Genomic DNA, 112,599 nt, shown 5'->3' with positions numbered 1-112,599 from the left:
GCCAAGCTTGCCGAGCAGGGCCTTGAGCTCGCCGGCGGTCGGCGGGGTTTCCAGGTAGCGCACCACGGTCGGGGCCAGGCCGCGGGCTTCGAGCAGCTCCAGGGCGCCACGGGATTTGGAGCAGCGCGGATTGTGATAGAGGGTCAGGTCAGTCATGTTCGGGTCGCATCCAGCAGGGTGTGGCGGCTATTCTAACCGCAGCGACTTCGCATTTTGCTTGAATCTTCGAGAAGGATTGACCCATGACAAGGCGTTTGGCAGCAGCACTGGCCATCACCGCGAGCCTGTTGCTCGGCGGTTGCGGTGCAGATTACGGCCTGGACCAGCACGGCCAGGCAGTGAAAGCCGAGCAGATTGAAGGGCACTGGCTGGTGCTCAACTACTGGGCGGAATGGTGCGGCCCGTGCCGTATCGAAATTCCCGAACTCAACGCCGCGGCCAAGCAATGGCAGGGGCAGGGCGTGCAGGTAGTGGGGGTGAACTTCGACGGCCTGCAGGGTGAAGACCTGAAAAAGGCCAGCGAAGCCCTGGGTATCGGCTTCACCGTACTGGCCAGCGACCCGGCCGAGCGTTACCAATTGCCGCGCAGCGAAGCCTTGCCGGTGACCTACATCATCGATGACAAGGGCAAGGTGCGTGAGCAGTTGCTGGGCGAGCAGACGCTTGAGGGCCTGAACCAGAAGATCAAGGCGCTCAAAGGCGCATGACAGCAGCTTCAAGCTACAAGCTACAAGCTTCAAGCTGCAAGATAGAGCAGGACCGTGCACAGTCTGCTCCTACTTGCGGCTTGAAGCTTGTAGCTTGCCGCTTAAGTCAACCCTCCTCAGGCCAGAAACGCAGCGGCTTGCCCTCGGCGGGCCAGAAGCGCACTTGCTCGATCGGCGAGATATCCCAGCGCTGCACGGTTTCCAGCGCCTGCAGGAAGCGTTTTTCCTGCTCCATCAGCGCCGGCGCACACAGCTTGCGGGTACTGCCGACCTTGCCGAAGCTCAGCTTGTCGCCTTCCAGCTGGTACGGCGCGAACCAGTGGTTGCAGCCGCCGTTGCCATAGGCGCGGCCGTCGGCAGCCAGGGTCAGGGTCAGGTGGCTGTAGTCCATCAGCGGACGCTCGCCAATCCATTCCAGCAGGTAGCTGCGTTCCTGTTCCAGCTTCATCGGCTCGGCGGCGCAACCCAGCAGGGCAGTGCCGATCAGGGCTGAGAGCAACAGCGTTTTCACTGGGCCGTCTCCTTGCATTTCGGGCACAGGTGTTTGTCGCCGCGGCTGGTCCAGCCAAGCTCGGCGATGCGTGCGCTGGCGGCCGGTTGCTGGGCTTTTTTACCCAGTTTGGCGTCGACCGCGAATTCGAAGCTCAGGGCGGCCTGGCAGCTGTCGCAGTTGACCTCCCAGGTGTGGATCGCCAGTTCGCCGAACACCGGGCCGCTGGCTACCGCGACCCATTGGCCGGTCGGGTTGATCAAGTGGCGCACCGACTCCACGGTCAGGCGCATGGACAAGTCCTTGCTGCCCTTGAGGGTCACCAGCAGAACGTCGTTCTTCTGGATCGAGCCGCCGTTGCCGGTCACTTGATAGCGACCTGGCACCAGGGCGCGGCACTCGATCAGGGTGTGTTGCGGGTTAAACAGGGTGTAGCGGAAATCGTGTTCGACCATGGGTCCTCCAAATCTGCCGCGTATCCTAGCATCAACCCTCGACCAAGTTCTGCGGATTGCCTGCCGCCCAGCGGCTTATGTTGTCCAGGGTGGTGGCGGCGATGGCCGCCAGCGCTTCACGGGTGAGGAAGGCCTGGTGGGCGGTGACGATGACATTGGGGAAAGTCAGCAGCCGCGCCAGCACGTCGTCCTGCAAGGGCAGGTCGGAGCGGTCTTCGAAGAACAGCTGGGCTTCCTCTTCATAGACATCCAGGCCCAGGTAGCCGAGCTGGCCGCTTTTCAGTGCCTCGATCAGCGCCGGCGTGTCGACCAGGGCGCCGCGGCCGGTATTGATCAGCATGGCCCCGGGTTGCAGGTCGGCCAGGCTCTGGGCGTTGATCAAGTGGCGGGTGTCGTCGGTCAGCGGGCAGTGCAGGCTGATGACCTGGGCCTGGCGCAGCAGCTGCGGCAGGCTCAGGTAGCGCGCACCGAGCGCCAGCAGTTCGGGGTTGGGGTAGGGGTCGTAGGCCAGCAACTGGCAACCGAAACCGGCCATGATCCGCGCAAAGGCCGCGCCGATCTGCCCGGTACCGACCACGCCGACGGTCTTGCCGTGCAGGTCGAAGCCGGTCAGGCCGTGCAAGGTGAAGTCGCCTTCGCGGGTGCGGTTGTAGGCCCGGTGCAGGCGCCGGTTGAGCGCCAGGATCAGCGCCACCGCATGCTCGGCCACGGCATGTGGTGAGTAGGCCGGCACCCGTACCACGGCCAGGCCCAGGCGTTTGGCGGCGGCCAGGTCGACGTGGTTGTAGCCGGCCGAGCGCAGGGCGATCAGGCGCGTGCCAGCGGCCGCCAGGCGCTCCAGTACCGCAGCGCCAAGGTCGTCATTGATGAAGGCGCAGACCACTTCGTGGCCGGCCGCCAGCGGCGCGGTGTCTTCGGTAAGGCGCGCCGGTTGAAAGTGCAGCTCAACCTCCGGCGCCGGTGAAGCGCTGGTGAAGCTGTCCTGGTCGTAGGTCTGGCTGCTGAAAAACAATACGCGCATGGGATGTTCCTGAAGGCTTTGCCGGAAAGTTTAACCAAGGGGCAAGGATCGGGCCTTGCCCCAGGTCAGCCAGGGTTCAGGCGCTCATGCGCGCCTGGGCAGTCAGCCGGGTGATGGCCCGGTCCAGTTCGTCCAGCGCTTGCGGCGCCTGTGGGTCATCCTGCTTGAGCAAGGTTTCACTGCGTTGGCAGGCGGCGCGCAGTTGCGGCACCCCGCAGTAGCGCGAGGCGCCATTGAGGCGGTGCACGCGCTCGATCATGCCATTGCGGTCGGCTGCCTCGCGGGCGACACGAATCGCTTCGCGGTCGGACTCCAGCGACGCCAGCAGCATCGCCAGCATGTCGGCGGCCAGGTCCGGCTTGCCGGCAGCCAGGCGCAGGCCTTCCTCGGGGTCGAGCACCTTCAGTTCGCTGCTGTCCGGCGTGCGCTCCAGCGGGCGTTCCGGGCGCGGCGCACCGAGGGCCATGCCGGTCCATTTGAGCACCACCTGGGCCAGTTGGCGCTCGCTGATCGGTTTGGTCAGGTAGTCGTCCATGCCGCTGTGCAGCAGGGCGCGCTTTTCGTTGGCCATGGCGTGGGCGGTCAGTGCCACGATTGGCAGCGCCGGGCCGCTCTGGCTGGTTTCCCACTGGCGGATCTGCTCGGTGCATTCGCGCCCGTCCATGCCGGGCATCTGCACGTCCATCAGCACCAGGTCGAAGCGCTCGTCCTGCACCGCCTGAACCGCCGCATAGCCGCTGTCGACCGCCAGCACTTCGGCACCCAGGTCTTCGAGCAGGGTTTGCACCAGCAGCAGGTTGGCCGGGTTGTCGTCGACGCACAGCACCTTCGGCAACGGCTGGTCGGACACCGGCTTGCTCTCGCTGCCCGGGCGCCGCGGCTGGACCATCTCGACCAGGGCCCGGCGCAATTTGCGCGTGCAGGCAGGCTTGGCCTGCAACTGGCCGTGAGCATTGGGCAGGTAAGGGTGGTACAGCGCCTGTTCGGTGGTCGGGCACAGCACCAGGGCCTGGCAGGCGAGGTTTTCCAGTTGCTGGATGTATTGGCCGAGGCGCTCCGGCGAGAGGCTGTCGAGGTTGACCCCAAGCACCGCCAGCTCGAAGGGTTGCCCGGCCAGGCTGGCGGCTTCGACCGCGTGCAGCAGTTGTTCGACCGTGGTGTACAGGCTGACGCTCAGGCCACAGTCTTCCAGTTGATGCTCCAGGGCCTGGCGCGCCAGTTCGTGGCTGTCGACAATTGCTACGCGGCGGCCCACCAGCGGTTGCGTTGGCAGGTCTTCGGCGTCGTCGCGGGCCTTGGGCAGGCTCAGGCTGATCCAGAACTGCGAGCCTTCGCCGGGCGTACTGTCGACGCCGATCTCACCGCCCATCTGTTCGATCAGGCGCTTGGAAATCACCAGGCCCAGGCCTGTGCCACCGGGTTGGCGCGACAGCGAGTTGTCGGCCTGGCTGAAGGCCTGGAACAGTGCCCGCACATCCTGGCTGGACAAGCCGATGCCGGTGTCCTGAACGCTGATGCGCAACTGCACGCTGTCTTCGCGCTCGTCCTCAAGCATGGCCCGGGCGACGATGGTGCCCTCGCGGGTGAACTTGATGGCGTTGCTGACCAGGTTGGTAAGGATCTGCTTGAGCCGCAGCGGGTCGCCAACCAGCGACAGCGGTGTATCGCGGTACACCAGGCTGACCAGCTCCAGCTGTTTGGCGTGGGCCGCCGGGGCGAGGATGGTCAGGGTGTCCTGGATCAGGTCGCGCAGGTTGAACGGAATGCTGTCGAGCACCAGCTTGCCGGCCTCGATCTTGGAGAAATCGAGGATCTCGTTGATGATGCCCAAGAGGCTGCCGGCGGACTTTTCGATGGTGCCCAGGTAGTCGAGCTGGCGCGGGGTCAGTTCGCTTTTTTGCAGTAAATGGGTGAAACCGAGAATGCCGTTCAGCGGCGTACGGATTTCATGGCTCATGTTGGCGAGGAACTCGGACTTGATCCGGCTGGCCTCCAGGGCCTCCTTGCGCGCCATGTCCAGCTCGATGTTCTGGATCTCGATGGTTTCCAGGTTCTGGCGCACGTCTTCGGTGGCCTGGTCGATGCTGTGCTGCAGCTCTTCGTGGGCGTTGTGCAGGGTTTCGGCCATACGGTTGATCCCCGCAGCCAGTTCATCAAGCTCGTAACTGCCCATTGCCGGCAAGCGTTCTTCGAGGTTGCCGTCTTTCAACTGGGTGACTGCGTATTTGATCTGGCCGATCGGGCCGTTGATCGTGCGGCTCATGCGCAGGGCCAGCAGGGCGGTGGCGGCCAGGCCGAGGAAAATCAGCAGCAGGCTGGTAAACAGGCTGCGGTAGCCGCGCAGCAGGGTGCCGTCGTGGGACAGCTCGATTTCCACCCAGCCGAGCAGGCGATCGGCTTCGCCGGGAATCAGCTCGCCGGCCAGGTCGCGGTGGCGGCCGAACACCGGCAGCAAGTAACGGGTGGCGTCATTGCCGGTGCGCTGCAGCAACTGCGTGCCGCCACCGGTGGGTGCCTGGTTGAGCATGCTCGGGCCGGCGTGGGCCAGGGCGTTGCGGTCGGGGCCGAGAAAAGCCACGGCACGCACATCGGACTGCTCCAGGGCCTGGGCGGCAATGCGCTCCAGCTGCGCCGGGTCGTGCCGCGCCAGGGCCGGCGCCACCAGCGGGGCCAGTTGCTCGGCAATCATCTTGCCGCGTTGCAGCAGTTGGGTCTGCAGCTCGCTCTGCTGCAACCAGGTGAAGTAGCCGCCCAGCACCAGCGCCATCAGGCCGGCTGGCAACAAGGCGAGCAACAGCACGCGGCTTCTGATCCCCAATCTATTCAGCACGCCACTCTCCTGTGCCCGGTAAGCGCTGTAAGCCTCCGCCAGCTCCTGCTGACGGACCAAGTCGGAAAAGTACCGCGCCTACTCGCGTAATGCACTCATTTGTATCTGCTTTTGTCGATTGCCAAGGATAACCGGGGCTTTGGTCGAGCTGCGGTTGCCTGTGCACGGGGAATGCCGAATAATCGCGTGATTGAGAATTGCTAGCATCGGCCAATGACTCCTGTATCTATTAGCACCTCCAACATCCTTGCCATCGAGGACGATCCGGTCCTGGGTGCCTACCTGCGCGAAGAGCTGCAACGCGGCGGCTTCAAGGTCACCTGGTGCCAGAATGGCAAGGAGGGCCTGCAGGTCGCGCAGAGCAGCCGCTTTGATGTGGTGCTGATGGATATCCTGCTGCCCGGCCTCAACGGCCTGGATGTACTGGCGCAGTTGCGCAAAAGTAGCTCGACGCCGGTGATCCTGATGTCGGCGCTTGGCGCCGAGGCCGACCGCATCAGCGGTTTCAAGCGTGGCGCCGATGACTACCTGCCCAAGCCCTTCAGTATGGTCGAGCTGCAGGTTCGCATCGAAGCGATTCTGCGCCGGGTAGCGCTGGAGCGGCGCCACCAGCAACCGGCTGCGATGCTGGCCGGTGAACTGCGCTTCGACGAAGAGGCCAGCGATGTTTGTTATGGCGAGCAGTGGGCGGGGCTGACCCTCAGCGAGTACCGCCTGCTCGACACCCTGCAGCGCAGCGATGAAGAGGTGCTGAGCAAGGCCTTCCTTTATCAGCAGGTGTTGCAGCGCGGCTATGCTCGCCACGATCGCAGCCTGGACATGCACGTCAGCCAGATCCGCCGCAAGCTCAAGGCCATCGGCTACCTGGAGCGCGAGGTGCGCACGGTGTGGGGCAAGGGCTACGTGCTCAGTAGCGTCGAGGTGCATTGAGGTGCCCAATCGTCATTCCGTGTTCTGGAAACTGGCGATCCTGCTGGTGGGCTTTTGCCTGCTGATGATCGGCCTGAGCTGGACCTGGGGCCGGCACATGGACACCCAGAACGCCTTCCTTTCCGAACAGGCCAAAAGCATCCTGCAAGGCTATGCCAGCGAAGCCGAGCAGGCCTGGCTGCAAGGCGGGCAGGCCGGTATCGACGCCTGGCTGGCGGCGGTGGGTGAAAAGGAAAGCGGCTGGGTCGGGGTGATCGGCCCGAACCTGCAGTCGTTGAGCAGCACGCCGCTCAACGAGGCTGAAAGCCGGCGCCTGACCTTTCTGCGCGGCATCGACTGGCCAGTAAGCCCGCGCGCGATCGGCATGCCGTGGATGCGCCTGCCGTTCCCGCAACAGCCACATTTGGGCACCTTGGTCATGGAGCTGCCGCAGCGCCTGGCGCCGGGGCAGTACCGGGTGCTGTGGCGGGTGGTGACCAACGGCATCATCCCCGGGCTGTTTACCTTGCTGCTATGCGTCGGCCTCTACCGCATGCTGGTTGTGCCGCTGATCCAGTTGCGCGAGCAGGCCAATGCCTGGCGTGCCGACCAGCTCTCGGCCCGGGTCGCCAGCAGCACCACCAGCCGCCAGGACGAGTTGGGCGAACTGGGCCGTGCCTTCGATGACATGGCCGAACGCCTGCAGGGCACGGTGGCCTTGCAACAGCAGCTGTTGCGCGACCTTTCCCACGAGCTGCGCACGCCCTTGAGCCGCTTGCGCGTGGCCTGCGACAGCGAGGCGGATGCCAATCAGCTACGCGTACGCCTGGGGCGCGAAATCGACTGCATGCAGCATCTGGTCGAAGATGCCTTGCAACTGGCCTGGCTCGACACTGAGCGGGCGCCCTTGAGCAAAGAGCCGATCCAGGTCCAGGCCCTGTGGGAAATGCTCGCTGAAGACGCCTGCTACGAAAGCGCCTGGCCGGCCGCGCAACTGCGCTGCGGGCTGGATGCCTCGTGCTGGGTGCAAGGCAACCTCAACAGCCTGGCCCAGGCCTTGGAGAACATCCTGCGCAATGCCATTCGGCATTCCTCGGCCACGGGGGTGATCCGTCTGGACGGGCGGCGCCAGGGCGATACCTGGCTGATCTGGCTGGAAGACCAGGGTGGTGGCGTCGCCGAAAGCGAGCTGGAGCGCATTTTCGCACCCTTTACCCGCCTGGACGGATCGCGCCCCGGCGATGGCGGCTTCGGGCTGGGCCTGAGCATTGCCCGCAATGCCGTGGTCCGCCAGGGCGGGCGCTTGTGGGCGCAGAACACCGGGCAGGGCTTGCGCCTGAACATGCAGCTGCCAGCAGTGTGATCTCCTTTGGGAGCGGCGGTGCGGCGACCCGACTTGACCCCGATAGGGCTGCAACAGGCTCCGCAATCCCAGCTTATAGCTCGCAGCTATAACCCCAACACATTGCGTGATATGGGCAAATCCCGTTTGCCGGTATGATAGGCGCCCCCGCAGTCTGGATTGCGAATACGCCATGACCTTGCAGTACCCAACCATCGCCGATTGCGTCGGCAACACGCCTCTGGTCCGCCTGCAGCGCATTGCCGGCGAAACCAGCAATACCCTCCTGCTCAAGCTTGAAGGCAACAACCCGGCAGGCTCGGTCAAGGACCGGCCGGCGCTGTCGATGATCACCCGCGCCGAACTGCGTGGGCAGATCAAGCCGGGCGATACCCTGATCGAAGCGACCTCGGGCAACACCGGCATCGCTCTGGCCATGGCGGCGGCGATCAAGGGTTACAAGATGATCCTGATCATGCCCGACAATTCCAGCGCCGAACGCAAGGCGGCGATGACCGCCTATGGCGCCGAGCTGATCCTGGTCAGCAAGGAAGAGGGCATGGAAGGCGCCCGCGACCTGGCCGACCGCCTGCAGGCCGAAGGCCGTGGCCTGGTGCTCGACCAGTTCGGCAATGGCGACAACCCTGAAGCCCACTACGTGAGCACCGGCCCGGAAATCTGGCGCCAGACCCAGGGCAGCATTACCCACTTCGTCAGCTCCATGGGCACCACCGGCACCATCATGGGCTGCTCGCGCTACCTCAAGGAGCAGAACCCGGCGGTGCAGATCGTCGGCCTGCAGCCGATGGAAGGCTCGGCCATCCCCGGTATCCGCCGCTGGCCGCAGGAATACCTGCCGAAGATCTACCAGTCCGAGCGCGTTGACCGCGTGGTCGACATGGCCCAGAGCGAAGCCGAAGAAACCACCCGCCGCCTGGCCCGGGAAGAGGGCATTTTTTGTGGCGTGTCCTCCGGTGGTGCAGTGGCAGCCATGCTGCGCCTGTCCCGCGAGCTGGAAAACGCCGTAATGGTGGCGATCATTTGCGACCGTGGCGACCGTTACCTGTCGACCGGCATTTTCGATTCAGTGAACTGATGTCCAAGAACAAACGTAACAGCGGCCTGCGCTTTCAGCCGGCCGGTGGCACCCGCGCGCCACAGATCCCCACCGGCAAAAAGCAGCGCCTGAGCATCGAGCGCCTGGCCGGTGACGGCCGGGGCATCGCCTTTCTCGACGGTCGCACCTGGTTTGTCAGTGGCGCGCTGGCCGAGGAAGAGGTCGAAGCGCGGGTGCTCAACACCCACGGCAAGGTGGTCGAGGCGCGCCTTGAGCGGGTGTTCAGTGCCAGCCCGGCGCGCCGCGAGGCCCCGTGCAAGCACTTCGACCGCTGTGGCGGCTGCAACCTGCAGCACCTGCCCCATGCCGAGCAACTGGCGCTCAAGCAACGCCTGCTGGCCGAGCAGTTGCAGCGGGTTGCCGGCGTGCAGCCCGAGCATTGGGCCGCGCCGCTGAGCGGTCCGGAATTCGGCTACCGGCGCCGGGCGCGGGTTGCGGTGCGTTGGGACAACAAGGCAAAACAGCTTGAAGTCGGTTTTCGCGCCGAAGCCAGCCAGGACATCGTCGCCATCGACGACTGCCCGGTGCTGGTACAACCCTTGCAATCAATCATGCGTCACTTGCCTACGCTGTTGCGCAGCCTGAGCAAGCCGCAAGTGGTGGGTCACGTCGAACTTTTCAGCGGTACCGCGCTGGCGCTGCTGTTGCGCCACACCGGGCCATTGGGTGAGGGCGACCTGGCGCGCCTGCAGGCGTTCTGCGCCGAGGCCGGTGCGCAGCTGTGGCTGCAAGGCGAGGGTGAACCTTTGCCGCTGGACGCCGGTCAGAGCCTCGGTTTCCGCCTTGAACCGTGGAACCTGGAGCTTGCGTACCGGCCGGGCGATTTCGTCCAGGTCAACGCCCAGGTCAACACCGCGATGATCGAGCAGGCCCTGGCCTGGTTGGCGCCGCAGGCCGATGAGCGCGTGCTCGACCTGTTCTGCGGCCTGGGCAACTTTGCCTTGCCGCTGGCCCGGCAGGCCAAGGAAGTGGTGGCGGTGGAAGGGGTGCAGGCGATGGTCGAACGGGCCGCCGCCAATGCCCGTAGCAACAATTTGCATAACACACAGTTTTTTCAGGCCGATTTATCGCAGCCTTTGGCGGCGTCGGGCTGGGCCGCAGGAGGCTTTTCTGCGGTACTCTTGGACCCACCGCGTGATGGTGCATTTGAGGTTGTGCGAAAAATCGCAGACCTCGGCGCGAAACGTCTTGTTTATGTATCGTGCAATCCGGCGACCCTGGCCCGCGACACCGTTGAACTGGTCAGGCAGGGTTACCGGTTAAAAAGTGCCGGGATTCTCGACATGTTTCCTCAGACGGCGCATGTCGAAGCCATGGCGTTATTCGAAGCGGGTTAGCCAGGCTGACGCGTTCGGCGCTGCACCTTGGGTCCGGCAGGGGCAGCACCAGTGATTTCAAGCGCATCGCGAATGCGCTGTAGGGAAAGGTAAACAAAGATGGTACAGGTGAGAGTGCACCAGCCGGTCAACACCGACGGCAGTATCAATCTCGAAGCATGGCTGGATCATGTGGTGAGCGTCGACCTGGCGCTGGACCGGGAGGCCCTCAAGGCCGCTTGCGAGTTCGCCCAGGACATCGAAAAAAAGGGCAACCCGGCCAAGCATTCCTGGGCCGATGGTACGTCGAGTTTCCAGGCCGGCCTGGAAATCGCTGAAATCCTGGCCGACCTCAAGCTCGACCAGGACTCGCTGGTCGCCGCGGTCATCTACCGCGCCGTGCGCGAAGGCAAGGTGACCCTGGCTGAAGTCGGCCAGCGTTTTGGCCCGGTGGTCTCCAAACTGATCGACGGCGTGCTGCGCATGGCTGCCATCAGTGCCAGTCTCAGCCCGCGCCAGTCGCTGGTGCTGGGCTCGCAGGCGCAGGTCGAGAACCTGCGCAAGATGCTCGTGGCAATGGTCGACGACGTGCGCGTGGCGTTGATCAAGCTGGCCGAGCGGACCTGCGCGATTCGCGCGGTCAAAGGCGCCGACGACGAGAAACGCAATCGCGTCGCCCGCGAAGTCTTCGATATCTACGCACCGCTGGCCCACCGACTGGGCATCGGTCATATCAAGTGGGAGCTGGAAGACCTGTCCTTCCGCTACCTCGAACCCGATCAGTACAAGCAGATCGCCAAGCTTTTGCACGAGCGCCGGCTGGACCGCGAGCGCTTCATCAGCGACGTGATGAACCAGCTGCAGAACGAACTGCTGGCCACCGGCGTCAACGCCGACATCAGCGGCCGGGCCAAGCACATCTATTCGATCTGGCGCAAAATGCAGCGCAAGGGCCTGGAATTCAGCCAGATCTACGACGTGCGCGCAGTGCGCGTGCTGGTCCCGGAAATGCGCGACTGCTACACCGCGCTGGGTATCGTCCACACCCTCTGGCGGCACATTCCCAAAGAGTTCGACGACTACATCGCCAACCCCAAGGAAAACGGCTACCGCTCGTTGCACACCGCGGTGATCGGCCCTGAGGGCAAGGTCCTCGAGGTGCAGATCCGCACCCATGCCATGCACGAAGAGGCCGAGCTCGGCGTCTGCGCGCACTGGCGCTACAAGGGCACCGATGTCAAACCCAGCTCCAACCACTACGAGGAGAAAATCTCCTGGTTGCGCCAGGTGCTGGAATGGCATGAGGAGCTGGGCGACATCGGAGGCCTGGCCGAACAGCTGCGCGTTGATATCGAACCGGACCGGGTCTACGTATTCACCCCCGATGGCCACGCCATCGACCTGCCCAAGGGCGCCACGCCGCTGGATTTTGCCTACCGGGTGCACACCGAGATCGGCCACAACTGCCGCGGGGCGAAGATCAACGGCCGCATCGTGCCGCTCAACTACAGCCTGCAGACCGGCGAGCAGGTCGAGATCATCACCAGCAAGCACGGCAACCCCAGCCGCGACTGGCTGAACTCGAACCTGGGCTACGTCACCACCTCGCGGGCGCGGGCGAAGATCGTCCACTGGTTCAAGCTGCAGGCCCGCGACCAGAACGTCGCCGCCGGCAAGACCCTGCTCGAGCGCGAACTCAACCGCCTGGGCCTGCCGCAGGTCGACTTCGAACGCCTGGCGGAAAAAGCCAACCTGCGTACCGCCGAGGACATGTTCGCCTCGCTGGGCGCCGGGGACCTGCGCCTGGCGCACCTGGTCAACGCCGCGCAGCAACTGGTCGAGCCCGAGCGCAGCGATCATGTCGAGCTGGTGCCGCGCAAGGCCACCGGCTACAAGCCGGGCAAGCGTGGCGACATCCAGATCCAGGGCGTCGGCAACCTGCTCACGCAAATGGCCGGTTGCTGCCAGCCGCTGCCGGGCGATGCGATTGTTGGCTACATCACCCAGGGCCGTGGCGTGACCATCCACCGCCAGGACTGCGCCTCGGTGCTGCAACTGGCCGGGCGCGAGCCGGAGCGGATCATCCAGGTCAGCTGGGGGCCGGTGCCGGTACAGACCTACCCGGTGGATATCATCATCCGTGCCTACGACCGTCCGGGCTTGCTGCGTGACGTTTCCCAGGTCCTGCTCAACGAGCGGATCAACGTGCTGGCGGTCAACACCCGCTCGAACAAGGAAGACAACACCGCACTGATGTCGCTGACCATCGAGATTCCTGGCCTGGATGCCCTCGGGCGCCTGCTGGGGCGGATTTCGCAACTGCCGAACATCATCGAGACGCGGCGTAACCGTACGCCGTAAGACTGCTATCGCGGGCCAGGCCCGCTCCTGCAGGCATCCTCTGTGGGAGCGGGCTTGACCCGCGATAAGGAACCCAAGATGTATACCCTAGACGACCTGCTCCACCTCATGGCCCGCCTGCGCGACCCGCAGCATGGCTGCCCGTGGGACCTCAAGCAGACCTACGCGACCATCGTCCCCTATACCCTCGAAGAAGCCTACGAAGTGGCCGACGCCATCGAGCGCAGCGACTTCGAGCACTTGCAGGGCGAACTCGGTGACCTGCTGTTCCAGGTGGTCTACTACAGCCAGCTGGCACGCGAAGAAGGCCGTTTCGAGTTCGATGGCGTGGTCGACAGCATCACCCGCAAGCTGATCCGCCGCCATCCGCACGTATTCCCAAGCGGTGAACTCTACGCTGCCCTCGACACACCCAAGCTCGACGAAGCCCAGGTCAAGCAGCGCTGGGAACAGATCAAGGCCCAGGAGCGCGCCGAGAAGGGCGAGCCCGAGCAGTTGTCGTTGCTCGACGATGTGCCGGCCGCGTTGCCGGCCTTGTCGCGGGCGGCCAAACTGCAAAAGCGTGCCGCCCAGGTCGGTTTCGACTGGCCACACGCCTTGCCGGTGCTCGACAAGGTTCGCGAAGAACTCGACGAAGTGCTGCAGGCCATGGCCGACGACGACAGCGTGGCCCTGGCCGACGAGCTTGGCGATTTGCTATTCGCGGCGGTCAACCTGGCCCGGCACCTGAAGGTCGACCCGGAAAACGCCCTGCGCGGGGCGAACAAAAAGTTTGAGCGACGTTTCCGTTTTATCGAACAGGCATTGCGCGACATAGGCCGTCCGATTGAAGATTGCACCCTCGAAGACATGGATGCGCTCTGGGGCGAAGCCAAACGTCAGGAAAAGAACCTGCCCAGCTGCGGCTGAGCTGTTGCATAAGTGAGTGAACGATGAGCCTTTCCCTTCGCGACCAATTGCTCAAGGCCGGTCTGGTCAACCAGAAACAGGTCAAGCAGGTCAGTAAAGATCAGAAGAAACAAAAGCGCCTGGAGCACAAAGGCCAGGTCGAGGTCGACGATACCCAGCAGCGGCTGGCCAAGGAAGCCATGGCGGAAAAAGCCAAGCGCGACCAGGAGCTCAACCGCCAGCAGCAGGAGAAGGCCGAGCAGAAGGCCCGCGCCGCCCAGGTCAAGCAATTGATCGAAGTCTCGCGCCTGCCCAAGCTGACCACCGAGGACTACTACAACTTCGTCGACGACAAGAAGGTCAAGCGCCTGTCGGTCAACGCCCTGATGCGCAGCAAGCTGAGCAGCGGTTCGCTAGCCATCGTGGCCCATGGCGGTGGTTACGAAGTGATCCCCCGTGAAGCGGCGCTGAAGATCCAGGAGCGCGACCCGCAGCGCATTGTCCTGCTCAACACCCAGGTTGAAGAGCCGGATGCCGACGATCCGTACGCGGCCTACGTGATCCCTGACGATCTGATGTGGTAAAGACGACAAACCCCGCTTCGGCGGGGTTTGTTTTTTCTGGAGGGGGTTATTGCTGTTGCCGTCTGTTCTCGAGGTATTCCAGCTCGATGCGGTAGCTGTGGGCCTCATGCTCGTTGTGGAACATGCCGACCAGCTCACCCTGCTGATACACATCCCAGATGCGCACGCCTGCAGCCAGGCCTTCGTGAGACATTTTGCTTTCGTCGCGCTCAGTTACTTTGACAGTCATCTGCAAACTCCACTTTCAGTTAACTGCGGCACCGTGTCGCAGGTCTCTTTTATAGAATTTGTTAGCAGGCTAAGTAAATAAACGGCGCATGAAACATCTTTCATGTCCCTGTGGGGGCTGGCTTGCCCCGCGATGCGATGTGACGGGTAGCCTGCGATCGCGGGGTAAGCCCGCTCCTACCAAGGGTGTAAAAAAAACCCCGCACTTGGCGGGGTTTCGGGTGTTACCAGCAGTCAGGCAATCAGTTGCCCTTGACTGTCTTGCCGTCGACCGTGCCGTCCTGCAGGACGATCACGTACTCCTTGCCGTCGGTCTCGACCTGGCGCAGTTGCACCAGCAGGTAATCCCAGTCCTTGGCGAACCACAGCTCGGTGATGCGCTTGCTCTGGCTCGGGTCGCGCACGCGCTCGACCTTGATGGCATCGACCTGGCCGGTCTTGGTGGTGACTTTCTCGCTGCCCAGGACGCGGAAGTCGTAGGTGTCGATCTCGTCGCCATCGACCACCTGGTAGCTCACGCTCTTCTTGCCGGCTGCCACGTCATGCTGCAGGGCCAGTTGATAGGTGGACTTGTCGAGCACACCGCGGTTGAGCGGCAGGTTGATCGCGTCGCCGCGGTCGGTGCCGGTGATCTTCTTGCTGCTCCAGTCGAAATCCAGATCGACCTTCTTGGCCTTGCCCAGGCCGCCACGTTCGAAGTGGTAGGTCTGGGGCAGCAGGGTGTCCTTGTCCAGCTTCAGGGTACTTTGCTCAATCAGGCTGGCGATCATCATCGACGCCTTGAAATTGAGGTTCCAGGTACCGTTGGCGTTCTTTTCCAGGCTGCGCTCGGCAGTGCCACTCATGGGCAGTTGCTTCCAGTCGGCGGTGTAGCTGGCCGAGAATGGCTTCAGATCGGCTGCCTGCAACGGCAGCGCGAGCACGGCGAGAGCGAAGAGCAGGGCACGACGCATAATTTCTCCTAGGGTCGAATCAAGTGGCCGCTGGCCGCCAGAGGCTGGCCATCCAGTAGAGCACCGTGCTCGCCCAGGCGCAAACGGCCCTCGGCAAACCAGCGCACCGCCAGCGGATAGATCAGGTGTTCCTGGCTGTGAACCCGCTGTGCCAGTTGTTCTGGCGTGTCATCCAACTCTACCGGTATCACTGCCTGTACGACCAGCGGTCCGCCATCGAGTTCCTCGGTGACGAAATGCACGCTGCAGCCATGCTCGGCATCGCCGGCTTCCAGCGCTCGTTGATGAGTGTGCAGGCCTTTGTACTTGGGCAGCAGGGAAGGGTGAATGTTCAGCAGGCGGCCCTGGTAGTGACGGACAAAGCCGGCACTGAGGATGCGCATGAAACCGGCCAGCACCACCAGCTGCGGCTGGTAGCCGTCGATCAGCTCGACCAGTGCCGCGTCGAATGCCTCGCGGCCGTCGAAGGCCTTGTGGTCGAGCACGGCGGTGGCGATACCGGCGTCTTTGGCACGCTGCAGGCCGTAGGCGTCGGCGCGGTTGGAAATGACTGCGCAGATCCGCACCGGGCTGTCGCCGGTGCGGGTGCTGTCGATCAATGCTTGCAGGTTGCTGCCGGTGCCGGACAACAGCACCACGACATCACAGGTCTTGCTCGGCATCAGTGTGCCTTGACGTTCTTCAGCTCAACCTGGGCAGCGCCTTCGGCGGCGATGCCGATCTGGCCGATGACCCATGGCTGCTCGCCGGCTTCACGCAGGACCTTCAGGGCGATGTCGACCTGGTCCTGGGCGACGCAGATGACCATGCCGACGCCGCAGTTCAATACGCGGTGCATTTCGTGCTCGTCGACGTTGCCTTGCTGTTGCAGCCAGTCGAACACCGCCGGGCGATTCCAGCTGGCCACGTCAACCACAGCCTGGGCGCCTTTTGGCAGGACCCGCGGGATGTTGTCGAGCAGGCCGCCACCGGTGATGTGGGCCATGGCCTTGACCGCGCCGGTGTCCTTGATCAGCTTGAGCAGCGGCTTTACGTAGATGCGCGTCGGGGCCATCAGCAGTTCGGTCAGCGGCTTGCCGTCGAGCTGGACGGTTTCGATGTCGGCACCGGAAACTTCGATGATCTTGCGGATCAGCGAGTAGCCGTTGGAGTGTGGGCCGGACGATGGCAGGGCGATCAGCGCGTCGCCAGTGGCAACCTTGGAGCCGTCGATGATTTCGGCTTTTTCTACCACGCCAACGCAGAAGCCGGCCAGGTCGTAGTCTTCGCCTTCGTACATGCCTGGCATTTCAGCGGTTTCACCGCCGACCAGGGAGCAACCAGCCAGTTCGCAGCCAGCGCCGATACCGGTGACCACGGTAGCGGCAACGTCGACATTGAGTTTGCCGGTGGCGTAGTAGTCGAGGAAGAACAGCGGCTCGGCACCACAGACCACCAGGTCGTTGACGCACATGGCAACCAGGTCCTGGCCGATGCTGTCGTGCTTGTTCAGGTTCAGTGCCAGGCGCAGCTTGGTGCCGACGCCGTCGGTGCCGGAGACCAGAACCGGCTGCTTGTAGCCGGCCGGGATCTCGCAGAGGGCGCCAAAACCGCCCAGGCCGCCCATGACTTCCGGGCGCGCCGTGCGCTTGGCAACGCCTTTGATGCGTTCGACCAATGCTTCACCGGCGTCGATGTCTACACCGGCGTCCTTGTAGCTCAGGGAGGGTTGCTTGCTCATGATCCAGGCCTTTAGGGGGGAGGGATTCAGGGGAATCGACCGTGACCTGCCAGGCAAGGCGGAGGGAATCCGGCTGCCTGACCGTCGCCGGTCTGCGAAGGCGCGCGATTTTATCAGGGTTGCCCGGTAGCGGCCATCCTCAGGCCGACGGGCAGGGCCTTAAATGTTGCGAAAAATACGCTTTAACAGTGCGCGACTGGTTGCCACGGCGCAGGCTGTATAAGGTATAGCAAAGGCGATGGGCGCAATTTGCCGCCAGCGGTTGAATGTTTTACCGGGTGCTGCGGTCTGAGCTGCGTCCGTTTTTGTCGCCCACGCTTCTTTATTACCTGGACAGGAATCCTCCATGCGTTTGCGTAATTACCTGGCCGCCGGCTGTCTGGCCCTGTTCGGCCTCTCGGCTCAGGCCGAAACCCTCTCCGGCCTTTATCAGGTCCGCGAACCGGTCACCGGCCAGGGCGCCGAAGCCCGTACCCAGGCCACCGAAAAAGCCCTCGAAACCCTGCTGTTGCGCCTGACCGGCGACGCCAAGGCTGTGCAAAGCCCGGGCCTGGCTGCGCTGCGCAAAGACCCGCAACAAATCATCAGCCAGTTCGGCTTCGAGGCCGGCCCGCCGGAAACCGTGCTGGTCGACTTCGACCCGGGCAGCACCGAGCGCGCCTTGCGTCAGGCGGGCCTGGCCCTGTGGGGCAATAACCGGCCAGCGATCCTCGGCTGGTGGTTGAACGACAGCGTCGAAGGTTCGAACCTGGTCGGCGACGGCCAGGGCAGCGCCGAACCGCTGCGTCGCGCCGCCCAGCACCGCGGCCTGCCGCTGCGCTTGCCGCTGGCCGATCTGCAGGAGCAACTGGTGGCAACCGGCAAGAATCTTGAAGGCACCGACCCGGCGCCGCTGCGCGAGGCTTCCGAGCGCTACGGCGCCGATGCCTTGCTGGCGGTGCACGCCAGCGAAGCCGATGGCAAATGGCAGGGCAAGTGGCGCCTGTGGCTGGGCGAGCAGCGCGAGCAGGGCACTGCCGAGGGCGCTGATCAGGCGGCCCTGGCCGATGCCGTGATGCTCGCCGTCAGCAACCGCCTGGCGCCGCGCTTCGTCGCCCGTCCAGGGGCCAGCAGCGAAATGCAGGTGCAGGTCCAGGGCATGACCCTGGAACGTTATGCCGAACTGGGCCGGGTGCTCGAGCCTTACGGCGCGCGGCTCAAGGTGGTGCAGGGCGATACCCTGACCTACCAGGTCACTGGCAACAGCGATCAGTTGCGCGCGCAACTGGGCCTGGCCAAGTTGCAGGAGCTGCCGGCCGATGCGCCCGCGGCACCGGCAGCCGTCGATCCGGCCAACCCCGGGGCAACCCAGGCCGCCGCCCCGCAACCTTTCAACGGGCTGCGTTTTCGTTGGTAAACCCTGACCTGGCCGGGAGCCGTTCATGACTGATACACGTCGCTGGGTATGGGTAGGTGGGGCGCTGCTGTGCGCGGCCTTGCTGTATTGGCTGCACCCGATTCTTTCGCCGTTTCTGGTCGGCATTTTGCTGGCCTACCTGGCCGATCCGCTGGTCGACCGTCTGGAGCGCGCCGGCCTGTCGCGCACCTGGGGTGTGGTGGTGGTGTTTGCCCTGTTCACCCTGCTGCTGACCTTGTTGCTGCTGGTATTGGTGCCGATGCTGGCCAAGCAGCTGGTGCGCCTGTATGAGCTGGCGCCGCAGATGCTCGACTGGCTGCAGCACCAGGCCCTGCCCTGGGTGCAGACGCGCCTGGGCCTGGCCGACGGCTTCTGGAAGTTCGACAAGATCAAGGCCGCCATCAGCGAGCACATGGGCCAGACCACCGACATCGTCGGGGTCATCCTGTCCCAGGCCACGGCTTCGGGCCTGGCCCTGATTGGCTGGCTGGCCAACCTGGTGCTGATCCCGGTGGTGAGCTTCTACCTGCTGCGCGACTGGGACCTGATGATGGCCAAGATCCGCAGCCTGCTGCCGCGCCAGCGCGAGGAACGGGTGGTGGCCCTGGCTGGTGAGTGTCACGAAGTGCTGGGCGCCTTCGTCCGTGGCCAGCTGCTGGTGATGCTGGCCCTGGGTATCATCTATGCCTCGGGGCTGATGCTGGTGGGCCTGGAGCTGGGCTTGCTGATCGGCCTGCTGGCGGGCCTGGCGGCGATCGTGCCGTACATGGGCTTCATTATTGGTATCGGCGCGGCGATGATTGCCGGGCTGTTCCAGTTTGGCGGCGACCCTTATCCTTTGCTCGGCATCGCAGCCGTATTCATGGTCGGCCAGGCGCTCGAAGGCATGGTGCTGACACCGCTGCTGGTGGGCGATCGCATTGGCCTGCACCCGGTGGCGGTGATCTTCGCGATCCTGGCCGGTGGCGAGATGTTCGGTTTTACCGGGGTGTTGCTGGCCTTGCCGGTGGCGGCGGTGATCATGGTGCTGCTGCGCCATGTGCATGACCTGTATAAAGAGTCGGATATCTACGCGGGCGAAATCGACCCGGATCTCTAGCTTGATAGCACCTGGCTTGCATTGGCCTTTACCCGCTAATGCAAGCCTTTGATTTTACTTGTGGTCTGCGCCGATTGTGCGAGGGGCTCCACGGGTATAAACTTTGCAGACTTTTCACAAAAGGCCCCTTGCGGTTCCCCGGAACTGCCCAGCCAGCATGAAACCGATCCAGTTGCCCCTGGGTGTGCGTCTGCGTGATGACGCCACCTTCATCAACTACTATCCGGGTGCCAACGCCGCCGCTTTGGGCTACGTCGAGCGACTCTGCGAAGCCGACGCCGGCTGGACCGAAAGCCTGATCTACCTGTGGGGCAAACAGGGCGTGGGCCGCACCCACCTGCTGCAGGCCGCCTGCCTGCGCTTCGAGCAACTGGGTGAACCGGCGGTGTACCTGCCCCTGGCGCAATTGCTCGATCGCGGCGTCGAATTGCTCGACAACCTCGAACAGTACGAACTGGTCTGCCTCGACGACCTGCATGTCATTGCCGGCAAGCCGGAGTGGGAAGAGGCCATGTTCCACCTCTTCAATCGCCTGCGCGACAGTGGTCGGCGCCTGTTGCTGGCTGCCTCCAGCTCGCCCCGCGAACTGCCGATCAAGCTCGCCGACCTCAAGTCGCGCCTGACCCTGGCGCTGATCTTCCAGATGCGTGCGCTGTCGGACGAAGACAAGCTGCGCGCCCTGCAATTGCGTGCTTCGCGCCGCGGCCTGCACCTGACCGACGAGGTCGGGCACTTCATCCTCACCCGTGGCACCCGCAGCATGAGCGCACTGTTCGATCTGCTCGAGCGCCTCGACCAGGCCTCTTTGCAGGCTCAACGCAAGCTCACCATCCCGTTCTTGAAAGAAACTTTGGGCTGGTAAGGCAGGGGCTAGAGCCTCGGCACATAAAAGTCACATTTTTTTCGATTGAATTTGCAAATCGATGCGATAGAAGGCATAGTCTCGACTTCTTTAAATTCCAGACACGGTCGTGCCCATGCTAAATCGCTTCGCACCCCTCGTGCCCCTCGCACTCGTGACCCTGCTTTTTGGCTGCGCGACCACCGGTCCCGTATCGCAGCAGCAGGTTCAGCAGCAACCGGTTTCCGCTCAGGTTTCGACCAAGTCCTCCGTCCAGGCGACGTTCGAGGAAGAGCTGGCCACCGAAGAAGAGCTGCAAGATTTCTCCAGCAGCAAGCCTTACCAGCTGCCAGCCCTGGCCGACAACATTCTCGAGCGCGGCATGTCGCTGATCGGTACCCGCTACCGTTTCGGTGGTACCTCCGAGAACACCGGCTTTGATTGCAGCGGCTTCATCGGCTACCTGTTCCGCGAAGAAGCCGGCCTCAACCTGCCGCGCTCTACCCGCGAAATGATCAACGTCAAGGCCCCGCTGGTTGCTCGCAACAACCTCAAGCCAGGCGACCTGCTGTTCTTCAGCACCAATGGTCGCGGCCGCGTCAGCCACGCCGGTATCTACCTCGGCGACGATCAGTTCATCCACTCCAGCAGCCGCCGCAGCGGTGGCGTGCGCATCGACAAGCTCGGTGATCGCTACTGGAGCAAGACCTTCATCGAAGCCAAGCGTGCACTGGCCATGGCTCCGGCCGCGACCACGCTCTCGCGCAACTGATCCTTCGACAGGTTTGACCACGGCGACGTAGCTGAAAAGCTCGTCGCCGTGCGTGTTTACAGAAAGCGTCTAATCTAAATTCTCAACTCTTTTCGGCTCTTGGCCGAAGCGGCTTCAGACAGGATGTTCTGACCATGGCGATGATGGCGCGCTTCGCTCTACTTTCCCTCGCAGCACTGCTCGGTGCCTGCTCAAGTCATGCCCCGGCCCCGCGTAAAGTGGTCGAGCCGGCAGTCATGGCCCCGCAAGTGTATTTCTCCCCGGTTGCCGAAGACGTGCTGTTCCGCGCCCTCGGCCTGGTCGGCACGCCGTACCGTTGGGGCGGCAACACCCCGGATTCGGGTTTCGACTGCAGCGGCCTGATTGGCTACGTCTATCGTGATGCTGCGGGCATCTCGTTGCCGCGTTCGACCCGGGAGATGATCGGCATCCGCGCACCGAGCATCGAGCGCAACGACCTGCAGTCCGGCGACCTGGTGTTCTTTGCCACCAATGGTGGCTCGCAGGTCAGCCATGCCGGTATCTATGTCGGCGAAGGGCGCTTCGTCCATGCCCCGGCCACCGGCGGAACGGTGCGCCTGGACTACCTGTCCAACAGCTATTGGCAAAAGACCTACCTGAACGCCAAGCGGGTGCTGCAGCCAGCGCACCTGGCGCGCAACCCCTGACCTGTGCGAGGTAGACGATGACCGCCCAGACGCTCTACCTCGACGACCCCCTCTACCACTACCTGCAAAGCGTGTCGCTGCGCGAGACGCCGTTGCTCGCCCGTTTGCGTGAAGAAACCCAGGCCCTGGCCGAAGCACGCTGGCAGGTGGCACCGGAGCAAGGCCAGTTGCTGGCGCTGCTGGTGCGCCTGATCGGTGCCGAGCGGGTGATCGAGGTGGGTACTTTCACCGGCTACAGCGCTTTGTGCATGGCTCAGGCCATGGAGCATGGGCAGTTGCTTTGTTGCGACCTTGAGGGCAGCTACAACGCCGTGGCCTGGCGCTACTGGCAGGAGGCTGGAGTCGCCGAGCGCATCGAGCTACGCCTGGCACCGGCGTTGCAGACCCTGGCGACACTGCCATCAGCGCGCTACGACCTGATCTTCATCGATGCCGACAAGGCCAACTACCCGCACTATCTGGAAGAGGCCCTGCGCCTGCTGCGAGTGGGCGGGCTGGTACTGTTCGACAACACCTTGTGGAGCGGGCGGGTGCTTGAGCAAAACCCGCACAGCGAAGACACCCGCGCCATTCAGGCCTTGAACCGCACGCTCAAGGACGACCCACGGGTGGACCTGTCGATGCTGCCGATTGGCGATGGCCTGACCCTCTGCCGCAAACGCTGAGCTCCCCCGGCTTACCGGGCCTTGCTCACCCGCCAGATCGTGTTCCCGACATCATCGGCTACCAGCAGCCCGCCGCGCTGATCGTTGATCACCCCGACCGGCCGGCCCATGGCCTTGCCTTCATCATTGAGAAACCCGCTGAGCACGTCGATCGGCTTGCCCGCAGGTTTGCCGGCAGTGCTGAAGGGTACGAAGATCACCTTGTAGCCACTGTGCGGCTTGCGGTTCCACGAGCCATGCTGGCCAATGAACGCGCCTTGCTCGAACGGTGCCGGCAGCACCCCTGCTTCGGCGAAGGTCAGGCCCAGCGACGCCGTGTGCGGCCCCACCGCATAGTCCGGGGCAATGGCGCTGGCCACCAGGTTCGGATCAGACGGGTTGACCCGCTGATCGATGTGCTGGCCGTAATAGCTGTAGGGCCAGCCATAGAAGCCGCCATCCTTGACCGAGGTAATGTAGTCGGGCACCAGGTCGCTGCCGATCTCGTCACGCTCGTTGACCGCGGTCCACAGCTGTCCGGTGTGCGGCTCCCAGGCCAGGCCGTTGGGGTTGCGCAGGCCCGAGGCGAAGATCCGCGTCTGGCCGCTGGCCGGGTCGACTTCCCAGATCGCCGCGCGGCCTTTTTCCTGGTCCATGCCGTTCTCGCCGACATTGCTGTTGGAGCCGACGGTAACGTAAAGCTTCTTGCCGTCACGGCTGGCGATCACGTTCTTGGTCCAGTGATGGTTCAGCGTGCCGCCTGGTAGTTCGGCCACGGCTGTACCCGGGCCCTTGATCGAAGTCGCGCCGGGTTCATAGTGAAAGCGCAGCAGGCGATCGGTGTCGGCGACGTAGAAGTCATTTCCGACCAGGGCCATGCCGAACGGTGAATTGAGGTTCTCGATAAACGCCGTGCGGGTTTCCGCCACGCCGTCGTGGTCGCTGTCGCGTAGCAGGCTGATGCGGTTGGCGCTGGGCACGCCGGCGCCGGCGCGGTCCATGACCTTGCCCATCACCCAACCGCGAATACCCTTGCCGTCATCGGGCTTGGGCGGAGCATTGGTTTCAGCCACCAGGATGTCGCCGTTGGGCAGGGCATAGAGCCAGCGCGGGTGGTCCAGGCCTGCGGCGAAGGCCGCCACCTGGGTGCCGGGCGCGGCCTTGGGCGTCATGCCCTGGGGCCAGCCAATGGCGGGGGCGATGTTGACGGTGGGGATCAGGGTCTTGTTCGGTTCGGGCAATTGCGGCGACGGGCCGACCCCGTCGCTGACCTCAAGGCGGGCGTTCTCGCCGCAGCCGCTTAACCCCGCAGTCACTGCCAGCAGCAGTGCAATCGGCTTGATACCCATGTCGTTTCCCTCGCAATGATGGCCGCTATTGCCAGTAGAGGCACGCCAGGCGTGGGAGGTTCCCCGGGTCAGGCCTGCTTGAGCAACAGGGTGATGCCGGGGTGATACTGGCCGGCTTCGTTGTGCAGCTTGCGGTAGGCGTAGGGAAAGTACCAGGCGATGGCGCAGGCGTTATGCTTTTGCAGGTCGTCGACCAGGTCCTGCAGCTCTTCGGGGCTGGCGTGCTGGCCGGCTTTCCAGGGGCTGGCGAACAACGCAGCGACTTTAAGCTGGCTGGGCGCGGCAATTTGCCGAGCAGCCTGGACGGTTTCGCCCAGGGCGTTATTCAGGTCGAGCTTGGCGATGCGTGGCCAGCGCTGGCTGGCCTGCAGGTAGGCGGCCTCTTCGCGGTTGGCGATGTACAGGTCGCAGCGGCCTTCGCGATCGCCGTCATCGCGCTGCTTCTTGCTCTGGTGCTGCTGCAGGGTCACCAGCTCGGCCTGCCAGGCGGCGGCCGAGAGCAGCCCGAGGTTGGCCTGGGCGCCGTGCCAATAGGGCGCCTCACCGTCACCGAGGGTCTGGTTGAAGCGGTCGATGCAATCGACCCAGCGTTCCAGGGCCGGGCGCAGGAACTCCAGGCGCGCATTATTGATGATCAGGCCTTGCATGCTGCTCTCCCTTATAGTTGTGATCGAGTACAGCCGAGGTATGGCTATTTGATATCACTGAAGTCAGTGTTGCACAAGATGACAAAGGCGCCATTGATCCAGGCCAGTGCAGCGCCTTTCATTGACGCTCCGGGTGCAACCCTCTAACCTTCGCGACTTGTTTCAGGTGCTCTGCAGGCGATGGCCTGGCAGGGTGAAACAGGGAAGCCGGTGGGCGCGTAAAACGCGCGAATCCGGCGCTGCCCCCGCAACGGTAGGTGAGTCAAGGCTGTGCAGGGCCACTGGGCATTCATGCCCGGGAAGGCGCGTAGCCCCGGGTGTCGATGGCCCCGCTCACAAGCCCGGAGACCGGCCTGTAACAGCCAACGGCATCACGGAGGGTGATGCGCGGTTCCTCCGGCCTGTGCCGCAGCCCTGCGCGTTTTCCGTCTGCCATATCCATTCATCTGTCACGCCCGTTCCTTCGATACGCTGAGCAGCCGTCGGCTGCTGCGTTCGGTGAGATCGGCCGACAGTGGTTTGCGGAGAACCTCATGACTGAATCCACCGAGCGCGACGAACGCCACCTGGCGCGCATGCAGCGCAAAAAGGCCGTGATCGACGAGCGCATCGCCAACTCGCCCAACGAATGCGGCTTGCTGCTGGTACTTACCGGCAACGGCAAGGGCAAGAGCAGTTCGGCCTTCGGCATGCTCGCCCGGGCCATGGGCCACGGCATGCAGTGCGGCGTGGTGCAGTTCATCAAGGGCCGCAACAGCACTGGCGAAGAGCTGTTCTTCCGGCGCTTTCCCGAGCAGGTGCGCTACCACGTGATGGGCGAGGGCTTTACCTGGGAAACCCAGGACCGCCAGCGCGACATCGCTGCCGCCGAAGCTGCCTGGGCAGTGTCGCGGCAGATGCTCCAGGACCCGTCGATCGCCTTCGTGGTGCTTGATGAACTGAACATCGCCCTCAAGCACGGCTACCTCGACCTCGACCAGGTGCTCAGCGACCTGCAGGCGCGCCCGCCGATGCAGCACGTGATCGTCACCGGTCGCGCGGCCAAAGACGAAATGATCGAACTGGCCGACACCGTCACCGAAATGGGCATGATCAAGCACGCCTTCCAGGCCGGCATCCGCGCCCAGAAGGGCGTCGAACTATGAGTGATGCGCGCCATTGCCCGGCGGTATTGATCGCCGCACCGGCCTCCGGCCAGGGCAAGACCACGGTGACCGCCGCACTGGCGCGCCTGCATCGCAACCAGGGGCGCAAGGTCCGCGTGTTCAAGTGCGGCCCGGACTTTCTTGACCCGATGATCCTCGAGCGCGCCAGTGGTGCGCCGGTGTATCAGCTCGACCTGTGGATGGTCGGCGAGCAGGAAAGCCGCCGGCTATTGTGGGAGGCGGCGGGCGAGGCCGACCTGATCCTCATCGAAGGGGTCATGGGCCTGTTCGACGGCACGCCATCGAGCGCCGACCTGGCCCGGCATTTTGGCGTGCCGGTGCTGGCGGTGATCGATGGCACCGCCATGGCCCAGACCTTCGGCGCCCTGGCCCTGGGCCTGGCGCGCTATCAGCCGGACCTGCCGTTTGCCGGGGTGTTGGCCAACCGTGTCGGTACCCTGCGCCATGCCCAGCTGCTTGAAGGCAGCCTGACCGAGGGGCTGCGCTGGTACGGTGGGCTGTCGCGAGAAACCGGCATCGAATTGCCGAGCCGTCACCTGGGGCTGGTGCAAGCCAGTGAACTGAACGACCTTGATGCGCGGCTGGATGCGGCCGCAGCGGCCCTGGGCGCCAGTTGCGATGCGGCGTTGCCGCCAGCAGTGCGCTTTGCCGCGCCGACCGAGTTTGCCATCGAGCCGTTGCTGCAAGGCGTGCGCATTGCGGTTGCCCGCGACGAAGCCTTTGCCTTTACCTATGGCGCCAACCTCGACCTGCTGCGGGCCATGGGCGCGCAGCTGGCGTTTTTCTCGCCGCTGCATGACACAAACTTGCCGCCAGCCGACAGCTTGTATCTGCCTGGCGGTTACCCCGAATTGCATCACCAGGCGCTGGCGGCCAACACACCGATGCTCGAGGCTATCCGCGCCCATCATCACGCCGGCAAGCCGTTGCTCGCCGAATGCGGCGGCATGCTCTACCTGCTTGATGCGCTCACCGATGTTGCCGGCGAGCGTGCCGAACTGCTCGGCCTGCTGGCAGGCGAGGCAGTGATGCAAAAGCGCCTGGCCGCCTTGGCCCTGCAGGCCGTAGAACTGCCTGAAGGCACCTTGCGCGGGCACACCTATCATCATTCGCTGACCCATACCGAGCTTGAGCCGGTTGCCCGCGGCCAGAGCCCCAACGGTGGTCGTGGTGCCGAGGCGGTGTACCGCCAGGGGCGCTTGACCGCCTCCTACGTGCATTTCTATTTTGCTTCCAACCCCCAGGCGTCGGCGGCGCTGCTGTGTCCATGACTGAACATGCTTTTACCGAGGCCGAACGTGCGGCGGTCTACCGCGCCATCGGCGAGCGTCGCGACATGCGTCACTTCAGTGGCGGCGAAGTCGCCCCCGAGTTGCTCGCGCGCCTGCTTGAGGCCGCGCACCAGGCGCCCAGTGTCGGGCTGATGCAGCCCTGGCGTTTCATCCGTATCACCCAGCGCGAACTGCGCCAGCGGATCCAGGCCCTGGTGGAAGAGGAGCGTCTGCGTACAGCGCAGGCGCTCGGCGAGCGCTCCGATGACTTCATGAAACTCAAGGTCGAAGGCATCAACGACTGCGCCGAGCTGCTGGTGGCGGCGCTGATGGATGGGCGCGAAGCGCACATTTTCGGCCGCCGGACCTTGCCGGAGATGGACCTGGCGTCGTTGTCCTGTGCGATCCAGAACTTGTGGCTGGCGGCCCGCGCCGAAGGTCTGGGCATGGGCTGGGTGTCGCTGTTCGAGCCCCGGGCCCTGGCCGAGTTGCTCGGCATGCCGGCCGGTGCCAAGCCGTTGGCAATCCTCTGCCTGGGCCCGGTTCACGAATTTTACCCGGCGCCGATGCTGGTGCTTGAAGGCTGGACCACAGCGCGGCCGCTGCACGACATGCTGTTTGAAAACCAGTGGGGGGAGTCTTGATGAGCGTGGCGTTGCTGACAGTGGCCGGGGTGGCGCTGGATGCGCTGCTGGGCGAGCCCAAGCGCCGGCATCCGCTGGTAGCCTTCGGGCGCCTGGCCGGGCGCCTTGAACAGCGCTTGAATGCCGGCGGCCGAGGCTGGCGCAGCCACGGCGTCAGCGCCTGGTTCCTGGCGGTGGTGCCGCTGACCTTCATCGCCATGCTGTTGTCCTGGCTGCCGTACATTGGCTGGCTGATTGAAGTTTTGGCGCTGTACTGCGCCCTTGGCCTGCGCAGCCTTGGCGAGCACGTAACGCCGGTGGCCGAAGCCCTGCGCCAGGGCGACCTGGAAAAAGCCCGCCAGCGCGTCGGTTATCTGGTCAGCCGCGAAACCCGCGAGCTGGACGAAACCGCCGTGGCCCGCGCCGCCACCGAGTCGGTGCTGGAGAACGGCAGCGATGCGGTGTTCGCCGCGCTGTTCTGGTTTGTCGTTGCCGGCGTACCGGGGGTGGTGCTCTATCGCCTGAGCAACACCCTCGACGCCATGTGGGGCTATCGTAATGAACGCTTCGAGCGTTTTGGCTGGGCTGCGGCGAAGATCGACGATGTGCTCAACTATATTCCGGCACGCCTGGTGGCGCTGACTTACGCGCTGCTGGGCAAGACCCGCCTGGCCCTGAGCTGCTGGCGGCGCCAGGCGCCGTTGTGGGACAGCCCCAATGCCGGGCCGGTGATGGCGGCCGGGGCCGGAGCCCTGGGCATCGAGCTGGGCGGGCCGGCGGTGTATCACGGCGAGTTGCACGAGCGCCCGCAACTGGGCGAAGGCCCGCAGGCCGATGCCGACGCCATCGAACGCGGTTGGCGCCTGGTTTGCCAGGGCGTGTGGTTGTGGTTGCTGCTGTTGTGCCTGGGGGCTGAATTCTATGCTTGAACACGGTGGTCGCCTGCAACGCGCAGTGCAGCAATACGGCATCGCCCGCGAAGACTGGCTGGACCTGTCCAGCGGCATCGCCCCGTGGTCTTATTCCATCCCCGAAATTCCGCTGCGGGCCTGGGCGCGCTTGCCCGAAACCGAAGACGGCCTCGAGCAGGCGGCCCGTGATTACTATCAGGTCGAGCAACTGTTGCCAGTGGCCGGCTCCCAGGCGGCGATCCAGGCTTTGCCACGCCTGCGTCGCCCCGGCACGGTCGGGGTGCTGTCGCCGTGCTACGCCGAACACGCCGAAGGCTGGCGCCGCGCTGGGCACCGGGTGCGCGAGTTGCCGCTGGACCAGGTCGATTATTACCTCGACAGCCTCGACGTGCTGGTGGTGGTCAACCCCAACAACCCCACCGGGCAGCTGATTGCTGCCGAGCAACTGCTGGAATGGCATGGTCGCCTGGCCCGCCGTGGCGGCTGGCTGCTGGTTGATGAAGCGTTCATGGACAACACCCCGCAACACAGCATTGGCGCCCATGCCGAGCGCAGCGGGTTGATCGTGCTGCGCTCGTTCGGCAAGTTCTTCGGCTTGGCCGGCGTACGCCTGGGCTTTGTTCTGGCCGAGCGCCAGTTGTTGCAACTGCTCGCCGAACAGCTCGGGCCCTGGACCATCAGCGGCCCGACGCGGATCCTCGGCCAGGCCTGCCTGCTCGACGGCGCCGCCCATCAGCAGCAGATCATCCGCTGCGCCGCTGCCAGCCAGCGCCTGGCCGAGGTGCTCAGTGCGGCAGGTTTCGCCCCCAGCGGCAGCTGCGACCTGTTCCAGTACCTGGTCACCGAGCAGGCGCCGCGCCTGCATGAATTCATGGCCCGGCGCGGCATCCTCCTGCGCCTGTTCAGCCAGCCGCCGAGCCTGCGTTTCGGCCTGCCGGCCAGTGAACCGGACTTTCAGCGCCTGGCCCAGGCTTTCAGCGATTACCGCAAGGAACAAGCATGACCACCCTGATGGTGCAGGGCACCACCTCCGATGCCGGCAAAAGCACCCTGGTGACCGCGCTGTGCCGCTGGCTGTTGCGCCAGGGCATTGCCGTGGTGCCGTTCAAGCCGCAGAACATGGCGCTCAACAGTGCCGTGACCGCCGAGGGCGGCGAGATCGGCCGCGCCCAGGCGGTGCAGGCGCAGGCCGCGGGCCTGGCGCCCCACACCGACATGAACCCGGTGCTGCTCAAGCCCAACAGCGACACCGGCGCCCAGGTGATCGTCCATGGCCGCGCGGTCACCAGCATGAACGCCGTGGCCTATCACGACTACAAGGCCATCGCCATGCAGGCCGTGCTGGCTTCGCACCAGCGCCTGAGCGCGGCCTATCCGGTGGTAATGGTCGAAGGCGCCGGCTCGCCGGCTGAAATCAACCTGCGTGCCGGCGACATTGCCAACATGGGCTTTGCCGAGGCAGTCGACTGCCCGGTGATCCTGATTGCCGACATCAATCGGGGCGGGGTGTTTGCACACCTGGTCGGCACTTTGGAGCTGCTCTCGACGAGCGAACAGGCGCGGGTCAAAGGCTTTGTCATCAACCGTTTTCGTGGCGATATCGCCTTGCTCCAGCCGGGTCTGGACTGGCTTGAAGAACGTACCGGCAAGCCAGTGCTGGGCGTGCTGCCCTATGTGCTGGACCTGCACCTGGAAGCCGAAGACGGTATCGACCAGCGCCAGGGCCTCAAGGCCGGGCGCCAGCTCAAGGTGATCGTGCCGGTGCTGCCGCGCATCAGCAACCACACCGATTTCGACCCGCTGCGCCTGCACCCGCAGGTCGATCTGCAGTTTATCGGCCCCGGTCAGCCGATTCCGCCCGCTGACCTGATCATTTTGCCTGGCTCCAAGAGCGTGCGCGGCGACCTGGCGCAATTGCGTGAGCGTGGTTGGGACCAGGCGATCAGTCGCCACCTGCGTTACGGCGGCAAGGTCCTGGGCATTTGCGGCGGGCTGCAGATGCTCGGCCAGCGGGTGGAAGACCCCTTGGGCCTGGAAGGCCCAGCAGGAGCCAGCGATGGCCTCGGTCTGCTGGATTTTGTCACCGTGCTCGAAGCCGAAAAGCAGCTGCGCAATGTCGCCGGCACCCTGCAGCTGGAGCAGGCGGCCATCAGCGGCTACGAGATTCATGCCGGGGTAACCCAGGGGCCGGCGCTGGAGCGCCCGGCGGTGTTGCTCGACGGCGGCCGCGCCGATGGCGCCATCAGCGCCGACGGGCAGATCCTCGCCACCTACCTGCATGGCCTGTTCGAGGCGCCGCATTGCTGCGCCGCGCTGTTGCGCTGGGCCGGGCTGCAGGAGGTCGAGCAGATCGACTACCACGCCCTGCGCGAACGCGACATCGAGCGCCTGGCCGACCTGGTCGAGCAGCACCTGGACACCGCGCGCCTGCGCCAACTCTGCGGACAGAACTGAAATGCTCAACCTGATCCTTGGCGGCGCCCGTTCGGGCAAGAGCCGCCTGGCCGAACAACTGGCGGTGCAGAGCGGCCTGGCGGTCACCTACATCGCCACCAGCGAACCGCTCGACGGCGAGATGAATGCACGGGTGCAGTTGCACCGCGAGCGGCGTCCGGCCGAGTGGGGATTGATCGAAGAGCCGCTGGAGTTGGCGCGGGTGCTGCGTGCCACTGCCAGTGCCGAGCGCTGCCTGCTGGTCGATTGCCTGACCCTGTGGCTGACCAACCTGCTGATGCTCGACAACCCTGAGCGCCTGGCGGCCGAACGCACGGCGCTGCTCGAGTGCCTGGCAGCGTTGCCGGGCGAAATCATTCTGGTCAGCAACGAAACCGGCCTGGGCGTGGTGCCCATGGGCGAGCTGACCCGCCGTTATGTCGATGAAGCAGGCGCGCTGCACCAGGCCATTGCCGAGCGCTGCCAGCGCGTGGTGCTGACTGTCGCCGGCTTGCCGCTTACCCTGAAAGGACCTGCACTATGAGTCACACCTGGTGGCGTGAAGCCTGTCGAGCTGTCGACCCGATTGTTCGCGAACAGGCCCTGGCGCGGCAACAGCAACTGACCAAGCCGGCAGGCTCGCTGGGTCGCCTGGAGCAGCTGGCAGTGCAACTGGCCGGCTTGCAAGGCCAGCTCAAGCCGAGCGTCGAGCAGGTGTGGATCGCGATTTTTGCCGGCGATCACGGTGTGGTCGCCGAAGGCATCTCGGCTTACCCGCAGGCGGTGACCGGGCAGATGCTGCTCAATTTCGTCAGCGGCGGCGCTGCGATCAGCGTGCTGGCGCGGCAGCTGAATGCTCAACTGGAAGTGATCGACCTGGGTACCATCGACCTGGCCCTGGACCTGCCGGGCGTGCGCCACCTACGCGTCGGCCCGGGCACGGCCAACTTCGCCCAGGTACCGGCGATGACCTACGAACAATGCCTGCAGGCTCTGCAAGGCGGGCGCGAGAGTGCCCTGCGCGCAGCCGCCAGCGGCGCCCGGTTGTTTATCGGCGGCGAGATGGGTATCGGCAACACCACCGCCGCCAGCGCCCTGGCCTGCGCCGTGCTCGGCTGCCCGGCCAGCGAGCTCAGTGGTCCGGGTACCGGCCTGGACGCCGCCGGTGTGCGGCACAAGGCCGAGGTCATCGAGCGCGCCTTGCTGCAGCATGCCAATCTTGGCGACGACCCGCTGCAGCGGCTGTTGTGTTTTGGTGGTTTCGAGATCGCCGCGCTGGTCGGCGCCTACCTGGGTTGCGCCCAGGCTGGTGTTGCGGTGCTGGTGGATGGGTTTATCTGCACCGTTGCCGCGCTGGTGGCGACGCGTATCAATCCGGGTTGCCGCGACTGGCTGCTGTTCGGCCATCGCGGCGCCGAGCCCGGTCATCGCCGGGTGCTCGCCGAACTCGACGCCGGGCCGCTGCTGGAGCTGGGCCTGCGCCTGGGCGAGGGCAGTGGTGCGGCACTGGCGGTGCCGCTATTGCGCCTGGCCTGTGACCTGCACGGGCAGATGGCGACCTTCGCCGAAGCTGCGGTAGCGGATCGCCCGGCATGATCATCGACCTGCTGCGCCACGGAGAAACCGAACTGGGCGGCGGCCTGCGCGGTAGCCTCGACGATGCCCTGACTGACAAGGGCTGGGCGCAGATGCGCGCGGCGGTGAGTGATGCCGGCCCTTGGGATGCATTGGTCAGCTCGCCATTGCAGCGCTGCGCACGCTTTGCCCAGGAGCTGGGCGCGCAGTTGAACCTGCCGCTGCAGCTGGCGCCGGGGCTGCAAGAGCTGCATTTTGGTGAGTGGGAAGGGCGCAGCGCGGCAGCGCTGATGCTCACCCATGAAGCCGAGCTCGGCCGGTTCTGGGCTGATCCTTATGCCTACACACCGCCAGGTGGCGAGCCGGTGGCGGATTTCTCCGTACGGGTGTTGCAGGCCATCAGCACCTTGCACCAGGCCCATGCCGGCCAGCAGTTGCTGCTGGTCACCCACGGCGGCGTCATGCGCCTGTTGCTGGCCCGCGCCCGTGGCCTGCCGCGTGAACAGCTGCTGCAGGTCGAAGTGGTCCATGGCGCCTTGTGCCGCCTGGAACTGCTGGCCGACGGCAGCCTGCGCGAGGTGTGCTGAGATGCTGGGGTTCTGGATCGCCCTGCAGTTTCTCAGCAGCTTGCCGGTGCGCCTGCCGGGCATGCCGGCGCCGGAACAAATGGGCCGCTCATTGCTGTTTTACCCGCTGGTAGGGCTGTTGTTCGGGGTGGTGCTCTGGGGGGGGAACGCGCTGCTGGCCGGTAGCCCGGTGCTGTTGCACGCCGCCTTGCTGCTCAGCGCCTGGGTGCTGCTCAGCGGCGCCTTGCACCTGGACGGCCTGGCCGACAGCGCCGATGCCTGGCTCGGCGGTTTCGGCGACCGCGAACGTACCTTGCTGATCATGAAAGACCCGCGCAGCGGGCCGATTGCCGTGGTCACCCTGGTACTGGTGCTGTTGCTCAAGTTCTGCGCCTTACTGGCGTTGATCGAGCGCGGTGACGGGCTGCTGCTGTTGCTCGCACCGCTGGTCGGCCGCGCGGGGTTACTGGGCTTGTTCCTGTGCACGCCCTATGTGCGCAGCGGCGGGCTCGGCCAGGCGCTTGCCGATCATTTGCCGCGTCGGGCGGGCCAGCTGGTGATGCTCGTCAGTGCGTTGGCCTGTGTGCTGCTGGCAGGGTTCAAGGGTATAGGGGTGCTGCTGGTTGCCGCCATCGTCTTCGCCTGGCTGCGCCACGTGATGGTGCGCCGTCTGGGTGGCACCACCGGTGATACCGCCGGGGCCCTGCTCGAGCTGCTGGAGCTGGCGGTATTGATCGCTTTGGTGCTGTGAGCGGCGAATAAAAGCTTGCAGTTGCCAAAGTGCGGGTATATACACGCATTATGTTGACCAGCGAATGCATCTGCACCCACCTGCGTCGCGCCGCCCGAGGGGTGAGCCGACACTACGACGAGGCCCTCGAAGGCTTCGGGATCAATGTCGCGCAGTTTTCCCTGTTGCGTCATTTACGCCGCCTGGATCAACCGAGTATTTCCACCCTGGCCGAGGCCATGGGCCTGGACCGCAGCACCTTGGGGCGCAACCTGCGGGTACTGGAAGCCGAGGGCCTGGTGGCCCTGGCCGAAGGGCAGGACCTGCGCAACCGTATCGTGTTGCTGACCGAGCAGGGCCGGGCACGCCTGCAAGCGGCGGAGCCGGCCTGGGAGCAAGCGCAAAGCGGCTTGATCGAGACCCTCGGCGAAGGTCAGCGTGACGAACTGGTGCGCCTGCTGGAGCTGTTGGCCTGAGCTTTTTACGAGTATAAGCGGGTATATACCCGCATAACCTTGCGGCACTGGAGACAACAAAAATGACATCAGTATGGCGAACCAGTGGGTGGATTCTGCTTGGCGCGGCGCTGATCCTGGCCTTGTCGCTGGGCGTGCGGCACGGCTTTGGCCTGTTCCTGGCGCCGATGAGCGCCGACTTTGGCTGGGGCCGCGGCGTGTTTGCCTTTGCCATTGCCTTGCAGAACCTGATCTGGGGCCTGGCCCAGCCGTTTGCCGGAGCCCTGGCCGATCGCCTCGGTGCTGCCAAGGTGGTGATGGTCGGCGGTATTCTTTATGCCGCCGGCCTCGTGCTGATGGGCATGTCCGACTCGGCCCTGACCCTGTCGCTCAGTGCCGGTTTGTTGATCGGTATCGGCCTGTCGGGCACCTCGTTTTCGGTGATCCTCGGCGTGGTTGGCCGTGCCGTGCCGCCAGAAAAACGCAGCATGGCCATGGGCATTGCCAGCGCCGCCGGCTCCTTCGGCCAGTTCGCCATGCTGCCGGGTACGCTCGGCCTGATCGGCTGGCTGGGCTGGTCGGCGGCCTTGCTGGTGCTGGGTTTGCTGGTGGCCTTTATCGTGCCGCTGGTAGGGCTGCTGCGTGATCGTCCGCTGCCCAGTCAGGGCAATGACCAGACCCTCGGCCAGGCCCTGCGCGAAGCCTGCTCGCACTCCGGTTTCTGGCTGCTGGCCCTGGGCTTTTTCGTCTGTGGCTTCCAGGTGGTGTTCATCGGCGTGCACCTGCCGGCCTACCTGGTCGACCAGCACCTGCCGGCGACCATCGGCACCACAGTGCTGGCGCTGGTCGGGCTGTTCAATATCGTCGGCACCTACACCGCCGGCTGGCTGGGCGGGCGCATGTCCAAGCCGCGGTTGCTGACCGCGCTGTACCTGCTGCGCGCGGTGGTCATCGTGTTGTTCCTGTGGGCGCCAATCAGCCAGTTCAGCGCCTACCTGTTCGGCATTGCCATGGGCCTGCTGTGGCTGTCGACCGTACCCTTGACCAACGGCACCGTGGCCACCCTGTTTGGTGTGCGCAATTTGTCGATGCTCGGCGGTATCGTCTTCCTGTTCCATCAGTTGGGGGCATTTCTAGGCGGCTGGCTGGGCGGGGTGGTGTATGACCGCACCGGCAACTACGATTTGGTCTGGCAGATTTCCATCCTCCTCAGTCTGCTCGCCGCAGCGCTGAACTGGCCGGTACGCGAACGCCCGGTGGCGCGCTTGCAGGCGCAGGCAGCATGAAGCGGGTCGCCATTGGCAGCGTGCTCGGCCTCGCCGCGCTATTGCTGCTGGCGCTGGCCTGGTGGGGCTGGCATGAGGGCGGCCTGGCGTTGATGCAGTTGGGCATGGGCGTGTGCTAGGAGTACTCTGAATACTTCGGGAACGTTCGAGGGAGAGAGACGATGCGCGCACGCTGGATGTTGGTTCCGTTGTTGACCTTGGCCGCTGCGGCCAATGCCCTGGCCGCCGATTGCCCGGCGCTGCTCAAGGGCTCGTTGCCGGAGCTGCGCGGCAAGGAGCAGATCGACCTGTGCCAGCGCTTTGCCGGCAAGCCGCTGGTGGTGGTCAATACCGCCAGCTATTGCGGCTTTGCCCCGCAGTTCGAAGGGCTTGAAAGCGTCTACAAGGAGTACCACGAACAGGGCCTGGAAATGCTCGGGGTGCCGTCCAACGACTTCAAGCAGGAAGACGCCGATGCCGAGAAAACCGCCAAGGTCTGCTACGCCAACTATGGCGTGACCTTCACCATGACCCAGGCCCGGCCCGTGCGTGGCGACGATGCCGCGCCGCTGTTCAAGGAACTGGCCGCGCAGAGCAGTGCGCCGAAGTGGAATTTCTACAAGTACGTGGTTGATCGCCAGGGCAAGGTTGTGGCCAATTTCACCAGCCTGACCAAGCCGGATGACCCGGCGTTCAAGGCGGCGATTGAAAAGGCCATTGCTTCCCAGCCCTGAGCGGCGTCAGTGGCTCGGGTGCACGGTCCAGGCCACCAGCTTGAGCACGATCGGGCGCACCACCAGCACACAGGCAAAGGCTACTGGCATGGCCAGTTGATAGGCTTTGAGCACGTTGCCCAGGTACTGCTCGTTGATGCCTGCGTTGGCGGCGGTAATCACGAAGCACATCAACAAAGCCATGATTGCCGACATGTAGAAGGCAAACACGTAGGGGGTGGCGCGAACGCCGAGTTTGCGCCGGCTGCGGGCGCTGGTCTGGAAGGTCATGCTGACTCCTTCTGGTGGGTGAGGGGGCAGCCTAGCAAGGCGCTATCGGGCTGCGGTAGACGAGCTGGACTTAGGTCTTTATAAAGAAGATCTTACGAATAACCGGATCTCCGTCATGAACCTGCTCGGTTCGATCAAGAGTTTCATCAAGGTGGTCGAGGCCGGCAGCATCGCCGGTGGCGCTCGCAGCCTGGGCTTGAGCGCCGCCGCGGTGAGCCAGAATATCGCCCGCCTGGAAGCCCACCTGCAGGTGCGCCTGCTGGCGCGTACCACGCGCAGTATGGTGCTGACGCCCAGTGGCAGCCTGTACTACGACAAGGTCAAGCACATCGAGCGCGACCTCGAGCAGGCCCAGCAGGCGGTCACCGCCCCGGATTGCGAGCCCAAGGGGCGCTTGTGCATCGCTTCGTCGTCGGCCTTTGGCCGCCATGTACTGGCGCCGCTGATTCCGGCCTTCAGTGCACGCTACCCGCAGCTTTCAATTGAATTGGTTACGAATGATCGGCGGGTCAACCACGCCCAGGAAGGCGTTGATGTCAGTATCCGCATCCAGCCACAGCTCGAAGACGGCCTGCTGGCCCGGCACATTGCCCGGGTACCGTTCATTTGCTGCGCTTCCCCGGGCTATCTGGCGGCGGCCGGTTGGCCACAATCGCCCGAGCAGCTCAAGGAACACCGCTGCCTGGTGTTCCGCTACCCGGTGGACGGGCGCTTCTTGCGCTGGGGTTTTGTCCGCGAGGGGCTGCGTTTTGATGCCGAGTTCGACAAGGTGCTGATCAGCGATGACATCGACGTACTGACGCAGATGGCGGTGCGCGATGGCGGTATCGCTCGCCTGGCCGAGTTCGTCGCCCGCCCTTTGCTCGAGCGCGGCCAGCTGGTGGCGTTGTTCGAGTATTCGCAGCCGGCACGGGCCTACGCCCAGACCGAACCGATGGACGTCTACCTGTGCGTGGCCGACCGTTTCGCCCTGAGCCCCAAGGTGCGGGCGTTCATGGAGTACCTCCAGCTGGAAGTCGGGCACGCCTGGCCGATTGCTCAGGCATAAAAAAACCGCCGATGACGGCGGTTTTTCGTTGCGGCGCTGTTATCAGAAGCGATAGGTCAGCGACGCGCCAATACCGTGAGCGCTGTTTTCGTACTTGGCGTTGTACGAACCCTTGGTCGGGCTGGCCAGGTTGACCTTGGTGTCTTCTTCCCACAGGTAGGAGTACGCCACGTCGATGGTCATGTCGTGGGTTGGGCTGTAGCCGGCGCCCAGGCTGAAGATCTTGCGATCGCCAGTCGGGATGCGTGGCGAACGGTCGTGGTTGTTGGTCGGCGACTGGTCGACGGTGAAGCCGGTACGCAGTACCCACTCCTTGTTCAGCTTGTAGGACGCGCCGATGGCGTGGGCCCAGGTGTCGTGCCAGTTCTGCTCTTCGCTGATGGTGCCGAACTGGCCGGCCAGCGGGGCAGGAACCTTGTTGGTGACGGTGATGGCTTCCAGGCGGCTCCAGCGGGTCCAGGTGCTACCAGCATAGATAGTCCACTGGTCATCCAGCTCGTGGGTAACCGAGAAGTCGACCGATTCAGGGGTCTTGATCTTCAGTTCAGCGTCGAACTTGCTGCCGCTGAACGGGCCGATCAGGGCGTTGTTGATTTTGGTGTTGCCTTCGAGCTTGTAGTCGACCATCGAGTGGTAGGTCAGGCCCAGGCGGGTCTTGTCGGTGGCCTGGACCAGCACGCCGATGTTGTAGCCGACGGCAGTGTCGTCACCCTTGATCTTCACTTCGCCATCGTTGAAACCCGGGGTGCGCGGGTTGAGGGTGTTGGCGCTGAGCTCACCCTTGATCTTGTTGATGGTCGGGCCGAAACCGATCGACACCTTGTCATTGAAGGCGTAGCTGATGGTTGGCTGGAAGGTGACCACTTCAACGTGGCTTTTCTTGCCCCAGTAACGGCTGGCGGCAGTGCTCTCGTAATCGGTGACCAGGCCGAACGGCGCGTAGACACCGAAACCGACGGTCCAGTGATCATCCAGAGGCTTGACGTAGTAGCCCATGGGCACGCCGACGAACGGCACCATGTCGCCGTCGGTGGTGCCACCTGGGCGCCCGCCGCCGGAAATATCGGACTTGGCGATGACGGCTGCGCCGCCAACGGTGATCTGCTCGCGTTTCAGGCGCGACATACCGGCAGGGTTGCCGAATACGGTGCTGGCATCATCGGCAGAAGAAGAACGACCCGCGAAACCTGTGCCCATGCCACTGACGCTTTGTTCGTTGAGGGCAAAGCCACTGGCGAACAGTTGAGTCGAGGCGAGAGTGACGGCGAGGCTGAGAGAGGTTTTGAGCATTACTTTTTTCATTATTAGAACTCCTTGGGATCTCCGGGGCGAAAATTACCATCAGTTCGCCCGCAGCGCTATAGGCTGTATCGCAGGAGATAGAGCGGTTTTGTAGGACAATCCGACCAAAATGGCGGGAATTTTCCGATTATGGAAAGCAGTGACTCTCAGCAGGCCTGAAGAGTCACAGGGGCGATGCAGGTTTGCCAGGCGCAGGTGAAATCGCGCAGGCGCCCCTGAGGCTGGAAGGTTTGTCGCCAGATACGTGCAAGCCCGAGCAGATCGTCGGCGGCGGGCAGTTCGGGGGCTTGTTCTTCGATCAGCATCCAGGCGATGGCGGTGGCATAGCGCAGGTTTACGGTCAGTTCCAGGTGCGGGCCGCTGAGGAAGGCATGCTGGCTGGCAAGGCCACGGACCAGGCTGGCGAGATCCGGGTCGCGGGCCAGGAACTGGTCCCAGAGGCTTTGGTGGCGCAGTTCGCCAATGCGGTACAGGCCGTGGCCGCGGCGGTCGTGCAATGCTGAGCCGAGTGCTGACTGGCTGGCGGCGACGCCGAGCAGCAGGGCTTCGGCGCTGGCGCAGTGGCGACCCAGGTAGATCAGGGTCGGACGAATGACAAACTGGCTCAACTCGCTCGCGGCGATACCCATGATGCCCTCGAACTTGAAATTGGCCGGCGGACGCTGGAGCTTGGCAGCTGGAGAGTCGGTCAGGCCCGCCGGAAGCGGCCTTTGCCGCTTGAGTTGAAGTGTAGTGTCATATTCGCGCTGTAAAGGCCTGTTTTTAAAACATTTGCGGCTTTTAGTTATAAATCATATGCCGTGCGGCAATTAGTGATTGCTGGGCGCCAGGCATAAAAAAGCCCCGCCAGAGGGCGGGGCTTGAGCGTTTGCAGCGTCGTGCGGATCAGGCCACCAGGGCCTGACGGGTGCGCTCGATAACGGCCTGCAGCGGCTCGGCTTCGGAGTATTGCTCCGGGTACAGGCGCTCGCTGTGCCGGGCAATGCCGTGCTCGTTGACCAGGGTGAAGCTGAAGCCGCCTTTGCGCGACGCCAGGATCAAGCAGTTCAGAGGGGCAAATGCCTGAGAAAGGGTGCGAATCGCAGCCTGAGTATGAGTAGAGTGATTCATAGTTATTAGATGTTCCTGCAATAGACACGGTTTCGATCCGTGCACATATAAAACGTTCCAGTGACGCAGGCATTTAAGCCGGTGCGAAGAACCTGACTGGAACAGGGCAGCCAGTTTTGGGCGCATTTATCATGTGGCGCTGGGGCTGACTGGTAGGTACGTCAGAGGACAGGCAACAGCCAGGGTCGGGTTCAATGCCGCTGGGTGAAGATCCTGATCAATCTGCAGGTTGGTTCGGTCAGAGTAAGAAGTGATTTACCTGGGGAACCATCGAGTGGGCCGGTCCTGGTTTCAACAGGCCTGTCCGATGTGAGGGGGCAGGGCACTGTAAGGACTGCTTTGGCCAGAATTGACTTTCAGCTTGGTACTAACGGCGGCAAGACTACCGCAGTTTTGCGTTGCTGGCAAGCTTTTTGGCTTTTCGTCTGGCGAGCCGATCAGTATGTCGCGTTCCAGGCTGTCTGTGAAGGGCTAATTCGCCGGCTTTGCAGTGCAACAAGGCAGGGAACGTGCCAATTTCGTGCAGGGAAATGCCTCGCTAAAGGGCGGTTGTGCACACTTGGGGCAACCCTTGTTACAGCGCTGCAACAAGGCGGCAAGTGGCCGCCAATGACTTGGCCGTTGCCTTAAGTCAATGAAAAAAAACACTTATTTTAGCTGGTGAAAAAATCGACAGTTTGACTGAAAGCCCCATTCCATAGGGGTTTGCGGGGAGGTTTAGGGGGTTGTCCACCGAGTTATCCACAGCTTCTGTGGATTGTCCCGAGCGCTTGCTCTAGGACGGGCGTGCCAGCTTTTTGGCCGGTGTCCGACAATCCTTCGACAGTCTTCCGTCAGGGACAAAATACCCGTCCTGACGTCAAGAAAAAAACACTGAAATATTTTGAAAAAAGTGCAGAAAAGCACCGGGCCATTGTCAGAAAAATGGAGTAGAGTGGCGCGCCTCTCGAGTTGCCTTCGCTGTTTTTTATGAAGTTTCGCTCCAAAAACCTCGTTGCCCCCACTGCCCAGTCGCCTCTGCCCGAGCCCAAGCGCTTCTCCTTGAAAGTGGCCTTGTGGTTGCTCGACAGCCCGCGCCTGGGTGACAACCCCAACGTCAAGCACTTTGCCGGGCGCTTGCTCAAGCAGCCAGCGCGCCAGGGCGTGGTGGTGGCCCAGAGCCGCCTGGGGCAGATGCTCTGCCGTGATTGCGGCAATGCCCGCGACCGCCGGATCGGCCACGAACTGCTGCGCCAGGCGGCGCGCGCCGGTGATCGCCGGGCCCAGCTCGAGTACGGCCGGCTGTGCGCCTTGGGGCAACTGAACGAACCCGCCCAGGGCCGCTACTGGCTCGAACAGGCCGCTGCCCAGGGTTCGCAGGAGGCCTTGCGCCTGCTCAGGCAATTGCCTGAAGCCTGAATGCGGCGCGTGCGCCCAAGGCTGATAAGCTGAGCCGTTGATCGTTGGCCGAGGGAGATCGGGGTGGCTATGGCAGTGGATCTGACCAGCATTGTGCTGGGTATTGTGGTGGCGGCCGTGCCGTCGCTGGCGCTGGTGCTGCAGGTGCAACGGCGCCTGAGTGCGCGCCAGGCCGACGCGGCCTTGCTTGAGGAGCGCCTGAGCAGTGTGCAGCTGGCTCAGGAAGGCTTGCTCGCCCAGCTCGATGCCAGCCGCGACGAAATCAGCGACCTGAGCCAGGCCAATGCCGCCAAGCAGGCGACGCTGGCCGCTCAGGCCCGTGAGCTTGAATTGCTGCAGATCGATCGCGACGAAGCGCGCGATGCCGCCCATGCCTGGCAGCTCGAACGCGCCAGCCGCGAAGCCGAATTGCGTCGCCTGGACGCCCAGAGCGCAGCCCTGAGCGCCGAGCTGCGCGAACAGCAGGAAAGCCATCAGCAACGCCTCGACGACCTGCAGGGCTCGCGTGACGAGCTGCGGGCGCAGTTCGCCGAAATGGCCACGAAGATTTTCGATGAGCGCGAACAGCGCTTCGCCCAGACCAGCCAACAGCACCTGGGGCAGTTGCTCGACCCGCTCAAGGAGCGCATCCAGGCCTTTGAAAAGCGCGTCGAAGACAGCTATCAGCAAGAGGCCCGCGAGCGCTTCTCGCTGGCCAAGGAGCTTGAACGCCTGCAGCAGCTCAACCTGCGCCTGAGCGATGAGGCCACCAACCTGACCCAGGCGCTCAAGGGCCAGAAGACCCAGGGCAACTGGGGCGAGCTGATTCTGGAGCGGGTGCTGGAGCACGCCGGGCTTGAGAAGGGCCGCGAGTACCAGACCCAGGTCAGCCTCAAGAGCGCCGACGGCGAGCGCTTTCAGCCCGACGTGCTGATCATGCTGCCGGGCGACAAACAGGTGGTGGTCGACTCCAAGGTCAGCCTCACCGCCTACCAGCAGTACGTTGGCGCCGACGACAGCGAGATTGCCCAGGCCGCGCTCAAGCAACACGTGCTGTCGCTGCGCAACCATGTCAAAGGCTTGTCCGGCAAGGACTACAACCGCCTCGAAGGCCTGCACAGCCTGGATTTCGTCCTGCTCTTCGTGCCTATCGAGGCGGCGTTTTCGGCCGCCTTGCAGGCAGAGCCGAACCTGTTCCAGGAAGCCTTCGACCGCCAGATCGTGATCGTCAGCCCGACCACCTTGCTGGCCACCTTGCGGGTTATCGACAGCCTCTGGAAGCAGGAGCGCCAGAGCCAGAACGCCCGGGAGATCGCCGAGCGTGCCGGTTGGCTGTACGACAAGTTCGTGCTGTTCATCCAGGACCTGGACGAGCTTGGCAGCCGCCTGCAGCAGGTCGACAAAGCCTATAGCGCGGCGCGCAACAAGCTCTGCGAAGGGCGCGGCAACCTGATCAGCCGCAGCGAACAGCTCAAGCTGCTCGGTGCCCGGGCCAGCAAGAGCCTGCCGGCCGACCTGCTCGAGCGGGCCATGAGCGAAGGCGACCCGCTGGCTGCCAGCGCCCTTACTGGACCAGGCTCAGATGCCGATTGAGCAGGGCGCGCAAGGCCGCCGGCTTGACCGGCTTGGCCAGGTAGTCGAGCCCTGCGGCATGCACCTGGGCGACCATCTCGCTGCGCCCGTCGGCGCTGATCACGACGCCGGGGACCGGCTCGCCCAGGCGTGTGCGTAACCAGGCCATCAGCTCGGTGCCGACCTCGCCGTCGTCCAGGTGGTAGTCCACCAGCGCCAGGTGCGGGCGCAGGCCGCTTGCCAGCAAGGCTTCACATTCGGCGCGATTGCGCGCGATGGATACCTGGCAGCCCCAGCGGCTGAGCAGGCTGTTCATGCCGATGAGGATGCTGTCTTCGTTGTCGACGCACAGCACCTGCAGGCCTGCCAATGGCTGCCCGGCCTGTTCGGCAGGGCTGGCCACCGGGGCCGCCGGCGCCGTGGCCAGCGGCACGCTGACGCGGAACACGCTGCCCTTGCCCGGCCACGACTGCACCTCAAGCGGATGGCCAAGCACCTTGCACAGGCCATCGGCGATCGCCAGGCCCAGGCCCAGGCCTTTTTCCGCGCGGGTCTGGTGGCTGTCCAGGCGTTTGAATTCCTCGAAGATCACCTGCAGCTTGTCGTCGGCGATGCCGCTGCCACGGTCCCAGACTTCCAGCCACAAGCGCCCCTGCTGGCGGCGCACGCCGAGCAGAATCGGGCTCTTGCCATAGCGGAAGGCGTTGGTGAGGAAGTTCTGCAGAATCCGGCGCAGCAGTTTCATGTCGCTCTGCACCCGCAGGCGGCTGCCGCGCAGGCGGAAATCCAGGCCTTGCTGCTGGGCCAGAACCTTGAATTCGGCGCCGAGGGTGTCGAACAGTTCGTTGAGGGCGAAGGGTTTGACGTCCGGGGTGATCTTGCCGTTTTCCAGGCGCGAGATGTCCAGCAGGTCGCTGATCAGCTCTTCGGCCGAACGCAGCGAGCTGTCCATGTGCTGGACCAGTTGCTGGGCATCGGCCGACAGGCCATCGCCCTGATGCGACAGCGCCGCCGAGAACAGCCGCGCGGCGTTCAGCGGCTGCATCAGGTCGTGGCTGACCGCTGCTAGGAAGCGGGTCTTGGACTGGTTGGCGGCCTCGGCGTGGCTCTTGGCTTCGCTCAGTGCCTGGTTCAGTTGCGACAGCTCGTGGGTGCGTTCGGCGACCCGTTGCTCAAGGCTTTCGTTGGCGCCCTTGAGCGCCTGTTCGGCTTCGCGGAACGGGGTGATGTCGGTAAAGCTCATGACAAAGCCGCCACCGGGCATCGGGTTGCCGATCAGCTCGATCACCCGGCCGTTGGGGAACAAGCGCTCGGAGGTATGCGCACGGCCCTGGCGCATCCAGTGCAAGCGCCTGGCCACGTGCACCTGGGCCTCGCCCGGGCCGCACAGGCCGCGCTCGGCGTTGTAGCGGATAATGTCGGCAATCGGCCGGCCGACGCTGATCAGCCCGTCGGGGTAGTTGAACAGCTCCAGGTAGCGGCGGTTCCAGGCCACCAGGCGCAGCGACTGGTCGACCACGCTGATGCCCTGGCTGATGTTCTCGATTGCCCCTTGCAGCAGGGCGCGGTTGAACTGCAGCACTTCCGAGGCTTCGTCGGCAATGCGCACCACGTCCTCAAGCTGCATGTCGCGGCCTTCGATCGCGGCCTTGACCACTGCGCGGGTCGAGGAGGTGCCGAGCACGCCGGCGAGCAGGCGCTCGGTGTGTTCGATCCATTCGCCGTCGGCATTCTGGTTGGGGTTGAAACCCTTGCCCTGGCGATAGGCAAAACGGATGAAACTCTGCCGCGCGCGCTCTTCACCCACAAAGCGCGCAGCCAGGTGCAGCAGATCGTCGATCTGCACCGCCAGCAGCGACCGGCTGCTGGGGCGGGCGCTGGTCTGCTGGCCGATGAAACGCCCGGCCTGCCAGTGCTCGGACACCCGTGTGCGCGAGAGAATCGACACCCAGGCGAACAGGGTGAAGTTACCCGCCAGCGACAGCACCACGCCTTGGGTCAGCGGTGTGATCGGCAGGTTCAGCGGGTTGCCGTGCAGCCAGGCCAGGCCCGGGAACAGCTCCAGCGACCAGCCCAGGCTATGGGCGGCAATCGGCAGCACCAGGGTGTAGAACCACAGGAACACCCCGGCGGCCAGGCCCGCGAACACCCCGCGGCGGTTGGCCTGCTTCCAGTACAGGGCGCCAAGCATGGCCGGGGTCAGCTGGGTCACGGCGGCAAACGCCACCTGGCCGATGGTCGCAAGGCTTGCGGTAGAGCCGAGCAGGCGGTAGCTGACATAGGCCAGCAAAAGGATGACGACGATGGTCACCCGGCGTACCGAGAGCATCCAGTGGCGGAAGGCTTCGAACGGGCGCTCGGCGTTGTTGCGCCGCAGCAGCCAGGGCAGCAGCATGTCGTTGGAAACCATGGTCGACAGCGCCACGGCCTCGACAATGACCATGCCGGTGGCCGCCGAAGCGCCGCCGATAAAGGCCAGCAGGGCCAGCGCCGGATGCGCCTCGGCCAGCGGCAGGCTGATCACGAAGGAGTCGGGCAGCACCGAGTCGGGCAGCAGCATCTGCCCGGCCAGGGCGATTGGTACCACGAACAGTGCGGCGAGGATCAGGTACATCGGGAACACCCAGCGCGCCAGGCGCAGGTCCTGGGGTTCGATGTTCTCCACCACAGTGACGTGGAACTGGCGCGGCAGGCAGATGATCGCCATCATCGCCACGCCGGTCTGCACGATCATCGACGGCCAGTTGATGGTCTCGTTCCAGAAGCCTTCCAGGCGTGGCGCCAGTTGCGCCTTGCTGAACAGGTCTTCGAAACCGTTGAACAGGCCGAAGGTGACGAAGGCGCCGACGGCGAGGAACGCCAGCAGCTTGACCAGCGATTCGAAGGCAATCGCCAGGACCATGCCGCGGTGGTGTTCGGTGACGTCCAGGCTACGGGTACCGAAGACAATCGAGAACAGTGCCAGCACCAGCGACACCACCAGCGCGGTGTCCTGCACACGGCTGCCAGTAGCATCGGCGCCTGCGCCGATCAGCAGGTTGACGCCAAGCACGATGCCCTTGAGCTGCAAGGCGATGTACGGCAGCACGCCGATCAGGCAGATCAGCGCCACCACCACCGCCAGGCTCTGGGATTTACCGTAGCGGGCGGCGATGAAGTCGGCGATCGAGGTGATGTTTTCCTGTTTGCTGATCAGCACCATCTTCTGCAGCACCCAGGGCGCGAACAGCAGCAGTAGCACAGGGCCCAGGTAGATCGGCAGGAACGCCCAGAGTTGTTCGGCGGCCTGGCCGACGGCGCCGAAGAAGGTCCAGCTGGTGCAGTACACCGCCAGCGACAGGCTGTACACCCAGGCACGCAGGCGCGGCGGCAGCGGTGTGCTGCGGCGGTCGCCGTAAAAGGCGATGGCGAACATGATGGCCATATAGGCCAGGGCGACCACGGCGATCAGCCCACTGGACAGCGACATGACAACTCCGAAACAAAAGGGTGATTCAGCCTGACAGCGAACCTCGATCAATCAGTCTGGCACGCCGCAAAGGCTTCGTCAGCGCCGACGATGGTCGCAGTGGCAGAGCGTCGCAGGGCCTTAGCCGGGCAAGGCCAGGTCAAGCAGGCTGTAGAGCTGTTCCAGGGTCGGCGGGGCTTCGGCGAACAAGGTGCGGTAGACGGTCGGTGCGACCAGCAGATCCAGCAGGCGTTCGATGTCTGGCAGGGCCTCGCCGCGCGCCTGGGCGCGGTCGAGGATGACCTGCAGTTGCCCGCGCAGGATGTTGGTGCAGTAACCCGGGCAGGCGCTGCTGAGCACGTCGCGCATCAGGTTGCGGCCTGGTTCGGAGGTGATTTCGTCGAGGTACTGTTCGGTCCAGGCGCGCAGGTCGGTACGCAGCTCGCCGGTGTCCAGCGGCGCCACGTCAGGCAGCACGCGCTCGACGGCGACATCGGCGAGCAGGGCGGCCAGTTCGCCCCAGCGCCTATAGATAGTTGACGGGGTGACGCCGGCGCGAGCGGCAATTTGCGGCACGGTCAGGCTCGCGCGGTCCTGCTCCTTGAGCAGTTCGCGTACCGCCGCATGTACCGATGCCTGCACACGGGCGCTGCGCCCACCCGTGCGGATACCTTCTTTAATCGCCATCGGTCGACCTTAACACAAAGGGTTTGCGTTAAGGAATGAAGGCGAGCAGACTGCGCAAAAGCTAAATAATTGCTTTAGCGGAGTGCTGATCATGTTCATGTTGTTCAAAGCCCCAGCCTCACGGCGTTTTCGTCTGATGTTCCTGGCACTTGCCTTGCTCGGCTTTCTCGCCGCCTCGAGCACCCCGACGCCTTTGTATCACCTGTACCAGCAAGCCTGGCAGTTCTCGGCGGTAACCCTGACGCTGATTTTTGCGGTGTATGCCGTCAGCTTGCTGGCGGCGCTGCTGACAGTCGGTTCGTTGTCGGACTACCTGGGGCGGCGGCCGCTGATCTTCACTGCGTTGGTGCTGGAAAGCGTTTCCATGCTGTTGTTCCTGCAGGCCGACAGTGTCGGCTGGTTGATTGCTGCGCGCATTCTGCAAGGCTTCGCCACCGGCATGGCCACCAGCGTGCTGGGCGCTGCGTTGCTGGATATCGATCGCGAGCAGGGGCCGTTGGTCAACAGCCTGACGCCCTTGCTCGGCATGGCCAGCGGCGCCCTGGGTACCAGCTTGCTGGTGGAATTTGCGCCGTGGCCGCTGCGTTTGGCCTACTGGCTGTTGCTCGGCTTGTTCGTCACGCTGGCGTTGCTGGTGTGGCATCTGCCCGAGAGCGTCAGCCGCCAGCCCGGCGCCCTGGCCTCCTTGCGTCCGGCCCTGCATGTACCGCCCCAGGCGCGGGCTGCAGTGCTGCGCATGCTGCCGGTGAACGTTGCCGGTTGGGCGCTGGGTGGGTTCTTCCTGTCGCTGGCGCCATCACTGGCGCGCGAGGCCACCGGGGCAACCTCGAATCTGGTGGGCGGCGGCCTGGTGGCGGCGTTGACGGTGACCGGCGCCGTGGCGATCTACCACCTGCGGCTGCGTCCGGCCGGGCAGATCCTGCGCCTGGGCACAGGGGTGTTGCCGGTCGGGATGCTGTTGATCCTGCTGGCGTTGCATCGCGGTGAGCTGGGGCTGTTTTTCCTCGCCACTGTAGTCACCGGCATCGGCTTTGGCGCCAGCTTCCTTGGAGCGTTGCGTAGCATCATGCCGCTGGCCGAGGCCCACGAACGCGCCGGGCTGATGGCGACGTTCTATGTGCTGAGCTACCTGGCGTTCTGCGTGCCAGCCATGCTGGCCGGGTGGATGGTGCGCAGCTTCGGCCTGGTGCCGACCGGCGAGGTGTATGCCTTGGCGGTGATCATTTTGTGCGCCGTTGCGGCGGTTCTGAGTTTGCCGCTGCGGGCTTTGTCCCGCGGCTGACGGTACTGGCCTCATCGCGGGGCAAGCTGAACTGGCCTAATGATCCCGGACACCTCTTAAGGGCGATATGATTCGCCCAACCAGGAGGCTCCATGCAAGAACGAAAGACTTATACCCGCGAGTTCAAGCAACGTGCTGCAAGCATGGTTCTTGACGACAACTGCTCGGTTCCCGAGGTCTGCGCATCAATGGACGTCGGCCCCACAGCTCTGCGCCGCTGGGTAGACCAGGTTCGTAAAGAGCGTCAGAAAGGGCAACCAGTGCCAGGTACCAAGGCAATCAGCGATGAGCAGCGGGAGCTCCAGCAGTTACGCGCCAAGATCAAACGTTTAGAGACCGAGGCCGAAATCCTAAAAAAAGCTACCGCTCTCTTGATGTCGGATCCCGATCGTTTTTCCTGATCGAGGAGCTGAGAGAGTCAGGCTCGTATCCGACCAGCCAGCTTTGCAGCGCTCTGGGCGTTTCCCGCAGTGCGTTTTATGACTGGCTCGATCGCCGCTCGGTACCCAATACCGAGCGTGATGCGCTCAGGGCAAAGGTCGTGCAATTGCATGCTGAAAGCAGGGAAAGTGCTGGTGCGAGAATGATTTCTCAGTATTTGAAGGCCCAGCAGCTAAAGGTTGGAAGGTATCTAGCTGGAAGACTTATGGCAGAAGCGAACCTGACCAGCAGACAGCGCCGTCGCCACCAATATCGCTCCAGAGGTGTAGAAGCATTTGTGGCCAAGAATGTCCTTGAACGCAACTTCCAGCCCACAGCAATCAATCAGGTGTGGTGCGGTGACGTAACCAGCCTGATGATTGGGAAGCGCTGGTATCACTTGGCCGTGGTCATTGACCTGTTCGCCCGGCGGGTCATTGGCTGGTCATTTTCTCTGATCAATGATGCCCACCTGGTCAGCAAGGCCTTGGGAATGGCGGTGGGAGTACGAGGCAAACATGCGGGCTTGGTGTTTCATTCGGATCAAGGCTGCCAATACACCAGCCAACGCTTCCAATCCGAACTGCTTGAGCATGGCATAACCCAAAGCATGAGCCGCAGAGGCCAATGCTGGGACAACGCACCAACGGAGCGCTTATTTGGCACGCTCAAATCAGAATGGGTGCCCGCCAAGGGCTATGCAACGATCGAAGAAGCCAGACAGGACATGACCAGCTTCTTCTTGCGCTACAACCAAATCAGGCTCCATAGCTACAACAACTACCTGTCGCCAATAGCAATGGAGCAGTTGGCAGCTTGATCACCGTAATCGGTGTCCGGTAAAACTTGACCAGAACAAGCCCGCTCCTACAGGATTTCATTGATCCTCTGTGGGAGCGGGCTTGCCCCGCGATGCTTTTAGTCCGAGAAAATCCGTTGCACACCACCCCCATCAATCACCGCATCGATCAGCGCGCGGGCAGTCTCGATATGCTGGCCTGCGCCAGCGACGATTGAGCGGTCGTTGAGGGTGAGATGATCCAGCGCATCGCTCACTGTGGCTTCGGCGCAGCGCAGCAGTTGGCCTGCGTGCAGCAGGGCCTCTTCGGCAGGTATGCCTTCGCGGACGCTGAACATGCGGTTGGTGCCGAACGATGTGCTCGCGGTGGTCGTCTCGGTCAGGTCGAGACTAGGGGGATCGGGGACGATTTTCTTCATGGGTAACCTCTGTCAGTGGCGCAACCATCTTTCGCTGCTAAACGAAAGGTGGCAGCTGTACGCGGGTTAGCAGACCGGTGACAGAGAACCGGCGCACCCGAAGGTGCCCCACGTACAACCGCCATAACAGGGGTGTTCGTAGATCTCTGTCATTCTCGGACTGCTAAATCCGCTCATTGGATTTTCCAACGACGACAGCAGCCTAGGTCCATGACGGACATGGCACAACAGAGCAACGGCGCCGGAAGTATGATTCAGAACGGTCTGACAGAAAACACTTACAGCATTGCGATTTGTCGCTGCTGGTTGTGGGTTTATCGAGCTCGTTCAGGATCGCAATACCGAGCCCGCGGCTGACGGTACTGGCCTCATCGCGGGGCAAGTCGGGTCGCCGCACCGCCGCTCCCACTGGTTCATCGTAGACCCCGCGATGCTTTAATTCGGCGCTCGCCGGGCCCCCAGGTAATAGAACAGCGCCGCCAGCAACACCGAAAGAATCAGCAGGTAAAAGGTCGCCACCGGCACCAGATGAGCCAGGGCAAAGCCGCAGATCACCGGGCCCAGCGCCGCGCCGAGGTTGGACAGGTTTTGCGCGCCGTAGTACACGCCGCGCAGATGTTCCGGGGCGATGCTGTCGATGAACATGTACTCGGCGGGGATGACGATGATCTCGCCAAGGGTGAACACCAGCATCGCCAGGCACCAGGCCAGCAGCGTTTGCGCCAGCGAGAAGCCCAGCAGGCCGAGCAGAAACAGCGCCATGCCGACCATCAGCCAGGGCATCAACTGGCGGCTGCTGATGCGCCGGCCAATCACGTACTGCAGGGCAATTACCGTAACCGCGTTGGTGGCCACCAGGTAGCTGATGTAGCGCGCCGCCTCGCTGGCGCTGCTGGTTACCACCAGGTACTGCGACAGGTAGGCGGTGAACTGGCCGAACACCACCGCGCTCAAGGCGCCACCGAGGGTGAAGCAGATCAGCCGGCGATCTTTGACCAGTTGCCCGCCAACGCTGAAAAAGCCGGCCTGTTCGCCGCCTTCGACCCGCGCCCGCGCCGCGCGCTCGCCCCAGCGCTGGTAGCTCAGGCACATGGCCAGGCCCAGCAACGCCGAGAGCAGGAACGGCAGGTGATCGTCCAGCAGCACCAGCGCCACGCCGACGAAGGGCCCGACCGCGTAGGCGACGTTGCTCAGGGTGTACTTGATCGAGAACACCTCGCTGCGTTCTTCCAGCGGCAGCAGTGCACAGAAGCCGGCTTTGGCGGCGATGTCCACCACCGCCAGGGCCAGGTTGATCAGCACCAGGCAGGTGAAGAACAGGCTCAGTTCGCGGCTGACCACCGCACCGACAAAGGCCAAAGTAAAGGTCAGGGTCGCGGCGATGATCACCGTGTAGCTGCGCAGGGTGTCGATCAGGTAGCCGCCATACAGGCTCAGCAACGAGGCGACTATCAGCGCGCCGCCGATCATCAGGCCGATGCCGCTGATATCCAGGGCGAAGTTCTGCGCCAGGTAGACCACCAGGTAGGGCAGGGTGATTGCACGGGCGAGGGTGAGGATGAAGGTAGTTGCCAGCAGCAGGCGTACCTGCGCCGAGTAACCTTTGATAGCGGTGAGCATTGAGTGGCCACGTCCTTGTTGTTATCGCTGCCGAGCATACGCCGCGGGCAGTGAAATCTGTATATCTGTAAAACCGATAACAGATAGAGAAAATACCCGTTATATAGATATATTTTCCCGGCCTAAGATGGATACAACCTCACCGGAGGACAGGAGAATCCATCATGTCTTGCAGCCAAACCCGCACCTCGCCGTTACGCCCGCTGAGCCAGCTGGCGCACCCGCGTGAAGTGATCCGTCAGTTCACCCCCAACTGGTTCGCCGCGACCATGGGCACCGGCGTGCTCGCCCTGGCCCTGGCACAGGTCGATGTACCCGGCCTGCGTGGCCTGGCCGAATCGCTGTGGTTGTTGACCATCGGCCTGTTCGTGCTGTTTACCCTGCTGTACACCGCGCGGTGGGTCATGTTCTTCGACGAAGCGCGGCGGATTTTCGCCCATTCCACCGTATCGATGTTCTTCGGCACCATCCCCATGGGTCTGGCGACCATCCTCAACGGCTGCCTGGTGTTCGGCATCAATCGCTGGGGCGAAGGGATCCTGCCGTGGGTCGAAGCGCTGTGGTGGTTCGACGTCGGCCTGGCGCTGCTGTGCGGGGTGGCCATTCCCTACCTGATGTTCACCCGCCAGGAACACAGCATCGACCAGATGACCGCGGTGTGGTTGCTGCCGGTGGTGGCCGCGGAAGTCGCCGCTGCCAGCGGCGGCCTGCTGGCGCCGCACCTGGTGGATGCCCATGCGCAGTTCCAGGTGCTGATCACCAGCTACGTGCTGTGGGCGGTGTCGTTGCCGGTGGCGTTCAGCATCCTCACCATCCTCATGCTGCGCATGGCCCTGCACAAATTGCCGCATGCCAACATGGCCGCATCGAGCTGGCTGGCCTTGGGGCCGATCGGTACCGGTGCGCTGGGCATGCTGCTGCTGGGCGCCGATGCCCCGGCGATTTTCGCTGCCAACGGCCTCGGCAGCCTGGGTGAAATCGCCCGTGGCCTGGGCCTGATCGCCGGTATCGTGCTGTGGGGCGCCGGGCTCTGGTGGTTGCTGACCGCCGTGCTGATCACCCTGCGCTACATCCGCCATGGCATGCCGTTCAACCTCGGCTGGTGGGGCTTTACCTTCCCGCTCGGGGTGTACACCCTGGCCACCCTGAAGCTGGCGGCCTGGCTGGGCCTCGGTTTCTTCCTGCACATGGGCATGCTGCTGGTGCTGGCGCTGGCGGCAATGTGGTTGCTGGTCACGGCCCTGACCCTGCGTGGCGCCTGGCGCGGTGAGCTGTTTGTATCGCCGTGCATTGCCGGGCTGAACAAGTAGATTGCATTTACCTGAGTGTTTGTGGCTTTGTGCGGCCTGCGCGTATCCAATAACAAAGCCCCACTCAGGTACACGGACGATGAGTCAATCTTCACAATTCAGCCTGCTTGGCAAACGGCGCTTCTTGCCGTTCTTCGTCACCCAGTCGCTGGGTGCGTTCAATGACAACCTGTTCAAGCAGTCGGTCATCCTGCTGTTTCTCTACAAAATCGCCAGCTCCCATGGCCAGGACACTGCCATCTGGGTCAATGCCTGTGCCTTGATGTTCATCCTGCCGTTCTTCCTGTTCTCGGCGCTGGCCGGGCAGTTTGGCGAGAAGTACGCCAAGGACGCTTTGATCCGCGTGATCAAGCTGGCCGAGATCGCCATCATGGCGGTCGGCGCCATCGGCATCATGAAGCAGATCCCGGGGCTGATGCTCCTGGCGTTGTTCGGCATGGGCACCCACTCGGCGCTGTTTGGCCCGGTGAAGTACTCGATCATGCCTCAGGCCTTGCGCGAAGAAGAGCTGGTCGGCGGCAATGGCCTGGTGGAAATGGGCACCTTCCTGGCCATCCTGGCCGGCACCATTTGTGCCGGGGTGCTGATGTCCAGCGCCCATTACGGCGTCTGGGCGTCGTCGGCAGTGCTGCTGGTGGCGGTGCTCGGCTACCTGTCCAGCCGCGCCATCCCGCGCGCCGCTGCGTCCACACCGGCGCTGAAAATCAACTGGAACATCGCCAGCCAGACGATCGCCACCTTGCGCATGGGCCTCAAGCAGACGCCAGCGGTGTCGCGCTCGATCGTCGGCAACTCGTGGTTCTGGTTCGTCGGTGCGGTGTACCTGACGCAAATTCCCGGTTACGCCCAGCAATGGCTGCATGGCGACGAGACCGTGGTGACCCTGATCCTGACCCTGTTCTCGGTGGGCATCGCCGTCGGCTCGCTGCTGTGCGAGCGCATGAGCGGGCACAAGGTGGAAATCGGCCTGGTGCCGTTCGGCTCCTTTGGCCTGAGCCTGTTCGGCCTGCTCTGGTGGTGGCACTCCGGCGAGATCCAGCCGGCGGCCGCGCCGTATGACTGGCTGGCGGTGCTGGGTATTGGCCAGGCCTGGTGGGTGCTGGGGTCGATTCTCGGCCTGGGTGTGTTCGGCGGCTTCTATATCGTGCCGCTGTATGCGCTGATCCAGTCGCGCACCCCCGAGGATCAACGCTCGCGGGTGATTGCCGCCAACAACATCCTCAACGCGCTGTTCATGGTGGTCTCGGCGGTCTTCAGCGTGGTGCTGCTGAGTGTCCTCAAGTTGAGCATCCCGCAGTTGTTCCTGGTGGTGTCGCTGCTCAATATTGCGGTGAACTTCTACATCTTCCGCATCGTGCCCGAATTCACCATGCGCTTCATGATCTGGCTGCTCAGCCATTCCATGTACCGCGTCGAGCACCGCGACCTGCAGCAGATTCCGGACCAGGGTGCAGCGCTGCTGGTGTGCAACCATGTTTCGTTCGTCGATGCGTTGCTGATCGGTGGCGCGGTGCGCCGGCCGATCCGCTTCGTCATGTACTACAAGATCTACCGCTTGCCGGTGCTCAACTTTATTTTCCGCACCGCCGGGGCGATCCCGATTGCCGGGCGCAATGAAGATGCCGAGACCTACGAGCGGGCCTTCAAGCAGATTGCCGCGTACCTGGCCGATGGCGAGCTGGTGTGCATCTTCCCTGAAGGCAAGCTGACCAGTGACGGTGAAATCGACGAGTTCAAGGGCGGCCTGCGGCGGATCATCGAGCAGACGCCGGTGCCGGTGATCCCGATGGCATTGCAGGGCTTGTGGGGGAGTTTCTTCAGCCGCGATCCGGCCAAGGGTTTCTTTCGCCGCTTGTGGTCGCGGGTGACCCTGGTGGCCGGTTCTGCCGTCCCGGTGGAAGCGGCAGAGCCGGCGTTGCTGCGTGAGCGGGTCAGCGCCTTGCGCGGCGACTCACGCTGACAGGGCAGGGCGGGGTCAGCTGGCGCTGACCTTGAGCCCGACCAGGCCACAGATGATCAGCGCCACGCTGACCAGGCGCACCAGGGCCATGGATTCGCCGAACAGGATGATCCCGGCGATCACCGTGCCGACGGCGCCGACCCCGGTCCAGATGGCATAGGCGGTGCCCAGCGGCAATTCCTTCATGGCCAGGCCCAGCAGGCCGAGGCTGATGACCATGGCGCCGACGGTGAGTACGGTGGGTAGCGGGCGGGAAAAGCCGTCGGTGTATTTCAGGCCGACGGCCCAGCCGACTTCGAACAGGCCGGCGAAAAACAGGATGATCCAGGACATGCAGAGTCTCCATCAAGTGATGGGGCCGTCCCCGGAATGGTCACGCGGTGCGTCGTGAGGCCGTCCTCACAGGGGGCATAAGCTATCAGCTGCAAGCGACAAGCTGCAAGCAAAGGCAGCGCGGGTGGCTGTTGCTCTCTCTTGCAGCTTGAAGCTTACAGCTTGCAGCTTAAAGTCAGATCCCCTGCGGGATCTCTTCCCCGCCCAACGCCTCGAACAGCGCCGGCAGGAACTCGCCAAAGGTCAGCATCATCAGGGTGAAGCTGGCATCGAGCTGGCCCAGGGCCTCGTCGCCACCGTCTTCTTCGGCCTGGTCCTGCAGCAGTTCTTCAAAGCGCAGGCGCTTGATGACCATCTTGTCGTCGAGCACGAACGACAGTTTGTCCTGCCAGGCCAGCGACAGTTGCGTGACCACCTTGCCGGTACCCAGGTGCAGCTGGATCTCGTCGCTGGTCAAATCCTGGCGCTTGCAGCGGACGATACCGCCGTCTTCATGGGTGTCGCGCAGCTCGCACTCGTCCAGTACATAGAAGTCCGGCGCCGCTTGCTGGGTCTTGACCCAGTCGGTCATGGTCGCGCTCGGGGCGATCTTGACGGTCACCGGGCGCACCGGCAGCGAGCCGATCACTTCACGCAGGGTCGACAGCAGGTCTTCGGCACGCTTGGCGCTGGCCGAGTTGACCAGGATCAGGCCTTGCTTGGGGGCGATGGCGGCGAAGATCATCGAGCGGCGGATAAAGGCACGCGGCAGGAAGGCCTGGATGATCTCGTCCTTGATCTGGTCGCGCTCCTTCTTATAGACCTTGCGCATCTGCTCGGCTTCGATCTCGTCGATCTTCTCTTTAACCGCGTCGCGCACGACGCTGCCGGGCAAAATGCGTTCTTCTTTACGCGCGGCGATCAGCAGGAAGTCACCGCTGACATGCACCAGGGGCGCGTCTTCGCCTTTGCCGAACGGGGCGACGAAGCCGTACGTGGTCAACTCCTGGCTGGCGCAGGGGCGAGCCGGCTTGCTGGCCAGAGCGGTTTCCAGTGCCTCGGGGTCGAACGGGATGTCCTGGGTCAGGCGGTAGGTCAGCAGGTTTTTGAACCACATGGGGTGAATCTCTCCTCAACACATAAGGAGGGCATTAAACTCCGAGCGGGCGCTTCAGGCCAAGCACCGCTAAGTCTTTGGAACGCCTGAAAAATTTTTTTAAAAAAGTGCTTGCCAGAGTGTTCGGTGCTCCGTAGAATGCGCGCCACACCGAGACGAAGGGTGATTAGCTCAGCTGGGAGAGCATCTGCCTTACAAGCAGAGGGTCGGCGGTTCGATCCCGTCATCACCCACCACTTCTCAGTGTATCGCGCAGCGGTAGTTCAGTCGGTTAGAATACCGGCCTGTCACGCCGGGGGTCGCGGGTTCGAGTCCCGTCCGCTGCGCCATATTTAGCTTCAGGGCCCACTGAACACCCTGAAGCCACAAAGAAAGCGACCTTAGGGTCGCTTTTTTTGTTTCTGGAATTCGTCCAGAATCCACCAGTACGCTGGGACGCTACTGTTTTTCTCCGTGCCAGCCCCACTTCTGAGCAAGAGATCACACATGCAGGATGCAAGCACCTCCCCGGCGCCAATGCTGGGTATCGACCTGGGTACCACCAACAGCCTGGTGGCGGTCTGGCAGGACGGCCGGGCACAACTGATCCCCAACGCCCTGGGCGACGTGCTCACGCCTTCAGTGGTCAGCCTCGACGAAGACGGCAGCATCCTGGTTGGCAAGGCCGCCCGTTCACGCCTGACCACCCACCCGCAACGCACGGCTGCTGCCTTCAAGCGTTTCATGGGCAGCGAAAAAAAGATCAGCCTCGGTGAGCAGGCCTTCAGTCCGGAAGAGCTCTCGGCGCTGGTGCTCGGTGCGCTCAAGGCCGATGCCGAAGCCTTCCTCGGCTGCCCGATCAGCGAAGCGGTGATTTCCGTACCGGCCTATTTCAGCGACGAGCAGCGCAAGCGCACCAGCTTTGCCGCCGAGCTTGCCGGGCTGAAAGTCCAGCGCCTGATCAACGAACCGACCGCCGCGGCCATGGCCTACGGCCTGCACGAGCAGAAGTTCGAACGCACGCTGATTTTCGACCTCGGTGGCGGTACCTTCGACGTCACGGTGCTGGAATACGCGCTGCCGTTGATCGAGGTGCATGCCTCGACCGGCGACAACTTCCTCGGTGGCGAAGACTTTACCGGCGCTTTGCTTCAGGCCTGCCTGCAAGACTGGCAGCTCAAGCCGACGATGCTCGCGCCCCAGGCCCTGGCCAGCCTTGCCGACGCCATTGAGCAGCTCAAGTGCAAGCTGGGCGAAGGCGAGCAGCACCTGAGCTGGAACGGCGACGGCGTCAGCCGCCAGTGGCTGCTGGATGAAGCCCGCGCGCAGAAGATCTGGGCGCCGTTGCTGGCGCGGATTCGCGCGCCGATCGAGCAGGCCCTGCGCGATGCGCGGCTGCGTGCCAGTGACCTCGACAGCCTGGTGCTGGTCGGCGGCGCCACGCGCATGCCGGTGGTCCAGCAGATGGTCTCGACCCTGTTTGGCCGCCTGCCTTACCGCCACCTCGACCCGGACACCATCGTTGCCCTCGGCGCTGCCACCCAGGCGGCATGCAAGGCGCGCGATTCGGCGATCGAAGAGCTGATCCTCACCGATGTCTGCCCCTACACCCTGGGAATTGCGGCAATGGATGGCGACTACCAGACCGAGATCTTTGCGCCGATCATCGACCGCAATACGGTGATCCCGACCTCACGGATCAAGCCGTTCTACAGCGCCCATGTTGAGCAAAAAGCCATCAGCATCCGTGTCTACCAAGGTGAACGGCCGTGGGTCGAAGACAACATCTTTGTCGACGCCTTCACGATCCCGCTGACCCCCAACGGCAAGATCCAGCGCCTGGACGTGCGCTTCAGTTATGACATCAACGGCCTGCTGGAAGTCGATGTGACCTTGCCGCAGACGCGCGAGCAATTCAGCCACGTGATCGATCGCAGCCCCACCGGGCTTGACGACGAGGCGCGCCAGGCCAGCCATGAGCGCCTGGCCGGGCTGAAGATCCACCCGCGCGACGCCTTGCCCAACCGCACCTTGCTGGCCCGCCTGGAGCGGGCCTGGGCGCAGAGCCTGGGGCCTGAGCGCGATGCGATCGGCGACTGGCTCAAAGAGTTCAGCGCGATCCTGGCCGGCCAGGAGTCGAGCGAGATCGCCGGGGCCCGCCAGCGCCTGATCGAGGCGCTGGACGACATGCGTTACTGACCGTTGAGCCGCCGCAGGGCGGCCTGCAGGCCACCCTCCAAGGTGTCCTGCGGCTGATTGCCGGGCGGCACGCCGTAGCGGTTGGGCAGCGGTTCGCCCGGTAGCAGCAACAGCACCAGCGGCAAGAACTGCAGGAACGGGATCAGCATCACGAAGATGATCATCATCGGGATGCCCCGGCCAATGTCGTGCAGGCGGCGCAGCGTGGCGCTGCCAAGCACACCGACGAACAGCAGGCCGAAGAATATCTGCTCGATCGCGCTGCCGGCCATCAGGGTCAGGATCGGCCCGAGAAGGACACTCACGGCCACCTGCACACCATAACCCTTGCGGCCCAGGCGGCTGCCCAGTTTCCACAGGTGCGAGGCCGGTACCGGCTGGCTGCCGGAGTTTTCCAGCAGCAGGCGTTCGGACCACGACAGCAAGGCGGTGATCGCTGCGCGAATGCCGGCGTCCATGCCCGGGTAATCCTTGCCGCGCTGCAGCTCTTTGAGCACTTTGGCCCGCGGTACCCCGGCGCGGCCGTAGCGGGCCAGGTCCTTGAGGCTGTCGAGCATGCTGTAGAACAGCGTGCTGTTGATCAGTTCGTCTTCTTCCAGCACCTTGCGTGGCGGGCGCACCGGCTCGCCCTTGATCAGGCCGTTGCGAAACGGCTCGAACCAGTCATCCGGGCAGGTCAAGGTAGAGATGCGTCGCAGCAGGCTGCCATGCTGTTCGGCGTTCAGGGTCGGGTCGTGATAGAGGACGGCACACAGCACCATCATGCCCAGCACGTCTTCATCAAAGGCGCGCGGGTCGTTCTCAAGGCAGGCGTAGAGTTTCAGGTTGCTGGGCAGCTTGGCGCTGTCCAGGGCTTGTTGCACCGTCGACAGGCGCTGGCCGATAAAGCACTGCAGCGGATCGTTGTCATCCAGCCAGCCGAGCAGGCCATCGACATTGCCTTGCTGGCTTTGCAGGCGCAGCAACAGTTGCTGCAGGCGGGCGAACGGATGCTCCGCCGGGTAGGGCAGGCTGGCCAGCAACTGCGCCGGCACCATCGCCAGCCAACGCTCGGGCTGTTCGACCAGAGCAAGCATGAACAGGTTCTGCCGGTGCCAGGTCCACAGGCCGTCGTCGGCAGGCGGGCGTGGCAGTTCGATGCCGGCTTCGGCGAGGTCGGACAGCAGCTGCAGGGCAAAAGGCGTCGGCATCAGGTTGGCCGGCTTGATCAGCGCGGTCAGCTTCGGCAGGGTCGCGGCCGGGTAGCTGCGCATGCGCCGCAGCCAGTCGCGGGCGACTGTCTGGCATGGGCCTTCCTGCAGCACCTCGGGCAGTTGCGGTTGCGCCGCCGGGCTGTTGATAAAGGCGGTCAGGGCCAGGGCCAGCGGTGACTGCTCGAGCCAGCGCAACTGCTGTTCGGCCTGGTACTTGAAGCCTTCGATAATCAGCTGGTCGAGCGGATCGTCGCCCAGCGGCTCGGCCATGATCTGTCGCAGCAGGCCACTGTCACCGCGGTGCAGGGCCCACGCGTGGCGGTACAGGCGCTGCAGCTGGCGGTCCAGTTGGTCGTCGAGCAGCCAGGCCAGCAGCGGCAGTTCGTCCTTGCCATCCAGGCGCCACTTGATGAACTCGCCGGCGATACCTTCCTGCTCGTCACGGGCGGCGTCGAACCAGCGTGTCAGGGTTTCCGGGCGTTGCGACGGGCTGCCCCAGATCTGCGCCGGATCGTTGAGGTCTTGCGGCCATTCATACACCGGCTCCAGGCGGTCGAGGGCCTGGATCAACAGCGCCAAGCGCTGCGGTTGATGCTTGGCGCACAGGTTGAGCAGCCAGCGTGCGGCTTCCGGATGCTGGTGCTCGCGCCACAGGCGGGTCCAGCACTGGCGGGCGAGTTCTTCCTGGCCGGTGTCGCTGGCCTGGCAGGCGAGCAGGTACAGCAGGTCGATATCGTCCGGCGCCTGGCGTTGCTGCTCGGCGATCAGGGCAAAGAAGCTGCTGCTGCCGATGCCGGCCTGGCACAGCTTGACCAGCAGGCGCTGGATATAGGCCGGGTCATCCGGGAACGGCTGGCAGGTGTGCAGGCTGACGAAGCTTTCGAACTCGAACAGCGGCCGGGTGTGGTAGAGGAAATCCAGGTTCCGGGCATACCACAGGGTTTCGACTTGCACTGGCATCGACCAGTGTTTCATCAAGCTGGTGTCGAACGGGTCCGGTTCGCTGATGCGCTCGAGGAATTCGTCAGCCTGGCGCGGATCTTCCAGGCGCAGCACTTCGTTTTCCCAGCCCAGGTGCCGGGCCATCAGTTGCACGCAGGCGTGCGACAACGGCCCGGTTTCCATCAGCCGGTACAGCAAGTGCCAGCTGACTTGCTCCTGGTCACCCAGGGTCAGGCCGCTGAAACCATCGATGAAGGCCTGCCAGGCCGGGGGATCGAAGCGGCGGGCAGGGTCGCCGAGCAACTTGGAAAAGTCGCTCATGGTCTGTTCGATCAGGGCATTGCGCACCGGCGCCGAATCGTCGTGCTGTGCATCCTCAGCGGCCTCATCCGGCTCGTCGCGGGCCAGGCGCAGGGCGTGCTCGTAAGCCTCGCGCAAGGCCTGGAAACCCTGCGGGTCGGTTTCCGGGTGGTGCTGCGGCAGCAGTGCGCGGTAGGCGCCGCGGATGACATCGGGATCGTTGGTCGGCTCGATGCCCAGGTGAATCCAGCAACTCATGACCAGCCTCCTTGCAGGGTGTCAGGGCGTTCCGGCAGGTTCAGCGGCAGGTCCCAGGGGATGCTGGCGAAAAAGCCCAGGGCGTCGTGGCTCAGGTTCATCATGATGCAGCGGTTCCAGTGTTCGCTGCCCTGGCGCTCCAGGCATTGCGCCAGTTCTTCGTCGCTGGCGCTGGAGCAGTTCCACAGCGCCTTGCCGAACAGGTAGCCGGCCAGGTAGCGGTCCCAGCCGTTGTAGTAGTGGCGGGCGCGCACGGCCAGGCGGCCTTGCAGATAGTGGCTTTCATGAATGCTCAGGTAGCCTTTGCGCAACCCGGCACGCAGCAGGTAGCCCATGCGTCCCAGGTCCCAGGCGCGCACGCCACCCTGGCCGCAGTCGCCGAGGGTGCGCCGGGCGAATTCGTACTGGATGCGCTGGCGCGGGGTCAGCGCTTCGAGCACCTGCGGCCATTCGCTGGGCAGGCAGCGGGCGGCTTGCCAATAGGCGTCCTTGAGCTCCAGGGCATGGCCGGTGTCGGCCATGCTGAGCATGTTCAGCAGCTCCTGGCGATTGTGGATGCCCCACCACTTCTTGAGGTCGGTCTCGTCTTCGTCGTAAGTCTCGAAGTAGGTCGCGGCGGTGTAGCTGGCGCCGTTGAGGGCGGCCATGGGGGCGGAAAGGGCGTACAGCCAGTGCTGCTCGATTTCTTCCATGAAAAAGCTCCGGGGCCGGTAGGAAAATGTGCGGGTGCCGGCCGTAATGGCGCGGATTGTAGAGAGCCGCGCGGTGCGCGGCAAACTGACTTAAGCGTGGACCAGCATGGCGCGCTCTTCTTCGCGCAGGGTCAGCACTTCGAAACCTTCGGCGGTGACGGCGATGGTGTGCTCCCATTGCGCGGACAGGCTGCGGTCGCGGGTGATCACCGTCCAGCCGTCCTTGAGCGTGCGCACCCCGCGCCCGCCCTGGTTGATCATCGGTTCGATGGTAAACACCATCCCCGGCTTGAGCTGCAGGCCGCTGCCCTTGTGGCCGTAATGCAGAACCTCGGGCGCCTCGTGCATCTGCCGGCCGATGCCGTGGCCGCAGTATTCGCGCACCACGTTGTAGCCCGCTGCCTCGGCATGGCGCTGGATGGCGTGGCCGATATCGCCCAGGGTCGCGCCCGGACGCACCTGGCGAATGCCTTGCCAGAGCGCGGCATAGGTGGTGTCGACCAGTCGCTGGGCGGCTGCATCGATCTGCCCCAGGCAGTACATCTTCGACGAGTCGGCAATGTAGCCGCCTTGTTCCAGGGTAATGTCGACGTTGACGATCGAGCCGGCCTTGAGCACCTCATCGGCATGCGGCACGCCGTGGCACACCACATGGTCGACCGAGGTATTGAGCGAATAGGCAAAACCGTACTGGCCCTTGCTCGCCGGGCGCGCCTTGAGCACATCGACGATAAATGCCTCGGCCCGGTCGTTGATCTGCAGGGTGCTGACCCCGGGAGCAATGAAGCTGTCGAGGTGGGCGAACACCTGGCTGAGCAATTGCCCGGCATTGCGCATCAGGGCCAGTTGTTCGGCGTTTTTCAAAACCACTTGGTTCATGGGAGGAGGTTTTTCATCTCTCGGAATGTCTGCCCATGATAAGGCCTGGCCCGCTGGCTGTGCCATCCGATGGTGCAGGCCGGCCCAATGCGGTGCGGCCGGGCAGGCGCCCTGAACGCCTGAACCGCGCCGCACAAGGCGCTGCCAATTGTGGCGCGACCCTTGCTACAGCCTGAGCATCCGGCAATCAACGCAGATTGCCCCGTTCACGACAAAGGCGCCGTGTTGCCCCCGCTGGTTCATTCAGGCCGGGGCAGCAGGGCGCCTTTTTGTTTGCACAATCAGGAGGTAGGCCGATGAGCAGCACCAGCGTGCGCAGCGTGTGCCCGTATTGTGGCGTCGGTTGTGGCATCGTCATGAACGTCGAAGGCGGGCGGGTGACCAAGATCAGTGGCGACAAACAGCACCCCAGCAACTTTGGCCGCCTGTGCACCAAGGGCCTCACCGCCCATCAACCGTTGAGTGCGTCCGGGCGCATGACGCATGCCTATGTGCGCGAGCAGCGCCAGCGCGACCCGGTGCAGAGCGGCATCGACACCGCTATTGAACAGGCGGCCCGGCGCCTGCGGGCGATCATTGATAAGTATGGCCCGAACGCCCTGGGCTTTTATGTCTCCGGGCAGATGTCGCTGGAGGCCCAGTACCTGATCAACAAACTGGCCAAGGGCTTTGTCCGCAGCCGCCATATCGAGTCCAACTCGCGCCTGTGCATGGCCAGCGCCAGCAGCGGCTACAAGCTGTCGCTGGGCGCCGACGGGCCGCCGGGCAGCTACCAGGATTTTGACCGCGCCGAGGTGTTCCTGGTGATCGGCGCGAACATGGCCGATTGTCACCCGATCCTGTTTTTGCGCCTGCTCGACCGGCTCAAGGCCGGGGCCCGGTTGATCGTCGTTGACCCACGGCGCAGCGCCACCGCCGACAAGGCCGATTTGTTCCTGCAGATCAAACCGGGCAGCGACCTGGCGCTGCTCAACGGCCTGCTCTACCTGCTGCTGGAAAACGGCCAGTGCGACGCCGAGTTCATCCAGCGCTACACCGAAGGCTGGGAGGACATGCCGGCCTTTTTGCAGGACTACACACCTGAGCGAGTTGCCGCCCTCACCGGGCTGAGCGAGGCCGATATCCGCCAGGCCGCCAAGTGGATCGGCCAGGCCCCGGAGTGGATGAGTTGCTGGACCATGGGCCTGAACCAGAGCATCCATGGCACCTGGCACAGCAACGCCCTGTGCAACCTGCACCTGGCCACTGGCGCTATCTGTCGGCCGGGCAGCGGGCCGTTCTCGCTGACCGGCCAGCCCAACGCCATGGGCGGGCGAGAAATGGGCTATATGGGCCCGGGCTTGCCGGGGCAGCGTTCGGCATTGGTCGATCGCGATCGCGCCTTTGTCGAGCAACTGTGGCAGATCCCCGCTGGCAGCCTGCGCAGCGAAGCCGGTGACGGCACGGTGGCGCTGTTCGAAAACCTCGCCGCCGGGCAGGTCAAGGCCTGCTGGATCATCTGCAGCAACCCGGTGGCCAGCGTCGCCAATCGCCAGCAGGTGATCGAGGCGTTGCAGGCGGCTGAGCTGGTGATCACCCAGGACGCCTTTCTCGACACCGAGACCAACCGTTACGCCGATATCCTCTTGCCCGCCGCGCTGTGGGCCGAAGGCGAGGGGGTGATGGTCAATTCCGAGCGCAATCTGACCCTGATGAACCAGGCCGTCGAGGCGCCGGGGGAGAGCCTGTCCGACTGGCAGATCATCGCCCGAATCGCTTGCGCCATGGGTTACGCCGAGGCCTTCAGTTACGCCAATGCCGAAGCGGTGTTCGACGAGCTGCGCCAGGCCTGGAACCCGGCCACCGGTTACGATGTGCGCGGCGTCAGCTATGCCGGTTTGCGTGAGGCGCCGCGGCAGTGGCCGTGCGAGCCCGGGCGCAACAATGACCGCAGCCCGCTGCGCTATCGCAACGACGGCGTCAGCCAGGCCCTGCACCACGACGGCCAAGGCGAAGTACCGGCCATTGCCTTCCCCACTCGCAGCGGCAAGGCACGCTTTTTCGCCCGGCCCTGGCTGCCCGCCGCCGAGCTGCCGGACGCCGAATTTCCGCTGGTGCTCAACACTGGTCGGGTCCAGCACCAGTGGCACACCCTGACCAAGACCGGCAAGGTGGCGGCGCTGAACAAGCTCGACCCCGGGCCGTTCGTAGAGATTCACCCGGACGATGCCGAGCGCCTGGGCATCGCTGACAAGGATCAGGTGCAGATCCGCTCCCGACGCGGGCAGGCGCTGCTGCCGGCACGGATTACCGCTCGGGTGCTGCCGGGCAACTGCTTTGCGCCGTTTCACTGGAACGACGTTTATGGCGAGAACCTGGCGATCAATGCCGTCACCAGCGACGCGGTCGATCCGCTGTCGCTGCAACCGGCCTTCAAGTACTGCGCGGTGGCCCTGAGCCGGGTTGCCGGCGAGCGCATCAACGCCACCCAGATCGATCGTCAAACCATGGCAGTGCAGGACCAGCACCTGCTGCTCTGGGCTTCGCAGACCGGCAACAGTCAGGCCCTGGCCGAGCAGTGCGCCGCAGGCCTGCGCCAGGTCGGCTTGCCGGTGCAGTTGAGTTGCATGCAAGACCTGGCCCTGGAGCAACTGGACCGCCCCGCCAGCCTGCTGCTGATCGCCAGTACCTTCGGCGACGGCGATGCGCCAGACAGCGGCGCGGCGTTCTGGCGCGGCCTGCATGGCGAGCATGCCCAACGCTGCGTCGGCGTGCCTTATGCGGTACTGGCCCTGGGGGATTCCAGCTACGAGCAGTTCTGCGGCTTTGGTCGCAAGCTCGATCAGCGCCTGGCCGAACTGGGCGCCAAGCGCTTGCTGGAACGGGTCGATTGCGAGGGCGATTTGCATGAATCGACGGGGCAATGGCTGCAGGCACTGCTGGGCAAACTGGGCCACGGCGAACTGCTGCTCGAAGCGCCATCGCCAACGGCCAGCGGTTTCAGCAAGACCCGGCCGTTGCCAGCCACCCTGGTCGGCAACCGCCTGCTTAACGGCCCTGGCGCGGTCAAGGAAACCCGGCAACTGGTGTTCGATCTGGGCGACAGCGGGTTCACCTATCAAGCCGGCGACGCCTTGGGTGTATGGCCGCGCAACTGTCCGGCATTGGTCGACGAGCTGCTGACCGCCACCCGCTTCGATGGCGGGCACTGCGTCAGCCTCAAGGGCCAGGCCGACATGCCCTTGGCCGAGGCATTGCTTGAGCACCTGGAGATCGCCCGCATTACCCCGCAGTTGCTTGAGGCGTTCGCCCCGGGTGATGCGCAACTGCGCGCATTGCTTGAGCCGCACAACAAGGCTGCGCTCAAGGACTGGCTGTGGGGCAAGCAACTGATCGACCTGGTGCATGCGTGCAAGCCCCAACTGAGCCTGCAGGCTTGGCTCGACCTGCTCAAACCCATGCAGCCGCGGCTGTACTCGATCAGCTCAAGCCAGAAGCTGCATCCGGATCAAGTGCACCTGACGGTTTCCACTGTCCGTTACGGCCAGCGCAAGGGCGTGTGCTCGACCTACCTGGCCGACCGCAGCGAGCCTGGCCGGGTCGAGATATTCGCGCAGCCGACCACACACTTTCGCCTGCCCGGCGACAGCACGGCGCCGGTGATCATGGTCGGCCCCGGCACCGGTGTGGCGCCGTTTCGCGCGTTCCTGCAGGAACGTCAGGCCGAAGGGGCCCGCGGTCGCAACTGGCTGCTGTTCGGCGAGCAGCAGGCGGCCACCGATTTCTACTACCGCGACGAGTTGCTGGCCTGGCAGCGCGACGGTCACCTGACCCGCCTGGACACCGCCTTCTCCCGCGACCAGGCGCAGAAGATCTACGTGCAGCAGCGCATGCTCGAACAGGGTGCCGAGCTGTGGCGCTGGCTGGAGGAGGGCGCGCACTTCTATATCTGTGGCGATGCCGGGCGCATGGCCCGCGATGTTGATACGGCGCTCAAGCAGCTGGTGCAGCAGCACGGTGGCATGAGTGTGGAACGGGCCGAGGCTTATGTCGGCGAACTGAATCGCGCCAAGCGTTACCTGCGTGACGTGTACTGAAGTGCCCCATAAGGGGGAGCGCTGCACCAGCCTGGGTCGATAACGGCGCCAGTGGATCGCGCGCAAGCCCCGGTTTCAAAGGCTTTGGCAGTTGGCACGCTCCCTGCTTTTACAGATTTACAACGTCCTCGCGGGTCAATGGCGATTCGCAACCGGGACTACAAAAAACGACCAGGCAAAGGCGCCTGGAGCTTCGGCTCCAGGCGCCTTTTTTTGTTTTTCGGGGTTGGCCCCCAGCAGCAAAGCCAGCGTGATTGGCCTTGAGTGAGGAACGGGTATGAATGGGTTTACCAGCATCGAAGCGCGGCAACAGCTGATCATCGTCGGCAACGGCATGGTCGGTCATCACTGCGTCGAGCAACTGATCGAACGCGGTGCCCTGGGCCGTTTCCAGGTGCGGGTGTTCGGTGAAGAGCGCCAGCGCGCCTACGACCGCGTGCACCTGTCGGAATACTTCAGTGGCAGCGATGCCGAAACCCTGGCCCTGGGCGAGGCAGGCTTGTACACCCGGCACGGCATTGACTTGCACCTGGGCGAGCCGGTGCTGGAGATCGACCGCGAACGCTGCGAGGTGGTCACCTGCGCCGGGCGCTACCCTTACGATCAACTGGTGCTGGCCACCGGCTCCTATCCGTTCGTGCCGCCGATTGAAGGCTCGCAAGGGGCGGCGCGGCTGGTCTATCGCACCCTTGATGATCTCGATGCGATCCGCACCGCGGCCGCCAGCGCTCGCCGTGGGGTGGTGGTCGGTGGCGGCCTGCTCGGCCTGGAAGCGGCCAATGCCTTGAAGTCGCTGGGCCTGGAAGCCCACGTGGTGGAGTTCGCCCCGCGCCTGATGCCGGTGCAACTGGATGGCGAGGGCGGCGCGGCCTTGCGGGCGCAGATCGAAGCCCTGGGGGTTGGCGTGCACCTGTCGCGGGCGACCCAGGCCATCGTTGCCGGTGAAGACTATCGCTACCGGATGAACTTCGAGGGCGGCGAGTTCCTTGAAACCGACCTTGTCGTGTTCTCCGCCGGTATCCGCCCGCAGGATGCCCTGGGCCGCAGCAGTGGCCTGGAAGTCGCCCAACGCGGCGGTGTGGTGATCGACAGCGACTGCCGCAGCAGCGACCCACGGATCTTCGCCATCGGCGAATGCGCGTCGTGGAACGGCAGCGTGTTCGGCCTGGTGGCGCCGGGCTACAGCATGGCGCGTACAGTGGCGGCGACGCTGGCCGGTGAAGACGCGGGCATTTTTACCGGGGCCGACATGTCGACCAAGCTCAAACTGCTCGGCGTCGATGTCGGCTCCATTGGTGATGCCCACGGCGTGACCCCGGGTGCGCGCAGCTATCGCTTTATCGACGAAGCGGCGTCGGCCTACCGCCGGCTGGTGGTCGATGGCAGTGGCAAACGGGTGATCGGCGCGGTGCTGGTTGGCGACAACAGCTATTACGACACCCTGCTGCAATACGTGCAGAACAGCATTGCCCTGCCCGCCGATCCGGCCGCGCTGATCCTGCCGCAGTCGGCCGGCGCGCCGGCACTGGGCGCCGATGCCTTGCCCGCCAGCGCGACTATCTGCTCCTGCCATAACGTCAGCAAGGGCGCGATCTGCGCCGCCATCGACAGTGGCTGCGGCGAGCTTGGCCAGCTCAAGCAGCAGACCAAGGCCTGCACCGGTTGTGGTGGTTGTGCGGCGCTGCTCAAGCAGGTCTTCGAGCATGAATTGATCGCCCGCGGCGTCAGCGTCGACAAGAGCCTGTGCGAACACTTCACCTACACCCGCCAGGAGCTCTACGCGCTGGTGCGGGTCGAAGGCATTGTCAGTTTCGACGAGATGCTCGCCAAGCATGGACGCGGGCACGTCGGCTGCGATATCTGCAAACCCACGGTCGGCTCGATCCTCGCCTCGTGCTGGAACCAGCCGATCATGGAGCCGTCGCTGGTGCCGCTGCAGGACACCAACGACACCTTCATGGCCAATATGCAGAAGAACGGCACCTACTCGGTGGTGCCGCGGATTCCCGGCGGCGAGATCACCCCCGAGAAGCTGATCGTCATCGGCGAAGTGGCGAAAAAGTACGACCTCTACACCAAGATCACCGGCGGCCAGCGCATCGACCTGTTCGGCGCCCAACTGCACGAATTGCCCGAGATCTGGGCCGAGCTGATTGGCGCAGGCTTCGAGACCGGCCATGCCTACGGCAAGTCGACGCGTACGGTGAAATCCTGCGTCGGCAGCACCTGGTGCCGTTATGGCGTGCAGGACAGCGTGCAGATGGCCCTGACCCTGGAAGACCGCTACAAGGGCCTGCGCTCGCCGCACAAGCTCAAGTTCGCGGTGTCCGGCTGCACCCGCGAATGCGCCGAGGCGCAGAGCAAGGACATCGGCGTGATCGCCACCGAGAAGGGCTGGAACCTGTACGTCTGCGGCAACGGCGGCATGCGCCCGCGCCATGCCGAACTGTTCGCCACCGACCTGGACGACGCGAGCCTGATCCGCACCATCGACCGCGTGCTGATGTTCTACATCCGCACCGCCGACAAACTGCAGCGCACCTCGGTGTGGCGCGAGAGCCTGGAGGGCGGGCTGGACTACCTCAAGCAGGTGATCCTCGACGACAGCCTGGGCCTTGGCGCAGAGCTCGAAGCGCAAATGCAGCTGGTGGTCGAGCGCTACGAATGCGAGTGGGCCAACGCCCTGAAAGACCCTGAAAAGCTCAAGCGCTTTCGCACCTTCGTCAACGACCAGCGCCCCGACCCGGGTGTGCACTTTGTCCGCGAACGCGGCCAGCGCCGGCCCATCGGCGCCGGCGAACTTCACTTGATCCCGACCACCGAGGAGGTGCTTTGATGAGCCCGTCCAATGCAGCAGTAAGTGTTCAAGCGCAACCCTGGCAGAGGGTTTGCAGCCGTGCCGACCTGGTCGCCCAGTCGGGGGTGGTGGTGTGGTTCGAAGGGCGCCAGGTGGCGCTGTTCTACCTGCCCGGGCAGGCCACGCCGGTGTTCGCCGTCGACAACCATGACCCCAAGTCCGGGGCCAATGTGATTGGTCGTGGATTGGTGGGCGAGCTCAAGGGCGAGCTGGTGGTGGCGGCGCCGTTGTACAAGCAGCATTTTTGTTTGCGCGATGGGCGCTGCCTGGAGGATCCGCAGCAGGCGTTGCAGGTGTGGCCGGTGCGCATCAGTGGCGAGCAGGTGGAATTGGGCCGCTGTTGATGGCCTCATCGCGGGTCAAGTCGGGTCGCCGCACCGCCGCTCCCACAGGTAGCGTAGGCCTTTAGAGGCGCGAGCTGATCCATTGGCGATACTGCTCACACTTCACCTTCGCCTTGTCTGCGAATGGACCGGCGATGCACGAGAAGCGAAAGCAAAAAAGCGCTCTGCTTCTAGATGTACGTAATTGCAGACGCCACCGATCGTCCCTTGCAGAAGGCCGAGTGGAACCCTTGCGTAGTGGGGCGACGGCCATGGATGGCCGGCGAGCGCCGCAGGGCCAGGGACGGCCCTTCGGCGCGCCCCCACGGGAGCAAGGGTGGAAGGACGGAACCCGGAGCGCAGCGCAGGGCCGATGAAGGGACAGGGCGTTTTTGGTTACTTTTGCCGCCAAGCAAAAGTGACCCGCCGTAAGGGCGGAAGGCGCCGGCAGCGCCTCATCATCAAATGGATCAGCTCAAACACAGCCTGGCTGCCCCAATACTTGCAAGCTGCTTAAGACAGTTGCTCCCACAATAGGCCTGCATGCACCGGACCTGTAGGAGCGGGCCTGAACTGGCCTAATGATCCCGGACACCTCTTAAGGGCGATATGATTCGCCCAACCAGGAGGTTCTATGCAGGAACGAAAGACTTATACCCGCGAGTTCAAGCAACGTGCTGCAAGCATGGTCCTTGACGACAACTGCTCGGTTCCCGACGTCTGCGCATCAATGGACGTCGGCCCCACAGCTCTGCGCCGCTGGGTAGACCAGGTTCGTAAAGAGCGTCAGAAAGGGCAACCAGTGCCAGGTACCAAGTCAATCAGCGATGAGCAGCGGGAGCTCCAGCAGTTACGCGCCAAGATCAAACGTTTAGAGACCGAGGCCGAAATTCTAAAAAAAGCTACCGCTCTCTTGATGTCGGATCCCGATCGTTTTTCCTGATCGAGGAGCTGAGAGAGTCAGGCTCGTATCCGACCAGCCAGCTTTGCAGCGCTCTGGGCGTTTCCCGCAGTGCGTTTTATGACTGGCTCGATCGCCGCTCGGTACCCAATACCGAGCGTGATGCGCTCAGGGTAAAGGTCGTGCAATTGCATGCTGAAAGCAGGGAAAGTGCTGGTGCGAGAATGATTTCTCAGTATTTGAAGGCCCAGCAGCTAAAGGTTGGAAGGTATCTAGCTGGAAGACTTATGGCAGAAGCGAACCTGACCAGCAGACAGCGCCGTCGCCACCAATATCGCTCCAGAGGTGTAGAAGCATTTGTGGCCAAGAATGTCCTTGAACGCAACTTCCAGCCCACAGCAATCAATCAGGTGTGGTGCGGTGACGTAACCAGCCTGATGATTGGGAAGCGCTGGTATCACTTGGCCGTGGTCATTGACCTGTTCGCCCGGCGGGTCATTGGCTGGTCATTTTCTCTGATCAATGATGCCCACCTGGTCAGCAAGGCCTTGGGAATGGCGGTGGGAGTACGAGGCAAACATGCGGGCTTGGTGTTTCATTCGGATCAAGGCTGCCAATACACCAGCCAACGCTTCCAATCCGAACTGCTTGAGCATGGCATAACCCAAAGCATGAGCCGCAGAGGCCAATGCTGGGATAACGCACCAACGGAGCGCTTATTTGGCACGCTCAAATCAGAATGGGTGCCCGCCAAGGGCTATGCAACGATCGAAGAAGCCAGACAGGACATGACCAGCTTCTTCTTGCGCTACAACCAAATCAGGCTCCATAGCTACAACAACTACCTGTCGCCAATAGCAATGGAGCAGTTGGCAGCTTGATCACCGTAATCGGTGTCCGGTAAAACTTGACCAGAACAGCCTTGCCCCGCGATCGAGCGCGAAGCGGTCGCAGTCCGGGCCGAGCCCCGATAAACTCCCCGGATGAACCTCGACACCCGGATCAAATTCCGCCACCTGCTGTGCTTTCTCGAAATCGCCCGCCAGGGCAGTTTCGCCAAGGCCGCCGACGCCATGGCGATCAGTCAGCCAGCGATCTCCAAGACCCTCAAGGAGCTTGAAGCGCTGCTCGAAACGCGGCTGTTCGAGCGCAGCAAGCAGGGCGTCGAGCTGACCCCGGCCGGTGTGCGTTTCATGCGCTACGCCGGCCCCAGCGTGCAGGCCCTGCGCGAAGGCGTCAGCACCTTGCGCGGTGAAGAGCATGCGCCGCCGCAGGTGCGGGTCGGCGTGTTGTCGACCGTCGAAAGCCTGCTGATGCCCGAAGTGCTGTGCCGTCTGCACCAGCGCCATGAGGCGCTGGTGGTCAGCGTCGCCACCGGCCCCAGCGCGCACCTGCTGGGGCAGTTGCACGTCGGTGAGCTGGACCTGGTGATCGGGCGCATGACCGACAGCCCGCAGATCCAGGGGCTGATGTTCGAGCACCTGTACAGCGAGTCGATGTCGCTGGTGGTGCGCCCTGGCCATCCTTTGCTTGGCCGCCAGCCGCTCGAGCGCAGCCAGGTCGGGCGCTACCCGCTGGTGTTGCCGCTGGCCGGCACGACCATCCGCAAGCACGCCGACAGCCTGTTCGTGCAGTGCGCCATCGAGCAACCCGCGCAGCGCCTGGAAACCCTGTCGCCGGCCCTCAGCCGTCGTTATGTACAGGGCAGCGATGCGGTCTGGGTGGCGCCACGCGATGCGGTGCGCGTCGACCTCAGCCGTGGTGAATTGTGCGAGCTGGACCTGGGCGTCAGCGAGCCGGGCGGCTCGGTCGGCATCTGCAGCAATGCCGCCTTGCCGCTGGCCTTGCCGGCACAGTGGCTGTGCGAAGTTTTGCGCGAAGTGGCGGCGCAGTACCGCGACGGCGGATATCCCTGAGCATCGATACAAACTGCTACAAAACCTCATCGGCGGATTTGCCCAACCGCCCGGTCCCGTCAATACTGGCCACTGGCTGCAGCCGAGGATGAAGAAGGTTTAATCTGGCTGAACTTATCCGGGTTTTCTTGCTCTCATGCCGGTAGCCATTGGTCGTGGCCGCCTGATAAGCTCGCGGCTTTACTCGATTGCCCTATTGGCGCATGAACAAGGAAATAGCATGAAACAGCATCGGTTGGCGGCTGCGGTTGCCCTGGTTAGCCTGGTACTGGCGGGTTGCGATTCGCAGACCAGCGTCGAGCTGAAGACTCCGGCACAGAAAGCCTCCTACGGTATTGGCCTGAACATGGGCAAAAGCCTGGCTCAGGAAGGCATGGACGACCTTGATTCGAAAGCTGTCGCTCAAGGTATCGAAGACGCCGTTGGCAAGAAAGAACAGAAGATCAAGGACGAAGAGCTGGTTGAAGCCTTCTCGGCCTTGCAGAAGCGCGCTGAAGAGCGCCTGGTGAAAATGAGCGAAGAGTCGGCTGCCGCCGGCAAGAAATTCCTCGAAGAAAACGGCAAGAAGGCTGGCGTGGTCACCACCGCTTCGGGCCTGCAGTACGAAGTCATCAAGAAGGCCGACGGCGCCCAGCCAAAGCCGACTGACGTGGTTACCGTCCACTACGAAGGCAAGCTGATCGACGGCAAGGTCTTCGACAGCTCCGTCGAGCGTGGCAGCCCGATCGACCTGCCGGTCAGCGGCGTGATCCCGGGTTGGGTCGAAGGCCTGCAACTGATGCACGTCGGCGAGAAGTACAAGCTGTACATCCCGTCCGACCTTGCTTACGGCGCGCAGAGCCCGAGCCCGACCATTCCGGCCAACTCGGTGCTGGTGTTCGATCTGGAACTGATCGCCATCAAGGACCCGGCCAAGGCTGAAGAGCCTGCCGATCCAGCTGCCGAGTAAGGCCAGCTGATACCTGCAACGCCCCGTCTCGACGGGGCGTTGTCGTTTCTGGGTTTTACCGAACCCATAGGGCCATGCACGGTCTTAGTCACTGCAACTGTTGATGAATCAGGGCGCAGCGGGCAAAACGTTTGCGCAATTGAAACAGGTGTGTAAAAAACGCCCGATTTAACCCGGACCCTTGCCGGGCGGGCGCCTTGAGCCTGAAACTGAGCTCTGTTCACAAGGTTATCCACAATTATTGTGGATAACCTTCCTTGGCACTGGCCCTGGAGGCCGTATGAAAGCACCGTGGAATTTCGCCCGATTTCTGCCCCTGGCCGAGCGCCTGCTCAGCCGCGGGCGTTTGCCGGCGCTGATTTTTGCCGTGGCGCGCAAAGGTCCGCGGCTGGGCAAACTGCGCGAGGACGTGCGCCTGATGCAGGCCCTGTGCCTGGCCTGGTGGCGCGGCGAGTATCGGGCAATCAGCCCCAAGGCACTGATCACCGTAGTGGCGGGGCTGCTGTATTTTGTCAGCCCGCTGGATGCGATCCCCGACTGGTTGCTGGGCGTCGGCATGCTTGACGACATCGCCGTGCTGGCCTGGGTGATGAAGGCGGTGTCTGATGAACTGGCCGCGTTCAGCGCCTGGCGCAACCGCCAGGCACCGGAAAAACTGCGGGTGGTCGAACGCCTGCCCGACACCCCCGAAGCCCTGCGCCTGGAACAGGAAAAAAGCTGATCACATCACGACCCTGCACACCCTTGTTGGCTGGTAATATAATTGGCATAAGGATTATGCCTACCGATTACATATCGTAATCCTACAAGGGGGTTGTAATGGGTATTCAGGTCATCAGCCGGGACGGTCAACCCGAGTACGCGGTTGTTCCCTGGGAGCAGTACCAGGCACTGCTTAAAGCTGCCGGGCAAGGCGAGCCACTTGCCGGCGCAAACACAGCTTCAAGCGCCACCGACAGCGCCAGCTTGCCGAATTTCAGCGAGCTGGCGCGTTTGCGTGAGGGCAAGGGCCTGGCGCCGGAGCAACTGGCGCGCAGCGTCGGTATCAGCCCGGTGTACCTGGCGCTGATCGAAAGCGGTGAACGCCAGCCGGATGCCGCGATTCGCCGCAGCCTGGCCTGGGAGCTGGGTGTGGCTGGCTGGAGCGAGGCGTCGTGAGCGTGCGCATCAGCCGCCAGCACTGGGAAGGCCTGCTCGGCGAGCTGGATGTCGCCCGCCGCCAGCGCCACCTGCTGACCTACCGGGCCTTGCTCGAGCGTCTGCAATTGCCCAGCCCGGCCATGCAAACGCTGACCGCGGCGCTGGAGCACCTGGCTGCGCTCGACGCCCGCGCCGAGCAGCCGCTGCGCAGCTCGCTGGTGATCAGCCAGGGCGCCAGCCGCTTGCCGCGCACCGGGTTCTTCGAATGCGTCGAGCGCCTGGGGCGCTTTTCCGGCCCGTCCGATGGCATGGCCGCAGCCTCCTGGCACGCCTCGGAAGTGGTGCGGGTGTTCGAGTACAGCTACCCCGAACACGAAGAAGCCTGAGCGCCAGGGGCGGTATCGATCAGGTACAGGCTGTGCCCAGGCACATCCTTGGCCTGGTGCTTGGCCTGTGAGGCCAACTCCGCCAGTTGCCCGGCATCGAGCCCGGCACAGGCTTGCGGGTGCAACTGCACCACGCCGATCGACAACGACAGCAGGGCAAATTCCTGGCGCCGGCCCTGGCGGTCGGTGGCGATGAAGCACCCGGCCTGCAGGTGCTCGGCCCGGTAGAAGCGCCGGCACTGTTTGTGAAAGTCCTCCAGCAACAACTGCAAGCGTTGTTGCCAATCATCTGAGCCGAGCACCAGCATAAAATCGTCGCCGCCGATATGGCCGACGAAATCGCGGCTGGGGTCGACCCGTTCGCCCAGGCACTGGGCCAGGCACAGCAATACCTCATCGCCACGGGCATACCCGTAGATATCGTTGAACGGCTTGAAGCTGTCGATATCGACGTAGCAGATCGCCGCTGCGCGTTGCTGTTGCAGCAGGCGGGTCAGGCACTGCTGGATCGGTACGTTGCCCGGCAGCAGGGTCAGCGGGTTGGCATAGCGGGCCTGTTGGATCTTCTGCTCGGTGATCAGCTTGAGCACATCGATCACCCGCCCCAGGCCCAGGTAGCGGCCGTTGTGGGTGATGATGAAATCTTCCTCGATGCGCTGGCGGGCGCGGCTGGTGAGCAGGCGGCTGACCTGTTGCAGCGATTGGCCCAGATCCACGGCGAGAAAGTCATCGCTCATCAAGCGGCTGATCGGCTTGCGCGCAAACAGGTCGGTGGCAAACGGCTTGAGCAGCGCGTCGGAGAGCGAATGGCGATGAACGATGCCGCACGGCTGCCCATGCGCGTCGAGCACCGCCAGGGAATTGAGGTTGGCCTGGCTGCGAAACAGTTCCAGCACCTGCGGGGTGGGCGCCTCGCGGTTCACCGCCGGTTGTTCGATCAGTAGCGCGGCGAGGTTGCCGCTGTCTTCATTGAGGCTCTGCAGCGCCTGTACCGGCTGCCCGAGCATGCTTTGCACATCGCGCGCTGCCTGTTCCTGCGGGCGGCCCAGCAGGTAGCCCTGGACCAGGTCGACGCCCATCTCGGTGAGCACCTTGAGCTCTTCGGCCAGCTCGATGCCTTCGGCAATCACCTGGGCCCGCGAGGCCCGGGCGATCTGCAGGATCGAGCCGACGAACTCGCGCTTGACCGCATCCAGGTGAATGCCGTCGATGAAGTGGCGGTCGATCTTGACGTAGTCCGGGCGCAGCTCCGACCACAGGCGCAGGCTCGAATAACCGGCCCCCAGATCATCCAGGGCGATGGAAAAGCCCATGTCGCGGTAGTGGTGCAGGGCGTTGAACAGCAGCTGGAAGTCGTCGGTGGGGGTCTGTTCGGTGAGTTCGATCACTACCCGGCTGGGCGGCACGCCCAGCTCGTGGAGCATCTTCAGGGTGCGCCCGGACTGGTACTGCGGTTCGAGCAGGGACTCGGGCGAGACGTTGAGGAACAGCTTGCCTTCAAGGTTCTGCTGGCTGAAGCGCCGGCAGGCGCTCTCGCGGCAGGCCACTTCCAGCTCGGTCAGGCGCCCGGCCTGGCGGGCCACGGCAAACAGGTTGATCGGCGAATGCAGCGGGCTGTTGGACGGGCCGCGGCTCAGCGCTTCGTAGCCGAGGATGCGCCGTTCGGAAAGGCAGACAATGGGTTGGAACAGGCTGTGCAAGCCGCTTTGAGCCAGGATGGTGCTCAACGCGCTGAGCTGTTCGTTGATGGTCATGGCAGGCCTACCTAGAAAAAAGGGACTGAGCACCCGCGGCGCTCAGTCCCTTATTTCACGACAGTCTGATGACTATTTGATGACGCAATGAAGCGCGGTCACATTATTTTGCCATCACCGGTTTACGGGTTGTTGCGCGCCACCTGCGAATTCAGCCCCAGGTAGTCCAGCAGGATCAACCCGGACTCCTTCAGGTAGGCGTCGTCTTCGGGCTTGGTATCGTCCGGCTCGACCGGCAGCGCGTCTTCGTCTTCCTTCTTCAGTTCCTTGAGCGGTTCTTCGCCCTTGGCCTTGCGTCGGGTGTTTTCCAGCGCCAGCTGCTTGCTTTCGATATCGGCGTGCTGGGCACGGCGTTCGGCCTCGTTGAGGCTGACGGTTTTCTCGTTCATCAGCTTCTGGGTCAGGGCCAGGCGGTCGCGGATGTAGACGAACTCCGGATCCTTGGCCGTACGGCTGTCGTGACGGGCCTTGAGCTGGGCCAGGAACGGCTTGAACGGGTCGACCGCAGGCTTGATCGCCGGGCGGATGGTGTCCCATGGCATGGCTTCGGGCAGGGCGCTTTCGCCGATTTCCTTGGTGTCGATGATCGACGGGTAGTCGATGTCCGGCAGCACGCCCTGGTGCTGGGTGCTCTGCCCGGAAACCCGGTAGAACTTGGCCAGGGTCAGCTTCAGCTCGCCATGATTGAGCGGCTGGATGGTTTGCACCGTGCCTTTGCCGAAGGTCTGCCCGCCGAGGATCAGCGCGCGGTGATAGTCCTGCATGGCGCCGGCGAAAATCTCCGAAGCCGAGGCCGACAGGCGGTTGACCACCAGTGCCAGCGGGCCTTTGTAGAAGGCGCCGCTGTTTTCGTCTTCAAGCACGTCGACGCGGCCGTCGCTGTTGCGCACCAGCACCGTCGGGCCCTTGTCGATGAACAGGCTGGTCAGCTCGGTGGCTTCCTGCAGCGAGCCGCCGCCGTTGTTGCGCAGGTCGATGACCACGCCGTCGACTTTTTCCTTCTGCAGTTCGGTCAGCAGCTTTTTAACGTCGCGGGTGGTGCTCTTGTACTCCGGATCGCCGGCGCGGAAGGCCTTGAAGTCGAGGTAGAAGGCCGGAATCTCGATGATTCCGAGCTTGTAGTCACGGCCGTCCTGCTTGAGCTTGAGCACCGACTTTTTCGCCGCCTGCTCTTCGAGTTTCACCGCTTCACGGGTGATCGGCACGATCTTGGTGGTCTGGTCGTTAGGGGCGTTGCTGGCCGGGATGATTTCCAGGCGCACCACCGAACCTTTCGGCCCGCGGATCAGCTTGACCACTTCGTCCAGGCGCCAGCCGATCACGTCGACCATTTCCTTGTTGCCCTGGGCCACGCCGATGATCTTGTCGGCCGGAGCTACCAATTTGGTTTTGGCCGCAGGGCCGGCCGGCACCAGGCGCACGATCTTGACCTGGTCGTTGTCGCTTTGCAGTACGGCGCCGATACCTTCGAGCGACAGGCTCATGTTGATATCGAAGTTTTCTGCGTTGTCGGGCGACAGGTAGTTGGTGTGCGGGTCGTAGGACTGGGCGAAGGTGTTGATATAGGCCTGGAAGATGTCTTCGGCGCGGGTCTGGTCCAGGCGCGTGAGCTGGTTCTTGTAGCGCTTGGTCAGCAGCTCCTGGATCGCCTTGGGTTCTTTGCCGGCGATCTTCAGGCGCAGCACCTCATCCTTGACGCGTTTGCGCCAGAGGTCGTCGAGCTCGGCCTGGTTCTTCATCCACGGGGCGTCCTTGCGATCGATCAGCAAGGTCTCATGGGTGGTGAAGTCGAAGTTGTCGACGCCCTTGCTCAGCTCGGCGAGGGCGAAGTCCAGGCGCGATTTGACCCGGTCCAGGTAGCGCTTGTAGATGGTGAAGCCGGGGTCGAGATTGCCACTTTTGAGGAAATCGTCGAACTGGGTCTTCCACTTGTCGAACTCGGCGATGTCGCTGGCAGTGAAGTAGCTGCGCGCAGGATCAAGGAGTTTGAGGTAGCTGTCGTAGATGATCACCGAGCGCGCATCGTTGAGCGGCGGCTTGCTGTAGTGGTGGCGCTTGAGCAGCTCGACCACGTTCAGGCTGGCGACCACTTCATCGCGGTCGGGCTGGAGCTTATCCCAGCTGTTGGCGGCCCATGCACTGCCCGCCAATGGCAGACTGCCCAGACCGATCAACAGGGCGAGGGTGGTGCTTGGCAGAAAATGCTTCATGCTGATTCGACGTAGGGACAATTGATCACGCATATTAGGCCGTCTTTGAATTCGCCGGTTCCATGAAAACCGGACGCATAATGCAAAAAGCCCGGGGCTACAGCTCCCGGGCTCAGTCATGACTCAACTATGGAGGCACTGTGAAGGCATTGCAAGGCGTTGACGGACATGTGGAGTGGGTTGCGACGACAAGTCCAACTTGCGATATCGGTCAAGTACGAATTCGCGTGGCCGCCGCCGGCCTCAATCGCGCCGACCTGCTCCAGCGTGCCGGGCTCTACCCGCCACCACCGGGGGCCAGCGAATTTCTCGGCCTGGAGTGCTCCGGGGTGATCAGCGAAGTGGGCGCCGGTTCTTCCTGGCAGGTCGGCGATCGGGTCTGTGCCTTGCTCGCCGGTGGCGGCATGGCCGAGGAAGTGGTGGTCGATGGCCGCCACGTACTGCCGGTGCCCGAGGGCTTGAGCCTGCAGGAAGCGGCGGCAATCCCCGAGGTGTATGCCACGGCCTGGCTCAATGTGTTCCAGCTGGCCGCGCTCAAGCCCGGTGAAAAGGTCTTGCTGCATGCCGGGGCCAGCGGTGTCGGCTCGGCGGCGATCCAGCTGTGCAAGGCCTTTGGCAGCCCGTGCTGGGTCAGCGTCGGCTCGGCCGAGCGGCTGGCCTACTGCGAAAGCCTGGGGGCCAGCGGCGGCGTGGTGCGCGGTGAGGACCTCGAGGCGCTGAATGACTTTGCCCCGTTCAATGTGATCCTCGACCCGGTCGGCGCCAACTATGCCGAGCTCAACCTCAAGCTGCTGGCCCGTGACGGGCGCTGGGTGATCATCGGCTTGATGGGCGGGCGCAAGGCCGAGCTGGACCTGGCGCAACTGCTGGGCAAGCGCATACAGGTCCTGGGTTCGACCTTGCGCACCCGCGATGACCAGTTCAAGGCAGACCTGCTCAGCGACCTCGGTCAGCAGGTATGGCCGCTGTTCAGCGAAGGCCGGCTCAAGCCGCAACTGGCCAGGGCCTTCCCGATCAAGGATGCCGAGGCGGCGTTTGCCGAGCTTGCCAGCAATCAGGTGTCGGGCAAGCTGGTGTTGGTGATTGACGAGAGTCTGGTGTAAACCGCCAATCGCGGGGCAAGTCGAGTCGTCGCACCGCCGCTTGTGTCTTGAGGTTGGAATAGAATCAGAAGTGAGAGCGGTGAATGGCAAGCTGTACGCCGGTAGTGCTTAAAGCACGTGTGGGAGCAAAGCTGCCATTCACCTCTCCACTCTGGCCCGAGCCCGAACAGTTGATTGAGCGCCTCTCGAATCACAAGCGTGGGCCAAGCCAGAGCGCTCTCACAACTGAGTGTAAGAGGGTTCAGCCATGTTGTCTTCTGTTGGAATCGACACTGCCAAAGCCACGTTGGAAATCTGCATCAAACCTCAGAAAATCCGCTTCGAAGTAATCAATGAGCGCCCAGGCTTTGATGTGCTGATCGGGCGACTGAAGGACTTCAAGATCAGCAGAGTGTTGATTGAAGCGACCGGCGGCTACGAGAAAGACGTGCTGATTGCATTGCGCTCGGCCGGTTTCGAAACCATCTGCATCAACCCAGCCCGTGCCCGGAAATTCGCCGAGGCGATGGGTAAAAAAGCCAAAACCGATAAGATCGACGCCGAGGTCCTTGCGGACTTCGCTGCACACCTCAGCGCTCCTCAAGACCAACTAATCAGCCCGGAACGCGAAGAGCTGCGCGAGTTGGTGAAGCAGCGCGCCCAATTTGTGCAGAGCCGTGATGACTACAAACGGCGCCGCCTGCAATGCCGCTCGGCAATGGTGATGGCTCACTTTGATGAGCACATAGAGCAGCTGAAAGTGCTGATCAAACGCCTTGACGAAGAAATTGACCAGGCGATGGTGCAACTGGACGACACCAGGGCGCGTCAGTTGTTGGCGGTGAGCGGAATTGGTCGGGTAACCGCCGCAAATCTGCTCGCCTCACTGCCAGAGCTGGGGCAATTGGACCGCCGTCAGATCGCCGCGCTAGTGGGCGTAGCGCCTTACAACAACGATAGCGGTAGCCATCAAGGGCACCGCCAGATATGGGGTGGCCGGGCGCATGTAAGGCGAGTCCTGTACATGTCGAGCTGGATCATCATCCGTCACAACACGGAATTTAAAGCACGCTACGAAGCACTTCGGGAGCGTGGCAAGTGCGCCAAAGTCGCCCTCGTAGCCTGTATGCGGGTGCTGATCGTCAGGCTGAATGCAATGCTGCGGGACAATACCCCTTGGCGAGTGCAAACAGCCTGATCAAGACAGTTGCTCCCACATGTAGGAGCGGCGGTGCGACGACTCGACTTGCCCCGCGATGGCTTCAATCATTTCCAGCTATGAATCGGCCAGCCATGAGTCTCGGCCTGCTCGAGCAACACCGGATCCGGATTGACCACATGCGGGAAATCCACCTTCAGCAGCAACGGCAGGTCGTTGCGTGAATCCGAGTAGAAACTCGCGCCTTCAAGGTTCTCTTCTTCCTGGTCGAGCCATTCCAGCAAACGGGTGATCTTGCCTTCGCGGTAGGTCAGCACGCCGGTGGTGCTGCCGGTGTAAACACCGTGTGCAACCTCAAGCTCGATACCAAGAATTTCATCAATGCCCAGGCGTTCGGCAATCGGCTTGACCAGGTGGGTGCCGGAAGCCGAAATCACCAGGATCCGGTCGCCGGCCTTGCGGTGGGCGGCGATGGTCTTGGTGGCGTCGCTGAAGATGATCGGTTCGATGAAATCTTCCACCCAGGGCGCTACAAGGTGCTCGACTTCTTCCGGGGTGCGGCCGATCAAAGGTTCCAGGCTGAAGGCCATGTAGTCTTCCATGCGCAGCTTGCCATGGCTGTAGGCGTCCATCAGTTCGTTGTTCTTGCGCATGAAAGACGCTGGATCGACCCAGCCCAGACGGCCCATCTGCTCGCTCCAGAGCGTGGCGCAGTCACCGTGGATCAGGGTTTCATCCAGATCGAAAATCGCGAGTGCCATATTCAGAAAAACTCCTGTGCAACCCTCAGGCGACTTCGCAGAGGGCGGTGGGATCGATCGACAAGGATACCCGCTGGCCGTCCGGGTGCAGGTCGGCGGACGAGCGGTTGAGCACATCGACCAGCAATTCTACCCCGCGCGCTTCAACCCGGTAGCGGATCACGTTGCCCAGCAGGCTGTGGCTGCGTACCAGCCCCTCCCGCTCGCCGTCCAGGCTCAGGGCGATGGCTTCCGGGCGAATTGCCAGGCGGCTGTTCACCGGGCGCTGCAGCAGGCGGCTGGCGCTGTCGGCGTCGAGCAGGTTGTAGTTGCCGATAAAGCCTGCGGCGAACAGGTCCACCGGCGCGGTATAGAGGGTTTCGGCATCGCCGCTCTGGACGATGCGGCCCTGGTTCATGAGGAAGATGCGATCGGACATGGTCAGCGCTTCTTCCTGGTCGTGGGTGACGAAGATGGTGGTCAGGCCCAGCTCGCGCTGGATCGCGCGGATCTGCTCGCGCAGGTGCTTGCGAATCCGCGCATCCAGCGCCGACAGCGGCTCGTCGAGCAGCAGCAGGCGCGGGCGGGTGACCAGCGAGCGGGCCAAGGCCACGCGCTGGCACTGGCCGCCGGACAACTGGTGCGGGTAGCGCCGGGCGAAGTCCTGCAGCTCGACCAGTTGCAGCACTTCGCGGACCCGCGCCTGGCTGTCGTCGCTGTTGACCTTCTGCATGCGCAGGCCGAAGGCGACGTTCTGTTCGACGGTCATGTTGGGGAACAGCGCATAGCTCTGGAACACCATGCCGATCCCGCGTTTTTGCGGGCTGAGCGGCACCAGGTCGGTGCCATCGAGCAAGATGCGCCCGCTGTCCACCGCGGTCAGCCCGGCGATGCAGCGCAGCAGGGTGGACTTGCCGCAGCCGGACGGGCCGAGCAGGGTAACGAATTCGCCGCGTTCGATCTGGCAGTTGATGTCGTTGAACACCGGGCTGCCGGCATAGCTTTTTTGCAGGTTCTGTACGCTGACAAAGCTCATATCAGGACTTGTCCTTGTTCAGGCGGTTGGCTGCCCAGGTCAGCGCCAGCACGAAGAGGAAATAGGAAACCACCAGGGCACTGTTGAAGTGGCCACTGCTGTTACGCATGTTGTTGAGGTACACCTGCAGGGTCTCGTAGCGGGTGCCGACCAGCAGGTTGGCGAACACGAACTCGCCGAACAGGAACGAGAACGACAGCAGCAAGGCCACCATCAGGCCCTTGCGCAGGTTTGGCAGCACCACCAGGAACGCCGCCTGGAAGGTGCTGGCGCCCAGCAATTGGGCGGCGTCCATCAGGTCGCGCAGGTTGATCGCCTGCAGGTTGTTGGTGATTGCCCGGTACATGAACGGCAGGGCCACGGTGAAGTAGCAACCGATGAGGATCCACGGCGTGCCGACCATGGCCATCGGCCCCGAGCCGTAGAGCTGCAGCAGGCCCACCGACGACACCACCGGCGGCACCGCGAAGGGCAGCAGGATGAGGATGTTCATCAGCGCATCGAGGCGCGGGAAGTGGTAATGCACCACGAACAGCAGCGGCAATATCAACAGCACCGACAACAGCAGGGCGCCGACACACACCAGCAGCGACTGGCCGAAGGCGGCGAGAAAGCGCGGGTCGCTCCACAGCGCCAGGTACCACTTGAAGGTCAGGCCGCTGGGCAGCAGGCTCGCCGACCAGCTGGTGGCCAGCGAGTAGAGCAGGGTGCCGGCCAGCGGCAGCAAGAGGATGATGAACAGCAAGTAGACCACCAGGCGGTGGTACAGCGACGAGGTGCCCGGTTCAGCGCGCGACATGGTAGCTCCGCTTCAATAGCCATTGGTGGACGAAGGTCACCAGGGTCATCAGCCCGACCAGGATGATCGCCAGGGCGCTGGCCAGGTTCGGATCCAGCGAGATGTCGCCGGCCACCAGCGCGGCGATGCGGATCGGCAGCACGTTGAAGTTGCCGGTGGTCAGCGCATAGACCGTGGCATAGGCGCCCAGGGCGTTGGCCAGGAGGATCACGAAGGTGCCCAACAGCGCCGGGGTCAGCACCGGCAGGCCGATGTGCCGCCAATATTGCCAGGCGCCAGCGCCGAGCAGCTCGGCGGACTCGCGCCAGTCTTCGCGCAGGGCGTCGAAGGCCGGGTAGAGCAGCAGCACGCCGAGGGGGATCTGGAAATAGGTGTAGAGGATGATCAGCCCGGTCTTGGAGTAGAGGTTGAAGTCTTCGATGATCCCGGCCTGCTTCAGCAGCATAGTCAGCGCGCCGTTGAAGCCGAGCAGGATGATGAAGGCGAAGGCCAGCGGCACCCCGGAGAAGTTGCTGGTCATGTTGGCGAAGGCGTTGACGAAATCGCGCAGGCGCGAGTCGACCCGGCGCAACGAGTAGCTGCCGAGGATGGCGATGAGGATGCCGAACAGGCTCGACCAGAAGCTGATCTCCAGGCTGTGCTGGATCGCCTGGCGGTAGAACCTGGAACTGAATATCTTGCTGAAATTGTCCAGGCCCCAGCTTGATTCCACCTGCACGCTGTGGAACATGACCCAGGCCAGCGGGGCGATCTGGAAGATGATGAAAAACACCGCGAAAGGCACCAGGCAGAGCAGGGCCAGCCATTTGCCGCGCTTGATCGAATTCACTTGAGCAGCTCCCGGCACACCGGCTTGTCGTGGGGCACGCCGAGCAACTCGCAAATGGTGCCACACAGTTCGGTCTGCAGCGGCTTGGCCGCCGGGTCGAGGCTGAACGCCTGGCCAAAGACGAACAGCGGCACTTCGCGCTCTTCGGCCAGCAGGCCGTTGTGCGAGCGGTCGTTGTTCATGCCGTGGTCGGCGGTCACCAATACCTGATAGCCCTCTTCGAGCCAGGTGCGCAGGTAATCGGCCAGAAGGATATCGGCGCTGCGCGCGCTGTTGCGGTACTGGCTGCTGTCCAGGCCGTGGCGGTGGCCGGCGTCGTCGATGTTCATCGGGTGCACCAGGAGAAAATTCGGTGCATGACGGCGGCGCAGGTATTCGGCGTCGGCGAACAGGTGCGAATCGGGGTAGTGGTCGGCGTAATAGAACAGCCCGTGCTGGATCGGCAGCTTGGGGGCGTGGGTGTGGCGGTCGCGCAGCGGGTCGAAGGGCGAGCGGTTGTACAGCTCGCTCATCCAGTGATAGGCCGCCGCGGCCGTGCCCAGGCCGGCCTCGCGAGCGTAGTGGAACACGCTGCGCTGGTTGGACAGGCGGTTGACGTTGTTGTGGACGATGCCGCTGTCGATCGGCGCGACCCCGGTGAGGATGCATTCGTACAGCGGCCGTGACAACGACGGCAGCTCGCATTCGACCCGGTAAAGCGCCGCACGGTCGGCTTCGACATAGGCATGCAGATGGCCCATGGCGTGGTGCGCGACCTGATGGTTGAGGCCATCGAGCAGGACCAGGATGACGTTGTGGTTCATGGTATCTCCGGGTTATGTGGTGGCCGCATCGCGGGTCAAGTCGGATCGCCGCACCGCCGCTCCCACAGGGATCTCCGTGGGAGCGGCGGTGCGGCGATCCGACTTGACCCGCGATGGGTTCACTCCATCTCGATGATCACTTGCTCCTGCCACTTCTGCGGCAGGGCCTTGGAGGTCGCTTCCCAGGCTTCGGCATTCTTGATCGGCTGCGCGGCGCTGTACTGCTCGTTGGGCAGCAGTTTGGCCTGTACCTCAGCCGGCAGTTTCAGGTGCTCGGCACGGATCGGCCGGGCATGCCCCTTGGCCAGGTTGATCTGCCCGGCATCGCTGAAGATGTACTCGCGGGTCAGCTTGGCGGCGTTGGGGTTTTTTGCGTACTTGTTGATGATGGTGGTGTAACCGGACATCACCGAACCGTCAGACGGGATCAGCACCTCGAAGCGTTTCGGGTCGATCTGCTGGCGGTAGCTAAGGCCGTTGAAGTCCCAGACCACGCCGACTTCGATCTCGCCCTTCTCCAGGGTCTGGATGGTCGGGTTGGCCAGCGACAGGCGTTTTTGCTGGGCCAGCTTGGTGAACAGCTGCAGGCCCGGTTCGATGTTACTCTCGTCACCTTTGTAGGCAATGGCAGCGGCCAGTACGCCGTTGGCGGCCTGGGCGGCGGTGCCGACGTCACCGATGGCGACCTTGTACTTGCCCTTTTCCAGGTCATGCCAGGTTTTCGGGATGTCTGCCTCCTTCACCAGTTGCTTGTTGATGATGAAGGCAATGGTGCCGGTATAGGCCAGGGCCCAGTGGCCGTCTTTGTCCTTGGCCCAGTCCGGGACCTGCTCCCAGGTGCTTGGCTTGTACGGCTGGGTCACGCCCTTGGCCACCGCGATCGGGCCGAAGGCGGCGCCGACGTCACCGATGTCGGCGCTGGCGTTGTCTTTTTCGGCGTCGAACTTGGCCACTTCCTGGGCCGAGCTCATGTCGGTGTCCATGTGCTTGAGGCCGTATTTTGTCGCCAGGTCGTCCCAGGTGCCTTTCCAGTTGGCCCAGGCATCGGGCATGCCCACGCTGTTGACTACGCCTTCCTTGCGGGCGGCGTCCTCGAGGGCCTTGAGGTCAGTGTCGGCGGCCATGGCCGCTGTGCACATCGCGATACTCGAGCCTAACAGTGACGCCAGAAAAAGCTTTTTCATCCGAAGCTCCTTGATGGGTGCCGTACAAAACGCAAAAGGTGTTGTTGGACGTTGTTGCGGTTCGGTTGGTCTAGGTCAGCAATACCTGAGCCAAGGTAGGCCTGTTGCATGACAATTTGATGTCCAGGCATTGCCCCGGCCGGGCTTTTGCCCCTGGAAATCAAGCGTAGACCACCCTCACTGTCATCTGGCATTCATCTGCAGTGCCTAGGCTTGCACTATTCTCATAGCCCTACGGCGCCAGATTGGGGCGCTACCGGGGCTGGACTAGTCCAGATAGGTAACCTTTGATGCAGCCACTGCCACCGCGAGCAGTAACAGCCATCTGTCATGCCCTGCAGGAGCAGATCGAGCATGGCCTCCTGTCGCCCGGCTGCAAGCTGCCGGCCGAGCGCAAGCTTAGCGAGGTGTTCGACACCACGCGTATCACCTTGCGTGAGGCGCTGGTGCAACTGGAGGCGCGGGGTTTGATTTACCGCGAGGAACGCCGCGGCTGGTTCGTCGCGCCCGAGCGCCTGACCTACGATTTGATCGAGCGCAGCCACTTTCATGCCATGGTCCGCGAGCAGGGCCGCGAGGCGCGTACCGAGTTGTTGTCGGCGCGCCTGCAGCCAGCAGCGGCAGCGGTGTGCGCGCGGCTGCAACTGGCGCCGCTGTCGAGCGTGATCCAGATCTGCCGGTTACGCCGGATCGATGGCCGGGCGGTGCTGTATGCCGAGCACTACCTGAACCCCGAGTACTTTCCGGGCATTCTTGATCATGACCTGAGCCGCTCGCTGACCGAGCTGTATGCCGGCCACTACGGCATCGAGTACGGACGGGTGCGCTTCGAGATCCTGCCGACCGCCTTGCCGGTAGCGGCAGCGCTGGCGCTTAAAGTGTCGGCCGGTAGCCCCGGCCTGCACATTACCCGGGTCAACAGCGACCAGCACGGGCGGCTGATCGACTGTGACCTTGAGTACTGGCGCCATGACGCGATCCGCATCAAGGCCCAAGCCGGTTAGGACTTGGCCGCGCTTTCGCTGAACGGTGTGTTGGCGTCGGCGGTGATCACCTGCACGCTCAGGCGCGGGGTGGCCAGGTCCAGGCCGGATTCGTCGAGCTGGCGTTTGAGCGCCAGGTTGAAGGCTCGCGACACTTCCCACTGCTTGATCGGCGCGGTCTTGAAGCGCGCACGCAGGATCGCCGAGCCCGACTCGAAACTCTCCACCCCTTGCAGCTCCAGCGGCGACCAGATGTTGCGGCGCATCAGCGGGTCGTTGCGCATCTTCTGCCCGACATCGCGGATCAGGGTGATTGCCTGGTCGATGTTCATGCTGTGCGGGATGGCCACGCGAAAGATCGCATAGCCGAACTCGCGGGAGTAGTTCTTGATGCTCTTGATCTCGCTGAACGGGATGGTGTGGACGATGCCGTCGATATCGCGCAGGCGCACGGTACGGATGGTCAGGCCCTCGACCGTGCCCAGGTGGCCGCCGACATCGACGTAATCATCGATGGCCAGGGAGTCTTCGATGATGATGAACAGCCCGGTGATCAGGTCGGCGACCAGCGATTGCGCGCCAAAACCGATGGCCAGGCCGATGACACCGGCACCGGCCAGCAGCGGGGTGACGTTCATGCCCATGTTGGCCAGGGCGACGATCACCGCAATGATGAAGATCGTCACGAACAGCACGTTGCGGATCAGCGGCATCATGGTTTGCGCGCGGGCGTTGGCCAGGCCTTTGCGCGAACGGGTCAGGGCGTGGTGCACGGCGGTGTCGGCGAGAATCCACACCAGCCAGGCGGCGATCAGGGTGCCGGCCAGGCCGAACAGGCGCACCGCCACCTCATGGCCTTCGCCCTCGGTGAAGGTGATCAGCGAAAAGCCCCAGACGCGCAAGCCAAGTTCGATGAACACCAGCCAGATGCCCAGGTGCACCAGGGTGTAGCCAAAGCTGCGCAAGCGCTCCGAGTACACCGCCTGGCGGCGGTTGGCCCGTTGCGGCTTGAGCCCGTGGCGACGGACCAGGCCGTTGATGACCATGCACAAGATCAGCAGCACCGTGCACATCAGTGACTGGCGCAGGGCAGTGCTGGTGTCGCCGGCGGAAATGAACGTGGCAAACAGCGAAATCGCCACCAGCACCAACGCCGGCAGGTACCAGAAGGTGCCAAGGATTTCGATGGTGTCGCTCAAGGCCCGGCGGGTCAGCCGTCGTGACAGCGGCTGGTTGCGGATCAGGTGGGCGATGGGTCGGCGAAAACGCAGGATGAACAGCCCGGAAGACAACCCGGCAAGGATGTTGGCCAGGGTCGCCAGGGTGTGCGAGAGGTGATCGCCCAGGGCACTGGCCATGCGCGGGTCGTTCATGGCCTCGCCGAAGGCGGCGAAGCTGCCGATCAGCCACAGCGGGCGGAACGCCTGATGGCGCAGGATGTACAAGGCGCGGTGGCGGTGCGGGCCGTCAAGCAGGGAGAAGGCGATGACGCAGATTGCCGAGAAGCAGGTACCGACCACCAGCGCGTAGGCCAGGACCATGGCCATCGACTTGCCCAGTGACGAGGGCAGGGCAAAGCTCAGGTACACGGTGATCACCAGCGCCACCAGCCAGGGCCCGAGCTTGCGCAAGGCGAAGCGCACCAGGTCCCAGGTGCGCGGGTGTTGTGGCAGTTCTTCGGTCAGGCCAAAGCGCAGCCGGACCTGGTGGCCGACCCAGTTCAGGGCGTAGGCCAGCAGGCTCCACAGGGCGATGATCGCGGCAAAGCCGAAGAGGATCGGCGGCCATTCGTGCCAGGGCACCAGGCGGGCGTCGAGCTCGATCTGCGCCAGCTCCAGCTCGCGGGTCCAGCGGTTGAACGGGCTGGCCTCACCGCTGAACTGTTTTTCCAGCTCGCCGAAGGTCGTGCCGATCAGGCCCAGTACGCCTTGTTCGGCGCTGGGTTGCGCCTGTTTGGTGCTGTCGCGCAGCTTTTTCAGGTCGGCCAGCAGCTTGGCCCGCTGCTGGTCGTTTTCCAGGCTCTTGATGACTTCGTCCAGTGACTGGCCCAGGGGTTCGCTAGCTTCGGGCTGGGCCTTGCTGCCGCCACCGAGCAGGCCCGGCAGGCCGGCGGCGTGCGCGGGCGCAACGAAGAGCAAGGGCAGGAGCAGGAGAAAAACGCGGAAAAAGACAGGCACCGGACAATCAACCTCAAAACGATCAATCGCCCGAGTGTAGTGTATTTGTCAGTTGAGTTTCTCGAGGATCTTCCAGCACATGATGCCGATCATGCCCAGGGTGCCGACCCACATCATCAACACGCCGATATTGCGATCGCGCAGGTTGAAGCCTACGGTCAGCAGGATCAGGCCGGCGATGACCGGAAGGAACAGAGAGGCAAAGGCTGACATGCGGCAAGGTCCTTACTTGAGAGTTATGGCTCAAGCATAGCGGGATTCGCCGGCGAGGGGTTGATCGGGGTCAGGCTGGCGGGCCTCATCGCGGGTCGACTTGACCCGCGATGCTTTCATCAAGGCAAATCGCGACTGCGATAGAACGCCGTCAGCACTTTCACCAGGTGCGCCAGGTCCTGGCTGCCGCACAGCTCGCGGATCGAGTGCATGGCAAAGGTCGGCAGGCCGATGTCGACGGTGCGCACGCCCAGGTGGCTGGCGGTGATCGGGCCGATGGTCGAGCCGCAACCCATGTCGCTGCGCACCACGAAGCTTTGCACTGGTACTTCCTCGGCCATGCACAGGTGGCGGAAGAAGCCGGCGGTTTCGCTGTTGGTGGCGTAGCGCTGGTTGTTGTTGACCTTGATCACCGGGCCGGCATTGAGCTTGGGCCCGTGATTGCCGTCGTGCTTCTCGGCATAGTTGGGGTGCACGCCGTGGGCGTTGTCGGCCGAGACCAGCAGCGAGCGCTGGATCGCGCGGACGAAGTCGTCGCCGTCGGGCAGCAGGCGGCGCAGGGTCTGTTCGAGCATCGGCCCGTCGGCGCCACAGGCCGAGCAGGAACCCACCTCTTCGTGGTCGTTGCACACCAGCACGCAGGTTTCATCGCTGTCGGCGTTGAGCAGCGCCTGCAGGCCGGCATAGCACGACAGCAGGTTGTCCAGGCGTGCGCCGGCGATGAACTCGCCATGCAGGCCAATCAGGGCGGCGCTCTGGGTGTCGTAGAAGCTCAGTTCGTAGTCCAGCACCACATCGGCGTTCAGGCCGTGCTCGCGGGCCAGCTGGTCGGTAAGCAGGGCACGAAAATCGACGCGCTCATCACCAGCCACCTGGGCCAGGATTGGCGGCAGCTCGGTCTGCGGGTTGATCGCCCAGCCTTCGTTGGCGGTGCGATTGAGGTGGATCGCCAGGTTCGGGATCACCGCGATCGGCAGCTTGAAATCGACCAGCTGGCTTTCGACCTTGCCGTCACGGCGGAAGGTTACCCGCCCGGCCAGCGACAGGTCACGGTCGAACCACGGCGCCAGCAGGGCGCCACCGTAGACTTCCACGCCCAGCTGCCAGAAGCCCTGGCGCTGCAGTTCGGGCTGCGGCTTGACCCGCAGGCACGGGCTGTCGGTGTGGGCGCCGACCAGGCGGATGCCGTCGAGCAGCGGCGAGTGACGGCCGAGCTTGAAGGCGATGATCGAGGAATCGTTGCGGGTCAGGTAGTAGCGACCGCCGGCCACGGTGGCCCAGCTGTCGCGCTCGTCCAGGCGCTGGTAACCGGCGGCATCGAGGCGCTGGGCCAGGGCGGCGGTGGCATGGAACGGCGTAGGGGAGGCCTTGAGGAAGTCGATCAGGCCTTGATTCAGTGCATCGCGCATAGGTCACTCCAGACAGCAGTGGCGGCATTTTAGCGGGTGAGCTGCAAGCTGCAAGCTGCAAGAGGCGGCGCAACTCAATGCAGGGTGACTGCTTGAAGCTTGCCGCTGGCGCCGTCAAAACGGCGCCGGACACTCGAAGCGCAACCGCTCCCCGGACACCGGGTGGGTAAAACTCAGCATGCTTGCATGCAGGCACAGCCGCTCATGGGCCGCCAGCGCCTCGGGGCAGGCATACAGGCGATCGCCCAGCAACGGATGACCGATCGACAGCATGTGCACGCGCAACTGGTGCGAGCGCCCGGTGATCGGCGTCAGCTCGACCCGGCAATGATCGCCACAGCGCTCGACGATGCGCCAGAAGGTCAGGGCATGCTTGCCCTGCTCATGGTCGACCACGTGCCGTGGCTTGGTCGGCGGGTCGTAGCGCAGCGGCAGGTCGATGCTGCCGCTGTCGAGCTGCGGCTGGCCCCAGCACAGTGCGGTGTAGGCCTTCTCGGTTTCGCGGTCGTGGAACTGCCGGGACAGTTCGCGATGACTGTCGGCGTCGCGGGCCAGGAGGATGATCCCCGAGGTTTCCCAGTCCAGGCGGTGGACGATCAGGGCATCGGGGTAGCCGTTTTCCTGCAGGCGGGTGATCAGGCAATCCTTGTTGTCTTCGGCCCGGCCCGGCACGGACAGCAGCAGGGTCGGCTTGTTGATCACCAGGATGGCGTCATCTTCATGCAGGATGTGTACGTTGGACAGCGGCATTGCGTGTTCCAAAATAGCTGTGGGAGCGGGCTTGACCCGCGACGCGATATGACTGGCAGATCGCAATCGCGGGTCAAGCCCGCTCCCACAGGGTGCCCGAAAACGCTATCAGCGATCGGGCAGGGTGATGTTGAGTTCGAGGATCGAGCAGCTGCCCTGGTTCTCCAGAGCGACCTGCACATCATCGGAGCCGATGTTGACGTACTTGCGGATCACTTCCACCAGTTCCTTCTGCAGGGCTGGCAGGTAGTCCGGAGTACTGCGCTGACCGCGCTCGTGCGCCACGATGATCTGTAGACGCTCTTTCGCGACCGAGGCGGTGCTTACTTTTTTGCTGGCACGAAAGAAGTCAAAAAGGTTCATTGGTTAGTTGCCTCCAAACAGGCGCTCGAAGAATCCCTTCTTCTTCACATCAAGGAACCGATGTTCCACGTTTTTGCCCAGCAGGCGGTCAACGGTATCGCTATAGGCCTGGCCAGCATCGCTCTGGTCGTCAAGGATGACCGGTACGCCCTGGTTGGATGCCTTGAGCACCGCCTGGGATTCAGGGATCACGCCCAACAGGGCCACCGAGAGGATTTCCTTGACGTCTTCGACGCCGAGCATTTCGCCCTGGCTGACGCGCTCCGGGTGGTAGCGGGTGATCAGCAGGTGTTCCTTGATCGGGTCTTCGTTGCGTTCGGCGCGGCGCGATTTGCTCGCCAGCAGGCCCAGCATACGGTCCGAGTCACGTACCGAGGAGACTTCCGGGTTGGTCACGACGATCGCTTCGTCAGCGAAGTACATGGCCAGGTGGGCGCCTTTCTCGATACCGGCCGGCGAGTCGCAGACCACGTATTCGAAGTCCTCTTTGAGCTGCATCAGGACTTTTTCCACGCCTTCCTGGGTCAGCGCGTCCTTGTCGCGGGTCTGGCTGGCGGCCAGCACGTAGAGGTTCTCAAGGCGCTTGTCCTTGATCAGCGCTTGCTGCAGGTTGGCTTCGCCGTTGACGACGTTGACGAAGTCGTACACCACGCGGCGTTCGCAGCCCATGATCAGGTCGAGGTTACGCAGGCCGACGTCGAAGTCGACGATGACAGTCTTGTGGCCGCGCAGTGCGAGGCCGGTACCAATAGCGGCGCTGGTGGTGGTCTTACCCACACCACCCTTGCCGGATGTAACCACGAGAATCTTGGCCAAGGTGTTTCACCCCTAAAGAAAAGGACGTCGAGTCCCAAAAAATACAAAAAACGGCAACATCGAAAAAAGTTGCGCAGAAAATGGCGGCAAGTATCCGTTAAAGACGGGTGATGTTCAACACGTCACCGGACAGGCTGACCTGTACCCCGGCCCCCCACAGCGGATCGCGGCGCAGGTCTTCGGAGACCTTGTATTGCCCGGCGATCGAGACCATCTCGGCGGTCAGCTGCTGGCAGAAGATCCGCGCCCGGGTATTGCCCTTGATCCCGGCCAGTGCCCGCCCACGCATTGCACCGTACACATGGATGTTGCCATCGGCGAGAAGTTCCGCGCCCGGGCTGACCGACGACACTACTACCAGATCGCCACCCTGAGCGTAGATCTGCTGGCCGCCGCGTACCGGGGTGGTGATGATCTTGGTCGGGCGGATGGCCGGCTCCGGCGCCACCACGGGGGCGGGCGCAGGCTCGGGCTTCTTCACTTCCGGCTCCGGCTCCAGCGGCCGCTCACGGGCACCTGAGGGCGGCAGCACCGGCAGGTCGATGGCGATCGCCGCGGCAATGTCTTCGATACGGCTGGCGCGGATGGCCAGGGTGCGCAGGCCGTGATGGCGGCAGACGCGCATCAGCCCGGGCAGGTCGACCGCGCCTTCGCCGGCCGGGAGCTTGTCCAGGGCCAGTACCAGCGGGGTATTGCTGAAGAAATTCGGCGCCTGGGCGACCTTGGCCGCCAACTGCCGGTCGAGGCCTTCGAGGTTGTTCCTGGCGAGCTCGAGCACGGTAATGGCGAGCATGCTGCCCTTGAGCTGGAACACGGGGTCTTGGTCTGGCGTTTGGGTTTGGCTCATGGTCTGCATTAGGGCGGCTTGTTACGAAAAAGTGCCCAGACTTATAACGAGAACACCGGTTGGCCGCAACCCGTGCCGAACCGTTGTAGAATGCCCGGCCCTTGTCTTTCCGGAATCTTTAATGGATCGCCCGCGTTTTCGTCGTTACTTTCTGCACCCGCGCTTCTGGCCGCTGTGGCTGGGCCTGGGCCTGCTGTGGCTGATCGTGCAGCTGCCGTACCGGGCCTTGCTGGTGATCGGCCGTGCCCTGGGGGCGCTGATGTACCTGGTGGCCGGCGAACGCCGCTACATCGCGGCGCGCAACCTGGAACTGTGTTTCCCCGAGCTACCGTCCGTCGAACGGCAGCGCCTGCTCAAGGAAAATTTCGCTTCCACCGGCATCGCCTTCTTCGAAATGGCCATGAGCTGGTGGTGGCCAAAGGCCCGGTTGGCGCGCCTGGCGCACATCGAAGGGCTGGAGCACCTGCAGGCCGCCCAGCGTGATGGCCAGGGTGCCATCCTCATGGCCCTGCACTTCACCACCCTGGAGATCGGCGCCGCACTGCTGGGCCAGGAACACACCATCGACGGCATGTACCGCGAGCACGGCAACCCGGTGTTCGACTTCATCCAGCGCCGTGGCCGCGAGCGGCACAACCTCGATTCGCTGGCGGTAGAGCGCGAGGACGTGCGCGGCATGCTCAAGCTGCTGCGCGCCGGCCGTGCCATCTGGTACGCACCCGACCAGGACTACGGCGCCAAGCAGAGCCTGTTCGTGCCGCTGTTCGGCATCGAAGCGGCGACCGTCACCGCCACCACCAAGTTCGCCCGCCTGGGCAAGGCACGGGTGATCCCCTTCACCCAGCAGCGCCTGGCCGATGGCAGCGGTTACCGGCTGGTGATTCATCCGCCGCTTGCGGACTTCCCTGGTGAGACCGAAGAGGCCGACTGCCTGCGCATCAACCAGTGGATCGAAACGGCGCTGCGCGAATGCCCGGAGCAGTACCTGTGGGCGCATCGGCGCTTCAAGTCGCGTCCGCCGGGGGCGCCGAAGCTCTACGAAAAACGGCGTTGAGGCTATCGCGGGTCAAGCCCGCTCCCACAACTATCTGTGGGAGCGGGCTTGACCCGCGGTGAATTCACCAAAAATCCAGGAAGGTAAAATGGCTGAACCGATCACCGGCTTGATCCTCTCTGGCGGCGGCGCCCGCGCCGCCTACCAGGTCGGGGTGCTGGCCGGCATTGCCGATCTGCTGCCGCCCGGTGCCGCCAACCCCTTCCCGGTGATCGTCGGCACCTCGGCCGGCGCCATCAATGCCGTGACCCTGGCCAGCGGCGCCACTCATTTTGCTGACGCGATCCGGCGCCTGACCAGTTTCTGGCAGGGCTTTCGCAGCCATCAGGTACTGCGCAGCGACTGGCCCGGGGTGATCCGCCAGGCCAGCCGCTTCGTCGGTCACAGCCTGCTTGGTCTCGGCGCGCCGGTTCCGGTGGCGCTGCTCGACAGCTCGCCGTTGCGCACACTGCTCAGCCAGCACCTGGACCTCAACGGCATCGACCACGCCATCGAGCAGCAGCACCTGCGCGCGGTGGCGGTGACGGCTTTTGGCTACGAGTCCGGCCAGGCGGTGACCTTCTACCAGGGCAAGGGCGCCATCGACCCCTGGCTGCGCCACCGGCGTATCGGCCTGCCGACCCGCCTGAGCGTCGAGCACCTGCTGGCCAGCTCGGCGATCCCCTTGCTGTTCGCTCCGGTCAAGCTCGGTGAGGAATTCTTCGGTGATGGCGCGGTGCGCCAGTCGGCGCCGATCAGCCCGGCCCTGCACCTGGGCGCCAGCCGCGTGCTGGTGGTCGGGGTCAGCGGCAACCCGCAGCGGCCCCATGAAGGCGAAATGCGCCAGCGCATCTTCAGCGGCCAGCAGCCGAGCCTGGCACAGATCGGCGGGCACATGCTCAACAGCACCTTCATTGACAGCCTGGAAGACGATATCGAGCTGCTGCAGCGGCTCAACCACCTCAGCCACCTGATGCCCGAACACCTGGAACGCCGGCGCCTGGGCCTGGCACCGGTCGAGGTGCTGGTGGTCGCGCCCAGCCAGCCGCTGGACGAGATCGCCGCCCGCCACCGGCGTGAGTTGCCGGCGGCGCTGCGGCTGTTTCTGCGCGGCCCGGGGGCGACCAAAACCAGCGGCGCCGGGGTGCTCAGCTACCTGCTGTTCGAAGCCGGCTACTGCAGCGAACTGATCGAACTGGGGCGCCGCGACGCCCTGGCCAAGCGCCGCGAGCTGTGCGGCTTTCTTGGCCTGCCGGCGCCCAACTGAGGGCGCTTACTCGGCGATCTGCAGCTTGCGCGCCTCGGTGTAGACGTAGCGCACCTTCTCGTACTCGAACGGCGAGTTGAGCTGGCCATAGCGGAAGCTGGTGGTGTAGCGCTTGTCGACGGCGCGCAGTACCCAGACTTCCGGATGGTTGCTGCTGACTTCGGCGACGTTGAGGAAGTTGATCCAGTTCTCGGCGCCATAGTCCACCGCCAGGCCACCGGTATCGCGCAGGTTCGACGGGCCGATGATCGGCAGCATCAGGTATGGGCCTTCCGGCACGCCGTAGAAGCCCAGGGTCTGGCCGAAATCCTCGCTCTGGTGCGGCAGGCCCATCTTGCTTGCCGGGTCCCACAGGCCGGCGACGCCGATGGTGGTGTTGAGCAGCAGGCGCGCGGTGATTTCCATCGAGCGCTTGCCCTTGAGTTGCAGCAGGCTGTTGAGCAGGTTCGGCACATCGCCGACGTTACTGAAGAAGTTGCTCACGCCGCTGCGCACAAAGTGCGGGGTGATGTAGCGGTAGCCGTTGACCACCGGCAGGAACACCCATTGGTCGAAGCGGTAGTTGAAGTGGTAGATGCGCCGGTTCATCGATTCCAGCGGGTCGTAGACGTTCAGCGCCGCCAGGGTCGAGCGTTCGAATTCGCGCTGGTCCAGGCCGGGGTTGAACTTGAGTGCCTTGAGCGGTTCGGTGAAGCCATCGGCATCGACCGGATCGGCTTCGATGACGCTGGCGCGCGGTGCGGTTTCTTCAGCCGCCTGGGCCAGGCCGCAGGCCAGCAGCGCGCTAATGATCAGTAGGCGTTTAACCACGGAAGAACTCCAGCATGGCGTCGCTGTTGACGCGATAATTGAGGTTGCCGCAATGGCCGCCGTGGGGGTACAGGGTCAGGCGATCGCCGAAGGCGCTGCGCAGGAAGCCCAGGTCGCCAGGGCCGAGGATGACGTCGTCGGCGTTGTGCATCACGGCGATTTTCGGGCTCTGTTGCAGGTAGTCCTTGAGCGCGTAGAGGCTGACCTGGTCGACCAGTTGCAACAGGCTGCCGCCGTCGGTGCGGGCACGCCACATGGGGATCACCTGCTCGGTCAGGTAGCAGTCGAAGTCGCATTGCAACGCGCGCTTGAAGAACGGCGTGAGGCTGCTGCCTTCGGTGATCGGGTACTTGGGCGGGATGATCAGGCCGCGGCGGTTGATCAGGTCGGAGGTAAAGGCGATATCGGCCGCCGAGAAGCGGAACGAGGTGCCGATGACCATTGCCATCTGCTCGTTGGACAGGTGCTGGCGTGACTGCTGGAAGTCGTACAGCAGCGCATCGTTGAGGTCGATGTAGCCCTTCTGCTGGAAGTAGCGGGTCAGCTTGTTGAGCACCAGCTCATAGAAGGTGGTGCTGTTGTTGACGCCCTTGACTTCAGTCTGCACCAGCTTGTCGAGGTTGCTGATCGAGGTGTAGAGGTTGACCGGTGGGTTGAGCAGCAGCACGCGCTTGAAGTTGAAGCTGCGCCGGGTTTCATCCAGGTGGCTGACAAACGCCGCATCCAGGGCGCCGAGGCTGTAGCCGCTGAGGTAGTACTCGCTGACCGGCAGGCGCGGGTGCTGAGCGCGCACGCCCTGCATCACCCGGTAAAGGTCTTCGGCGTCTTCCTTGGTCACCCCGGGGGTGGCGTAGCGCGAGGCGGCGGTGATGAAGTCGAAGCTGGTCGGCGATGACAACTGCACCACGTGGTAGCCAGCCTTGTAGTAGAGCTTTTTCAGGTACTCGTTGATGCTGCTGGAGTAGGGCGCGCCGGTGCCGGCAATCAGGAAAATCAGCGGCGCCTCGTGGTCCTGGCGGGCCAGGCGATACTTGAGCTTTTTCACCGGCCAGAAATTGTCGGGCAGGGTGAAGGCCCGTTCCGGGCGCATGTTCAGGCTGTAGTCGGACTGGGTGATGTCGTCGTCGCTAGGCAGCTCCGGGCGTAGCTCCGGCGGCGTCGTGGCGATGGTCGCCTCGAACGGGTTGGTCAACGGATAGCCGTAACTGGCCGCGTCGATGGTTTGTGCCCAAGCGCACGCACTCGAGATAAAGCCACCCAACAGGGCAGCGAGGCGCAGAGAACGAAGCATGACGGATCCCCAAAAATGCAGCAGCAAAGTGCGTTACGCAGGCTAGGACCATGGTGGCCCCGGCAAAGTTGCCTGGCGCTCCGGCATTTATCGTCCCAGATGTTGCCGCCGTCCGTTGAGGATTCGCAACAATTGGTTCCATTTATCTACAGGATAAAGTAGCTGAGGCTGGCGCTTTTGCCTTGCATAGACGCCCCGGGCGATTATGCTGGGCGCCGATTTTCATGTTTCTGGAGTGTCGCATGTCCCGCCGTTTACCGCTGATCGCATTGCTGGTGTTTCTGCCCTTGTGGCTGGCGGCAAGCTATGGGCTGCGTTATGTGCTGATGGAAGATGCCCACTGGGTGGCGACCTGCGCCGACCAGGCACAACTGTGGGGCTGCCAGGCGCGTTCGCTGATGGGCTTGATGATTCACTTCAGGATCGTGGCCTGGTCGGCCCTGGGCCTGGCACTGCTGGCCATGCTGGTGCCAGGGCGCGCGGGTTGGCGCCTGGCGGTGGCGGCACTGGTGTGCGGGGTGCCGGCACTGGTGCTGTACACCGCGAGCATTGCCGTGTTTGCCGTGGTGCTGGCGGGGTTGCGGCTGGTACGGCGTTAGTTGTCTTATCGCGGGTCAAGTCGAGTCGTCGCACCGCCGCTCCTACAGTGATCTCTGTGGGAGCAACTGTCTTAAGCAGCTTGCAAGTATTGGGGCAGCCAGGCTGTGTTTGAGCTGATCCATTTGATGATGAGGCGCTGCCGGCGCCTTCCGCCCTTACGGCGGGTCACTTTTGCTTGGCGGCAAAAGTAACCAAAAACGCCCTGTCCCTTCATCGGCCCTGCGCTGCGCTCCGGGTTCCGTCCTTCCACCCTTGCTCCCGTGGGGGCGCGCCGAAGGGCCGTCCCTGGCCCTGCGGCGCTCGCCGGCCATCCATGGCCGTCGCCCCACTACGCAAGGGTTCCACTCGGCCTTCTGCAAGGGACGATCGGTGGCGTCTGCAATTACGTACATCTAGAAGCAGAGCGCTTTTTTGCTTTCGCTTCTCGTGCATCGCCGGTCCATTCGCAGACAAGGCGAAGGTGAAGTGTGAGCAGTATCGCCAATGGATCAGCTCGCGCCTCTAAAGGCCTACGCTACCTGTGGGAGCGGCGGTGCGGCGATCCGACTTGTCCCGCGATGGTTCACTGCTGAACCCGAACCCGCAAGCTACGCCACAACGCCGCCACCATCAGCACGCTCACCCCGGCCCAGACCAGCGCTTGCTGGTTGCTCAGCCCTTCACGGTACAGCTGCGGGGCGATGCCGGCGCCGATGATCAACGCCAGCAAGGCCGCTTCGCCCCGGCGTGCCGCCACCGGCCGCAGCAGGTACACCACTGCCGGCAACAGCAACGCGGGGCTGGGGAAGCTGCGATAACGCGGGTCGAACACCAGCGCCAGCATGCTCACCGCCGCGGCAAAACCCGCCGCCAGCAACCACCAGCCGCCACGCGCTTGGAGCCAGGCGAAGGCCCGCTGGCGCCAGCCCTGGCGCTGCGACAAGGCCAGCGCAGCATGCGCCAGCACCAGCAGGTTCAGGCCCACCAGCAAAATTGCCCAGACCCATTCGCCGACAAAGCGGCTGTTGATGCGCAACTGTTCGCCCCACAGGCCCAGGCTGGCCGCAGCCAGGGCCGCCAGCAGTGGCAACAGCAAGGCGCTGCGAGTGCCGCGTACGCGCCCGGCCAGCAGCAGGGTGGCGGCGAACAGCACGACACCTGCGCCCAGCCACTGCGGCCAGAACGCCAGGTTGCTCACCGGCCCTTCAAGGATGCCCTTGTCCTGGCGGTCGGCGTCATACAGGCCCCAGTAGCCGCCCACGGCGCCTTCGCTGGCACGTTTCCAGGGCTGGTCGAAAGCTTCGATCAGGTTGTACTGCCAGCCGTGCTGTTCGGCCATGGCGACGAAGCCGCGAATGAAGCGTGCCTCGTTGACCCGGCTGGGCAGGGCGGTTTCGCGCTGGCGGCCTTCGCTCGGCCAGCCGGTTTCGCCAATGACGATCTCCTTGGGCGCGAAGCGGTTGCCGAACACCTGGCGGATCTCGCCGACGTGCACCAGGGCATCGTCGATGCTCTTCGGGTCATCTTCCCAGTAGGGCAGCAGGTGGATGGTCAGGAAGTCCACCGCCGGAGCGATCTCGGGGTGTTGCAGCCAGAACTCCCAGACATCGGCGTAGGTCACCGGCACGCTGACCTGGCTTTTCACCTGGTTGATCAGCGCCGCCAGTTGCGGGCCGGTGACTTCCTTGCGCAGCAGGGTTTCGTTGCCGACGATCACCGCCTTGACCACGTCCGAGTTGGCATTGGCCGAGGCGATCAGGGCCTTGACCTCTTTTTGCGAATCCACCGGGTTGGCGTTGATCCAGGCGCCGAGCATCACCTTCAGGCCATGCTTGCGGGCAAGGTCGGGGATGGCCTCAAGGCCGGTCATCGAGTAGGTGCGGATGCACTCGAAACGCTCGGCCAGCAAGGCCAGGTCGGCGTCCATGCGCGCCGGGCGCAGCTGGAACGGTTGGTCGAACGGCGACTGGTCCTTGTCGAACGGGGTGTAGGAGGCGCACTGCAGCTTGTGCGACGCGCTGGCCGCATCCGGCAGCACCACCGGCTTGCCCAGGCCGTACCACAGCCCTGCGAGGGCGAACAGGCCCAGCAGGCAGGCGAACAGGTAGGGTAATAGCGGGAAGCGCGCAGTCGAGGACATGGAACAGACCGTCTGGAAACAAAGCCGTCAATAGTACCCGCAAATGGCGCCGGCCAAAGCCTTGGGCTACAAAGATCGTCAGGGTGGGTGTTGCTTGATGTAACGATTTCAATGGCTGGCGATGTGATGTCGTTTCTCGTTGTCCCGAGGTCGCTACCAGAGCAGGTCAGCGACCATGCGCGGTTGATGATGCAGCTTCCGTGACGTGACGAGGGGATGCTTGGATGAAAATGCGACGACTCCTGGGGGTGGGCACCGCCCTGGTAATGGCCATTGGCGCGGGACAGGCGCTGGCCAAGGAAGTGAGCATCGGCTATGTCGATGGCTGGTCCGACAGTGTGGCGACCACCAACGTCGCCGCCGAAGTCATCAGGCAGAAGCTCGGCTATGACGTCAAACTGCAGGCCGTGGCCACCGGCATCATGTGGCAGGGGGTGGCCACCGGCAAGCTCGACGCCATGCTCTCGGCCTGGTTGCCGGTAACCCATGGCGAATACTGGACCAAGAACAAGGACAACGTGGTCGACTACGGCCCCAACTTCAAGGATGCCAAGATCGGCCTGATCGTCCCCGAATACGTCAAGGCCAGCTCGGTGGCCGACCTCAAGACCGATGACAGCTTCAAACAGAAAATCGTCGGCATCGACGCAGGCTCCGGGGTCATGCTCAAGACCGACCAGGCCATCAAGGACTACGACCTCACCGGCTACAAACTGCAGGCAAGCTCTGGCGCGGCGATGACCGCAGAGCTTGGCCGCGCCTATGCCAAGCAGCAATCGATCGCGGTGACCGGCTGGGTGCCGCACTGGATGTTCGCCAAGTGGAAGCTCAAGTTCCTCGAAGACCCCAAAGGCGTGTACGGCGCCGCCGAAACCGTCAACAGCATTGGCAGCAAGGAACTGGACAGCAAGGCGCCGGAAGTGGCGGCGTTCCTGAAGAAATTCCAGTGGCAGTCCAAGGATGAAATCGGTGAGGTCATGTTGGCCATTCAAGAGGGCGCAAAACCTGAAGCCGCAGCCAAGGACTGGGTGGCCAAACACCCGGAACGCGTAGCTGAGTGGACCGGCAAATAATGGCCTAAAGCCTCTATCTGGCACCTTCCAGGGCCGCACCCGCGAAACGCCGGTGCGGCCCTTGTCGTTTCAGGCTGTTACCGAATCGGTAAAAGAGTTTTGCATCTAAGACTAAGGTCGTCTGGAGTGCGTTCGAAGGCAGCATAAAGTGGAGTGGGTACTACCTAATCTGTGCTGCGAGGACAAAAACAATGAACGACAGCATTTACCTCTCGATACAAAACAGCCCGCGGTTCAAGGAGCTGGTTTCAAAACGCGAACGTTTCGCCTGGATTCTCTCGGCGATCATGCTCGGTCTCTACGCCGCCTTCATCCTGTTGATTGCCTATGGCCCGCATATTCTCGGTGCCAAGCTCAGCCCTGACTCGTCGATCACCTGGGGTATTCCCCTTGGTGTCGGTCTGATCATCTCGGCTTTCATCCTCACGGCCATCTACGTGCGTCGCGCCAATGGCGAGTTCGACGAGATGAACAAGGCGATCCTCAAGGAGGCTCAGCAATGATCCGGCGTCTACTGGCAACCCTGGCCTTCGGCGTTTTTGCACCCGCCGTCTGGGCCGCTGACGCCCTCACCGGCGCGGTGCAGAAACAACCCTTGAACGTCTCGGCGATCGTCATGTTCGTCGCCTTCGTCGGTGCCACCCTGTGCATCACCTACTGGGCGTCCAAGCGCAACAAGTCCGCCTCCGACTACTATGCCGCCGGCGGGCGCATCACCGGTTTCCAGAACGGCCTGGCGATTGCCGGCGACTATATGTCGGCCGCATCCTTCCTGGGTATTTCCGCCCTGGTGTTCACCTCCGGTTACGACGGCCTGATCTACTCGATCGGCTTCCTGGTCGGCTGGCCGATCATCCTCTTCCTGATCGCCGAGCGCCTGCGCAATCTGGGTAAATACACCTTTGCCGACGTCGCCTCATATCGCCTCGGGCAGAAGGAAATCCGCACCCTGTCGGCCTCGGGCTCACTGGTGGTGGTGGCGTTCTACCTGATCGCGCAGATGGTCGGTGCCGGCAAACTGATTCAGCTGCTGTTCGGCCTGGACTACCACGTCGCGGTGATCCTGGTCGGTATCCTGATGTGCATGTATGTGCTGTTCGGCGGCATGCTCGCGACCACCTGGGTACAGATCATCAAGGCCGTGCTGCTGCTCTCCGGTGCCAGCTTCATGGCGCTGATGGTGATGAAGCACGTCAACTTCGACTTCAACGCGCTGTTCTCCGAAGCGATCAAGGTTCACCCTAAAGGTGAAGCGATCATGAGCCCGGGCGGGCTGGTCAAAGATCCGATCTCGGCGTTCTCGCTGGGCCTGGCGCTGATGTTCGGTACCGCCGGCCTGCCGCACATCCTGATGCGCTTCTTCACTGTCAGCGACGCCAAGGAAGCGCGCAAGAGCGTGCTGTATGCCACCGGTTTCATCGGCTACTTCTACATCCTGACCTTCATCATCGGCTTTGGCGCGATCCTGCTGGTCAGCACCAACCCTGAGTTCAAGGACGCTGCCGGCGCCCTGATCGGCGGCAACAACATGGCGGCGGTGCACCTGGCCGATGCCGTGGGTGGCAGCGTGTTCCTCGGCTTCATCTCGGCAGTGGCCTTCGCCACCATCCTGGCGGTGGTTGCCGGCCTGACCCTGGCCGGTGCCTCGGCGGTGTCCCACGACCTGTATGCCAGCGTGATCAAGAAGGGCAAAGCCAACGAGAAGGATGAGATCCGCGTGTCGAAGATCACCACCGTCGCCCTTGGCGTGTTGGCGATCGGCCTGGGCATCCTGTTTGAAAGCCAGAACATCGCCTTCATGGTCGGCCTGGCGTTCTCCATCGCTGCCAGCTGTAACTTCCCGGTACTGCTGCTGTCGATGTACTGGAAGAAACTGACCACCCGTGGCGCCATGATCGGTGGCTGGATGGGCTTGATCAGTGCCGTGGCGCTGATGATCCTCGGCCCGACCATCTGGGTGCAGATCCTCGGCCACGAGAAGGCGATCTACCCGTACGAGTACCCGGCGCTGTTCTCGATGATCATTGCCTTTACCGGTATCTGGTTCTTCTCGATCACCGACAAGTCCAAGGCCGCCGATGACGAACGCGCGCTGTTCTTCCCGCAGTTCGTGCGCTCGCAGACTGGCCTGGGTGCCAGCGGTGCGGTGTCTCACTAAGTAAGCAAAAAGGCAGCCTTTGGCTGCCTTTTTAGCGGCAAGCTCCAAGCCACAAGCCGCAAGTTGAAGCCGTACGCGTACTGCTTTGACTTGCGGCTTGCTGCTTATGGCTTGCAGCTTTTCTATATCTTGCCGAGCAACAACAGGATCAGCAGGATGATCAGCACCGTACCGATGATGCCGGATGGCCCATAGCCCCAACTTCTGGAGTGCGGAAAGACGGGTAAGCCACCGATCAACAGCAGAATCAGGATGATGATAAGTATGGTGCCCATGGCAGTTTCCTTGTTTGGCTTGAGAAGTAGGCGTTACGCTGCAATCCATCTCTTCGGTCATGTGTTTCATGCCCGCCTGTTAATTCCGACTGCCGCCAGTGGCTAAAAGTTTTATCCCATCTTTATTAGTCACGTTCACCGCTGTTTGCCCCGGCCATTCAGCATCCTGATACTGCGTGGGTGGCGGCCTTGGCTTCGCTACACTGGCCTGAACTTTCCAGAACAGTACAAGGCAGCTGCTATGCAAAAGCGCATGATGATTACCGGTGCCGGCTCGGGGCTTGGGCGCGAAATTGCCTTGCGCTGGGCGCGCGAGGGCTGGCAACTGGCCCTGGCCGATGTCAACGAGGCCGGCCTCAAGCAAACCCTGGCGCTGGTACGCGAGGCCGGCGCCGACGGTTTCGTGCAGCGCTGCGATGTGCGTGACTACAGTCAGCTCACCGCCCTGGCCCAGGCCTGCGAAGAAAAGTTCGGCGGCATCGATGTGATCGTCAACAACGCCGGGGTGGCCTCGGGCGGGTTTTTCGCCGAACTGTCGCTGGAGGACTGGGACTGGCAGATCGCAATCAACCTGATGGGCGTGGTCAAGGGCTGCAAGGCTTTCCTGCCACTGCTCGAGCGCAGCAAGGGCAGGATCATCAACATCGCCTCGATGGCCGCCCTGATGCAAGGCCCGGCGATGAGCAACTACAACGTCGCCAAGGCCGGGGTGCTGGCCCTGTCGGAAAGCCTGCTGATCGAGCTGCGCCAGCAGGAGGTCGCGGTGCACGTGGTGTGCCCGTCGTTCTTCCAGACCAACCTGCTCGACTCGTTCCGTGGCCCGACCCCGACGATGAAAGCCCAGGTCGGCAAGCTGCTGGAAAGCTCGCCGATCAGCGCCGCCGATATCGCCGACTACATCCACCAGCAAGTGGCCGCCGGCGAGTTCCTGATCCTGCCTCATGAGCAGGGCCGCGAAGCCTGGAAGCTCAAGCAGCGCAACCCGCAGATGCTCTACGACGAGATGGCCAGCATGGCCGAGAAAATGCGCGCCAAGGCGCGGCCGTCCCAGGCTTGAGCGTCGCCATCAGGTATTCTTGGCCATCCTTTGAACAGCCTTGAGTACCTGGTGTGATCAATTACCTGTGGTTTTTCCTCGCGGCGATCTTCGAGATCGGCGGTTGCTATGCCTTCTACATGTGGCTGCGCCTGGGCAAGAGCGCCTGGTGGATTGCCCCGGCCTTGCTCAGCCTGACCCTGTTCGCGCTGATCCTCACCCGGGTCGAAGCGGCGTATGCCGGGCGCGCCTATGCCGCCTATGGAGGTATCTACATCGTCACTTCGCTGTTGTGGCTGGCGCTGGTCGAGCGGGCGCGGCCGCTGGGCACTGACTGGATCGGCGCGTTGTTGTGCGTGCTGGGGGCCAGCATCATCGTCCTCGGGCCACGTTTGCAGAGTGCCTGAAGGGTCGAAAACTCAAGAAATCTGTAGGCAAAATCGCCCAGTTAAGTGGGATGGGTCTAATTCGCCGTCGGAGCATTGAAGGCGTCCGGCACCCCGTGCAGTCTCCGAATTCCCTGATTTGTGGAGGATCGGAGCATGTTGGTAATAGGCCGCGAAATAGGCGAAATCATCGCCATCGACGATGACATCAAGATCAAGGTGTTGTCGGTGGACGGCAACACCGTGCGCTTCGGCATCAGCGCGCCGCGGCACATCGAGGTGCACCGGGCGGAGATCTACAAGCGTATCGTCGAGCAACTGGCCAAGCAGGCCGGTTGAATCAGTCGAGCAGTTCCTTGGGCACGTCGTGCTTGGCCAGCAGCTGGCATTGCTGGCTTTCAAGGTCGAACAGAATGAACGCCTGTTTTTTTGCCAGCGCCTGGCGCACCCGTAGCACGCGGGTTTCCAGAGGGGTGTCGTCACCGTTGTCGGTGCCGTCGCGGGTGACGAAATCCTCGATCAAGCGGGTGAGGGTTTCGGCTTCCAGTTGGTCGTAGGGAATCAGCATGAACAGGACAGGTCTGGCGAAAAGGTAGCGCCATGCTACGCCAAACCTGTCCTGGCTGTGTAGGCGCTAGTTTTTGTTGCCGACCAGGCTGTCGACGGCCGGCACCCGGGTATCGCTTTCCATCTGTGCATCGTGCTCAAGCTGGTGGCTGAAACTTTCCAGCGAACTGCCGGTGGCTTGCGAGTCGCTGGCAAACACCGGCGGGCTGAGCAGGTAGGCGGTCAGCAGGCGGCTCAGCGCCGCCAGGCTGTCGATATGCGTGCGTTCGTAGCCATGGGTGGCGTCGCAACCGAAGGCCAGCAGGGCGGTGCGAATATCGTGACCGGCGGTGATCGCCGAATGCGCGTCGCTGAAGTAGTAGCGAAACACATCGCGGCGAGCCGGCAGTTCGTGTTCGCGGGCAAGTTTGAGCAAGTGGCGCGTCAGGTGATAGTCATAGGGACCGGCCGAATCCTGCATGGCGACGCTGACCGCGTGTTCGCTTGAGTGTTGCCCGGGCGCGACCGGGGCAATGTCGATACCGACGAACTCGCTGACGTCCCAGGGCAGGGCGGCAGCGGCGCCGGAGCCGGTCTCTTCGGTGATGGTGAACAGCGGGTGGCAGTCGATCAACGGCTGTGCGCCGCTTTCAACAATGGCCTTGAGCGACGCCAGCAGCGCCGCGACACCGGCTTTGTCATCCAGGTGGCGGGCGCTGATATGGCCGCTTTCGGTGAACTCGGGCAGTGGGTCGAAGGCGACGAAGTCACCGATGCCGATGCCCAGCGACTCGCAATCGGCGCGGGTGGTGCAGTAGGCATCCAGGCGCAACTCAATGTGCTCCCAACTGACCGGCATCTGATCGATGGCGGTGTTGAACGCGTGGCCGCTGGCCATCAGCGGCAACACGCTGCCGCGCAGCACGCCGCTGTCGGTGAACACGCTGACGCGGCTGCCTTCGGCAAAGCGGCTGGACCAGCAGCCCACCGCCGCCAGCGACAGCCGGCCGTTTTCCTGGATCGCCCGCACGCTGGCGCCGATGGTATCCAGATGGGCGGACACCGCCCGGTCGGGCGAGCTTTTGCGGCCCTTGAGGGTGGCGCGGATGGTGCCGCGACGGGTCAGTTCGAAGGGGATGCCGAGCTCCTCGAGGCGCTCGGCGACATAGCGCACAATGGTGTCGGTAAAGCCGGTGGGGCTGGGAATGGCGAGCATTTCCAGCAGGACTTTCTGCAAGTACGTGAGGTCCGGTTCGGGAAGCTGTTGGGGCATGCGAACTCCTGTGCTCATGGCGCGGGTCGACTGTGGGGGAACAACAGGTCGACGAAGCGCTCGGCAGTCGGTTGCGGTTCATGGTTGGCCAGGCCGACGCGTTCATTGGCTTCGATGAACACGTAGTCGGGCTGGTCGGCGGCCTTGACCATCAGGTCCAGGCCCACCACCGGGATGTCCAGGGCGCGGGCGGCGCGGATGGCAGCGTCGACCAGCACCGGGTGCAGGCGCTCGGTGACGTCCTCCAGGCAGCCGCCGGTGTGCAGGTTGGCGGTGCTGCGCACAGCCAGGCGCTGGCCGGCAGGCAGTACGCTGTCGTAATCGACCCCGGCAGCGTGCAGGGTGCGCTGGGTTTCGTGGTCCAGAGGGATGCGGCTTTCACCGCCCGTTGCCGCCTGACGCCGACGGCTCTGGGCTTCGATCAGGGCGCCGACGGCGTGCTGGCCGTCGCCGACAATCTGCGCCGGGTGGCGGATGGCGGCGGCGACCACGTCGAAACCGATGACCACGATGCGCAGGTCAAGGCCGGCATGAAAGCTTTCCAGCAGCACGCGGCTGTCGAAGCGCCGGGCGCTTTCTACCGCTGCACTGATTTCATCGAGGGTGCTCAGGTTGACCGCCACGCCGTTGCCTTGCTCACCGTCCAGCGGCTTGACCACCACCGCGCCATGGTCTTCGAGGAAGGCCAGGTTGTCATCGGCATTGCCGGCCAGTTGCTGCGCAGGCACCTGCAAGCCTGCGGCGCTCAGTACCTTGTGGGTCAGGCTTTTGTCCTGGCACAGGGTCATGCTCACCGCCGTGGTCAGGTCGCTCAGAGACTCGCGGCAACGTACCCGCCGACCACCATGGATAAGGGTGAACAGGCCGCCATCGGCATCGTCGACCTGCACCTCGATACCGCGCCGGTAGGCCTCCTCGACGATGATCCGCGCATAGGGGTTGAGCCCGGTTTCAGGGCCTGGGCCGAGGAACAGCGGCTGGTTGATGCCGTTCTTGCGCTTGACCGCGAAGGTCGGCAGGTTGCGAAACCCCAGCTTGGCGTACAGGCGTTTGGCCTGGCGGTTGTCGTGCAGCACCGAGAGGTCGAGGCAGGTCAGGCCGCGGCTCATGAAGTGCTCGATCAAATGCCGCACCAGCACTTCGCCGACACCCGGGCGGGTGCACTGTGGGTCCACCGCCAGGCACCAGAGGCTGCTGCCGTGTTCCGGGTCGGCAAAGGCCTTGTGATGATTCAGGCCCATGACGCTGCCGATGATCGCGCCGCTGTCTTCGTCTTCGGCCAGCCAGTACACCGGCCCGCCCTGATGGCGCGGGGTCAGCAACTCGGGGTCGATCGGCAGCATGCCGCGGGCCTGGTACAGGGCGTTGATCGCCTGCCAGTCGCTGTCGCTCTGCGCCCGGCGGATACGAAAACCGCGAAACACCCGTTGCGCCGGGCGGTAGTCGCTGAACCACAGGCGCAGGGTGTCGGACGGGTCGAGGAACAATTGCTGCGGGGCCTGGGCCAGCACCTGCTGCGGCGCCGCCACGTACAGGGCAATGTCGCGCTCGCCGGGGCGTTCGTCGAGCAGGGCGCTGGCCAGGCTGGCCGGGTCGGGGTAGGTGTGGCCGATCAGCAGCCGCCCCCAGCCGCAGTGCAGCGAACGCGGCTGGTCGTGGGGCTGGCTGCCATCGCCGGCCAGTTGCGCCTGCAGTCGCTCATAGGACGGCACCTGGCCGCGCAGCAGGCGCTGGCCGTAAGGTGAGGCATGGGCTTTCATCGATCAGATTCCTTGTTCGCTGAGCCACAGGTTCAAGGCAGCCAGTTGCCAGAGCTTGGAGCCGCGCAGCGGCGTCAGCTGGCCGTGGGGATCGCTGAGCAGGCGGTCGAGGGCGGCGGGGTTGAACAGGCCGCGGTCCTGGCTGGGATCAAGCAGCAACTCACGCACCCAGTCCAGGGTTGCGCCCTGCAGGTGCTTGAGGCCCGGCACCGGGAAGTAGCCCTTCTTGCGGTCGATGACTTCACTGGGGATGACCAGCCGCGCGGCTTCCTTGAGCACCTGCTTGCCACCGTCGGGCAGCTTGAAGCGCGCCGGGATGCGCGCCGAGAGCTCGACCAGGCGATAGTCGAGGAACGGCGTGCGCGCTTCCAGGCCCCAGGCCATGGTCATGTTGTCGACCCGTTTGACCGGGTCGTCGACCAGCATCACCGTGCTGTCCAGGCGCAGGGCTTTATCCACCGCATCGCTGGCGCCGGGCTGGGCGAAGTGCTGGCGGACAAAGTCGCCGGCGGCGTCGTGATCGAGCAGCCAGGGCGCTTGCACGGTGGCGGCATAGTCGTCGTAGCTGCGGTCGAAGAACGCCTCGCGGTAGGCCGCGAACGGATCGCGCGCGCCGTCCACCTGCGGGTACCAGTGGTAACCGGCGAACAGCTCGTCGGCGCCCTGGCCGCTTTGCACCACCTTGCAGTGCCTGGCCACTTCCCGCGACAGCAGGTAGAAGGCAATGCAGTCATGGCTGACCATCGGCTCGCTCATGGCGCGAAAGGCCGCGGGCAACTGCTCGATGATCTCCCGCTCATCGATGCGCAACTGATGATGGCGGGTACCGTAGTGGCGGGCGATCAGGTCGGAGTACTGGAATTCATCGCCGCGCTCGCCGCCGGCATCCTCGAAGCCGATGGAGAAGGTCGACAGGTCATCGACACCGACCTCGCGCAGCAGGCCGACGAGCAGGCTCGAGTCGACACCGCCGGACAGCAACACACCGACATCCACCGCAGCGCGTTGACGAATCGCCACCGCCTCGCGGGTGCTGTCGAGGACGCGGTCGCGCCAGTCTTCCAGGCTCAGGTCCTGTTCGTCGGTGCGCGGGCCGTAGTGCAGGTGCCACCAGACTTGCTGCTCGCAGCGGCCCTGGGCATCGATGCGCATCCAGCTGGCCGGTGGCAGTTTCTCGATATTGGCCAGCAGGGTGCGTGGCGCTGGCACCACGGCGTGGAAGTTCAGGTAGTGGTTGAGCGCCACTGGGTCGAGCACCGGGTTGATGTCGCCGCCCTTGAGCAGCGCCGGCAGGCTCGAAGCGAAGCGCAGGCGTTCGCCGGTGCGCGACAGGTACAGCGGCTTGACCCCGAGGCGGTCGCGGGCGAGGAACAGCTGCTGGCTGTCACGTTCCCAGATCGCCAGGGCGAACATGCCGTTCAGGCGCGGCAGCAGGTCGGCGCCCCAGGCGTGATAGCCCTTGAGCAGCACCTCGGTGTCGCCGTCCGAGTAGAAGGCATAGCCGAGGCTTTCCAGCTCGCTGCGCAGCTCGGGGAAGTTGTAGATGGCGCCGTTGAAGGCCAGCGACAGGCCCAACTGGTTATCGACCATGGGCTGCGCCGAGCCGTCGGACAGGTCCATGATTTTCAGCCGGCGATGGCCCAGGGCAATCGGCCCCTGGCTATGGAAACCCCAGGCGTCAGGGCCGCGAGGTGCCAGGTGATGGGTGATCCGCTCGACCGCGGCGAGGTCCGCCGGGCGTGGTGGGTGGGCAACAGGGGTGAAACGAAACTCTCCAGCTAATCCGCACATAAGTCCTTACCGGTTTTGCCGTTGGGGAAGGTGCCCGAAACCCGGGCACATGGAAACTGACCGGTGCGGATAGCGAGAGTTTTAGATCAATCGGTTATAAGCGGTAGCTGCAAGCTTCAAGCTGCAAGAGCACGCCGGGTCAATCAGCTTTTAGTGTGTGGCTTGGCGCTTGTCGCTGCTTTTTTACTTCTGATCAATTCACGCAACATGAAGCGATTGGGGTGGCAGGCTTCGGCCACGGCGCGGGGCACCGGCAGCGGTGCGTTGTCGGCCCAGGCGGCGATCATTTCGCCCGCCAGTGGCGCGGTGATCAGCCCGCGCGAGCCATGGCCGTTGTTGATGAACAGGCCTTCTAGCCAGGGGCAGGGGGTGGCGGGAATCTGCCGGGCATCGCGGGCCAATACCGCGTAGTCCTGGTTGAACTGCGCCTGTTCGGCCAGCGGGCCGACAATCGGCAGGTAGTCGGGGCTGGTGCAGCGAAACGCGGCGCGGCCCTGCAGCGTATGCGGGTCGAGACTGTGGGCGCCCAGGCGCTGGGCCAGGTCGCTGGAGATCGCCTCAAGCAGGCCAAGGTTGCCGACGTGCTCGCCGGGGGTGGGCGTGAGGTCGGTGCTGTGAAAGTCGAAGCTGGCGCCGAGGGTGTGCTCGCCATTGCGCGGCGGCGCGACATAGCCGTCGGCGCACACCACCGTGGTCAATGCCTGGCTTTGCGCTGTCACGGGCAGGCGGGTGACCTGCCCGCGAATGCGCTTGAGCGGCAACCCGGCGCAAGGCTCGAAGTTGTGGATTTCGGCGGCGGTCGCCAACACCACCAGCGGCGCGCTGGCCAGCAGTTTGTCGCTTTCCCAGGCTTGCCAGAGGCCGTCGACCTTACGCAGTTGCAGTACCTGATGATGGGTCAGCAGGGTGATGTTCGGG

107 protein-coding genes, 2 tRNA genes and 1 riboswitch (2 of these 110 only partly in view) are annotated in these 112,599 nt (G+C 63.7%); of the genes, 61 read left to right on the top strand and 48 right to left on the bottom strand.

The genetic code is table 11. From position 1 onward, the window contains the following. Positions 1-156, bottom strand: partial view of an arsenate reductase (glutaredoxin) gene (arsC, locus tag LOY37_RS20625; RefSeq protein WP_093380273.1) — the 5' end (the start) only. The gene continues 198 nt to the left of window position 1, outside the view; only the first 156 of its 354 coding nucleotides appear in the window; the start codon lies at positions 154-156; its stop codon lies off the left edge, out of view. Positions 157-242: 86 nt separating this feature from the next. On the opposite strand from arsC, the gene LOY37_RS20620 reads away from it, so the two are divergent. Next, positions 243-707, top strand: coding sequence for a TlpA disulfide reductase family protein (locus LOY37_RS20620; protein ID WP_093380276.1), 465 nt, complete (start codon positions 243-245; stop codon positions 705-707). Positions 708-813: 106 nt separating this feature from the next. Here the strand turns inward: LOY37_RS20620 and LOY37_RS20615 are convergent, their stop codons facing one another. The 4 genes from LOY37_RS20615 to LOY37_RS20600 all read right to left on the bottom strand — a co-directional run bounded on the left by LOY37_RS20615 (position 814) and on the right by LOY37_RS20600 (position 5,503). After that, positions 814-1,218: an META domain-containing protein gene (locus LOY37_RS20615; RefSeq protein WP_408980531.1), complete on the bottom strand. Its 405-nt coding sequence runs from the start codon at positions 1,216-1,218 to the stop codon at positions 814-816. Beyond that, a complete protein-coding gene (locus tag LOY37_RS20610) occupies positions 1,215-1,652 on the bottom strand; it encodes a hypothetical protein (RefSeq protein ID WP_258715620.1) in 438 nt (145 codons plus the stop codon). The genes LOY37_RS20615 and LOY37_RS20610 overlap by 4 nt, the downstream gene beginning before the upstream one ends. Before the next feature lie 31 nt (positions 1,653-1,683). Further along, positions 1,684-2,673: a 2-hydroxyacid dehydrogenase gene (locus LOY37_RS20605; protein WP_258715619.1), complete on the bottom strand. Its 990-nt coding sequence runs from the start codon at positions 2,671-2,673 to the stop codon at positions 1,684-1,686. A gap of 76 nt (positions 2,674-2,749) precedes the next feature. Next, positions 2,750-5,503, bottom strand: coding sequence for a response regulator (locus tag LOY37_RS20600; RefSeq protein ID WP_045195580.1), 2,754 nt, complete (start codon positions 5,501-5,503; stop codon positions 2,750-2,752). A 213-nt stretch (positions 5,504-5,716) separates the two neighbouring features. Between LOY37_RS20600 and LOY37_RS20595 the strand changes: the two genes are divergently transcribed. From LOY37_RS20595 to LOY37_RS20565, 7 genes are all read left to right on the top strand, one after another. Then, positions 5,717-6,433 carry a response regulator transcription factor gene (locus tag LOY37_RS20595; protein ID WP_195884839.1) on the top strand — a complete coding sequence of 239 codons (717 nt, stop codon included), beginning with the start codon at positions 5,717-5,719 and terminating at the stop codon, positions 6,431-6,433. Between the two features lies 1 nt (position 6,434). After that, entirely contained in the window at positions 6,435-7,775 is a 1,341-nt protein-coding gene (locus LOY37_RS20590; protein ID WP_249744405.1) for a sensor histidine kinase, read from the top strand. A 172-nt stretch (positions 7,776-7,947) separates the two neighbouring features. Next, positions 7,948-8,850, top strand: a complete 903-nt coding sequence (gene cysM / locus LOY37_RS20585; RefSeq protein ID WP_045195576.1) for a cysteine synthase CysM — start codon at positions 7,948-7,950, stop codon at positions 8,848-8,850. Further along, positions 8,850-10,208, top strand: coding sequence for a 23S rRNA (uracil(1939)-C(5))-methyltransferase RlmD (rlmD, locus tag LOY37_RS20580; protein WP_258715618.1), 1,359 nt, complete (start codon positions 8,850-8,852; stop codon positions 10,206-10,208). The genes cysM and rlmD overlap by 1 nt, the downstream gene beginning before the upstream one ends. 99 nt (positions 10,209-10,307) lie before the next feature. Further along, on the top strand, positions 10,308-12,548 hold the full coding sequence (relA, locus tag LOY37_RS20575) for a GTP diphosphokinase (protein ID WP_045195574.1): 2,241 nt from the start codon (positions 10,308-10,310) through the stop codon (positions 12,546-12,548). A gap of 78 nt (positions 12,549-12,626) precedes the next feature. Next, positions 12,627-13,457 carry a nucleoside triphosphate pyrophosphohydrolase gene (mazG, locus tag LOY37_RS20570; protein ID WP_093380294.1) on the top strand — a complete coding sequence of 277 codons (831 nt, stop codon included), beginning with the start codon at positions 12,627-12,629 and terminating at the stop codon, positions 13,455-13,457. A gap of 23 nt (positions 13,458-13,480) precedes the next feature. Continuing rightward, a complete protein-coding gene (locus LOY37_RS20565; protein WP_045195569.1) occupies positions 13,481-14,020 on the top strand; it encodes a DUF2058 domain-containing protein in 540 nt (179 codons plus the stop codon). 46 nt (positions 14,021-14,066) lie between these two features. Here LOY37_RS20565 and LOY37_RS20560 read toward each other — a convergent pair whose 3' ends face one another. The 4 genes from LOY37_RS20560 to purM form a co-directional block, all read right to left on the bottom strand. After that, a complete protein-coding gene (locus LOY37_RS20560; RefSeq protein WP_258715617.1) occupies positions 14,067-14,249 on the bottom strand; it encodes a hypothetical protein in 183 nt (60 codons plus the stop codon). Between the two features lie 241 nt (positions 14,250-14,490). Then, complete coding sequence (locus tag LOY37_RS20555; protein ID WP_045195566.1) at positions 14,491-15,201, bottom strand: DUF3108 domain-containing protein; 711 nt, start codon at positions 15,199-15,201, stop codon at positions 14,491-14,493. 8 nt (positions 15,202-15,209) lie between these two features. Beyond that, a complete protein-coding gene (gene purN, locus LOY37_RS20550; protein WP_258715616.1) occupies positions 15,210-15,863 on the bottom strand; it encodes a phosphoribosylglycinamide formyltransferase in 654 nt (217 codons plus the stop codon). Further along, positions 15,863-16,921: a phosphoribosylformylglycinamidine cyclo-ligase gene (purM, locus tag LOY37_RS20545; protein ID WP_045195563.1), complete on the bottom strand. Its 1,059-nt coding sequence runs from the start codon at positions 16,919-16,921 to the stop codon at positions 15,863-15,865. The genes purN and purM overlap by 1 nt, the downstream gene beginning before the upstream one ends. 346 nt (positions 16,922-17,267) lie before the next feature. On the opposite strand from purM, the gene LOY37_RS20540 reads away from it, so the two are divergent. From LOY37_RS20540 to LOY37_RS20515, 6 genes are all read left to right on the top strand, one after another. After that, positions 17,268-18,317 (top strand): DUF2066 domain-containing protein, encoded by a 1,050-nt coding sequence (locus LOY37_RS20540; protein WP_258715615.1) that lies wholly within the window; start codon positions 17,268-17,270, stop codon positions 18,315-18,317. 25 nt (positions 18,318-18,342) lie between these two features. Beyond that, positions 18,343-19,416 (top strand): AI-2E family transporter, encoded by a 1,074-nt coding sequence (locus LOY37_RS20535; RefSeq protein WP_045195560.1) that lies wholly within the window; start codon positions 18,343-18,345, stop codon positions 19,414-19,416. A 157-nt stretch (positions 19,417-19,573) separates the two neighbouring features. After that, the gene (hda, locus tag LOY37_RS20530) at positions 19,574-20,278 is read left to right on the top strand and encodes a DnaA regulatory inactivator Hda (RefSeq protein WP_010220358.1); all 705 of its coding nucleotides are present in this window, start codon (positions 19,574-19,576) and stop codon (positions 20,276-20,278) included. 115 nt (positions 20,279-20,393) lie between these two features. Continuing rightward, on the top strand, positions 20,394-21,029 hold the full coding sequence (locus LOY37_RS20525) for a C40 family peptidase (RefSeq protein WP_045195558.1): 636 nt from the start codon (positions 20,394-20,396) through the stop codon (positions 21,027-21,029). A gap of 134 nt (positions 21,030-21,163) precedes the next feature. Then, the gene (locus LOY37_RS20520) at positions 21,164-21,697 is read left to right on the top strand and encodes a C40 family peptidase (RefSeq protein WP_093380304.1); all 534 of its coding nucleotides are present in this window, start codon (positions 21,164-21,166) and stop codon (positions 21,695-21,697) included. Between the two features lie 17 nt (positions 21,698-21,714). Further along, on the top strand, positions 21,715-22,362 hold the full coding sequence (locus tag LOY37_RS20515; protein WP_045195554.1) for an O-methyltransferase: 648 nt from the start codon (positions 21,715-21,717) through the stop codon (positions 22,360-22,362). 11 nt (positions 22,363-22,373) lie between these two features. Here the strand turns inward: LOY37_RS20515 and LOY37_RS20510 are convergent, their stop codons facing one another. Both LOY37_RS20510 and LOY37_RS20505 read right to left on the bottom strand, forming a co-directional pair. After that, positions 22,374-23,690, bottom strand: coding sequence for a sorbosone dehydrogenase family protein (locus LOY37_RS20510; RefSeq protein WP_258715614.1), 1,317 nt, complete (start codon positions 23,688-23,690; stop codon positions 22,374-22,376). A gap of 68 nt (positions 23,691-23,758) precedes the next feature. Then, positions 23,759-24,337, bottom strand: a complete 579-nt coding sequence (locus LOY37_RS20505) for a hypothetical protein (RefSeq protein WP_258715613.1) — start codon at positions 24,335-24,337, stop codon at positions 23,759-23,761. Between the two features lie 147 nt (positions 24,338-24,484). Beyond that, positions 24,485-24,709, top strand: a riboswitch (cobalamin riboswitch). Positions 24,710-24,870: 161 nt separating this feature from the next. Between LOY37_RS20505 and cobO the strand changes: the two genes are divergently transcribed. From cobO to LOY37_RS20435, 14 genes are all read left to right on the top strand, one after another. Beyond that, positions 24,871-25,482: a cob(I)yrinic acid a,c-diamide adenosyltransferase gene (gene cobO, locus LOY37_RS20500; RefSeq protein WP_010220352.1), complete on the top strand. Its 612-nt coding sequence runs from the start codon at positions 24,871-24,873 to the stop codon at positions 25,480-25,482. Further along, the gene (locus LOY37_RS20495; protein ID WP_258715612.1) at positions 25,479-26,774 is read left to right on the top strand and encodes a cobyrinate a,c-diamide synthase; all 1,296 of its coding nucleotides are present in this window, start codon (positions 25,479-25,481) and stop codon (positions 26,772-26,774) included. Before cobO ends, LOY37_RS20495 begins: the two co-directional genes overlap by 4 nt. Continuing rightward, positions 26,765-27,418, top strand: coding sequence for a 5,6-dimethylbenzimidazole synthase (gene bluB, locus LOY37_RS20490; RefSeq protein ID WP_176794226.1), 654 nt, complete (start codon positions 26,765-26,767; stop codon positions 27,416-27,418). Before LOY37_RS20495 ends, bluB begins: the two co-directional genes overlap by 10 nt. Then, positions 27,418-28,326: an adenosylcobinamide-phosphate synthase CbiB gene (gene cbiB / locus LOY37_RS20485; RefSeq protein WP_258715611.1), complete on the top strand. Its 909-nt coding sequence runs from the start codon at positions 27,418-27,420 to the stop codon at positions 28,324-28,326. The genes bluB and cbiB overlap by 1 nt, the downstream gene beginning before the upstream one ends. Then, complete coding sequence (gene cobD, locus LOY37_RS20480; protein ID WP_093380313.1) at positions 28,319-29,311, top strand: threonine-phosphate decarboxylase CobD; 993 nt, start codon at positions 28,319-28,321, stop codon at positions 29,309-29,311. Before cbiB ends, cobD begins: the two co-directional genes overlap by 8 nt. Then, positions 29,308-30,762 (top strand): cobyric acid synthase, encoded by a 1,455-nt coding sequence (locus LOY37_RS20475; protein WP_045195538.1) that lies wholly within the window; start codon positions 29,308-29,310, stop codon positions 30,760-30,762. The genes cobD and LOY37_RS20475 overlap by 4 nt, the downstream gene beginning before the upstream one ends. A gap of 1 nt (position 30,763) precedes the next feature. Beyond that, complete coding sequence (gene cobU, locus LOY37_RS20470) at positions 30,764-31,285, top strand: bifunctional adenosylcobinamide kinase/adenosylcobinamide-phosphate guanylyltransferase (protein WP_213603476.1); 522 nt, start codon at positions 30,764-30,766, stop codon at positions 31,283-31,285. Then, complete coding sequence (gene cobT / locus LOY37_RS20465) at positions 31,282-32,337, top strand: nicotinate-nucleotide--dimethylbenzimidazole phosphoribosyltransferase (RefSeq protein WP_258715610.1); 1,056 nt, start codon at positions 31,282-31,284, stop codon at positions 32,335-32,337. Before cobU ends, cobT begins: the two co-directional genes overlap by 4 nt. Next, entirely contained in the window at positions 32,334-32,903 is a 570-nt protein-coding gene (gene cobC, locus LOY37_RS20460) for an alpha-ribazole phosphatase family protein (protein WP_213603477.1), read from the top strand. Before cobT ends, cobC begins: the two co-directional genes overlap by 4 nt. Position 32,904: 1 nt before the next feature. Beyond that, positions 32,905-33,633: an adenosylcobinamide-GDP ribazoletransferase gene (locus tag LOY37_RS20455; protein WP_258715609.1), complete on the top strand. Its 729-nt coding sequence runs from the start codon at positions 32,905-32,907 to the stop codon at positions 33,631-33,633. Between the two features lie 50 nt (positions 33,634-33,683). Next, positions 33,684-34,088, top strand: coding sequence for a MarR family winged helix-turn-helix transcriptional regulator (locus tag LOY37_RS20450; protein ID WP_045195528.1), 405 nt, complete (start codon positions 33,684-33,686; stop codon positions 34,086-34,088). A 62-nt stretch (positions 34,089-34,150) separates the two neighbouring features. Continuing rightward, entirely contained in the window at positions 34,151-35,353 is a 1,203-nt protein-coding gene (locus tag LOY37_RS20445; protein ID WP_045195526.1) for an MFS transporter, read from the top strand. Further along, the gene (locus LOY37_RS20440) at positions 35,350-35,472 is read left to right on the top strand and encodes a hypothetical protein (protein WP_256326709.1); all 123 of its coding nucleotides are present in this window, start codon (positions 35,350-35,352) and stop codon (positions 35,470-35,472) included. Before LOY37_RS20445 ends, LOY37_RS20440 begins: the two co-directional genes overlap by 4 nt. Positions 35,473-35,514: 42 nt before the next feature. After that, positions 35,515-36,066 (top strand): glutathione peroxidase, encoded by a 552-nt coding sequence (locus LOY37_RS20435; protein ID WP_258715608.1) that lies wholly within the window; start codon positions 35,515-35,517, stop codon positions 36,064-36,066. A gap of 6 nt (positions 36,067-36,072) precedes the next feature. Here LOY37_RS20435 and LOY37_RS20430 read toward each other — a convergent pair whose 3' ends face one another. Then, entirely contained in the window at positions 36,073-36,336 is a 264-nt protein-coding gene (locus tag LOY37_RS20430; RefSeq protein ID WP_258715607.1) for a DUF2798 domain-containing protein, read from the bottom strand. Between the two features lie 115 nt (positions 36,337-36,451). Here LOY37_RS20430 and LOY37_RS20425 point away from each other — a divergent pair, with 115 nt between their 5' ends. Further along, entirely contained in the window at positions 36,452-37,384 is a 933-nt protein-coding gene (locus tag LOY37_RS20425) for a LysR family transcriptional regulator (protein WP_213603481.1), read from the top strand. Between the two features lie 42 nt (positions 37,385-37,426). On the opposite strand, the gene LOY37_RS20420 is transcribed toward LOY37_RS20425, so the two are convergent. The 3 genes from LOY37_RS20420 to LOY37_RS20410 form a co-directional block, all read right to left on the bottom strand. Continuing rightward, positions 37,427-38,686, bottom strand: a complete 1,260-nt coding sequence (locus LOY37_RS20420; protein ID WP_258715606.1) for an OmpP1/FadL family transporter — start codon at positions 38,684-38,686, stop codon at positions 37,427-37,429. A 146-nt stretch (positions 38,687-38,832) separates the two neighbouring features. After that, positions 38,833-39,315, bottom strand: coding sequence for a hypothetical protein (locus tag LOY37_RS20415; RefSeq protein ID WP_045195516.1), 483 nt, complete (start codon positions 39,313-39,315; stop codon positions 38,833-38,835). A 256-nt stretch (positions 39,316-39,571) separates the two neighbouring features. Further along, on the bottom strand, positions 39,572-39,796 hold the full coding sequence (locus tag LOY37_RS20410) for a hypothetical protein (protein ID WP_045195514.1): 225 nt from the start codon (positions 39,794-39,796) through the stop codon (positions 39,572-39,574). A gap of 969 nt (positions 39,797-40,765) precedes the next feature. Between LOY37_RS20410 and LOY37_RS20405 the strand changes: the two genes are divergently transcribed. Further along, a complete protein-coding gene (locus LOY37_RS20405) occupies positions 40,766-41,194 on the top strand; it encodes a tetratricopeptide repeat protein (RefSeq protein ID WP_093387352.1) in 429 nt (142 codons plus the stop codon). A gap of 183 nt (positions 41,195-41,377) precedes the next feature. After that, positions 41,378-42,766 (top strand): DNA recombination protein RmuC, encoded by a 1,389-nt coding sequence (gene rmuC, locus LOY37_RS20400; protein ID WP_176794326.1) that lies wholly within the window; start codon positions 41,378-41,380, stop codon positions 42,764-42,766. On the opposite strand, the gene LOY37_RS20395 is transcribed toward rmuC, so the two are convergent. Together LOY37_RS20395 and LOY37_RS20390 are read right to left on the bottom strand one after the other, a co-directional pair. Continuing rightward, entirely contained in the window at positions 42,738-46,214 is a 3,477-nt protein-coding gene (locus LOY37_RS20395; RefSeq protein ID WP_093380333.1) for a PAS domain-containing hybrid sensor histidine kinase/response regulator, read from the bottom strand. The genes rmuC and LOY37_RS20395 overlap by 29 nt on opposite strands. A 120-nt stretch (positions 46,215-46,334) precedes the next feature. Next, positions 46,335-46,880: a TetR/AcrR family transcriptional regulator gene (locus LOY37_RS20390; RefSeq protein WP_093380335.1), complete on the bottom strand. Its 546-nt coding sequence runs from the start codon at positions 46,878-46,880 to the stop codon at positions 46,335-46,337. Between the two features lie 91 nt (positions 46,881-46,971). On the opposite strand from LOY37_RS20390, the gene LOY37_RS20385 reads away from it, so the two are divergent. From LOY37_RS20385 to LOY37_RS20375, 3 genes are all read left to right on the top strand, one after another. After that, complete coding sequence (locus LOY37_RS20385) at positions 46,972-48,162, top strand: MFS transporter (protein ID WP_213603483.1); 1,191 nt, start codon at positions 46,972-46,974, stop codon at positions 48,160-48,162. A gap of 92 nt (positions 48,163-48,254) precedes the next feature. Next, positions 48,255-48,563 carry a transposase gene (locus LOY37_RS20380; protein ID WP_258715522.1) on the top strand — a complete coding sequence of 103 codons (309 nt, stop codon included), beginning with the start codon at positions 48,255-48,257 and terminating at the stop codon, positions 48,561-48,563. After that, entirely contained in the window at positions 48,560-49,402 is an 843-nt protein-coding gene (locus LOY37_RS20375) for an IS3 family transposase (protein ID WP_309475551.1), read from the top strand. The genes LOY37_RS20380 and LOY37_RS20375 overlap by 4 nt, the downstream gene beginning before the upstream one ends. Positions 49,403-49,500: 98 nt before the next feature. On the opposite strand, the gene LOY37_RS20370 is transcribed toward LOY37_RS20375, so the two are convergent. Together LOY37_RS20370 and LOY37_RS20365 are read right to left on the bottom strand one after the other, a co-directional pair. Continuing rightward, positions 49,501-49,800 carry a DUF6124 family protein gene (locus LOY37_RS20370; RefSeq protein ID WP_010224261.1) on the bottom strand — a complete coding sequence of 100 codons (300 nt, stop codon included), beginning with the start codon at positions 49,798-49,800 and terminating at the stop codon, positions 49,501-49,503. A gap of 435 nt (positions 49,801-50,235) precedes the next feature. Next, a complete protein-coding gene (locus LOY37_RS20365) occupies positions 50,236-51,420 on the bottom strand; it encodes an MFS transporter (protein WP_258715605.1) in 1,185 nt (394 codons plus the stop codon). 164 nt (positions 51,421-51,584) lie between these two features. On the opposite strand from LOY37_RS20365, the gene LOY37_RS20360 reads away from it, so the two are divergent. Next, positions 51,585-52,730, top strand: coding sequence for a TDT family transporter (locus tag LOY37_RS20360; RefSeq protein ID WP_093380339.1), 1,146 nt, complete (start codon positions 51,585-51,587; stop codon positions 52,728-52,730). Positions 52,731-52,809: 79 nt separating this feature from the next. Further along, on the top strand, positions 52,810-54,690 hold the full coding sequence (locus LOY37_RS20355) for an MFS transporter (RefSeq protein WP_258594569.1): 1,881 nt from the start codon (positions 52,810-52,812) through the stop codon (positions 54,688-54,690). A gap of 15 nt (positions 54,691-54,705) precedes the next feature. On the opposite strand, the gene sugE is transcribed toward LOY37_RS20355, so the two are convergent. Both sugE and rdgC read right to left on the bottom strand, forming a co-directional pair. Next, on the bottom strand, positions 54,706-55,023 hold the full coding sequence (sugE, locus tag LOY37_RS20350) for a quaternary ammonium compound efflux SMR transporter SugE (RefSeq protein ID WP_038993957.1): 318 nt from the start codon (positions 55,021-55,023) through the stop codon (positions 54,706-54,708). 175 nt (positions 55,024-55,198) lie between these two features. Continuing rightward, on the bottom strand, positions 55,199-56,119 hold the full coding sequence (gene rdgC, locus LOY37_RS20345; protein ID WP_045195499.1) for a recombination-associated protein RdgC: 921 nt from the start codon (positions 56,117-56,119) through the stop codon (positions 55,199-55,201). A 160-nt stretch (positions 56,120-56,279) separates the two neighbouring features. Here rdgC and LOY37_RS20340 point away from each other — a divergent pair. The 3 genes from LOY37_RS20340 to LOY37_RS20330 all read left to right on the top strand — a co-directional run bounded on the left by LOY37_RS20340 (position 56,280) and on the right by LOY37_RS20330 (position 58,297). Then, positions 56,280-56,355 (top strand) — tRNA-Val (locus LOY37_RS20340). A 16-nt stretch (positions 56,356-56,371) separates the two neighbouring features. Next, positions 56,372-56,448 (top strand) — tRNA-Asp (locus LOY37_RS20335). Positions 56,449-56,605: 157 nt separating this feature from the next. Then, positions 56,606-58,297 carry a molecular chaperone HscC gene (locus tag LOY37_RS20330; RefSeq protein WP_258715604.1) on the top strand — a complete coding sequence of 564 codons (1,692 nt, stop codon included), beginning with the start codon at positions 56,606-56,608 and terminating at the stop codon, positions 58,295-58,297. On the opposite strand, the gene LOY37_RS20325 is transcribed toward LOY37_RS20330, so the two are convergent. The 3 genes from LOY37_RS20325 to map form a co-directional block, all read right to left on the bottom strand. Beyond that, positions 58,291-60,990, bottom strand: coding sequence for a DUF805 domain-containing protein (locus tag LOY37_RS20325; protein ID WP_093380346.1), 2,700 nt, complete (start codon positions 60,988-60,990; stop codon positions 58,291-58,293). The genes LOY37_RS20330 and LOY37_RS20325 overlap by 7 nt on opposite strands. Continuing rightward, a complete protein-coding gene (locus LOY37_RS20320; RefSeq protein ID WP_093380348.1) occupies positions 60,987-61,682 on the bottom strand; it encodes a DUF1266 domain-containing protein in 696 nt (231 codons plus the stop codon). Before LOY37_RS20320 ends, LOY37_RS20325 begins: the two co-directional genes overlap by 4 nt. A gap of 90 nt (positions 61,683-61,772) precedes the next feature. Continuing rightward, positions 61,773-62,561: a type I methionyl aminopeptidase gene (map, locus tag LOY37_RS20315; RefSeq protein WP_045195491.1), complete on the bottom strand. Its 789-nt coding sequence runs from the start codon at positions 62,559-62,561 to the stop codon at positions 61,773-61,775. A gap of 296 nt (positions 62,562-62,857) precedes the next feature. Between map and LOY37_RS20310 the strand changes: the two genes are divergently transcribed. The 10 genes from LOY37_RS20310 (at position 62,858) to LOY37_RS20265 (ending at position 75,109) form a co-directional block, all read left to right on the top strand. Then, complete coding sequence (locus LOY37_RS20310) at positions 62,858-66,637, top strand: bifunctional nitrate reductase/sulfite reductase flavoprotein subunit alpha (protein WP_258715603.1); 3,780 nt, start codon at positions 62,858-62,860, stop codon at positions 66,635-66,637. A gap of 277 nt (positions 66,638-66,914) precedes the next feature. Continuing rightward, complete coding sequence (gene nirB / locus LOY37_RS20305; RefSeq protein ID WP_258715602.1) at positions 66,915-69,473, top strand: nitrite reductase large subunit NirB; 2,559 nt, start codon at positions 66,915-66,917, stop codon at positions 69,471-69,473. Beyond that, entirely contained in the window at positions 69,473-69,838 is a 366-nt protein-coding gene (nirD, locus tag LOY37_RS20300; protein WP_093380354.1) for a nitrite reductase small subunit NirD, read from the top strand. Before nirB ends, nirD begins: the two co-directional genes overlap by 1 nt. Before the next feature lie 613 nt (positions 69,839-70,451). After that, a complete protein-coding gene (locus LOY37_RS20295; protein WP_258715601.1) occupies positions 70,452-70,760 on the top strand; it encodes a transposase in 309 nt (102 codons plus the stop codon). After that, the gene (locus LOY37_RS20290) at positions 70,757-71,599 is read left to right on the top strand and encodes an IS3 family transposase (RefSeq protein WP_309475554.1); all 843 of its coding nucleotides are present in this window, start codon (positions 70,757-70,759) and stop codon (positions 71,597-71,599) included. Before LOY37_RS20295 ends, LOY37_RS20290 begins: the two co-directional genes overlap by 4 nt. 102 nt (positions 71,600-71,701) lie before the next feature. Then, positions 71,702-72,634 (top strand): pca operon transcription factor PcaQ, encoded by a 933-nt coding sequence (gene pcaQ, locus LOY37_RS20285; RefSeq protein WP_123567148.1) that lies wholly within the window; start codon positions 71,702-71,704, stop codon positions 72,632-72,634. A gap of 220 nt (positions 72,635-72,854) precedes the next feature. Next, positions 72,855-73,583, top strand: coding sequence for an FKBP-type peptidyl-prolyl cis-trans isomerase (locus tag LOY37_RS20280; protein ID WP_045195483.1), 729 nt, complete (start codon positions 72,855-72,857; stop codon positions 73,581-73,583). 280 nt (positions 73,584-73,863) lie between these two features. After that, complete coding sequence (locus tag LOY37_RS20275) at positions 73,864-74,304, top strand: YkvA family protein (protein ID WP_045195481.1); 441 nt, start codon at positions 73,864-73,866, stop codon at positions 74,302-74,304. Between the two features lie 98 nt (positions 74,305-74,402). Beyond that, complete coding sequence (locus tag LOY37_RS20270) at positions 74,403-74,741, top strand: helix-turn-helix transcriptional regulator (RefSeq protein ID WP_258715600.1); 339 nt, start codon at positions 74,403-74,405, stop codon at positions 74,739-74,741. Beyond that, a complete protein-coding gene (locus LOY37_RS20265) occupies positions 74,738-75,109 on the top strand; it encodes a hypothetical protein (protein ID WP_010224211.1) in 372 nt (123 codons plus the stop codon). The genes LOY37_RS20270 and LOY37_RS20265 overlap by 4 nt, the downstream gene beginning before the upstream one ends. Here LOY37_RS20265 and LOY37_RS20260 read toward each other — a convergent pair. Continuing rightward, positions 75,085-76,863 (bottom strand): bifunctional diguanylate cyclase/phosphodiesterase, encoded by a 1,779-nt coding sequence (locus LOY37_RS20260; RefSeq protein ID WP_045195476.1) that lies wholly within the window; start codon positions 76,861-76,863, stop codon positions 75,085-75,087. The genes LOY37_RS20265 and LOY37_RS20260 overlap by 25 nt on opposite strands. Before the next feature lie 122 nt (positions 76,864-76,985). After that, positions 76,986-79,073 (bottom strand): carboxy terminal-processing peptidase, encoded by a 2,088-nt coding sequence (locus LOY37_RS20255; protein ID WP_176794227.1) that lies wholly within the window; start codon positions 79,071-79,073, stop codon positions 76,986-76,988. Positions 79,074-79,213: 140 nt separating this feature from the next. Here LOY37_RS20255 and LOY37_RS20250 point away from each other — a divergent pair, with 140 nt between their 5' ends. Together LOY37_RS20250 and LOY37_RS20245 are read left to right on the top strand one after the other, a co-directional pair. After that, positions 79,214-80,176 carry a zinc-binding dehydrogenase gene (locus LOY37_RS20250; protein WP_195884817.1) on the top strand — a complete coding sequence of 321 codons (963 nt, stop codon included), beginning with the start codon at positions 79,214-79,216 and terminating at the stop codon, positions 80,174-80,176. 247 nt (positions 80,177-80,423) lie between these two features. Then, positions 80,424-81,353 (top strand): transposase, encoded by a 930-nt coding sequence (locus LOY37_RS20245; RefSeq protein ID WP_258715096.1) that lies wholly within the window; start codon positions 80,424-80,426, stop codon positions 81,351-81,353. A 68-nt stretch (positions 81,354-81,421) separates the two neighbouring features. On the opposite strand, the gene LOY37_RS20240 is transcribed toward LOY37_RS20245, so the two are convergent. The 6 genes from LOY37_RS20240 to LOY37_RS20215 all read right to left on the bottom strand — a co-directional run bounded on the left by LOY37_RS20240 (position 81,422) and on the right by LOY37_RS20215 (position 86,705). Continuing rightward, positions 81,422-82,075: an HAD family phosphatase gene (locus LOY37_RS20240; protein WP_258715599.1), complete on the bottom strand. Its 654-nt coding sequence runs from the start codon at positions 82,073-82,075 to the stop codon at positions 81,422-81,424. 25 nt (positions 82,076-82,100) lie between these two features. Next, positions 82,101-83,090: an ABC transporter ATP-binding protein gene (locus LOY37_RS20235; RefSeq protein ID WP_258715598.1), complete on the bottom strand. Its 990-nt coding sequence runs from the start codon at positions 83,088-83,090 to the stop codon at positions 82,101-82,103. Between the two features lies 1 nt (position 83,091). Then, positions 83,092-83,889, bottom strand: coding sequence for an ABC transporter permease (locus tag LOY37_RS20230; protein WP_093380368.1), 798 nt, complete (start codon positions 83,887-83,889; stop codon positions 83,092-83,094). Continuing rightward, on the bottom strand, positions 83,876-84,709 hold the full coding sequence (locus tag LOY37_RS20225; protein ID WP_258717215.1) for an ABC transporter permease subunit: 834 nt from the start codon (positions 84,707-84,709) through the stop codon (positions 83,876-83,878). Before LOY37_RS20225 ends, LOY37_RS20230 begins: the two co-directional genes overlap by 14 nt. A 5-nt stretch (positions 84,710-84,714) precedes the next feature. After that, on the bottom strand, positions 84,715-85,521 hold the full coding sequence (locus LOY37_RS20220; protein ID WP_093380371.1) for an alkaline phosphatase family protein: 807 nt from the start codon (positions 85,519-85,521) through the stop codon (positions 84,715-84,717). Positions 85,522-85,640: 119 nt separating this feature from the next. Then, positions 85,641-86,705, bottom strand: a complete 1,065-nt coding sequence (locus LOY37_RS20215) for an ABC transporter substrate-binding protein (RefSeq protein ID WP_093380373.1) — start codon at positions 86,703-86,705, stop codon at positions 85,641-85,643. Positions 86,706-86,995: 290 nt separating this feature from the next. On the opposite strand from LOY37_RS20215, the gene phnR reads away from it, so the two are divergent. Continuing rightward, positions 86,996-87,709, top strand: a complete 714-nt coding sequence (gene phnR, locus LOY37_RS20210) for a phosphonate utilization transcriptional regulator PhnR (RefSeq protein WP_093380376.1) — start codon at positions 86,996-86,998, stop codon at positions 87,707-87,709. On the opposite strand, the gene LOY37_RS20205 is transcribed toward phnR, so the two are convergent. The 7 genes from LOY37_RS20205 to minC all read right to left on the bottom strand — a co-directional run bounded on the left by LOY37_RS20205 (position 87,706) and on the right by minC (position 94,272). After that, a complete protein-coding gene (locus LOY37_RS20205; protein WP_258715597.1) occupies positions 87,706-89,865 on the bottom strand; it encodes a mechanosensitive ion channel family protein in 2,160 nt (719 codons plus the stop codon). The two genes, phnR and LOY37_RS20205, sit on opposite strands and share 4 nt — an antisense overlap. A gap of 48 nt (positions 89,866-89,913) precedes the next feature. Continuing rightward, complete coding sequence (locus tag LOY37_RS20200) at positions 89,914-90,078, bottom strand: hypothetical protein (protein WP_176794228.1); 165 nt, start codon at positions 90,076-90,078, stop codon at positions 89,914-89,916. Between the two features lie 119 nt (positions 90,079-90,197). After that, positions 90,198-91,487, bottom strand: a complete 1,290-nt coding sequence (locus LOY37_RS20195; RefSeq protein ID WP_045195457.1) for a M18 family aminopeptidase — start codon at positions 91,485-91,487, stop codon at positions 90,198-90,200. Between the two features lie 114 nt (positions 91,488-91,601). Next, entirely contained in the window at positions 91,602-92,237 is a 636-nt protein-coding gene (locus LOY37_RS20190) for an RluA family pseudouridine synthase (protein ID WP_093380382.1), read from the bottom strand. A 108-nt stretch (positions 92,238-92,345) separates the two neighbouring features. Continuing rightward, on the bottom strand, positions 92,346-92,600 hold the full coding sequence (gene minE, locus LOY37_RS20185; RefSeq protein WP_010224188.1) for a cell division topological specificity factor MinE: 255 nt from the start codon (positions 92,598-92,600) through the stop codon (positions 92,346-92,348). 3 nt (positions 92,601-92,603) lie between these two features. Then, positions 92,604-93,416: a septum site-determining protein MinD gene (minD, locus tag LOY37_RS20180; protein WP_045195453.1), complete on the bottom strand. Its 813-nt coding sequence runs from the start codon at positions 93,414-93,416 to the stop codon at positions 92,604-92,606. A gap of 97 nt (positions 93,417-93,513) precedes the next feature. After that, positions 93,514-94,272 carry a septum site-determining protein MinC gene (gene minC / locus LOY37_RS20175; RefSeq protein WP_408980670.1) on the bottom strand — a complete coding sequence of 253 codons (759 nt, stop codon included), beginning with the start codon at positions 94,270-94,272 and terminating at the stop codon, positions 93,514-93,516. A gap of 112 nt (positions 94,273-94,384) precedes the next feature. Between minC and LOY37_RS20170 the strand changes: the two genes are divergently transcribed. Both LOY37_RS20170 and LOY37_RS20165 read left to right on the top strand, forming a co-directional pair. After that, complete coding sequence (locus LOY37_RS20170; RefSeq protein ID WP_045195451.1) at positions 94,385-95,317, top strand: lipid A biosynthesis lauroyl acyltransferase; 933 nt, start codon at positions 94,385-94,387, stop codon at positions 95,315-95,317. An 88-nt stretch (positions 95,318-95,405) separates the two neighbouring features. Continuing rightward, positions 95,406-96,563, top strand: coding sequence for a patatin-like phospholipase family protein (locus tag LOY37_RS20165; protein ID WP_258715595.1), 1,158 nt, complete (start codon positions 95,406-95,408; stop codon positions 96,561-96,563). Positions 96,564-96,569: 6 nt separating this feature from the next. Here LOY37_RS20165 and LOY37_RS20160 read toward each other — a convergent pair whose 3' ends face one another. Both LOY37_RS20160 and LOY37_RS20155 read right to left on the bottom strand, forming a co-directional pair. Further along, positions 96,570-97,373, bottom strand: coding sequence for a VacJ family lipoprotein (locus LOY37_RS20160; protein ID WP_045195448.1), 804 nt, complete (start codon positions 97,371-97,373; stop codon positions 96,570-96,572). After that, positions 97,366-98,664, bottom strand: coding sequence for a hypothetical protein (locus LOY37_RS20155; protein ID WP_045195447.1), 1,299 nt, complete (start codon positions 98,662-98,664; stop codon positions 97,366-97,368). The genes LOY37_RS20160 and LOY37_RS20155 overlap by 8 nt, the downstream gene beginning before the upstream one ends. 242 nt (positions 98,665-98,906) lie before the next feature. Between LOY37_RS20155 and LOY37_RS20150 the strand changes: the two genes are divergently transcribed. Beyond that, positions 98,907-99,263: a hypothetical protein gene (locus LOY37_RS20150; protein ID WP_213603495.1), complete on the top strand. Its 357-nt coding sequence runs from the start codon at positions 98,907-98,909 to the stop codon at positions 99,261-99,263. 563 nt (positions 99,264-99,826) lie between these two features. Here LOY37_RS20150 and LOY37_RS20145 read toward each other — a convergent pair. Then, positions 99,827-101,383: a beta (1-6) glucans synthase gene (locus LOY37_RS20145; RefSeq protein ID WP_258715594.1), complete on the bottom strand. Its 1,557-nt coding sequence runs from the start codon at positions 101,381-101,383 to the stop codon at positions 99,827-99,829. Between the two features lie 224 nt (positions 101,384-101,607). Here LOY37_RS20145 and LOY37_RS20140 point away from each other — a divergent pair, with 224 nt between their 5' ends. The 3 genes from LOY37_RS20140 (at position 101,608) to LOY37_RS20130 (ending at position 104,614) form a co-directional block, all read left to right on the top strand. Continuing rightward, complete coding sequence (locus LOY37_RS20140; RefSeq protein ID WP_258715593.1) at positions 101,608-102,456, top strand: glycine betaine ABC transporter substrate-binding protein; 849 nt, start codon at positions 101,608-101,610, stop codon at positions 102,454-102,456. Positions 102,457-102,647: 191 nt separating this feature from the next. Further along, a complete protein-coding gene (locus LOY37_RS20135) occupies positions 102,648-102,959 on the top strand; it encodes a DUF485 domain-containing protein (protein WP_038994010.1) in 312 nt (103 codons plus the stop codon). Next, positions 102,956-104,614 (top strand): cation acetate symporter, encoded by a 1,659-nt coding sequence (locus LOY37_RS20130; protein ID WP_045195438.1) that lies wholly within the window; start codon positions 102,956-102,958, stop codon positions 104,612-104,614. Before LOY37_RS20135 ends, LOY37_RS20130 begins: the two co-directional genes overlap by 4 nt. A gap of 122 nt (positions 104,615-104,736) precedes the next feature. Here the strand turns inward: LOY37_RS20130 and LOY37_RS20125 are convergent, their stop codons facing one another. After that, on the bottom strand, positions 104,737-104,889 hold the full coding sequence (locus LOY37_RS20125; RefSeq protein ID WP_010224169.1) for a DUF3309 family protein: 153 nt from the start codon (positions 104,887-104,889) through the stop codon (positions 104,737-104,739). A 241-nt stretch (positions 104,890-105,130) separates the two neighbouring features. Between LOY37_RS20125 and LOY37_RS20120 the strand changes: the two genes are divergently transcribed. The 3 genes from LOY37_RS20120 to csrA all read left to right on the top strand — a co-directional run bounded on the left by LOY37_RS20120 (position 105,131) and on the right by csrA (position 106,650). After that, a complete protein-coding gene (locus LOY37_RS20120) occupies positions 105,131-105,946 on the top strand; it encodes an SDR family oxidoreductase (protein ID WP_258715592.1) in 816 nt (271 codons plus the stop codon). Between the two features lie 53 nt (positions 105,947-105,999). After that, the gene (locus tag LOY37_RS20115; protein ID WP_045195432.1) at positions 106,000-106,332 is read left to right on the top strand and encodes a YnfA family protein; all 333 of its coding nucleotides are present in this window, start codon (positions 106,000-106,002) and stop codon (positions 106,330-106,332) included. Positions 106,333-106,467: 135 nt separating this feature from the next. Beyond that, positions 106,468-106,650 (top strand): carbon storage regulator CsrA, encoded by a 183-nt coding sequence (gene csrA, locus LOY37_RS20110; RefSeq protein WP_045195430.1) that lies wholly within the window; start codon positions 106,468-106,470, stop codon positions 106,648-106,650. A gap of 1 nt (position 106,651) precedes the next feature. Here csrA and LOY37_RS20105 read toward each other — a convergent pair whose 3' ends face one another. The 5 genes from LOY37_RS20105 to mnmC form a co-directional block, all read right to left on the bottom strand. Beyond that, positions 106,652-106,879 (bottom strand): YheU family protein, encoded by a 228-nt coding sequence (locus LOY37_RS20105; RefSeq protein WP_045195429.1) that lies wholly within the window; start codon positions 106,877-106,879, stop codon positions 106,652-106,654. A gap of 66 nt (positions 106,880-106,945) precedes the next feature. Beyond that, entirely contained in the window at positions 106,946-108,130 is a 1,185-nt protein-coding gene (locus LOY37_RS20100) for an osmoprotectant NAGGN system M42 family peptidase (protein ID WP_258715591.1), read from the bottom strand. Positions 108,131-108,144: 14 nt separating this feature from the next. Beyond that, on the bottom strand, positions 108,145-109,890 hold the full coding sequence (ngg, locus tag LOY37_RS20095) for an N-acetylglutaminylglutamine synthetase (RefSeq protein WP_258715590.1): 1,746 nt from the start codon (positions 109,888-109,890) through the stop codon (positions 108,145-108,147). Between the two features lie 3 nt (positions 109,891-109,893). Further along, positions 109,894-111,681: an N-acetylglutaminylglutamine amidotransferase gene (locus LOY37_RS20090; protein ID WP_045195423.1), complete on the bottom strand. Its 1,788-nt coding sequence runs from the start codon at positions 111,679-111,681 to the stop codon at positions 109,894-109,896. A gap of 143 nt (positions 111,682-111,824) precedes the next feature. Further along, positions 111,825-112,599 carry the 3' portion of a bifunctional tRNA (5-methylaminomethyl-2-thiouridine)(34)-methyltransferase MnmD/FAD-dependent 5-carboxymethylaminomethyl-2-thiouridine(34) oxidoreductase MnmC gene (gene mnmC, locus LOY37_RS20085; RefSeq protein ID WP_258715589.1) on the bottom strand. 1,241 nt of this gene lie beyond the right edge of the window, so 775 of the gene's 2,016 nt are visible here — the last part of the coding sequence; the start codon falls outside the window, past its right edge; it ends in the stop codon at positions 111,825-111,827.

Source organism: Pseudomonas sp. B21-012 (assembly GCF_024749305.1).
Lineage (GTDB): Bacteria > Pseudomonadota > Gammaproteobacteria > Pseudomonadales > Pseudomonadaceae > Aquipseudomonas.
Note: the sequence above shows the minus strand (reverse complement) of the source record. Positions and strands in the feature narration are given on the sequence as shown.

Bases quoted from the DNA above. Each gene is read 5' to 3' on its own strand.
- LOY37_RS20170 (WP_045195451.1), top strand. From the start codon at position 94,385: ATGGATCGCCCGCGTTTTCGTCGTTACTTTCTGCACCCGCGCTTCTGG.
- LOY37_RS20165 (WP_258715595.1), top strand. From the start codon at position 95,406: ATGGCTGAACCGATCACCGGCTTGATCCTCTCTGGCGGCGGCGCCCGC.
- LOY37_RS20130 (WP_045195438.1), top strand. From the start codon at position 102,956: ATGATCCGGCGTCTACTGGCAACCCTGGCCTTCGGCGTTTTTGCACCC.
- LOY37_RS20360 (WP_093380339.1), top strand. From the start codon at position 51,585: ATGTCTTGCAGCCAAACCCGCACCTCGCCGTTACGCCCGCTGAGCCAG.
- LOY37_RS20505 (WP_258715613.1), bottom strand. From the start codon at position 24,337: ATGCAAGGCCTGATCATCAATAATGCGCGCCTGGAGTTCCTGCGCCCG.
- LOY37_RS20270 (WP_258715600.1), top strand. From the start codon at position 74,403: ATGGGTATTCAGGTCATCAGCCGGGACGGTCAACCCGAGTACGCGGTT.
- nirD (WP_093380354.1), top strand. From the start codon at position 69,473: ATGAGCCCGTCCAATGCAGCAGTAAGTGTTCAAGCGCAACCCTGGCAG.
- LOY37_RS20450 (WP_045195528.1), top strand. From the start codon at position 33,684: ATGTTGACCAGCGAATGCATCTGCACCCACCTGCGTCGCGCCGCCCGA.
- LOY37_RS20190 (WP_093380382.1), bottom strand. From the start codon at position 92,237: ATGCCGCTGTCCAACGTACACATCCTGCATGAAGATGACGCCATCCTG.
- map (WP_045195491.1), bottom strand. From the start codon at position 62,561: ATGAACCAAGTGGTTTTGAAAAACGCCGAACAACTGGCCCTGATGCGC.
- cysM (WP_045195576.1), top strand. From the start codon at position 7,948: ATGACCTTGCAGTACCCAACCATCGCCGATTGCGTCGGCAACACGCCT.
- LOY37_RS20155 (WP_045195447.1), bottom strand. From the start codon at position 98,664: ATGCTTCGTTCTCTGCGCCTCGCTGCCCTGTTGGGTGGCTTTATCTCG.
- cobO (WP_010220352.1), top strand. From the start codon at position 24,871: ATGACTGAATCCACCGAGCGCGACGAACGCCACCTGGCGCGCATGCAG.
- LOY37_RS20555 (WP_045195566.1), bottom strand. From the start codon at position 15,201: ATGCGTCGTGCCCTGCTCTTCGCTCTCGCCGTGCTCGCGCTGCCGTTG.
- minC (WP_408980670.1), bottom strand. From the start codon at position 94,272: ATGCAGACCATGAGCCAAACCCAAACGCCAGACCAAGACCCCGTGTTC.
- LOY37_RS20495 (WP_258715612.1), top strand. From the start codon at position 25,479: ATGAGTGATGCGCGCCATTGCCCGGCGGTATTGATCGCCGCACCGGCC.
- sugE (WP_038993957.1), bottom strand. From the start codon at position 55,023: ATGTCCTGGATCATCCTGTTTTTCGCCGGCCTGTTCGAAGTCGGCTGG.
- minE (WP_010224188.1), bottom strand. From the start codon at position 92,600: ATGAACCTTTTTGACTTCTTTCGTGCCAGCAAAAAAGTAAGCACCGCC.
- LOY37_RS20385 (WP_213603483.1), top strand. From the start codon at position 46,972: ATGTTCATGTTGTTCAAAGCCCCAGCCTCACGGCGTTTTCGTCTGATG.
- LOY37_RS20440 (WP_256326709.1), top strand. From the start codon at position 35,350: ATGAAGCGGGTCGCCATTGGCAGCGTGCTCGGCCTCGCCGCGCTATTG.
- LOY37_RS20200 (WP_176794228.1), bottom strand. From the start codon at position 90,078: ATGTCAGCCTTTGCCTCTCTGTTCCTTCCGGTCATCGCCGGCCTGATC.
- LOY37_RS20240 (WP_258715599.1), bottom strand. From the start codon at position 82,075: ATGGCACTCGCGATTTTCGATCTGGATGAAACCCTGATCCACGGTGAC.
- LOY37_RS20475 (WP_045195538.1), top strand. From the start codon at position 29,308: ATGACCACCCTGATGGTGCAGGGCACCACCTCCGATGCCGGCAAAAGC.
- LOY37_RS20325 (WP_093380346.1), bottom strand. From the start codon at position 60,990: ATGAGTTGCTGGATTCACCTGGGCATCGAGCCGACCAACGATCCCGAT.
- LOY37_RS20370 (WP_010224261.1), bottom strand. From the start codon at position 49,800: ATGAAGAAAATCGTCCCCGATCCCCCTAGTCTCGACCTGACCGAGACG.
- LOY37_RS20420 (WP_258715606.1), bottom strand. From the start codon at position 38,686: ATGAAAAAAGTAATGCTCAAAACCTCTCTCAGCCTCGCCGTCACTCTC.
- LOY37_RS20620 (WP_093380276.1), top strand. From the start codon at position 243: ATGACAAGGCGTTTGGCAGCAGCACTGGCCATCACCGCGAGCCTGTTG.
- LOY37_RS20140 (WP_258715593.1), top strand. From the start codon at position 101,608: ATGAAAATGCGACGACTCCTGGGGGTGGGCACCGCCCTGGTAATGGCC.
- LOY37_RS20425 (WP_213603481.1), top strand. From the start codon at position 36,452: ATGAACCTGCTCGGTTCGATCAAGAGTTTCATCAAGGTGGTCGAGGCC.
- LOY37_RS20395 (WP_093380333.1), bottom strand. From the start codon at position 46,214: ATGTCGCTGTCCAGTGGGCTGATCGCCGTGGTCGCCCTGGCCTATATG.
- LOY37_RS20445 (WP_045195526.1), top strand. From the start codon at position 34,151: ATGACATCAGTATGGCGAACCAGTGGGTGGATTCTGCTTGGCGCGGCG.
- LOY37_RS20455 (WP_258715609.1), top strand. From the start codon at position 32,905: ATGCTGGGGTTCTGGATCGCCCTGCAGTTTCTCAGCAGCTTGCCGGTG.
- LOY37_RS20090 (WP_045195423.1), bottom strand. From the start codon at position 111,681: ATGTGCGGATTAGCTGGAGAGTTTCGTTTCACCCCTGTTGCCCACCCA.
- LOY37_RS20215 (WP_093380373.1), bottom strand. From the start codon at position 86,705: ATGAAAAAGCTTTTTCTGGCGTCACTGTTAGGCTCGAGTATCGCGATG.
- relA (WP_045195574.1), top strand. From the start codon at position 10,308: ATGGTACAGGTGAGAGTGCACCAGCCGGTCAACACCGACGGCAGTATC.
- cobT (WP_258715610.1), top strand. From the start codon at position 31,282: ATGAGTCACACCTGGTGGCGTGAAGCCTGTCGAGCTGTCGACCCGATT.
- LOY37_RS20100 (WP_258715591.1), bottom strand. From the start codon at position 108,130: ATGCCCCAACAGCTTCCCGAACCGGACCTCACGTACTTGCAGAAAGTC.
- LOY37_RS20105 (WP_045195429.1), bottom strand. From the start codon at position 106,879: ATGCTGATTCCCTACGACCAACTGGAAGCCGAAACCCTCACCCGCTTG.
- LOY37_RS20565 (WP_045195569.1), top strand. From the start codon at position 13,481: ATGAGCCTTTCCCTTCGCGACCAATTGCTCAAGGCCGGTCTGGTCAAC.
- LOY37_RS20535 (WP_045195560.1), top strand. From the start codon at position 18,343: ATGACTGATACACGTCGCTGGGTATGGGTAGGTGGGGCGCTGCTGTGC.
- LOY37_RS20330 (WP_258715604.1), top strand. From the start codon at position 56,606: ATGCAGGATGCAAGCACCTCCCCGGCGCCAATGCTGGGTATCGACCTG.
- LOY37_RS20135 (WP_038994010.1), top strand. From the start codon at position 102,648: ATGAACGACAGCATTTACCTCTCGATACAAAACAGCCCGCGGTTCAAG.
- LOY37_RS20260 (WP_045195476.1), bottom strand. From the start codon at position 76,863: ATGACCATCAACGAACAGCTCAGCGCGTTGAGCACCATCCTGGCTCAA.
- LOY37_RS20605 (WP_258715619.1), bottom strand. From the start codon at position 2,673: ATGCGCGTATTGTTTTTCAGCAGCCAGACCTACGACCAGGACAGCTTC.
- rdgC (WP_045195499.1), bottom strand. From the start codon at position 56,119: ATGTGGTTCAAAAACCTGCTGACCTACCGCCTGACCCAGGACATCCCG.
- cbiB (WP_258715611.1), top strand. From the start codon at position 27,418: ATGAGCGTGGCGTTGCTGACAGTGGCCGGGGTGGCGCTGGATGCGCTG.
- LOY37_RS20150 (WP_213603495.1), top strand. From the start codon at position 98,907: ATGTCCCGCCGTTTACCGCTGATCGCATTGCTGGTGTTTCTGCCCTTG.
- LOY37_RS20435 (WP_258715608.1), top strand. From the start codon at position 35,515: ATGCGCGCACGCTGGATGTTGGTTCCGTTGTTGACCTTGGCCGCTGCG.
- LOY37_RS20280 (WP_045195483.1), top strand. From the start codon at position 72,855: ATGAAACAGCATCGGTTGGCGGCTGCGGTTGCCCTGGTTAGCCTGGTA.
- LOY37_RS20310 (WP_258715603.1), top strand. From the start codon at position 62,858: ATGAGCAGCACCAGCGTGCGCAGCGTGTGCCCGTATTGTGGCGTCGGT.
- csrA (WP_045195430.1), top strand. From the start codon at position 106,468: ATGTTGGTAATAGGCCGCGAAATAGGCGAAATCATCGCCATCGACGAT.
- LOY37_RS20365 (WP_258715605.1), bottom strand. From the start codon at position 51,420: ATGCTCACCGCTATCAAAGGTTACTCGGCGCAGGTACGCCTGCTGCTG.
- hda (WP_010220358.1), top strand. From the start codon at position 19,574: ATGAAACCGATCCAGTTGCCCCTGGGTGTGCGTCTGCGTGATGACGCC.
- LOY37_RS20255 (WP_176794227.1), bottom strand. From the start codon at position 79,073: ATGAAGCATTTTCTGCCAAGCACCACCCTCGCCCTGTTGATCGGTCTG.
- phnR (WP_093380376.1), top strand. From the start codon at position 86,996: ATGCAGCCACTGCCACCGCGAGCAGTAACAGCCATCTGTCATGCCCTG.
- LOY37_RS20380 (WP_258715522.1), top strand. From the start codon at position 48,255: ATGCAAGAACGAAAGACTTATACCCGCGAGTTCAAGCAACGTGCTGCA.
- purM (WP_045195563.1), bottom strand. From the start codon at position 16,921: ATGAGCAAGCAACCCTCCCTGAGCTACAAGGACGCCGGTGTAGACATC.
- LOY37_RS20405 (WP_093387352.1), top strand. From the start codon at position 40,766: ATGAAGTTTCGCTCCAAAAACCTCGTTGCCCCCACTGCCCAGTCGCCT.
- ngg (WP_258715590.1), bottom strand. From the start codon at position 109,890: ATGAAAGCCCATGCCTCACCTTACGGCCAGCGCCTGCTGCGCGGCCAG.
- LOY37_RS20230 (WP_093380368.1), bottom strand. From the start codon at position 83,889: ATGTCGCGCGCTGAACCGGGCACCTCGTCGCTGTACCACCGCCTGGTG.
- LOY37_RS20145 (WP_258715594.1), bottom strand. From the start codon at position 101,383: ATGTCCTCGACTGCGCGCTTCCCGCTATTACCCTACCTGTTCGCCTGC.
- LOY37_RS20520 (WP_093380304.1), top strand. From the start codon at position 21,164: ATGGCGATGATGGCGCGCTTCGCTCTACTTTCCCTCGCAGCACTGCTC.
- LOY37_RS20560 (WP_258715617.1), bottom strand. From the start codon at position 14,249: ATGACTGTCAAAGTAACTGAGCGCGACGAAAGCAAAATGTCTCACGAA.
- rlmD (WP_258715618.1), top strand. From the start codon at position 8,850: ATGTCCAAGAACAAACGTAACAGCGGCCTGCGCTTTCAGCCGGCCGGT.
- LOY37_RS20235 (WP_258715598.1), bottom strand. From the start codon at position 83,090: ATGAGCTTTGTCAGCGTACAGAACCTGCAAAAAAGCTATGCCGGCAGC.
- LOY37_RS20510 (WP_258715614.1), bottom strand. From the start codon at position 23,690: ATGGGTATCAAGCCGATTGCACTGCTGCTGGCAGTGACTGCGGGGTTA.
- LOY37_RS20245 (WP_258715096.1), top strand. From the start codon at position 80,424: ATGTTGTCTTCTGTTGGAATCGACACTGCCAAAGCCACGTTGGAAATC.
- LOY37_RS20355 (WP_258594569.1), top strand. From the start codon at position 52,810: ATGAGTCAATCTTCACAATTCAGCCTGCTTGGCAAACGGCGCTTCTTG.
- LOY37_RS20220 (WP_093380371.1), bottom strand. From the start codon at position 85,521: ATGAACCACAACGTCATCCTGGTCCTGCTCGATGGCCTCAACCATCAG.
- LOY37_RS20415 (WP_045195516.1), bottom strand. From the start codon at position 39,315: ATGGGTATCGCCGCGAGCGAGTTGAGCCAGTTTGTCATTCGTCCGACC.
- LOY37_RS20540 (WP_258715615.1), top strand. From the start codon at position 17,268: ATGCGTTTGCGTAATTACCTGGCCGCCGGCTGTCTGGCCCTGTTCGGC.
- LOY37_RS20515 (WP_045195554.1), top strand. From the start codon at position 21,715: ATGACCGCCCAGACGCTCTACCTCGACGACCCCCTCTACCACTACCTG.
- LOY37_RS20595 (WP_195884839.1), top strand. From the start codon at position 5,717: ATGACTCCTGTATCTATTAGCACCTCCAACATCCTTGCCATCGAGGAC.
- purN (WP_258715616.1), bottom strand. From the start codon at position 15,863: ATGCCGAGCAAGACCTGTGATGTCGTGGTGCTGTTGTCCGGCACCGGC.
- LOY37_RS20120 (WP_258715592.1), top strand. From the start codon at position 105,131: ATGCAAAAGCGCATGATGATTACCGGTGCCGGCTCGGGGCTTGGGCGC.
- LOY37_RS20195 (WP_045195457.1), bottom strand. From the start codon at position 91,487: ATGCGCGATGCACTGAATCAAGGCCTGATCGACTTCCTCAAGGCCTCC.
- LOY37_RS20430 (WP_258715607.1), bottom strand. From the start codon at position 36,336: ATGACCTTCCAGACCAGCGCCCGCAGCCGGCGCAAACTCGGCGTTCGC.
- LOY37_RS20525 (WP_045195558.1), top strand. From the start codon at position 20,394: ATGCTAAATCGCTTCGCACCCCTCGTGCCCCTCGCACTCGTGACCCTG.
- LOY37_RS20390 (WP_093380335.1), bottom strand. From the start codon at position 46,880: ATGGCGATTAAAGAAGGTATCCGCACGGGTGGGCGCAGCGCCCGTGTG.
- LOY37_RS20320 (WP_093380348.1), bottom strand. From the start codon at position 61,682: ATGGAAGAAATCGAGCAGCACTGGCTGTACGCCCTTTCCGCCCCCATG.
- nirB (WP_258715602.1), top strand. From the start codon at position 66,915: ATGAATGGGTTTACCAGCATCGAAGCGCGGCAACAGCTGATCATCGTC.
- cobC (WP_213603477.1), top strand. From the start codon at position 32,334: ATGATCATCGACCTGCTGCGCCACGGAGAAACCGAACTGGGCGGCGGC.
- pcaQ (WP_123567148.1), top strand. From the start codon at position 71,702: ATGAACCTCGACACCCGGATCAAATTCCGCCACCTGCTGTGCTTTCTC.
- cobD (WP_093380313.1), top strand. From the start codon at position 28,319: ATGCTTGAACACGGTGGTCGCCTGCAACGCGCAGTGCAGCAATACGGC.
- mazG (WP_093380294.1), top strand. From the start codon at position 12,627: ATGTATACCCTAGACGACCTGCTCCACCTCATGGCCCGCCTGCGCGAC.
- LOY37_RS20410 (WP_045195514.1), bottom strand. From the start codon at position 39,796: ATGAATCACTCTACTCATACTCAGGCTGCGATTCGCACCCTTTCTCAG.
- cobU (WP_213603476.1), top strand. From the start codon at position 30,764: ATGCTCAACCTGATCCTTGGCGGCGCCCGTTCGGGCAAGAGCCGCCTG.
- LOY37_RS20295 (WP_258715601.1), top strand. From the start codon at position 70,452: ATGCAGGAACGAAAGACTTATACCCGCGAGTTCAAGCAACGTGCTGCA.
- LOY37_RS20610 (WP_258715620.1), bottom strand. From the start codon at position 1,652: ATGGTCGAACACGATTTCCGCTACACCCTGTTTAACCCGCAACACACC.
- LOY37_RS20125 (WP_010224169.1), bottom strand. From the start codon at position 104,889: ATGGGCACCATACTTATCATCATCCTGATTCTGCTGTTGATCGGTGGC.
- LOY37_RS20275 (WP_045195481.1), top strand. From the start codon at position 73,864: ATGAAAGCACCGTGGAATTTCGCCCGATTTCTGCCCCTGGCCGAGCGC.